The following is a 115,343-nucleotide window of genomic DNA, read 5'->3' as shown; positions in this document are numbered from 1 at the left end:
ACAGATGGAACTCTGGTAAAGGTTATTTTTAAAAATGATCCTAAAGAAAGTACGGTAGCGATTACCAGTAACAAGAAAACATTTACTTTGCCTAAAGTAGAAAGCAAGGGGGGCGAAACTGTCTATAAGAAAGATGATATGACCGCAAGAGTAAAAGGTGATAGCCTTCATCTGGAGCAAGGGAATAATATTATCGAGTTGAAGAGAACGAAGATCTAACAAGGTTCAACACATTCAATTTCACAATTCGAAATAATATCGTTTACAAAACAAAAAAAACCATCCGGAGTCCGGATGGTTTTCTATTGATATCTGAATGAATATTATTCTTCAGTTTTTTCTTCAGTAGTATCAGCTTTAGCTTCTTCTACTTTTTCTTCTACTGCAGGAGCTTCAGCTACTACAGCTTCAGCTTTTTTAGGTGCAGCAGTTGATCTTCTGCTTCTTCTTGTAGCTTTTTTCTCTTCAGCATTAGGGTTGTAAAGCTCGTTGAAATCTACCAATTCGATAAGAGCCATATCAGCAGCATCACCTGGTCTGAAACCTGTCTTAATGATTCTTGTATAACCACCGTTTCTTTCAGCGATTTTAGGAGCTACAGTTCTGAATAATTCAGCAACCGCAAATTTATTTTGAAGGTAAGAGAATACTACTCTTCTGTTGTGTGTAGTATCTTCTTTTGCTTTTGTTAATAGAGGCTCAACATATACTCTTAAAGCTTTCGCTTTAGCTACAGTAGTGTTGATTCTTTTATGCTCAATTAGAGAACAAGCCATATTAGAAAGCATCGCACTTCTGTGAGATGAAGTTCTTCCTAAGTGATTGAATTTTTTACCGTGTCTCATTATTAATTATTTATCAGCGTCTAACTTATATTTTGCAACGTCGAAACCGAAGTTAAGACCTTTTGAATGCACTAATTCTTCTAGTTCTGTCAAAGATTTTTTACCAAAATTTCTGAATTTCATCAAATCAGACTTACTGTAAGAAACCAATTCTCCAAGAGTTTCTACTTCAGCTGCTTTCAGACAGTTAAGGGCTCTTACAGAAAGATCCATATCTGCTAATTTAGACTTAAGTAATTGTCTTGTGTGAAGAGTTTCCTCATCATATTGGATAGATGCTTTTACAGCTTCAGTTTCAAGAGTGATTCTCTCATCAGAGAACAACATGAAGTGATAAATTAATATCTTAGAAGCTTCTGTTAAAGCATTCTGAGGGCTGATAGACCCGTCAGTTTCTATATCTAATACAAGTTTTTCGTAGTCTGTTTTTTGCTCTACACGATAATTTTCAATGCTATACTGTACTTTCTTGATCGGCGTGAAAATAGAGTCAATAGCAATAGTACCTACAGGTGCATTGTTTGACTTATTTTGTTCTGAAGGAACATATCCTCTACCTTTTTCAATATTGAAAGTAATTTCGAAAGTTACATCAGTATTTAGGTTACAAATCACTAATTCCGGGTTAAGAACCTCGAATCCGTTCATTGATTTTCCTAAATCACCAGCAGTAATAATCGTTTGACCTGAAACTTTAGCAACAACCTGCTCGTTAGCCTGGCCTTCTGCTAAAGCTTTTAATCTAACCTGCTTAAGGTTAAGAATAATTTCGGTAACGTCTTCGATTACTCCTGGAATAGTTGAAAATTCGTGCTCTACACCTTCTATTTTGATAGATGAAATAGCATATCCTTCCAGAGAAGAAAGCAACACTCTTCTCAAAGCATTACCGATTGTAAGCCCGAAACCTGGTTCTAAAGGTCTGAATTCAAATTGACCTTTAAATTCATCAGAGTTAAGTAAAATTACTTTATCGGGTTTTATGAATTGTAAAATTGCCATATTATTGGGTTGAGCAAAAATTTGATTAAAAAATTATTTAGAGTAAAGTTCGACGATAAGGTTCTCCTTAATGTCCTCCGGAATTTGGATTCTTTCAGGAGCAGAAATGAAGGTACCTTCTTTCTTCTCATCGTTGAATTGTAACCACTCATAGTTTGACTTAGAAGCCAATGCATTGGTAACAACTTCAAGAGACTTAGACTTTTCTCTTACAGTGATTACATCACCAGCTTTTACCAAGTAAGAAGGGATATTAAGAATTTCTCCGTTCACAGTGATGTGTCTGTGAGAAACTAATTGTCTAGCACCTGATCTAGTTTTAGCAAAACCTAATCTGTATACTACGTTATCCAATCTTGATTCACAAAGTTGTAATAGAACTTCCCCTGTTACTCCTTTGCTTCTGTGTGCTTTTTCAAATAAGTTAGCAAACTGTCTTTCTAAAATACCGTAAGTATATTTAGCTTTTTGTTTTTCAGCTAACTGAACTGCATATTCTGATTTTTTAGCACCTCTTCTTTTGTTAGGACCGTGTTGTCCTGGCGGTTGGTTTTTTCTCTTTTCGAAGTTCTTATCATCTCCGTAGATTGCAGCACCAAACTTTCTAGCAATCTTAGTTTTAGGTCCAATATATCTTGCCATAATGGGTAAATTCTAAAAATTAAACTCTTCTTCTTTTTGGTGGTCTACATCCGTTGTGTGGCATAGGAGTCACGTCAACGATTTCTGAAACTTCAATTCCTGAATTGTGGATAGATCTGATAGCAGATTCTCTACCTGCACCTGGACCTTTCACAAACACCTTTACTCTTCTTAAACCAGCTTCGTGAGCTACAGCAGAGCAATTTTCAGCTGCCATTTGAGCAGCAAATGGAGTATTCTTTTTAGAACCTCTGAATCCCATTTTACCGGCAGAAGCCCAAGAGATAACCTCTCCGTTTTTATTTGTTAAAGAAATGATGATGTTATTGAAAGAAGCTTGAATATGAGCTTCACCAATAGCTTCAACTTTTACTTTTCTTTTTTTAACTACTTTAGTTTGTTTTGCCATAATTCCTAACGATTATTTACTAGCTTTTTTCTTGTTAGCAACAGTTTTTCTCTTCCCTTTACGTGTTCTAGAGTTGTTTTTCGTTCTCTGGCCTCTTAAAGGTAATCCAAGTCTGTGACGTATTCCTCGTTGGCATCCTATGTCCATCAATCTCTTGATGTTCAATTGCACTTCAGATCTTAATTCTCCTTCTACTTTTACGTTTTCAGAGATATAGGTTCTGATTGCAGCCAATTCATCGTCATTCCATTCGTTGACTTTCTTGTCTTCGCTGATACCGGCAGCTTTAAGGATTTCAGAAGAAGTACTTCTTCCTACTCCATAGATGTAAGTTAAACCGATAACACCTCTTTTGTTTTTTGGTAAATCAATACCTGCAATTCTCGCCATAATTTAATGTTAACCTTGTCTTTGTTTAAATTTTGGGTTCTTCTTGTTGATTACGAATAGCACACCTTTTCTGCGTACAATTTTGCAATCAGCGCTTCTTTTTTTAATTGATGCTCTTACTTTCATTTTGATAGTATTTATTTTTTACAAATGCCAAATGGAATGATCATTCCATTTGGCTAATTGTTTTAATATCTAAATGTGATCCTCCCTTTCGTTAAATCATAGGGAGACATTTCTAGTTTTACCTTATCACCAGGTAAAAGTTTAATATAGTGCATTCGCATTTTACCAGAAATATGAGCAATAAGAATATGCCCATTTTCAAGTTCAACACGGAACTGAGCGTTCGAAAGTGCTTCCGTTATAACGCCGTCTTGTTCAATATGTTTTTGTTTTGCCATAAATTAATATCCAGTCGTTCTAGACAGTTTAGACTGCATTAAGCCATCATAGTGATGATTCAGCAGATATGTATTAATCTGTTGAACAGTATCTAAAATTACACCTACCATAATTAATAGTGACGTTCCCCCGAAAAATAGGGCAAACGCATCTGTCTGAACAAAGCTTCCATGCACAATTGCTGGAAGGACTGCAAAGATAGATAAAAAAATTGCACCTGGCAAGGTAATTTTTGATAAAATATCATCTAGGTAATCTGCTGTCTCTTTTCCGGGTCTTACTTTCGGTACTAAACCTCCATTTCTCTTCAAATCATCAGCCATTTGGTTCACCGGAATTGTAATTGCAGTATAGAAAAACGAGAAGATAATAATTAATAGCGCAAACAATACATTGTACTGCCAGCTAAAAACATTCTTGAAACCTGCAAGAAAAGTGTTGGACTCATCGAATTTTGTTAATAATCCTGGTACGAACATCAATGCCTGGGCAAAGATAATCGGCATTACACCAGCAGCATTTACTTTCAATGGAATCCATTGTCTTGCGCCCTGCATAAGATTCTTGTTTACACCTCCTCTTGCTTGAGCTCTGCTTACATACTGAATAGGAATTTTTCTAACAGCAACTGATAAAATCACTGCTAAAAGAACAACTACCATCCAGAATAATACTTCGATAAGGATCATGATAGATCCCATTCCTCCTTTTCCGTTCTGCACGGCCATCTCCTGTACGAATGCCTCAGGTAATCTTGAAAGAATCCCCACCATAATAAGGATAGAGATACCATTTCCGATTCCCTTATCGGTAATCTTTTCACCTAACCACATCGCGAATACTGAACCACCCACCAAGATTACAATACTTGGTAACCAGAACATAATCGAATTTGGTTCTACAAAATATGCAGATTGGAACTGAGCATACGGTAAGAATAATTGAGTAATAGAAGTTAAGTAAGAAGGTGCCTGTACCAGACAAACCCCGATCGTTAACCATCTTGTAATTTGGTTCAATGTATTTCTACCTGACTCTCCATCTTTCTGAAGCTTCTGAAGATAAGGAATAGCCATCCCCATCAACTGAACAATAATAGAAGCAGAAATATAAGGCATGATTCCTAACGCCATTACGGAAGCGTGGCTGAAAGCTCCCCCCGTAAACGACGAAAGCAAGCCAAGGAGACCTGCTCCTTGCTTGTTACCGCCTTGATTTTTATAATGCTCTAAGAGATCTCCCACCTCTGCAAGGTTAATTGCGGGAAGTGAGATATAAGATGCGAATCTATACACAAGGATAATACCTAAAGTGAAGAGAATTTTATCTCTCAATTCTTTAAGACTCCAAATATTTTTAAGTGTTTGTATAAATTCTTTCATTAGTAAGTATTATAAGGTAATTGCTTTTCCACCTGCCTTAGCAATAAGCTCTTCAGCAGATTTAGTGAATTTGTCAGCAGAGATTGAAACCGCTGATTTCAATTCTCCTCTACCCATAATTTTCACTAATTCGTTTTTAGAAACGATCCCGTTTGCTACTAAAACTTCTTTCGTGATTTCTCCAGTGATGGATTTGTTCTCGATTAAAGTCTGAATAGTATCAAGGTTCACCCCTCTAAACTCTTTTCTGTTTACGTTTTTGAATCCGAATTTCGGTAATCTTCTTTGTAAAGGCATCTGACCCCCTTCGAAACCGATCTTCTGAGAATAACCAGCTCTAGCTTTCTGACCTTTGTGTCCTTTTGTTGAAGTACCTCCTTTTCCTGTACCTTGACCTCTACCAATTCTCTTTGAGTTGAAAGTAGATCCTGCTGCAGGTTGTATGTTATTTAAATTCATTTTAATTTCTCTTTTATAAAATTATTTTTGAACTTCAAGTAAGTGGCTCACTGCAGCTACCATTCCTAAGATAGAAGGAGTAGCTTCATGTTCTACAACTTGGTGAAGTTTTTTTAATCCTAATGCTTCAAGCGTTCTCTTTTGGGTTTTTGTTCTACCAATAGCGCTTCTTACTTGTTTTACTTTAATTGTTGCCATTGCTTATTTATTAACCGTTAAACACTTTACTTAGAGAAATACCTCTCATTCTAGCGATCTCTTCAGGTCTTCTGATATCCAATAACGCTTTGAAAGTAGCTTTCACCACGTTGTGAGGGTTAGAAGATCCTTTAGATTTTGAAAGGATATCGTGAATACCAGCTGATTCCAATACCGCTCTTACCGCACCACCGGCGATAAGTCCTGTACCGTGAGAAGCAGGTCTTAAGAAGATATCTGCACCACCGTATCTAGCAGTAGTTTGGTGAGGGATAGTATGGTTCATTACAGGAACTTTCACAAGGTTTTTCTTAGCGTCTTCAACTGCTTTAGCAATTGCAGAAGCAACCTCTTTAGATTTTCCTAAACCGAAACCAATAATACCTTCTTCGTTTCCTACTACAACAATAGCAGAAAATCCGAAAGCTCTACCTCCCTTTGTTACTTTTGTTACTCTGTTAACAGCTACGAGACGATCTTTTAATTCTAATCCTCCCGGTTTTACTCTTTCTATATTATCTAGTCCTAACATATTTTCCGAAATTTAATGATTAGAATTTAAGTCCACCTTCTCTCGCACCATCAGCTAGAGCTTTCACTCTACCATGATATACGAAACCGTTTCTGTCAAATACAATACTTTCAATTCCTGCAGCGATAGCTTTAGCAGCGATAGCTTTACCAACAGCAGCAGAAACTTCAGTCTTAGTACCTTTAGCGTCTACACCTTTTTCTCTAGAAGAAGCTGATGCTAAAGTTTTACCATTTTTATCGTCGATTAACTGAGCGTAAATTTCCTTATTACTTTTGTATACAGATAATCTTGGCAATTCAGAAGATCCAGAGATTTTCCCTCTTACTCTTCTTTTTATTCTTATTCTTTTTTCTAATTTACTTAATGCCATAATACTTATAATTTATTAAGCAGATTTACCAGCTTTACGTCTAACAATTTCTCCTACGAATCTTACACCTTTTCCTTTGTATGGCTCAGGCTTTCTGAAAGAACGGATCTTTGCAGTAACCATTCCTAGAAGTTGCTTGTCGTGAGACGCTAAAGTAATAATTGGGTTTTTACCTTTTTCAGTCAATGTATCAACTTTTACTTCACTTGGAAGTTCTAATACGATACCGTGAGAGAATCCTAAAGCTAACTCAAGTTTTTGACCTGTGTGAGAAGCTCTGTATCCTACCCCTACTAGTTCTAGTTTCTTTTCGAAACCTGTATTTACACCAACAATCATGTTGTTGATTAACGCTCTGTATAAACCGTGAAGCGCTTTGTGTTGTTTCGCATCAGATGGTCTGTTTACATTAAGCTCACCATCTTTTTGCTCTAAAGTAATTCCTGCTGTAAGTTCCTGAGAAAGTTCTCCTTTTGGACCTTTTACAGTTACTACACCGTTATTTTCAGTGATTGTAACTCCTGCTGGAATTGTTATAATTGCTTTACCAATTCTTGACATTTTCCTCTGATTAAAAATTAATAAACATAGCAGATTACTTCACCGCCTACTTTCTCTTCTCTAGCTTTCTTGTCAGTCATTACTCCTTTAGAAGTAGAGATGATAGAAATACCCAAACCGTTTAGTACTCTTGGAAGTTCAGTAGAACCTTTGTACTGTCTCAAACCTGGTCTAGAAGCTCTTTGGATAGACTTGATAGCCGGTTTGTTGGTTTGCTTATCGTACTTTAAAGCGATTTTGATCACTCCTTGAACAGCGTTATCTTCAAACTTGAAGTTTAAGATATACCCTTGATCAAATAAGATCTTAGTAATCTCCTTTTTGATTTTCGATGCAGGAATTTCCACCACTTTGTGGCCTGCGCTTTGTGCGTTCCTTACTCTTGTTAGGAAATCTGAAATTGGATCTGTTACCATTTTTCTTTTATAAATTATTGGTTAAAGACAATCAGTATTGAAAAGACTTGAAGATTAAAATATCAGACTTCAGAAATCTTCGGTCTGATATTTTTTTTCTTTAGTATCTAGACAACTTAATTGTCCCGATTTTTAATTAGTAATTATTACCAACTAGCTTTTCTTACACCTGGGATAAGACCGTTGTTTGCCATTTCTCTGAAAGTTACTCTGGAAAGACCGAACGTTCTCATGTATCCTCTTGGTCTACCTGTTAGTTTACATCTGTTGTGTAATCTTACAGGAGAAGCATTTTTAGGTAATTTCTGAAGTCCTTCATAATCACCAGCTTCTTTTAAAGCTTTTCTTTTGTCAGCGTATTTAGCAACAAGTGCTTCTCTTTTGCGCTCACGCGCTTTCATTGATTCTTTAGCCATTTCTTAGTTCTTTTTAAATGGTAAACCGAAGTGAGTTAATAATGCTTTAGCTTCTTTATCTGTCTTCGCAGTTGTAACGAAAGTGATGTCCATCCCTTGGATTTTTTTCACTTTGTCAATTACGATTTCAGGGAAGATAATTTGCTCAGTAATACCTAAGTTGTAGTTACCTCTACCATCGAAACCATCTGCTTTGATACCAGAGAAATCTCTGATACGTGGTAAAGCAGAAGAAGTAAGTCTGTCTAAGAACTCATACATTCTGTGAGCTCTCAAAGTTACCTTTGCACCTACAGGCATTCCTTTTCTTAGTTTGAATGCAGCTTCATCTTTCTTAGAGATTGTACCTACTGCTTTCTGACCTGTGATGTTTGTCAATTCTTCTACAGCATAATCAATAATTTTCTTATCTGCAGTAGCATCTCCTAAACCTTGTGATACAACGATTTTCTCTAATCTAGGTACTTGCATTACTGACTTGTACCCGAATTCTTCCATCATTGCAGGAACAATTGTCTCTTTGTATATTTTTTTGGGTCTTGCTATAAATTCCATGTTAATTCAAATTATAAAGTTTCACCCGTTTTTTTGTTGATTCTTACTTTCGTATCTCCTTCGATTTTGTAACCGATTTTGATAGCTTTTCCGTCTTTATCAACTAAAGCTACGTTTGAGATATGAATAGAAGCTTCTTTTTCAGTAATTCCTCCTTGAGGATTTGCAGCTGAAGGCTTAACGTGTTTTTTAACGATGTTAAGTCCTGCTACGATTACTCTAGGGTCTCTCCCTTCTTTCTTAATCACTTCAATAACTTCACCAGTTTTACCTTTGATATCTTTCTTACCAGTAGTAATGATTACGTTATCTCCTCTTTTTATTTTTAACTTTGACATTTCTTTTAAAAATTTTAAAAATTAAAGTACTTCAGGAGCTAATGAAATGATTTTCATATATTCTTTGTCTCTCAACTCACGAGCAACCGGTCCGAAAACACGAGTTCCTCTCATTTCTCCCGCTGCGTTTAGTAATACACAAGCATTGTCGTCGAATTTGATGTATGAACCATCTTTTCTTCTTACTGCTTTTTTAGTTCTTACTACTACAGCTTTAGATACCTGACCTTTCTTAGCGTTTCCTGATGGTGTAGAATCCTTGATAGTAACAACGATTTTATCACCAACTGAAGCATATCTTCTTCTGGTTCCTCCCAGAACTCTGATAACTAGTACTTCTTTTGCACCTGTGTTATCAGCAACTTTTAATCTTGATTCTGTTTGTAACATTATTACTTAGCTTTTTCAATGATTCTTACTAATCTCCATCTCTTGCTCTTGCTCATAGGTCTAGTTTCTTGGATCAAAACTGTATCACCTTCTGTGCATTCGTTGTTCTCGTCGTGTGCAGTATATTTTTTCGTTTTCAAAACGAATTTACCGTACATCGGGTGCTTTACTCTTGTAGTTTCACTAACAACAATAGTTTTTTCCATTTTATTGCTGGAAACCACTCCGATTCTTTCTTTTCTTAAATTTCTATCCATTGTAAAATGAAATTATTGTTTGTTAGTTAACTCAGTGTTTAGTCTTGCGATTGTTCTTCTCAAATCTTTGATTTGAATCGGGTTTTCAATTGGGCTGATTGCATGAGCCAATTTCAATTTAGAATATTGAGCTTTTGCTTCAGTTAATTGAGCTTGAATATCACCCGCGCTTAAATTTTTAATATCAGCATTTTTCATTGTATTCAAAGATTATAGAGGTTTAACAAAATCGTTAGCAACGATGAATTTAGTAACTACTGGTAATTTTTGTGCCGCAAGTCTAAGAGCTTCTTTCGCTACTTCGTAAGGAACACCTCCTACTTCGAACATAATTTTACCTGGCTTTACTACAGCTACCCAGTATTCAACAGCACCCTTACCTTTACCCATACGTACTTCCGCTGGTTTTTTAGTAATTGGCTTATCCGGGAAGATTTTGATCCATAGTTGACCTTCTCTCTTCATATATCTTGTCGCAGCGATACGAGCTGCTTCAATCTGTCTAGCAGTGATCCAAGCTCCTTCCGTTGCTTTGATCCCAAATGTTCCGTATGCAAGTTGACTACCTCTTTGGGCATTCCCCTTCATCTTCATCTTGTGAACTCTACGGAATTTGGTTCTTTTTGGTTGTAACATAATTTCTAAATTTTAGATTTTAGATTTTAGATTTTAGATTTTTTTTAATTTTAAAAAAGTAACGGTAATTTAAAATTCAAAATTTCTATCTAAAATTTTTAATTATTATTGTTATTGTTGTTGTTTTTTCTAGGTCTTCTGTTGTCTCTGTCTCCTCCTCTGTTTCCTCTGTCTGACTGACCTCCTTTTTTCTGTTGTCCCACTAGTGGAGAAAGTTCTCTTTTACCATAAACTTCACCTTTCATGATCCAAACTTTTACACCTAATCTACCGTAAGTAGTGTGAGCTTCTGCCCAGTGGTAATCGATATCTGCTCTGAAAGTTGACAATGGGATTCTTCCGTCTTTGAAAGATTCGCTTCTTGCCATCTCAGCTCCGTTTAATCTACCAGAGATCTGAACTTTGATACCTTCAGCACCCATTCTCATAGTACTTGCCATTGCCATTTTAACAGCTCTTCTGTAAGAAATTCTGTTTTCAATTTGCTTAGAAATACTATCAGCAACTAGTACAGCGTCTAATTCAGGTCTTTTGATTTCGAAGATGTTGATTTGAATATCCTTACCTGTAAGTTTCTTCAATTCTTCTTTCAATTTATCAACTTCCTGACCTCCTTTACCGATGATAAGTCCCGGTCTAGCAGTAGTAATTGTAACTGTTACTAATTTTAATGTTCTTTCAATATAAATTTTTGAAATACCACCTTTAGATAATCTAGCCTCAAGGTATCTTCTGATTTTGTAGTCTTCAGCGATTCTGTCTCCATAATCGTTCCCACCAAACCAGTTAGAATCCCATCCTCTGATGATACCTAATCTATTACCAATTGGATTTGTCTTCTGTCCCATACCTTGATTAATTTTCTTTTTTACCTAAGATTAGTGTAATGTGGTTTGATCTTTTTCTGATTCTGTACCCTCTACCTTGTGGAGCTGGTCTCAGTCTCTTCAATTGTCTTGCACTGTCTACAAAAATTTCTTTAACGATAAGATTTGCTTCTTCAATATCAGCACCTTCGTTTTTAGTTTGCCAGTTAGCCATAGCTGAAAGCAATACTTTTTCTAACTTGTTAGATGCGTCTTTCTTAGAATATTTTAGAATGTATAAAGCTTTGTCTACTTCTACTCCTCTAATGATATCAGCTACTAATCTCATTTTTCTTGGAGAAGACGGGCAATCATTATGTAATGCTTTTACTACATCTTGATTTGTTAATTTACGTGCTAATGCACTTTCTCTTTTTCTTGATCCCATGATTATCTGCTTCCTTTGTTTTTGTTACCACCATGACCTCTGAAAGATCTTGTTGGAGAAAATTCGCCTAGCTTGTGACCAACCATGTTTTCTGTAACATAAACTGGGATAAAAGATTTCCCGTTGTGTACTGCAATAGTTTGTCCTACGAAGTCTGGAGAAATCATTGATGCTCTAGACCAAGTTTTAATAACTGTCTTCTTACCAGACTCTATGTTTGTCTGAACCTTCTTATCTAAAGTATGATGAATGAATGGTCCTTTTTTAAGTGATCTTGCCATAATTATTTACGTTTAGATATGATATGACGGTTAGACGCTTTATTTTTCTTTCTGGTTTTGTAACCTTTAGCAGGCATACCATTTCTAGATCTTGGGTGACCTCCTGAAGAACGTCCTTCACCACCTCCCATTGGGTGATCTACTGGGTTCATTACAACCGCTCTTGTTCTTGGTCTTCTACCTAACCATCTGCTTCTACCAGCCTTACCTGATACAGTTAACTGGTGGTCAGAGTTAGAAACAGATCCAATCATTGCATAACATTCAGTAAGGATCATTCTTGATTCTCCTGAAGGCAATTTGATGATTGCATATTTTCCGTCTCTTGAAGTCAATTGAGCTGAAGAACCAGCACTTCTTGCTAAAATTGCACCTTGACCAGGCTTCATTTCAACACAAGAAATTACAGTACCTAATGGAATGTTTTTCAACTTCATTGCGTTCCCTACATTTGGTTCTACGCTGTCTCCAGAAATTACTTTCTGATCAACTTTGATACCGTTTGGAGCGATGATATATCTCTTCTCTCCATCAGCATACTCTAGTAAAGCGATAAATGCAGTTCTGTTTGGATCATACTCTACAGTTTTTACAGTGGCTTCAACGTTTGCTTTGTTTCTTTTGAAGTCAATAATTCTGTATTTCTTTTTGTGTCCACCTCCGGTGTAACGCATGGTCATTTTACCAGTTTGGTTACGTCCACCTGACTTACTAATACCAACTGTTAGAGATTTCTCTGGTTTGTTGGTAGTAATTTCTTCAAAATTGTTAACAATTCTGAATCTCTGTCCCGGGGTGATAGGTTTTAATTTTCTAACAGACATTACTATTATTTATAATTAATAATTAATTTACAGCAAAAATATCGATAACCTCACCTTCAGCAAGTTTGATTACCGCTTTTTTCAATTTGTTTGTCTTTCCTACTTGAAGACCTTTTTTAGTGTATTTTGAAGAAACCTTCGGAGCATAAATCATTGTGTTAACGTCTGCTACTTTTACACCGTAAGCTGCTTCAACAGCTTTTTTAATCTGGATTTTATTCGCCTTAGGATTAACTAAGAAAGAATAAGAACCTCTTAAATCCGTAAGGTAATTAGCCTTTTCTGAGATAACTGGTTTAATAATAATAGACATGACTTATTTCTTTAAATTTTCCTGGAATTTTTCAACTGCACCTTCGAAGAAAATAATTTCACCTGCATTTACTAAATCGTAAGAACTGATCTCGTTGAAGTTCATTACTTTAGTTTTAGGTAAGTTTCTTGAAGATAAATACACATTCTTGTTAGCTTCAGGAAGAACGAATAAAGACTTCTTACCGTTAAGTTCCAATGCACTTAATACATTGATGAAATCTTTAGTCTTAGGAGCACCAAAGCTCAAATCTTCTAAAACTTTAATGCTGTTGTCTCTCATTTTCTGAGATAAAACAGATTTTTTAGCTAATCTCTTAAGAGCTTTGTTCAATTTGAATCTGTAGTCTCTTGGTTTTGGTCCGAATACTCTACCTCCACCTCTGAAAGTAGGAGATTTGATATCACCATATCTAGCAGATCCTGATCCTTTTTGCTTCTTAAGCTTTTTAGTAGAAGCAGTAATTTCGCTTCTTTCTTTTGCTTTATGAGTTCCTTGTCTTTGTGCAGCAAGGTACTGTTTAACTTCTAAGTAAACCGCGTGCTGATTTGGCTCAATTCCGAATACTGTTTCGTCTAGAGTTACTTTTCTTCCGGTCTCTTTTCCTGATGTATTTAATACTACTAGTTCCATTTTCTGATAATTACATAAGAATTTTTAGCTCCCGGAACAGCACCTTTTACTACTAAAAGATTTTGTTCTTGATCAACTTTTAACACTTGAAGGTTTTGAACAGTTACCTGCTCACCTCCCATTCTTCCAGCCATTCTCATCCCTTTGAATACTCTTGAAGGGTCTGAACCAGCACCGATAGAACCTGGAGCTCTAAGTCTGTTGTGCTGACCATGAGTTGCCTGCATTACACCTCCAAATCCGTGTCTTTTAACAACACCCTGGAAGCCTTTACCTTTTGAAGTTCCTGTTACGTCAACAAATTCACCTTCAGCGAATAAATCAACTTTTACTTCTTCTCCTACTTTTACTTCATCAACGAATTCTCTGTAGAATTCTACTAATTTAGCTTTAGGAGCAGAACCAGCCTTTTTAAAATGGCCAGCTAACGCTTTACCAACGTTCTTCTCACTCTTGTCATCGAAACCTAATTGAACAGCTTTATAACCGTCTTTTTCTAAGGTTCTGACCTGTAAAACCGAGCATGGACCAGCTTGGATAACTGTACAAGGAATGTTTTTTCCTTCTTCGTTAAACAAAGACGTCATACCGATTTTCTTACCAATAATACCTGACATTGTTTATATTATAATAAAATTTATCTTTCTGTTTATCACCATTTTTAGGAGGTCTAAAGTAATTTCTACTTCTGATATAGGCATACTACGCCCCTAAAATGAGTGTGCAAATTTAGGAATAATTTTATAACTGACAAATATTTTGACTAAAATATTTTGATTTTTAATCAATTAGATGATTTTGAAAAAATTCAGAATGAATTTCTCTAAGAATTATTTTGATTTTTGAAAAGAAATTAAGAAGAAGACCAATCACGTCATCACATTTACGCCGGCTTCTTCCAGAATAACCCTGTCTTCATTGGAAATACCCGCATCCGTAATGAGATAATCGATTTTATCCAATCCTGCAATTTTACCAAATCCTTTTTTGTTCAACTTTGAAGAATCTGCGAGAATCACCGTTTGATCCGCACATTCTATCATAATCTGATTAAGATGCGCTTCTGCAGCATTCGAAGTACTGATACCGAATTCAGGATCAATACCATCTACTCCCAGAAAAAGTTTATTACAAGAGAATTGCTTCAATATTCCTTCAGAAATAGATCCTACGATAGAGGTAGAGCTTTTCCTTACCTCTCCTCCCAGTTGAATGATATTAATATTAGGATTGCTGCAAAGCTCAATAGCCACCCTTAAAGAAGAAGTAAGTACCGTAAGCGGGCCGAAACCTACCAGCATCCTAGCAAGATAATGCATCGTGGTACCGGAGGCCAATATAATACAATCATTCTCCTGGATTAGTGGTAAAGCAGCCTTGGCAATCGCCTGCTTTGCCTCTACATTGATGTTTTCCTTTTCTCCCACATTTTTCTCGTAAGCGTACCTTACCTGCTTACTGGCTCCCCCATGATTCCTAAAAAGAAGGCCTAAACTTTCAAGATAGTTCAAATCCTTTCGGATCGTAACCGAAGAGACATTAAACCTTTCACACAAATCCTGAACAAGAACATGACCTTTTTCATTCAGTTCTTTTAATATTTCATCATGCCTGGGGATTAGCTTCTCCATTTTATTCGTTTGTTCAAAATTACCGTTTTTTTTTCACATGCAGTCTTTAATTACATCTTTAAACCAGGGTGATTCATATCATAAAATTTCATTTATTTTCTTTTTGCTTTCATTTTTAATTTATATATTTGAAAACGAAACATAAACGAAACATTTATGAAACGAAACGAAGAACTCAGTAAGTTAACCAATGTAAAAGAATGGGACTTTATAGTCATAGGAGGAGGAGCCAGTGGTTTAGGTTCAGCATTAGATGCAGTAAGCAGGGGATTCAAAACATTATTGCTTGAATCTCACGACTTTGCAAAAGCAACATCCAGCAGAAGTACGAAATTAGTACATGGTGGAGTAAGATATCTTGCACAAGGAGATGTCGGATTGGTAAAAGAAGCATTAAAAGAAAGAGGTTTATTAGCCAGAAATGCCGCACACATTGTAAAGAACCAATCTTTCATTATTCCTAATTATACATGGTGGGGAGGAATCTACTATAAAATAGGATTATCGGTTTATGATTTCCTTGCGGGAAAACTGAGCCTGGGTAAAACGAAATACATCAGCAAATCAAAAACCATCGAAAAGCTTCCTACTATTGAACAAAATCACTTGATGAGTGGTGTTGTTTACCAGGACGGACAATTTGACGATGCACGATTAGCGATCAACTTGACCCAGACTATTATTGAAAAAGGAGGAAGCGCGATCAATTACATGAAAGTAGTCGGCCTTTTAAAAAATGATGCCGGTAAGATTATTGGAGTCACCACAGAAGATCAGTTTACCCGTCAGCAATATCAGATTCACGCCAATGTGGTGATCAATGCAACCGGGGTTTTCACCAATGATATTCTTAACATGAATAATCCTAAGCATGGAAAACTTGTTGTTCCAAGTCAGGGGATACATTTGGTACTGGATAAATCTTTCTTAAAAAGTGATGATGCGATCATGATTCCGAAAACTTCAGACGGAAGAGTGTTATTTGTCGTTCCATGGCATGACAGAGCATTGGTAGGAACAACGGATACTCTTTTAAAGGATGAAAGTTTTGAACCTCGTGCTTTGGAAGAAGAGATCAACTTTGTTTTAAATACGGCAAGACAGTATTTAGCAAAGAAACCAACCCGTGAAGATGTAAAATCTGTATATGCCGGTCTACGTCCTCTGGCTGCTCCTAAGGACGGAAGCAAAAGTACAAAAGAGGTTTCCCGAAGTCATAAAGTTATTACTTCCGACACCGGATTAGTTTCCATTATTGGTGGTAAGTGGACTACTTACCGAAAAATGGCAGAAGATACCGTGGACGAAGCGATGAAAGTTCACCGATTAGGAAATGCTCCTTCTAAAACTGAACATCTTTCCATCCATGGAAATATGAACCCTGAGCAGGTAGACAGAACCAATCATTTATATGTTTACGGATCAGACATCCCTGCAATAAAAAAATTACAGGAAAGCAATCCGCGTTATGCTCAGAAAATACATCCTGATCATCCGTTTACTGTAGCGGAAGTGGTATGGGCCGTAAGATATGAGATGGCGGAAATCATTGAAGATATTTTAGCAAGAAGAGTTCGTCTGTTGTTCTTAGATGCAAGAGCTGCTATAGACTGTGCTCATAACGTTGCCAGAATCATTGCTGAAGAAAAGGGACTTTCTGAAGCATGGGCACAGCAACAGGAAAATGAATTCATAGAATTAGCAAAAGGCTATTTGCTAACTCCTTATTCTCCTAAAGTTCTTAACCTAAATTAACACCATATATGAATGAAAGATTAATTCTCGCTCTAGATCAAGGAACGACTTCCTCCAGAGCGATTCTTTTCAACCACAGTGGAGAAATAAAATATGTCTCTCAGAAAGATTTCAGACAAATATTCCCGACACCGGGTTGGGTAGAACATGATCCGAATGAAATCTGGTCATCACAAATCTCCGTAGCAGCAGAAATTATAGCCAAGGCGGGCATTTCCGGATTAGAAGTTGCCGCAATTGGAATCACCAATCAACGTGAAACAACGATTGTATGGGATAAAGAAACGGGCGAGCCTATTTACAATGCTATTGTATGGCAAGACCGAAGAACTTCCAAATACTGTGATGAGCTGAAGGATCAGGGCCACGCAGAAAAAATTAAAGAAAAAACAGGACTTGTCCTGGATGCTTACTTTTCTGCTACCAAACTAAAATGGATTCTCGATAATGTAGAGGGAGCAAGAGAAAAGGCAGAAGCCGGAAAACTATGCTTCGGAACCGTTGACACATGGCTTGTATGGAAGCTTACCCGTGGGAAAATGTTTATCACAGACGTATCCAATGCCAGCAGAACGATGCTTCTGAACATTCACTCTCTGGAATGGGATGATGAATTGTTAGAATTATTCAATATTCCGAAAGCCATCCTTCCTGAAGTGAAGCAAAGCAGTGAAGTATATGGAGAAACAGCCACTACTCTATTCTCTACCAAAATTCCGATTGCAGGAATTGCAGGAGATCAGCAGGCTGCTTTATTCGGACAAATGTGTACTTCACCCGGAATGGTAAAAAATACCTACGGAACAGGATGTTTCTTACTAATGAATACAGGAAAAGAAGCTGTATCATCAAAGAATAACCTTCTGACAACTGTTGCCTGGAAAATTAATGGAGAAGTCAACTACGCATTGGAAGGAAGTGTATTTGTTGGAGGCGCAGCTATTCAATGGTTGAGAGATGGTCTTAAACTTATAACTTCTTCCGATCAGGTCAATAAACTGGCGGCATCTGTAGAAGATAACGGCGGAGTGTATTTTGTCCCTGCCCTTACCGGATTAGGAGCTCCTTACTGGGATCAGTATGCCCGCGGAACTATCGTAGGAATCACTCGTGGTACTACTGACGGACATATTGCAAGAGCGACTCTTGAAGGAATTGCATTTCAGGTGTATGATATTGTAAAAGCAATGGAAGCAGATTCTGGAAGAGCAAGTCTTGAGCTAAGAGTGGATGGCGGTGCTTCGGCAAGCGACCTTTTGATGCAGATACAATCCGATCTTTTTAGTTTTAAAATCACAAGACCAAAAACATTAGAAACAACGGCGCTAGGAGCAGCTTATCTTGCTGGTCTTGCTGTTGGATACTGGAAAAACATTGATGAAATACAGGCTCAATGGATTGTAGATAAAGATTTCCATCCTCAGCTTGAGAAGGAAAAAGTTGATAAAATGATTCACTTCTGGAAAAAAGCGGTGACCCGTTCTCAAAATTGGATAGAAGATTAATTCCCTTACCTTAAAAATACACATATGACTCCATTTATTGCAGAAGTGATCGGTACGATGCTTCTTATATTGTTAGGCAACGGTGTTGTAGCCAATGTTGTCTTAAAAGATACCAAAGGGAATAATTCCGGATGGATTGTGATTACCACTGCCTGGGCATTGGCGGTTTTCATCGGTGTGACGGTTGCCGGCCCCGTTAGTGGTGCCCACCTGAATCCGGCTGTAACAATCGGACTGGCTGCTGCAGGAAAGTTTTCATGGGATCTTGTTCCTTCTTATATCGCCGCTCAAATGATAGGTGGTATGTTGGGAGCATTTCTGGTTTGGCTGTTCCATAAGGATCACTTTGCCATTACGGAAGACGAAGGTGCCAAGCTAGCTTGTTTCAGTACCACCCCTGCGATCAGAAAAACTTCATCTAATCTGATTAGTGAGATTATAGGAACTTTTGTACTTGTGTTTGTTATTTTTTACTTTTCAGACCCGAGTATTTCTCTTCATGCAGATCCTACTGCAAAAGTCGGACTGGGTTCTGTAGGAGCTATTCCTGTAACCTTTCTTGTATGGGCAATAGGATTATCATTGGGAGGAACAACAGGATATGCCATCAACCCGGCAAGAGATCTAGCTCCAAGGATTATGCATGCCATCCTTCCCATAAAAGGAAGCAGTGACTGGAGCTACGCCTGGATTCCGGTAGTAGGACCTGTTACGGGAGCTATTATCGCCGCTGTTTTATATGGATTTTTAAAATAAAACAAATGATGAAAAAAATCTTGAAAGGAACACTTCTTCTTGTTCTGGGAACAGGAAGATTGCTTTCCCAGGAAAACACTGAACCTAAGGAAGGCAGACTGGACTTTACTGCCAATATTCAAAACAACCATTTATGGAGAGGTCTTATTATTACGGATAAACCTGTGGTAATGGGAAATCTTTCCTACGCTCTGGATGCAGAAAAGAAATGGAAAGTCGGTATCTGGGGAGCATCTGCATTGGTAGACGACAAAGACAATACCCATTATAAGGAGATCAACTATTATGTTCAATATTCTGACGGACGTTTTTATATCGGGCTATGGGATCTTTATAATTCCAGAAACATCAATACTGCTGTAGCGGCTGACGATATCTTTAGTTATTCGCAAAGAAGAACGGCTCATATTATTGATCTTCGAACCAATTATACCTTTGGTCCTTCGTTTCCGATTAATATTGAAGCAGATATTATGTTGTACGGTGGCGCCAATGCCGGAGAAGTCATTCTGGAACCGGATGGTAGTTATAAAAAGAACAGATATTCTACTTATATTCAGGCAACCTACCCTGTCATCAGTGGACAAAAGGTCAACTTAGATGCATTTGTAGGAGCCGGATTTGCACTTAATGATAAAACATTTCTTTATGGAAATGGGAAAAACAGTTTTGATATCGTTAACGTAGGAGTAAAGGCCGGAAAAGTTGTTAAAATCACCGACCATTATAGTCTTCCAGTTTCTATGATGGCTATGTGGAATCCTTCCAATAAGTATGCAAGGATTCAGCTGGCGGCAACTGTTTTTTAAAAAAGAACTTGAATTATTAATCAGGCCATTCCTTTTGGGATGGCTTTTTTATTGTGATGTATTTACCCACCAGTAAAAGGGAATGGTTAAATAAATTTTGTATCCTGTTGAAAATCCGTAATCACCGGGATTTCACGGTTGAACATTTAAACAATTATTTTTAATTTTGAAGAAAAAGAAACTATGAAAAAGATTTTCAGCTTAATGATCTTCTGCATCAGTATTTTTACCTGGGCACAAGTAAATATTCCTTTTACAGGACATCGCAGTTTTGACATAATGGAAGGATACAGTGGCACCGGCACCCCACATTACTATTTAGATGTAAAAAAGAATGGCGATGTACATTTTGGCTATGTTCAGGTAAATCAGGCAAACGGAAAGGAGACCAAAGAAGAAATAAATGCCGGCAAATACAGCCCGAATAAAGTAATGAAGGTACACTTCAAAAAATACAACGAGACATTCTTTGTAAAGTTTGACAAGAATAAGATCTTTATGACCGATGAAAAAGGGAATGTTCAAAACCTTGAAGGCTGCTGCTCTTCTAGTGAAAGTGTAGATAAAGACACCTGTAACTGCGAAAGCGGGTTATACAAGTAGAAAGATAGAGGCACTCTTTACGGGTGCTTTTTTAGTAAAGTAGAAACCACCCCGTCAAATCTTCGTTTTGCCACCCCTCCGGCGGAGGGGAATGGTTATACAAATTGTCAGGTTTCGTTGGAAAGGAGGCGTGATATTACAAAATTTGTAGTGGATAAGGAATCACCGGGATTTTACGGTTTATGGTTTGTATAAATATCTTTACTTTTGAAGAATCAATTATGTACACCAAGTATGAAAATACTAAACATTTTATGGGTCTTATTTTTCATTGTTTCCTGCAGTAAGAAAGAGAACCATCCTTACACATTTTATTATTGGAAGACCAGTTTAAAGCTGAATCAGGAAGAAAAAAAAGTTCTTGAAAAAGCAACTGTCCCTTTTCTTTATACAAGATTTTTCGATGTTGATAAAGTGGGTGGAAAGTTTCAACCTGTTGCCATCATTACAAAAGATCACAGTTTTCAAACTGACAAACAGATTGTACCCACGGTTTTCATTACGAATCAGACTTTATTGGGTATTTCCTCAGATGAAATTCATTTTTTGGCGGAAAGCATCCATCATTTAGTCCAAAAGAAAGCTGAAGACTATGGTTTAAAGATTAATAATGAAATTCAGATCGACTGTGACTGGACTGCCGGGACAAGAAATGATTATTTCAGATTTTTAAAGGAACTAAAGAAAATTTCCGGAAAGGAGATCACTTGTACATTACGCCTACATCAGGTAAAAGATAAAAAACAAACGGGAATACCTCCTGTAGAAAAGGTATACCTGATGTGCTATTCTACTTCCTCTCCATTGGAAAAGTCTGATAAAAATTCAATTCTGGATGTCAATATCCTGAAAACTTATCTTTCAAAAATGGAAGACTACCCTATCAGGTCTGTTGAAGTTGCACTGCCTATTTATTCATGGGGTATCATTAGCAATCATCTTGAGAAACACAGACTGATCAATGCATTATCACAGAAAGATCTCGAAAATCCGAACTTTAAAAAAATTTCAGATCATGAAGCTGAAATATTGAAAGACGGTTTTTATTTTGGACATTACCTGAATAAGGGCTTCAAAATAAAAGTAGAAGAAATATCTGAGGAACAACTTGAAGACGTCATTCAATTTCTTGAGAAAAAAATCCCACATTTTAATATTATTTATTATCAATTAGATAGTAAATTTGTGTTAGATCGAAAATTTTAAATCTTTAAAAAAGATAAAGGCAAATGGTTTACAAATGATGGTCTCATCAAAACTATTTCTGCCATGCCCTGTTATTATAACGATTATAAAAACTAAAAACACGACAAGTTCTATGAAAAAGTATATTCTTTCACTTGCAGTTGTATCTCTTTTCTATACAAAGTCTGATGCCTGCGCCTGGTCGGATCCTGATTATGAATACTTTAATCTTTTTACCCAAAGCATCATCAAGGATAAATCCTACCTCCCGTTCCTGCATAATTACTCAGCAAGGTTTTATACAGGATACAATTCTGCATTGATTCCTGATGACAATATTGAAGCATGGAAAAAGTTCTTTAATAATCAGCTTACTTATGCTGAGACCGGAAGTTTGGTGTATAAAGTAAGCATGAATGATCTTAATGCTTTAAAGAATGGGAATCCAACAAATCCGCTTTTACAAAAATTAGGAACCGGATTTTATCAAAAGTATAAAGAGGGAATCGATTACCTGATCGAGGCCAAATATCTGGAGCCTTACATGAGCATTAATTATATTGAAAGTGAGAATTCTTTCTACTATGACAGAAATGCCAGCCAACAGAATGCTACTGGTATTAATTATGATAAAACCATTGCGGCTTTAACTTCATTATACAATGCCGCGAAGAATCCTGAGATCAAACAGCGTTATGGATATCAGCTTGTACGTTTCAACCATTACACAAGAAATTACGATGCTGCTGTTCAGGCATTCAAATCCTATATAGAACCGATAAAACTGAAAGGTACGGTATACTTTATGGCTCTGGATCAATTGGCCGGAGCACAGAGAGGATTGGAGATGAACAGTGATGCAAACTGGAATTTTTTCCAGGTATTCATGAACAGCAAAGATCGCAAAGAGTCTGCGTTTGTTTCGATGAAGCTTTCTGATACGGCTTCTTTCAGTAATATTATGAAAAGAGCAGGAACAAACGAGGAAAAGAATATGGCTTACTTCCTTTTAGGATATGAAGATTTTAATAATCCTATTCCTATTATGGAAAAGATGTACGACATCAATCCTGATTCTGAAATCTTAAAAGTAATGGCAGTACGAAGTATCAATGAACTGGAGAGAAGTTATCTTCCTACCTATTATTATACGGATGCTGCTTCCGGAAAAGTGTCTGTTCAGCGAGGAAAAACGGAAAGCGAAGATTCAAAAGACGCCACTAAGGGTGGAGCAACTACTGAAGTGAAGGAAGAAAAAATTTCTTTCTGGCAAAAAATTGTAAGGTTCTTCAAAAACCTTTTCGGAGGTTCAAAATCTGATGCAAACGGCAATGGCAGTAAGGAAGATTTAAGTGATGATGAACTGTTCAGCAATCCGGATAGAATTCCTTTCTACACCCGAACAGGTTATTACTACGATAAAAATACCCAGGATTACCTGGACGCTCTTGAAAAGTTTACAGAAAAAACAAAAGAAAAGTCTAAGGATGAATATTGGCAGATTGCCAATGCCTATCTTAAGTTTTTAAAGAAAGACTACAAAGGCAGTTCTGAAATATTGAATGATATTAAAACCACAAACCCGGAATATCAGGAAGAAATCAAAAGAATGAAAGTTCTTAATGATATTGTTTCTCAACCAAAAATTGATGCAGCTTATGAAGATCATTTAATGAAAGACTATGCAGAATATTTTGTAGAGAAAAAAGTAGAGAAAGACACCGTTAAGGCCAATGATTATGATTATTACGGTGACACTCCTTCTACTGCGGATTTCCTTAAAGATGTGATTGCTAACCGTTATTTCCTGCAAGGTGAAGACGGCAAATCGTTCCTTATGAATAACAAGCTTTCTGATCTTCAGTACAATCCGAATTCTACTTTGGTTAAAAGTGTTGAAGATTTCTACAGAAAGCCTAACAAAACTCAATTTGAGCAACAAATCATTTCCAAAAACATGGACAATGTAGGAAATATCGATGCTTTCTTTAGCAACATCTATGGAGACAGAGCTATGAGGCTTGCCGATTTTGAAAAGGCAAAATCATATTATGAAAAAGCTCAGCAGTTTGCGGGAATTCCAAGAATTAATTACGACTGGTCAGAAAAAGAGGGACCAAAAACTACGATCAAACAATATGCACCAACCGAATATGATGGGTTCGATAATATTTCCAGTCTTGTTTTCGGGCATAATGTCTGGGAAAGTTTCGGCAGTGGAGATACTGAAAGCATGAAGGCCGAAGATTATTCTGACTTCCCGTTCATCAAGAATAATATGAACAAGCTGGAACTGGCCAACATTTTAATTCAGCTTAAAAAGATCGGAAACGGAAATGATGAAAAGGCGGCGAAAGCTAATCAGCTTGTCGGAAACCTGCTTTACAACACATCTGTTTTAGGATATTACAGAGAGTTGTTTGTGATGGATATTGATAATAGCAACGGAGGAAAATACAACTTCTGGAACACCGACAGAAAAAATCCTTATAAGTACTATTATAAAAACTTCCTTGACACAACTTATATCGAGCCGGATAATTTTGATTTATCGATCAGCTATTATCAAAAGGCACTTAAGCTGTCCAATAATAAAGAGGAAAAAGCCAGAATCCTGTTCCAGATGGCAAGTGCTGAACAGGGGAAATATTATCAGTACGAAGCAAAGGCACCTAAGGATTTTGATTATTCTGATCCGAAATGGTCTGAAAAAGAAGATGCCCGTCAGAAAGAGATGGACAATATTAAAAATCAAAAATACAGAACTTATTTTACCCAATTGAAAACACAGTATTCAGATGCTGAAACAACAAAAGCCCTGATGGGAAGTTGTAGCTATTTCAGCTATTTCATGAGATAAGATCATCCATAAAAAAACCTCTGATAATTCAGAGGTTTTTACTTTTATTTCAATTCAATTATTTTTTAACAAACTTGGTTTTCGTATTAATATCCCTGTCATTAATATTAATGAAATAAATACCTTTTACCAAGGCACTCACATTAATTTTACCATCACCTATTGTTCCTTTTGAAATCAATTGCCCCGGAGCATTAAATATTTCATACGCTGCATTTGAAGAAACATTCATTACATTAAGAATATCATCAACAGGATTTGGATAGATGTGAACGGATTTTACATTTCCGGTTTCCGAAACAGCCAATGATCCTGATACGGTAGCCTGTTTCACTGCGTAGAATACATTTCCAATCGCTGAAACTCTCAGGTGAATAGTCTTCCCGGCCAAAGATGACGGAATAAGAATACTTACAGATCCACTGTTTGGAACTGATGGTGCTAAAACACTCCAACTTAATCCGTTATCTTCTGTATAATCTATTTTAACATTAGCTACATTGTAAGGAGCAGCTGTTGTTCCTGATACTGTCCATGCAATAGTTGAATTGGCATTAGCGGTAAGCGACGTTGTATTTACAGTAAATGCAGCAGCAGAGCCTACCACAATAGTCTGAGTAGCATAAGCAGACTGCGCTTGTCCTCCCGGCTTATTATCTCTTACTGTCACACGGAAGTTCGTTGTTCTTGCTACTGTACTTGCAGCTTCGAAATCATCAGCTTTTTTTACAGCTCCCTCCAGTACAGTTGATAGCTTAGGGAAGTATCTTGTAGGACTTGTAGTGGGAGCCCATGATCTGAAACTTCCCCCTGAATTTCCGTTTCCGATATTAGTTTTTGTTATACCATTTGCTAATTTACTTGGATTCACCTGTTCCCAGCAGTAAGTTAAGGCATCTCCGTCAGGATCCGTTGCCGACGCCGTTAATACAAATGCAGTCGATTTTGGAATCGTATATGTTGTATTCATTGCATCTATCAACGGAGTACCATTGGTAATCGGCGTTTCTACATCCGCTGTAACAGTGGCAAGATGACCCTGAACCTGATCAATACTCACACTATGGAAATAAATATCTGAATGATCCTGTAAATCTGTGGTTGGTCCGGTGATACCGGCATATCCCATAATTGTTGAACCTGATCCCGGCTCCATTTCCTTATTAAGATAATTTTCGAAAAAACTGTAGGTATGTGAATCACCAAACTGATGTCCCATTTCGTGAGCTACATAGTCGATATCGAAACTGTCCCCCATTGGAATAGCATTACCAGGAGAAGTAATACCGCTTCCTTTGTAGTTGTTTGGGGAAATATATGCATAATAAGTTCCTGCAGCATTCTCACAATCACTCTGTGCTGCAGTATATGATGTTGTTGTGATATCATTACTTCCGATACAACCGATACAACCGGCATTTCCACCACCACCTGTGGCACCAAATAAATGTCCTATATCAAAATCATTATCAGTAACGCCGTAAGCTCCTCCATGCAAAACGTTCATCAGCTCATTATTCCATTTACACATATATTCAGCTGTACTGTAAGGATCTGTATTGGCATCTGTAAAAATAAGGTTGGGAGCGCTGATGGCATTAACGTGTACATTAAATTCCTGTTCAAACACACCGTTCACTCTTGATAAAGTAGCATTAATCTGTGTAAGCGCACCAGCAATACCATTAAAATAAGCAGTGTACTCTCCTGTAACAGACATAGCCAGCCTCACCGTATGAAAGGTTTTGTTGTTGGCTTTTGCTGTAGCTCCGGAATTCATCAATTTTTGAAGGTTATCTACAGACTCTTTGCTTTCTTTAGTACCACATACAAAGGCATGTCCGTTTTTACTGGTTTTCCCATGTACCGAATAATACGATTTATCTGCAGTTGCCGGTTCTATGAATTCATATTTTCCGTCACTTCCGATAATCATAGATTGAAAGTCGTTAGGAGCAACACTAAAGCGGATGTATTTGGAGGGATCATCGATACCTACCCCTACATAAGATCCCAGCTGATATTTGTTTGCCAAAGCTTCATCCATTACGGGGAAACTGCTTACGGTAAATCTCTCTGTCTTGCCTTCCAGATTAGGTATGCTTATCGTAATCGGAGAGCCTTCTCCCATTTTAGGAGCCCTTAATAATTGTGTTCTGATCTGATCTATATCAAGTCTGTAATAGACAGAATGGTCACTTTTTTTAAGAATCTTTTGCTGTGGTACAGCTTTAGTCCATTGTGCATTAGCCACTGCTGCGGTAAGCAACACTGACAAACAAAATAATTTTCTTTTCATGCTAATTAATTTTATATTTTATTCATCAAATATAATTATTTATTTAAAATATCAACTAAAAATGACAAATTCATTAAACAAATCGAAATTTTAAAAAAAATCAAGTTGATCCTTGACATTGAAGAAGACTCTTTATTTTTTTTGCTCCTGACGTTGTAGCCAGTCTTCATGCTTCTTCTTGAAAAATTCGTGCTTATAATCCTGATTTCTCTGTGCGGCATCAATGGAATGTGAAGTATGTATGTCCAGATCCTTTTTGGCCAATTGAGCCAATTGCTCATAATAGTGATGAAGCTGATCCAGCTCAACTTCGGTAAGATCTTCAATATCTACAATTCTGTTGCTTGCTTTTTCATGGGCAGCGAGAAGCTCATTCAATTTTATCTGTATCGCTTTCGAATCTTTATTTTGAGCCTTTTGAATAAGGAATACCATTAAAAAAGTAATAATTGTAGTACCGGTATTAATAACCAGCTGCCAGGTTTCAGAGTAATGAAAAACAGGTCCTGTTAATGCCCAGGCTACTACAAGAAACATAGCACCGATAAATGCAATTGGACTTCCTGTAAATTTCACTGCCCAGTTTGAAAATTTTTCAAAAAAACTATTATTTTTATAACCCATACTATTTATTTTACTTTTAATAAATGTATAAAATTAACCTGAATCAAAAATGATAATGCAAAAAATAAGGTATGTAAAGTTGGAAAATTCCGGCTTGATGTTCTGATTTACTTCATCTTCTTCAACCTGTGCCACCAGATCAGAAATCCGGTAACCGGCAGAGAGCATCCGATAAGTGAGACGATAAAATAGAGAATTATACTGGGCAATCCCATAATTTCTCCGGTATGTAAGGGCTTTGCCAAGGCCGTGAATTGCTTGTTAAGTGGTTTATCTGAAAATAATTCTTTGGTTTTGAAAACTCCTGTTTTATCAAAGGTAACTTCATCAGGAAGCATCATTCCCAAAAGATTTTGAGTATTGGTTTTAATTACGACATATCTCGGGTTCTCTTTATTCGGTAATTCAATACTGGTTACTGCAGGATAAGGCAACTGTTGATCTGCAAGCTGTATGATTTTGTCAATAGAAGCTGAGGCAGAGTTCTTCAGATTTTTCTTTTCATCCTGCTTTTGAAGCATATCTTCCAAAAGACCACCAAAAGGATCATCTTCATTATCTTTTTCTTTTGAAATATTATCTATCGAAGACCCTCCCAGACTTACAATAAGACCATTTTTCACCCAGGGATAAGTAATATACAAACCTGTAACAGCTATAAAGAAAAGCATGAGAAAAGTATAAAACCCAAGCGTATTGTGTAGATCATGGTTTACTCTTTGAAATTTGGCCTTCCACATGACAGTTAGCCCTTGCTTCAGAAATTTCAGTTTTTTAGGAAGCCAAAGCACTAATCCTGACATCAGTAAAATACAAAACATCAGGACTGCTGCCCCCACAACCTGACGACCGGCATTTCCCATCATCAGATTTCTATGCAAATCAAGTACTACCTCAAAGAAATGATTGGAACCAACATTGGGCTGCCCCAAAATTTCGCCCGTATATTGATTGTAATAAGCACTTTTGTCCAGTTGATTTTCCCGGTAACCAATTACATAGCTTCTTCCTTTGTAATCCGGAATCAATAAAGAGGTAAGTTCTTTATTTTGCTTGAATAGTTCAGCCTGGATCAGGTCAGCATTTTTAGTCTTTCCGGAAATTACATTGATATACACCTTATCTCTGTTACTAAAATCAGTAATCTGGTTTTTAAATGCATATAAACAGCCGGTAAGACACATGATAAAAACAATTAAACATGATAAAAGTCCCAGCCAAAGATGCATCAGCCACATCACATACCTGATGACCGATTCATTTTTTCTTCTTTTTCTGTAAAGGCTTTTGAATAATAATTTCATTGAGGGCTTAATAGCAAAAACATTAAGACGCATGACCGTCTTAATGTTTTCCAAAATTAAAATTGATATGAATAAATTAAAAAAGTTAATATGATTAAGTCACAAGCCGGGTAAAGTAATTTTACAATTCCTTTGGCCGGTGTTCGCAACTTAGAACATATTATTTTCTTCCTTTGAACTGAACATCTTTTACAATTTCCTGGAATTTTGTATAGTGTTCAGGAGTAAGTGCTTTTTGAATGGCAGCTTTTCTCTGGGCATCAAATTTCTCCCAGTATTCTTTTGCCAGATCATTGTTTCCGTGGTATACATCATGAGCATCGTTGAATGCTTTTTCAAAAGCATCATTGGCAGCATTTACCACTTTGAATTCGTCATCTGAAAGCTGAGCTTCAGTTTTTATTCTTTCCAAAAGGGCATTGTCATACCTTGGTCTCTTTCTGGAATTCTCATCAACAAATTGATTGAATCTTTCCATTTGCGGAGCATCCAGTACTTTTGCCATTTCAAGCGATTGCTGTGCTCTTAGCTCTTCATTTTTAATCCCCAATGCTACGCGATCCATATTTCCTCCCTGAGCTTTTGCAGCCTGAAAGTTCTGATCCTGCAGATCCTGATATTTTTTGGTGATTTCGTCGAAACTTTTCGTTTGATCCGGAGTAAGCTGTACCTGAGTTTTAAACTCGTTATAGTCGATTCCTTTTTTCTTATCTCCTGAGCATGACATCGCCATTGCTCCAAGAGCTAATGCTAAAAATAAGGTTTTTACACTTTTCATAATACTTGATTTTGTTGATTAGAATTTATAGTTAACCTGTACTGCAAAGTTTCTAGGTTGGATCTGATCAATATATCCTCCTCTGAAATAAGAGCTATATCCTACTGAATCAAAAATATTGTTAAAGAACACTCTCAATCCCATACCGTTTTTCAACGTGTATCCTACCTGAGCATCTACTGTAGTATATTCCGGCATATCGAAAGGCTTATCTCCCGGTTTTACACTATTCAGGTGACCCGCTGTAAATGTCTTCTGAGTCCATTCATCCACCGGTCTTTTTCCCACATAATAAATTCCTGCTCCAACATCAAGACCCGTTAAGATCCCTGCATTGAATTTATAATTCAACCAACCGTTGGCAGTATGTTTCGGTGCGTTCATTGGTGCTGAGCCATTCATATAAGCAGGGCTGTCCTGATATTGAGCATCCAAATAAGCCCAACCGGACATTACCTGAAGATTTGGAAGAATTCTTCCGATTAACTCTACTTCTACTCCTTTTCTTCTAAGGTTTCCTGCAAGACCATACATTGTTTGTTTATTGATCACAACAGGGTTATAGTTTTCGTCAAGGATTGTGAAAGAAAGATGATCTGTTTTGATATCAAATACTGTTACATTAAATCTTAAACGCTCATTGAACCAATCTGATTTGATACCCGCCTCCCATTGTTTAGTGGTAGAAGGCCCAACTCTTCCTCCGTCAAGAAGAAAATTATTGGAAGACCTTAAAGAAGTTGTTGTGGTATACGATCCAAATACATTAACATTTGGAAGTGGAGAAACAATCAATCCGAAGTTTGGATTCCATGTATCTACTGATTCATTTGTTGATCCGTTTAATCTGCTGTAACGAACACCTAAGTGTGCTTTTACATATTTCCCGATGGTCATTACGTCCTGCGCCATAGCCCCAATACTTGGAGTCAATACAGCATTGGTACGTCCCAGGCTTTTATAGATAACATCTACAGGTAATGTATTAGGAATAGATCCGTTTACAACATCAAATGTATCAAGTGGATTCGCAGCATATTTCACACCATTGATCTCCGTTGGTCTTGCTGTGATTAAGTTTCCTGGAGCAATAGAATTTTTATAAGCCTCATAAGTTACAGAAGATGTTTCTGTTTCTCTCCAATCGAATCCAACCTGGAATGTGTGATTAATAAATCCTGTTTTCACCTGCTCCCCGATGAAGTCTAATTGTAAGACTCTGTTGATATCTAATGATTCAGATTTACCAATCGTACGCTGTCTAATATTATAATTTGTACCTCCGGTTGGCAATGATATTGATGAAGCTTCATTCGCTGAATTGCTTGTAGAATTTACAAATGCAGCTCTCACTTTCAATTTATCGCTAATCTGGCGAATTGCAGTTGTTGCAAAATTATAGGTTTCTGTAGTTGCAAAATCTGAAGTATAACCCAGAAATTTACCTTTTGGCATGTGATATAAAGCCTCTGTAGTTCCCGGAGCCAGATTGATTGTTCCTCTATCCGGTGTACGCTTGTCATGTAAATAATCCATCTCTACATTGATGTAGGTCTTATCATCCGGACGGAAAGCTACCGATGGATTAACATAGATTCTTTCTCCTTTTACATAACTTCTGAATGAATTGTTATTCTGATAAGCTCCATTGAATCTTACAGCTACTTTTCCCTGAGAGTCTAAAACTCTTTGGAAGTCTACAGTAGGTCTGTAGAAATCCCAGCTTCCATATCTGAAACCTACGTTAGTCTGATCAATAAACTGAGGTCTTTTAGTGACTACATTGATTACTCCTCCAGCTGATCCAAGACCGTTTCCGATTCCCTGGCTTACTGCAGCAGAACCTTTAATTACCTGAATGCTTTCAACGCCCTGCATATCTGTGATCATCCCCGCAGTACGGAAATCTGAATCCATCTGAACTCCGTTTTTCAAAACAGGAACTCCACGATATCCTCTGATAGACATACTTTCGCTACCTCCCCCATAGCTGGAAAATAGAGTTACTCCCGGTACGTTCTTAGCAACATCAGTAACAGTAAGTGCTCCTAATTCTTCAATTGCTTTATGGGAGATCACCGAGATACTTTGAATCTGGTCTCTGGTTTTCAATGGCAATCTTGTGATTGCTTCTAAACCTTGCGGTTGTTTCTTTCTTTCACCAAACAGTTCAACTTCTTCGATTTTTTTGTGTTTTACCGAATCATTTACTTTCTGTGCATTTGCAAGAACCCCACCCAATAACAGCAGAGAAAAGGATACTACTTTATTCATCTGATAATTTTTTGCAAATTTATTGTTTTTATTAATTCTAAATAAACAATCCAAAGTGACATATGTCACCCTAAGAAGAGTAATCAATATCAAATCAATAAACACAATTTAGAATTATTCAAAATAACACAAAGGATCTATAGCATGAATATCCATACCACGTCAAAGGGACTTTATGGTTAAGGATACTAAAATGCGAAAAAAGCAAATCTACTGCTTGGTAAATTTGCTTTCTGACCGTAATTCATTTTGTATTCAGGGTATTCAATAAAAAAATCCGTTCCTTTTTAGGAACGGATTCTATAATCATTGCAAAGTATGCAGTTATCACACTTTAATTTCAACGTCTACACCTGAAGGAAGTTCTAATTTCATTAGAGCATCAACAGTTTTAGAAGAAGAAGAGTAGATATCCATTAGTCTCTTATGAGCTGATAATTGGAACTGCTCTCTTGCTTTCTTGTTTACGTGCGGAGATCTCAACACTGTGAAGATTCTCTTATTCGTTGGTAATGGAATTGGTCCGTTTACAACAGCACCAGTAGCCTTTACCGTTTTTACGATTTTCTCAGCAGACTTGTCTACCAAGTTGTAATCGTAAGATTTTAGTTTTATTCTGATTCTTTGTGACATTTCTTTAATTTAAAAATTAACCTTTTGCTTTAGCGATGATTTCTTCAGCAACGTTTTGTGGAGTAGCTTGGTACTTCTCTAATTCCATAGAAGAAGTAGCTCTTCCTGATGAAAGTGTTCTTAGAGTTGTTACATATCCAAACATTTCAGAAAGTGGAACAGAACCTTTGATTACAACGGCACCGTTTTTCTCTTCCTGACCACTGATTGTACCTCTTCTTTTGTTAAGGTCACCAATGATGTTACCCATATATTCTTCCGGAGTTACAACTTCCAGTTTCATAATAGGCTCCATAATTACTGGCTTAGCAGCACGTCCCGCTTCTTTAAATCCTAACTTAGCAGCCATTTCGAAAGAAAGAGCATCAGAATCCACCGCGTGGAAAGATCCGTCTTTAAGAACAACTTTAATACCTTCAACTTCGAAACCAGCCAAAGGACCGTTCTTCATTGCAGCTTTAAAGCCTTTTTCAATTGCAGGAACAAATTCTCTAGGAACGTTACCACCTTTGATCTCATTGATGAATTCTAAACCAATTTTACCTTCGTCAGCAGGTCCTAGTTCAAATACAATGTCAGCAAATTTACCTTTACCTCCAGATTGCTTTTTGTAAACTTCTCTGTGGTTGGCAACTTTTGTTAAGTTTTCTTTGTACTCTACCTGAGGTTGTCCTTGGTTTACTTCAACCTTGAACTCTCTTCTCATACGATCTACAATGATATCTAAGTGAAGCTCACCCATACCAGAGATAATCGTTTGTCCAGAAGCTTCGTCAGTTCTAACAGTAAACGTAGGATCTTCTTCAGCCAATTTAGCTAAAGCGTTACCCATTTTATCCTGGTCAGCTTTAGTTTTAGGCTCAACAGCGATACCAATTACCGGATCAGGGAAAACCATCGATTCAAGAACGATTGGGTTTTTCTCGTCACACATTGTATCACCAGTTTTGATAGATTTGAAACCTACCGCAGCACCAATATCACCAGCTTCAATATATTCTACTGGGTTTTGCTTGTTAGCGTGCATCTGATAGATTCTAGAGATTCTTTCTTTATCTCCTGAACGAGTGTTCAAGATATAAGAACCAGCATCTAATCTTCCAGAGTATGCTCTGAAGAATGCTAATCTTCCCACGAACGGGTCAGTAGCAATCTTAAATGCTAAAGCAGCGAAAGGCTCATCTACAGATGGTTTTCTTGTAATTTCAGCGTCAGTTCTTGGGTCAGTACCTTTGATATCATCTTTATCCAATGGAGAAGGCAAGTATTTACATACTGCATCCAACATAAACTGTACTCCTTTATTCTTGAATGAAGAACCACAAGTCATTGGGATAATAGATAAGTCGATAGTAGCTTTTCTAAGAGCTTCGTTGATTTCCTCTTCAGAGATTGAATCCGGATCTTCGAAGAATTTCTCCATCAAAGTATCGTCATAATCTGCAACAGCTTCAACTAACTTCTCTCTATATTCAAGAACCTCATCTTTCATATCGTCAGGAATTGGAACTACCTCGAAAGTAGCACCTTGTCCAGCCTCATCCCAGATGATCGCTCTGTTTTTAATTAAGTCTACAACTCCTTTGAAATCTTCTTCAGCACCGATTGGTAAAACGATTGGAACTGCGTTAGATCCTAACATATCTTTAACCTGGTTTACCACGTTAAGGAAGTCAGCACCTTGTCTGTCCATTTTGTTTACGAATCCCATTCTAGCAACTTTGTAGTTGTCAGCAAGTCTCCAGTTTGTTTCAGACTGAGGCTCTACTCCATCTACTGCTGAGAATAAGAATACCAATCCATCTAATACTCTTAAAGATCTGTTTACTTCTACAGTGAAGTCAACGTGTCCCGGTGTATCAATGATGTTGAAGTGGTAAGGCTTAGTATCTGCAAGAGGCTTTCCCTGGTCTGTTGGAAAGTTCCAAGAACAAGTAGTTGCAGCAGAAGTAATAGTAATACCTCTTTCTGCTTCCTGCTCCATCCAGTCCATTGTAGAAGCACCATCGTGAACTTCTCCAATTTTGTGGTTTACTCCTGTATAGAATAAAATCCTTTCAGTAGTGGTAGTCTTACCTGCGTCAATGTGAGCAGCAATACCAATATTTCTTGTAAATTTAAGATCTCTACCCATTTCAGATTAGAATTTAAAGTGTGAGAAAGCTTTGTTAGCTTCCGCCATTTTGTGAGTATCAGATTTCTTTTTGAAAGCTGCACCTTCTTCTCTTGAAGCAGCTACAACTTCGTTAGCTAATTTCAAAGCCATAGACTTATCATTTCTCTTTTTAGAGTAGCTAATTAACCATTTCATTGCCATAGAAATTTTTCTATCAGCTCTGATTGGCATAGGAATCTGGAAGTTAGCTCCACCTACTCTTCTAGAACGTACTTCTACGTGAGGCATAACATTTGTTAATGCATCTTTCCAGATTTCAAGGGCTGTTTTCTCAGTTTCTCCTTTTTTAGTTTCTACGATCTCTAATGCATCATAGAAAATTTTGAATGCGATTGACTTCTTACCGTCAAGCATTAGGTTGTTTACGAATCTCGTTACCAATTGATCATTAAACTTCGGATCTGGTAACAACGGTCTTTTTTTCGCTTTTGTTTTTCTCATTGCTTCTGTACCTTATTTAATGATTATTTTTTCTTTCCTTTTGCAGGAGCAGCAGCTGCTTGTCCTGGTTTAGGTCTCTTAGCTCCGTACTTAGATCTTCTCTGAGTTCTTCCATTTACACCAGCGGTGTCTAATGCACCTCTTACGATGTGGTAACGTACTCCCGGTAGGTCTTTCACCCTTCCGCCTCTAACCAATACTATCGAGTGCTCCTGTAGATTGTGTCCTTCGCCCGGGATATAGGCGTTAACTTCTTTACCGTTAGAAAGTCTTACCCTTGCAACTTTTCTAAGTGCAGAGTTAGGTTTCTTAGGTGTAGTAGTATATACTCTCGTACATACACCACGTCTTTGTGGACAAGAATCTAGGGCAGCCGATTTGCTCTTCTTGGCAAGCGTGGCTCTTCCTTTTCTTACTAATTGTTGAATAGTAGGCATTTAATTGCTTTTTATTTTAGGGTGCAAAAATAGTAATATTTTTTTAAATGACAAGCAGTTATATATTTTATTTCCTACGAAAATATTTTCATTTGCTTTTTGTACCTGTCTGAAACCTGCATCATTTTTACATTATTGAATCATTTTTAAATCAGAAGATTAGGTGAAAAAAAATTATTTAAAGGCGTCTTTAATTATTTTTCCTTTTGAGTACTGCACAGGAACTCTTAAAAGTTCTGCTATGGTACTCGCGATATCAATTTGCTCATAGTTTCCTGTGCTGATGGTTGTGTTCTTTTTAAAATCAGGTCCCATAGCAAAAAACTCAATGTGTCTGCATCCTGCACAATCGTCACCATGTTCTGCAAAACCTCCGTTGGCATCAATATGTCTTCCATGATCATTAGAAACAATAAGTGTTGTCTTATCCTTATAAGCAGGAAGAGATTGAATATAATCCCAAAGTTCCTTTATAGAAGCGTCAGTGGTTTTTATCGCCTTTATATATCCTGCCCAATTATTAGAATGCCCGTTGGAATCAACATCTTTAAGATTAATAACAATCATATTCGGGCTGTATTTTTTCATTACATCCTTTGTATTAGCCATCGTAACAGCATCTTCACGGTATCCCGATCCGTTTCCGCTTACTCCGCAGTCTACACTTGGCTGGAACTTTCCTTTCCAATCTGCCAGTTTACAATCGTTTAATACTTCCAGTTTATCTTTGGAAGCAATTACCCATGCTTTTGTTTTGTCAGCTCCGCTGAATTTCAGCCATTGTTGCATTACTGACGGATAACCCGGCAATTCGGTTCCGTTGTTTTTGATATTCTCATATACTCCTGAACACATTGCACTATGTCCCGGATTGGTATTGGTAGTTCCGTTGTTTTTAAAATTACTAATAAAAACACCCTGACTCAATAAACTTACTCTATTGGGAATGTTCTCTTTATTTGCAGCTTCCCATGTTTCAGAAATACGTGGACCGTCAACAACCAAAAGAACTACATTTTTAGTTTGGTATTTATCCTTAGGTTCTACCTTTGCCTGTGCTTCATTGTCGTTGTTACTGCATGAAAACAGAGATAAGGACATAGCGAAATACATGAAGATTTTTTTCATAGCTTTTATATTATTTGTGGATTTCGTGTGCAAAGCTAGAAAACAAGCCTTCAAGGTTTGTTAACAAATCATTATCTATTTCTTAATAATTCAATAATAAAGGAATTAAGTCGTACAAACATCTATATTCTTAATCCAAACACATAGGCTTCTCTATTATATTTAATACTTCCAAACTATTTTAAAAAACTTTCTTATAGTTATCTTCTATTAATAAGGAAGGGAGTTCGGCACAATATTTCGTAAATTTGAGATACAGAAAAATAATAAACACAAACAACCATTGTTGAACGAAGATTGAAAACAGAGAATCGAAATGACCTTAAAAAAATAAATATATACATATGAAAAACGCTAGTATTATCGGATTAAAAGAAACCGACTGTAAAAAGATTTCAGAAAAACTTAATGACCTTTTAGCAAACTATTCCGTGTTTTATCAGAACACAAGAGGTTCTCACTGGAATATTAAAGGAGATCAGTTTTTTACTCTTCACCCTAAATTTGAAGAATTATACAACAGCCTGGTACTGAAGATTGATGAAATTGCAGAAAGAATCCTGACTTTAGGTGCTACTCCGGCACACAACTATTCTGATTATTTAAAAGTAGCTACAATTAAAGAAAGCAAAGAAGTAACTGACGGTACCAAAAGTGTTGAGCAGATTTTAAGCTCATTTAAAGTTGTACTTGATCTTCAAAGAGAGCTTTTAGATATTACTGATGCTGCAGGAGATGAAGGTACCAACTCTCAGATGAGCGATTATATTACCGAACAGGAGAAAGAAGTTTGGATGTACAATTCTTATCTTGGAAAATAACTCCATCAAAAGCATTGAAATATTCAAAAAAATCGCCTTACATTTAGGCGATTTTATTTTTTATTTTTATATTTGCGTTAAAATTACACATATTATGAACGACGTAAGACTGAACTCTATTCTAGATAATGATTTCTATAAAATAACAATGCAGAATGCCGTAGTGAAACTATTCCCGGGTTCTATTGTAAAGTATGAATTCATCAACAGAGGAAAACACCATTTTCCGGAAGGTTTTGATGCTGCTTTAAGGGAAGCTGTTAATAAGATGGCGGAACTTAAACTTACTAAAGACGAGAAAAAGTTTATGGCAAGAACCTGCCCTTATATTGATCTTCCGTATCTGGATTTTTTAGAAGGATACCATTATGACCCTTCTGAAGTAAAGATTCGTCAGGAAGGAGGTGATCTTTCTGTGACTGTTGAAGGGCTTTGGTACAGAACTATTCTGTGGGAAGTTCCTTTATTGGCATTGATCAGCGAGCTTCATTATGAGATGAATCACATGGAAAGAGATTCTAATGAAGTGGTGATGAAAAAAACAATCGAAAAAGCAGAGTCACTGGGTAGACTTGGAGTTACTTTCGCAGAATTCGGAACCAGAAGAAGACATTCTTATAAGGTGCAGAATCTGGTGATGGAAGCTTTAACACAGAAAAAAGACAACACCTTTATCGGAAGCTCAAATGTACATTTTGCCATGAAGTACGGGGTAAAACCTATCGGAACTCATGCTCACGAGTGGTTTATGTTTCACGCCGCCGAATACGGTTTCAAAATGGCCAATGAACTGGCGCTGGAACATTGGGTAGACGTATACAGAGGTGATCTTGGAGTTGCGTTATCAGATACTTACACTACGGATGTATTCTTCCAGCAGTTTGACAAAAAATTTGCAAAACTATTTGACGGGGTTCGTCATGATAGTGGTGACCCTTTAGAGTTTGCAGATAAGACGATTGCTCATTATCAGAAAAACGGAATCAATCCTATGTTTAAATATATCATTTTCTCAGATGCGCTTAACCTTGAAAAGGTAGAGGAAATTACCAATTACTGCAGAGGAAAAATAGGAATCTCTTTCGGAATAGGAACCAATCTTACTAATGATGTCGGATTAAAACCTATGAATATTGTTATGAAACTGATTGGAGTACAAGCCCCTAATAAAGAATGGATCCCAACTGTAAAATTATCTGATGAACACGGAAAATATACAGGTGATCCAAAAATGATAGAACTTGCTAAAGAATTTTTAAGAATAAAAGATTAGAATTTAAATATTAGATTTCAGACATCGGATTTTAGATATTCACATTATAATTAAAACATCTATGAAGGCTAAAATTTTTATAACTCTTACTGTTTTGATGGCCACTCTCTCCTTTGCTCAGGAAAAGAAAAAAGAAAAGCCAAAATTCAATCAGAAACTGGCCACTTCTCTGGGAGCCGACAGATACGGAATGAAAGCTTACACTCTTGTCATGCTTAGCACCGGCAATACAAAGATTGAAGATAAAGCGAAAATGGCTGAAGTAATGAATGGACATATGAGCAATATCGGAAAACTGGCTGATGAAGGAAAGATTGTTGTAGCCGGTCCGTTTCTGGAAAAGAATAAAGAAAACTATCGTGGAATGTTTATTTTCAATACCAAATCTAAGGAAGAGGCCGAACAATGGGTAAAAAGTGATCCGGCAGTACAGGCTGGAGTTTTTAGTTATGAAATCTTCCCATGGTATGGTTCAGCAGCTTTACCTTTATATCTCAAACATCATGGTGAAATCTCAAAAGAAAATCCTTAATATAATCCAAATCCCTCAAAATTGAGGGATTTTTTATTAGTCACTACAGATAGGATGTGGCTTTCTTATTCGAAAGCAACAATAAGCATCACAGGATGCATAACCTGGCTTGCAAACTCCATCTATCGGAGCTTCACATTCTCTTGCAGCCCCACCTAACAAAGATTTTAATTCTTTCCTGTTTAAACTTTTCAAATTTCTCATAGATATTCGGTTTGGTTTTATTTCCTACTCTTTAAACTTTCAGCAGTCTCCAGTATTTATCTTTTTACTTTAAGAATTAAATAGGCAAACTATTGCTTAATTATTTATATTTCAAACAAATATATTAAATAATTAAGCAATTATTTCAATATTTCCTCGCATGAAGAATTATTTTTTATTATTTTAGCTTTATTAAAAACAGCTTACAAAAAACTGAATGTAAGCAAGTTACAATTACCATTAACTTAAAAATTAATTCCATGAAAAAAATGAATTTATCCAAACTGTCGAGAACAGAATTGAAAGAAGTATTCGGTGGGTATCTATATCCGGCACCATGTCCCGGCGGATGTCCTGGTGAAGCTATGATCAGATGTCCTGACGGCTCAACCACTATGACTAATTTTATCTGTATGGGCAACAGGTGCGAACCAGCCGCAATGTGCAAGCCATTGGTTCTTGAACCTTTTCCAGATCCAATTACAATCACTCCATAATCTGATCAACAACAAAACAGTGAGTCTTACCGGCTCACTTTTTTATTATCTATTACACAAAAAAGGCCGGGATCTTCCTCACGGATCCCGGCCAAATAATGAACAAATAAAAAGAAACTATACTGTTTCCCTATACTTTTTATGATAGGCGTAATAAAACACGATCGGTAATACTGTAAATGACAGTAACATACAGATGATCAAACCACCCACGATCATAATGGCCAAAGGTTTCTGAATTTCGGATCCCATTCCGTTTGACAACGCTGCCGGGAAAAGTCCCATCGATCCCATCAGAGCAATCATCACAACAGGACGAATCCTACTCCGAACTCCTTCGGAAATGGCTTCTTTGAGAGACATTTTATTTTGCAGATTTTCTTTCATCACTCCAATCAAAACGATACCATCAATAGTGGCCACTCCGAAAAGAATGATAAACCCGATTCCTGCGGATATCCCGAAGATTGTTCCTGTAAACCACAAGGATAAAAATCCACCAATGAATGCAAATGCCAGCGTAATGGACGAAATCAGGGTATCTTTCACATTTCCGAAATTGAAATACAACAACATCAGGATAAGAACTAAAGATATCGGTACTACCATCGCAAGCTGTTTTGCTGCTCTTTCTTTACTTTCAAATTCGCCGGCCCAGGTCATTTTATGACTTTTAGGAAGCTTTACATCTTTGGCAACTTTCTCTTTTGCCTCTGCAATTGTACTTCCCAAATCGCGGCCTTCAATATTAAATCCAACCCCGATATATCTGCTGTTTCCTTCACGGTAAATAAAAGAGGGACCTGTATGGTAATCAATGGTTGCAATTTCTTTTAATGGAACTTTCTTATTATCCTGGGTTGGAATCAGGATATTTCCCATCTTTTCAGGAGTGTCACGATACTGTTTTTCAAATCGCAACATAACGTCAAACATTCTTTCTTCCTCATAAAATTTGGTGGCAGCCTGACCTCCAATGGTCATTTCAATAACGGCTTGTGCATCTGCTGTGGAAACTCCATATTTGGCCATTTTAGAATCATGAAGCTGTATTCTGAGTTCCGGTAAACCAATGTTTTTAAAGACATTTACATCAGAAACTCCCGGAACCGTCTTGATAGACTTAGCAACCTGGTTGGCATAATTTTCAAGTTCAAATAAATTATTTCCAAAAATCTTAATCACCAGCGGAGCTTTTACTCCGGCCACATATTCTTCAACATTATCCTGTATCGGTTGACTAAATCCAAAGTTGATTCCCGGATATTTTTCCAGAGAAACTCTCATTTCTTCGAGAAGTTCGTCTTTGGATATTTTCTTCTTCCATTCATTTTCCGGTTTCAGCTGGATATTAAATTCGATATTAAAGAAACCTGTGGGATCTGTCCCGTCATTCGGGCGTCCCGTCTGGGTCATGACAAACTTTACTTCATCATATTTCATTAAAATACCCTTCATTTCTTTGGTAAGCCGTACCGATTCGTCCAGGTTGACACTATTTGGCAATGTGGCACGTACATAGATTGCTCCTTCATTCAGTTTCGGCAAAAACTCAGATCCATAATTTGAAAACCTCCATCCACAGATTGCCAATAAGGTTAAAAAGCCAATAATAAATCCTTTTTTGTACCGGTCACTGAACTCGTAAATTCTATAAATATTGACTCTGAAGAATCTTGATATAAAGTTTTCTTTCTCTTCTATATTTTTAGTCAGTAAAAGTTTACACATCGCAGGAACATATGTCAAGCTCAAAATCAATGATCCCAACAACGCATATCCTAGTGTAAATGCCAAAGGTGAAAACATTTTCCCTTCCACCTTCTGGAAAGAGAAGATCGGCATCAATGCAACGATAAGAATCAGTAGTGCAAAGAAAATATAACCCGCTACACTTCCGGCGCTCTTTTTAATAATCCCTAGTTTGGAAATTTTATTAAACCTTCGCAATCCTATTTTCTTCGCCCGATGTTCGAGGGCTACGAAAACATTTTCTACGATGACCAGGGTTCCTTCGAGAAGTAAACCAAAGTCCAGTGCACCCATAGAAATAAGATTAGCCGGCAAACCCTGAATTTTCAACATGATAATCGCAAAAAGAAATGCCAAAGGAATAACAGAAGCAACAATGAAAGTTGTTCTCCAGTTGTACAGGAAAATAAATACGATAATGGAAACCAGAATAACTCCTTCAATCAAATTCTTGGAAACCGTGTGAACTGTTGTATTCACCAGTTCAGTACGGTCGATGATAGGAACAATCTGAACATCACCGGGAAGTTCTCCTCCATTCAATTCCTCAATTCTGTCCTTTAACCTGGCGATAACCTCACTTGGATTCTCACCCCGAAGCATAATGATAATTCCTTCTACGACATCATTTTCTTTATTGTAACCTACCTGCCCCAATCTTGGTTTTGCAGACACTTTAACTTCTGCCACATGTTTTACCAAAATAGGGGTAGAACCTTTTACCTCAATCTGGATATTTTCAATATCTTCCTTGCTTTCCAAAAGACCGATCCCCCGCACTACATATGCCTGGTCACCTTTCGATACTACATCACCACCTACATTGATATTACTCTTCGAAACGGCTTCATACACATCCAACGGGGAAAGGTCATAATTATGTAATTCTGTAGGATTGATTTTTATTTCATATGTTTTTTCTTCACCTCCAAAACTCACGACATCCGCAACTCCGGGTACGGCCAGCAATTCTCTTTCAACCACCCAATCCTGAATGGCCGTCACTTCTTTGATGGGTAGTTTACTTTTAATAATATACCGGTAAATTTCACCGGTAGCTCCGGAGGGAGGTTCTATACTGTATTCTGCCCCGCTCGGTAACTGTACATTTCCGAGTTTGTTGGAAGCATATTGCTGCGCGTAAAAGTCATTGACGTGATCATCAAAAATCACGGTTACCACTGACAATCCAAATAATGAAATAGACCGTACCGAAGTTTTATTCGGAATGGCATTCATTTCTTTGGAAATGGGCAAAGTGACAAATTTTTCTATTTCCTCAGCACTTCTTCCCGGCCATTGGGTGATAACTCTTACTCTTGTATTGGTTACATCGGGAAATGCTTCGATAGGAGTATGAATATAGGAATAGATCCCTCCTGCCAGCAAAAGAAAAGTTCCTAAAAGAACAATCAATGAATTCTTTAGGGAGAAGGAAACTATATTCTGTACAAATTTTCGCATTACTTCTTAGAATTATTTAATTGGTTTTTTAGGTTTTCGTAGATCAGCAGCCCGTTGGAAGCAATAATATTCTCACCTGGCTTCAGGTTTCCTTCCACATAGATATACTGGCTGTTGGAGCCGATTTCCGTTACCGGTCTGATTTCTAATTCACAGTCTTTTTTGTATACCACCACATAACTTTGATTATTGTCAAAGATCATTGCCTTTGCAGGAATAGCCAATGCCGATTTATTTTGTGAATTGACAGGTAAAATAATATCGGCAGACATTCCCGGACGCAGCTTCATTCCATTATTATCCATAATAATTTTGGCCTTCAATACTCTTTCATTCTCGTTAAAAACCTGGGAAATCGTATTAATTTTCCCGGAAAAACTATCATCAGGATAAGCCAAAGTTTTCACCACTACCGGCTGATCCACATAGACATGTCTCATATTGGTAGCATATACATTAGCCATCACCCAAACTTTATCCAGGTTTGAGATGGTAAAAAGCTGATCACCACCAGCAGTAACAGGCATTCCTTTTGAAATATTCTTTGAAATCACGTATCCGTCAGCCGGTGCCTTAATCTGAATTGTGCCGCCTCCCGCCGAATACAGCTGCATATTTTTTTGAGTTTTGGAAATATTCGATTGTAAGATGGCTACTTCGGATCTGGCTTCCTGTAAGTCTTTCTGGGAAGCAATATCATCTTTATACATGGCTTCAACGGATGACAGCTTTCTTTTGGCAACAGCCAGTTGTGCCTGCAACGTTTGGGTATCATCCTGCATTTCGTTAACCGCAGTACTTTTTATAGTAGCCAGGGACTGTCCTTTTTTCACATAATCGCCTAAAGAGAAATAAGTATCCGTAACCACTCCATCTACCAGACTTACAAACGGAACGGTTTTATCAGAGTTACTTTCCACTTCTCCGGTAAGGGTTATACTTTCTTCGATGGGAAGCATTTCCGCTTTCACCAGTTTTATATCTTTTTTCAGTTCTTTACTAATGCAGTAGCCTTTTTCTGCTTCATTGCTCTGCTTTTTTTCTTTACAACCTGTAAGGGTGATTAAAGCAGACAGATAAATGACTGCAATGCATCCGGTAGTATTTATTTTCATATGTAGATGTTCATTGTTAAAAATCATATAGCATCGTATACTTTACTTCTTTAAAAGTGTCGCTGATGTATATTTTATAAATCCTGACCTACAACATATTGCAGGTTTTCGTAGTATTGGTTGAGTTCTTTTTTGGTATCGAGTATGATCATTTTATTGCCGATATAAGTATCCAGGAAATCCATATACTCCAACATACTGATGTTTCTTAATCTGAAGTTTTTCTCATGGCTGATCAATAAGCCATCCAGCGTAGCTTCGTAAGAATCGTCAATTTCTTCTGAAACCTGTTGTGTGCGAAGGTAATTTCTGAAGACGGAAACAATTTCATTTTCAGACTTCAGCATATTCTTTCGGGTTTCATTCTTACTTTTCTCAATTTCCAGCTTAGCCTCCTGAATATTTCCCTTGTTCCTATCAAAAATGGGAAGATCAACAGAGACACCCAGTCCGATAAAATCTTTCATAATATTTCCACCTCTGTCATATCCTATTGAAAGAGCAACATCCGGAGTTTTCAATGCATTTTGTATTTCCAGATTTTTATTGGCGTGCTTTTCTTTATTTTTTGAGATCAAAATGTCCGGGCGGTTTTCTTTCGCTTTTTCCAGCCATTGGGAGAGTTCAACTTCCGATAGTTGTTTTTCAGGTAAAGTAAATGAGTCTGATATGACGAGGTAATCGTTTGCCGGAATCATCAGTAAAGCTTTCAGTTCTGCCTGTTGTTCTTCAATTTCCTGCTTTAAGGAAACCAGCTTTTTCTTAAATTCAATTTCCTGTGCTTTTAATCGAACATATTCTGCTTTACTTATATTTCCCAGATTCAACTGGTTTTGATAAGACTTTGTCAGTTTCTCAATGGAAGCAATCTGACCCTGATAAATCTTCTGCTGTTCCTGATTGTATAAGATTTCGGTGATTGTATTCCGCAAGGTTTTCTTAAGCTCACGCAGCACTTCCTGTAATTCATATTTCTCTCCTTCTACTTCGATTTTCTGGAGTTCAATATTCTTTCGTCTTTTGCCGGCAGTCTGAATCACCTGCTCGATCTCCGCAGAAATCTGAGTATTCTTTCCCCAATTTCCGATCAATGCAGGCTGTTCTTCAATATCATAGGTTCTCCATAGGTTGACTTCACTGATGCTTAATTTAGGATTGGGCCAGTATTTGGCCTGAAGAGCCCTTGCTTCGGCCTGAGAAATTTCTAATTTCTGAGCAATAATATCCAGGTTTTTAGCAAGAAATACCGCTTCAGCTTCCTTCCGGCTTACTTTTACAGTATCTGAAATTTGTGCCGAAAAAAAACTGAAACAGTGAATATAAAATAAGGTAAATATGATTTTCTTCAAGGTCTGTTATTTAAGACCACAAAGCTATTTTTCTAATATTAAGCCCAATTTTGAATAGAATTAAAATTCAATTAGTCCAACATTAGAGTTTGATTAGAATGGTTATTAAAAACACAAATGACACAGATACTTTCACAAATACCACCCATAAAACTATGAAAACTGCGCGGGTGTTTAGGGAGTGGAAGGAAACACAAGTTGGACACTTGTACCCACATTTACTTTAGAATCAATCTTCATGATCATATTGTGATGGTCAAAAATACTTTTCGATAGTGACAAACCGATTCCACTTCCTTTCGTAGCATTTACATTGGTTCCCCTGTAGAACGTGTCGGTAATTTTCGCAAGATCATCAGCAGGAATTCCTCTACCCTGATCCCTTACTTCAATATTCAACTGATGATCTTTTTCAGATAAAATAATTACCACAGGATGGTTGTGAGAATACTTAATGGCATTTTCTACAATATTATATAATGCCAGATACAATAACGTTTCATTTCCGGCGAATTCTAATAAAGCAGGTTTTGTGACTTCAAGTTGTATTTTAATAGAAGACTGATGTTCTTTGGCTTTCAATTCAAGCTTTTCATAAATCTTCCAGATCAGTTCATCTATTCTTACCTGTTTATGAGACCTCTCAAGCTTAGTCATTCCTGACATCAGCAACAGGTTGTTGAGGATATTTTCAATCTCATAAACATTCTCCAGTGATTCTTGCGCCACCTTTTTATACTCCTCAGGAGTTCTGTCTCTTTGAGCGAATACTTCAAGATTACCGGAGATCGCAGCCAGAGGGGTTTTAAATTCATGAGAAACATAATTGATAAAGTTCTGCTGCAACAATACATTTTCAGAAATTCTGCCCAGAAGTTTATTATAAGATTTAATAAGGTCTTCAACTTCATCATTGGTATTGGTGGAAGTAATGGCAGTAGAAATATTATTGTAATCTACTTTATTGATGCGCTCTACCACATTGGAAATAGGTTTATATACAACCTTGGAAAGATAACGGCTTAAAAAATAAATAGCTACCAATCCCAGCAAAAGAACCGAAAGCATAATAATGGAAAGCCTCCATATCTGAGACTGAAACGAATCGTTGGGCGACTTTACAAACACCACAAAATCTCCCTGATTGTCCGGATAAAAAATCCCGTAATAGAATTGATCACCTGACATAAACTCCATCCATTTGTCTGTCCTAACTCTTTTCAAATGGGAAAGCTTAATGTTATGATCATTCAGATTTTGCCCGAAGGTTACTTCATTATTCTGATTATAGACCGCAACCCGATTATTTTGAATCAAATGCTTATATTCCTTCTTGATCTGTGCATGTCTGTCTTTGGGAAGCTCGTCCTTTTCCAGGTAATAAATGGCAGAAATAAGTGCGGTATTTCTCAGTTTTTCAAAATAGAAAATTTTCGTACTGTCATAGTATGCAAAAAATATCACCGCAAATGTGATGATAGAAACAATGCCAAATGAAAGGCTTGAAATAAGAGTAAACCTGTTTCTAAGGGTCATTTTCAGTCTTTGATTAAATATCCGGTTCCTTTTACGGTATGAATAATTTTCTGATCCGTTTCGTCAATCTTATTACGAACATAAGATATGTACACATCCACGAGATTAGTTGTATTATCAAAATCAATTCCCCATACCTTATGCAAAATCTGAGTTCTGCTCAGCACTTTGTTTTTATTTTCCATCAGGAAGGTAAAAAGCTTATATTCTGTGGGAGAAAACTCAATGTCCTTTTCGTTCTGTGTTACCTTATGAAGATCTGTATCAATGACAATATTTCCACAAGACAGCAATTGATCTTCTTTCTGATAGCTGAGTTTGTTTCGCCTTGTCAAGGCCTTAATTCTGGAAATCAATTCCTCAAAATGGAAAGGTTTGGATAAATAATCATCAGCTCCCAGATCAAGCATTTTAATTTTATCATCTGGACTATTTAATGCACTTAACACTAAAATCGGAGTATAATTTCCTTTAAATCTAATAATTTGCGTAAGCTGCATGCCATCCAGTCCCGGAAGCATAATATCCATTAGTATAATATCAAAATCATAGGTATGAAGCAGTTCCCGTGCCTTTTCGCCCGAATCAGCAAGAGTCATATTATACCCTTCCTCGGAAAGCCCTTTTATCAGGAAGTTACTAATTCTCTGATCATCTTCTACCAACAAAATATTCATATGCTTCTGAAATTTCCCATAAATATAGGCAATCTTATTCAGAAAGGATTGCAGAAGCTAGCAGCCAAAGGTTTTTGGATTAAAAAATGGACTTCGGATATTCAACACCAATAACTTCCCGATTCTGCCCTCCAGCTTCCAACCTTTTTTCATAATTTTGAAAAATGGAGATGACCTATTTACTTATTGGATGTATGGCCGGCGGAATTCTGGGAGCCGTTATTTTATATTTTGCCTTGAAATCATCAATGGTTTCACGGAGCTCTTATGATGAATTGAACACCTCATTTATCAGAAATAATTCTGACCTTGAAAATACCAATTTAAAAATCCGGGAACTTCAGCAAAACATCAGTACCGAAAAAGAATTAAATCTTCAGCAGCAGGATTTACTGAATGATATTAAAAACGAATTTGCCAAAATATCTGCAGAACATTCATCTCTTAGCTCTCAATTCCAGGAGCAAAGGCAGCTTAATCTTAAGCAGTCTTCCCAAATAGAAGCACTGACGATCGAGAAGCAGAATATTTTTGCTAAAAACGCTGACCTTTTAGCCAGAAATGAAAGCCTCCAAAAATCTCTTGACACCCAGAAAGAGGAAATTATCAAAATTCAGGAAGAATCAAAGTTACAATTTGAGAACCTGGCTAATAAGATTTTAGAGGAAAAGACAGAAAAGTTTACCACTTTAAATCAAAATAATTTAAAAAATATCCTTGAGCCCTTTCAGGAAAAAATTGCAGATTTAAAAAATAAAGTCAATGAAGCCTACGAAAAAGAAAATAAAGAACGTTTCTCACTGGCTGAAAAAGTAAAAGAACTTGCAGAACTGAATCAACAGATTTCAGAAGATGCTAAAAAACTGACCCGAGCTTTGAAGGGAGAAAGCAAGACCCAGGGAAATTGGGGAGAAATGATTCTCGAAAGTATCCTGGAAAAATCCGGACTGGTGAAGGGAAGAGAATATTTTCTGGAACATGAATTACGCGACGAAGACAACAATGCACTATTTTCTGAATTTTCAGGTAAGAAAATGCGCCCCGATGCTGTTATAAAATATCCCGATGAAAGAAATGTCATTATTGATTCCAAGGTTTCTCTTACGGCATTTACAGAATTGGTAGATGAAACAGATCAGGATGTTTATCTTATGAAGTTGAATCAACATCTTGGTTCGATCAAAAACCACATTACACAACTTAGCCAGAAAGCCTATGATGATTACGGAAAATCACTGGACTTTGTGATGATGTTTATCCCGAGTGAACCGGCTTATATCGCGGCAATGCAAGCAGACCAAAACCTTTGGAACTACGCATATGAAAGAAGAATCTTATTACTCAATCCTAGTAACCTGATTACTTCTCTCAAGTTAATTGCAGATCTGTGGAAACGAGAATATCAAAACAGAAATTCTATGGAAATTGCTGAGCGAGGAGCTAAGCTCTATGATAAATTTGTAGGTTTTGTTGATAACCTGGAAAAAGTGGGAAGGAATCTCGATCAGGCTAAAAATGTGTATAACGATGCCTATAAACAATTGTACACCGGAAATGATAACCTGGTCATTCAGACTCAAAAATTAAAATCCCTCGGAATAAAAAATAAAAAAGACCTGCCACAAAGTCTTATTGACAATAATACTATGATCGAATAAAAAACAAAACCATGAAAAAATCAAATATTATCCTGCTTGTCAGTCTCTTTCTCTTTATCATTTCGCTTCCTTTCACTGCTGTATTTGCAAAAGATCATGAAATGAGTGGCCTGGCCTGTTTTCTTTTGGGATGGGCGGAAATGTCCGGTGGAGGAATTGCATGGATGGCCAATCCTCTCCTATTTATTGCGGCCTTTTTCTTCTTACTTAAACAGCCCAAAATATCTGCCGTCATAAGTCTTATAGCAGTCTGTTTAACTTTTTGTTATTTATCCGTTGCAGAAATTACAGTGAATGAAGCCGGGCATAAATATCCGATAACCGGTTACGGACCGGGATATTTCTTATGGATAGCAAGCTGTTTTTCTCTATTTATTGGAAGTATCATTCATATTAAATCTCCAGTGAAAGTAAAAACCGATTCCCCGTTATAAAGTATTTGAATCTTATCAATAGTCTGTATGTCTTCTTTTACATCATCCCCCTATCCTAAATCAGAATCTTTAAAAGAAATTCTGGTATCATCTATGGCATCAGGAGTTTCAGTCTATTTATTTCTTATTATTTTTCAGCCATTCGGGACACAAAACTTTAACCATCCATACAAACTGCTATTACTTTTTCCATACTGTGTTATTTTTGGTACTGCTTTTTTAATTGTAAATATTTTTACTTACCGGTTTACAAATTGGAGTATAGGAGCTGAACTTTTAAAGATTATCATCATCTTATTTCTGGGGTCTGTTTTTTCTTATTTTTATAATTCACTCTTCCTGAGCCACGTAGAACTTAGCTTTGAAAATTATTTCTATATGCTTCTTTATTCTCTGGCGCTAGGTATTCCTATTTCTGTTATTTATATTTTATCGCGGTATATTTATTTAAAAAGCATGCATGAAAATATTGCAAGAAATATTTCACAACAGCTCTCTGGCAATCCTTTATCAATTCAACCAAAAGCACTAAAGATCTCTACCGGCAATGCAGAGCTGATCATTCATGAAAACGATTTTCTATATGCCCAATCTATGGAAAACTATTGCACATTTTATCTGCTGGAAAATGATATTTTAAAAAAACATATAATCAGAATAAGCTTAACGGGTGCCTTACAGCAAATTGAAACAACTTCTATTAAAAGATGCCATCGCTCCTACATTGTTAACCTCAGAAAAGTAAAAATTATTAAGGGGAACGCACAGGGATACAAATTAGTTATTCCGGGAACAGACTTTGAAATTCCCGTTTCAAGAACTTTTATACCTGCAATTATCCCACAGTTGCAGCAAATAAATAACTAAAGGTTGTCATTGGTCACTATTCCTTTACATTCGTCACATTAATTTCAAGCCACTGATTTAAAGCTGCATTTTTGCTCAAAAATTAATTGACATGAGTAAAAACATTCGCTTTTTATTAATCTTTATTTTAGGTTTTTGTACTTATTATTTTTTCGATCTTTATTGTTTTAAAACTATTCAAAGCTTTTCACAAAGGCTCTTTCACAGTAAAGCACTGGCTCATGTAATTGCTTATTCAATTACACTGATTCCTCTTATTACTACTTTAAAAATTGTACTGCCTGAGAAAAAAATAGCAGATCTGCTTTCTGTAAATAAATTAATAGTAAAAGGATTCACCATCGCCTTCTTGGGAACCTTTGTAATGGCAGTAGGATATAGCTTGCATTTCAGTATAATCACTAAGATTGACATCGAATCACTTTTTATCAACACTATTTCCTCTGCATTTTTCGAAGAAATAATATTCAGAGCATTTCTGATTGGTGTGTTATATCGTTTTACCAGGCTCGGGTTTCTATCATCTTTGCTGCTGGGATCTTTGTTGTTTGCACAGGTTCACTTATATCAAAGCCAAAATACAACTGAACTCATTGAGATATTTTCAATCACATTTTTAGGATCGATATTTTTTGCCTGGATCTATTTTGAAACAGACTATAACCTCTGGACCGCTATATGCACACATTTCTTTATGAATTTCTATTGGGAAATCTTTAATGTTTCAGCAAACGTTTCAGGAAATCTCTATGGAAACATCTATAAACTTTCCTCGCTTCTTCTCATCATAGGCATCATCATTTATTATAAAAAAAGAAATAACATTCCGTTTCAGGTCACTTTGAAAAGTCTTTTTATAAAAACCAGCGAACTTCAATCATAAATTTTGCATAATTTTGCGGAATGCTGATAGAAAGTTTTCAAAACGATAAAATAAAAAATGTCACTAAGCTTCTTACTGACAACAGATTTCGTAAAAAATCCAATGTCTTTGTAGTTGAAGGACAGCAGGAAAACGAAAGAGCTCTGCAATACAATTTCGAACCTGTAGAGTTCTTTATCTGTGAAAATATATTTAATGGAAAAATGCCGGATGGAAAAATCCATTTGGTAAGTGAAAAAGTATACGAGAAAATAGCTTATAGAGGAAGTTCGGAAGGAATTATCGGAATCTATCAGGTAAAAGAAGCTCTTCTTTCATCATTTGTTCCCAAAGATAATTCTACAATCATCATTGTTGAAGGCGTAGAAAAGCCAGGAAATCTTGGTGCAATTCTGAGAAGTTGCGAAGCTTTCGGAATTGATGCATTGATTGTAGCGGACGGAAAAACGGACTTTTATAATCCGAATGTAATCAGATCAAGTGTCGGCTGCCTTTTTGGGATGGAGGTATATCAAGCCGAAAATGAAGAAACACTGAAATTCTTACAGGACAATAAATTCAATATTTATACAACTCTTATGGATGAAACTGCTGAAGATCTTTATAAAAGAGATTTTACACAACGCTCTGCTGTATTATTTGGCACTGAGCATTCAGGATTAAGTGATTTCTGGATGGGTAAAGGAAAAAACACACTCATTCCTATGGCTGGGAGTATCGATTCTTTGAATTTAAGTAATGCAGTCGCGATTACTTGCTATGAATCTTTGAAGCAGAAGAAGGGATAAATAATAATAGACCTTAATTTTTATGTCTGTGAGAGTGCTTCGCCTTCGGCTCGCAATAACAGGTTAAGATGAAAGTCTACATATAAAGCATAAAAAAACCGTTTCACTGGGTGAAACGGTTCTTTTATTTTTAAGCTTATGCTAGAATTATTTCTTAGCAGCGTCTTTTGCAGCATCTTTAGCAGCGTCAGCAGCTCCTTTAGCAGCATCAGCAGCACCTTTAGCAGCGTCAGCAGCACCTTTAGCAGCATCTTTAGCTACAGTAGCACCAGCAGCAGTAGTTGCAGCAGCAGCATCTTTAGTAGCTTCTACAGCTGTAGTAGCAGCAGAATCAACAACTTTAGCAGCAGAGTCAGAAACTACAGCAGCAGAATCAGCTACGTTAGCAGCAGCAGAATCAGTTGCTCCTTCAGTAGAAGTAGCTTCAGTTTTTTTACAAGCAACTAGAGAGATTGCAGCGATAGCAGCTACGAATAATGACTTTTTCATAATAAATTAAATTTAATTTTGTTAATATTGTTTTATAAAATTTTCTTCTGTTCTGTTATTTGAACAAGACAAAGGTAGAGCAGTTAGAAAATTTGTTTATGAAAAATAATTGTAATACCTTTGTAAAATAGTTTTACAAAAAAATATAACTGATAATCAATAATTTAACCATTTTTTGAAAAATTGACAGATTTAGATCTTTTACACTTTGAACAGCTAAAAAAGGATGTTCAGGGTCAATACTTAAAAGAATATACCCCTTCGCAGGATGACATATCGAAGTGGAAGGGTATAGACATTATATATTTCCAGGAAGACCTTCGTAAAAAAGCCAAAGGCAACATCAGCGAAAAGTCATTTTATACCTATTTCAAAACATCACCGGTTACTAAATTACCAAGAATTGACATGCTCAATTTATTGAGTATTTATGCGGGTTACGACTCATGGTACGAATTTAAAAAGCAGCATCTTTTTGCCGGAGAATTGCTTCAGGAAAATGACGACTTGGAGGAAGAAGAAATCACTGAGCTTGAAAAAACAGTGACAGACTCTCCTCAGCTTCCAAAAACGGAAATTCAACCTAAAAAAGTTGAAATTAAACCCCACGAAAACGTTGATTTACAAAAAACAAATACTGAAAATCAGCAAATTAGCAACAAAACAACCCAAGTAAATGAAACCGAAGTTTCAGCAGTATCTCCTAAGAAGAATTTCTTTAAAAAAAATGCCTGGGCTTTTGTTACTTCTATCTTAATTACCATCACCGGCTTGCTAGGTTTTAAAGATGTACTTTTTTCAAAAACTTATAAATACTGCTTTATCGATAAAGACCGGGGAGTTTCTGTTATCAATACCTTAGAAATAATGGTAGTGAAGGAAAATGAATCTCCATTGATGTATAAAATAAAACCGGGCGATTGTTTTTTCTATTCCACTAAAGATAAAAATCTGAAAATGCGCATCAGTGCTCCATTTTATGAACCACTGGAAGTTAACAGAAACCTGGAAAATGCCCCGGAAGAAGAAAAAATAGAACTGAAACCTGATGACTATAAAATGGCAGTTTATTATTTCTCCATAAAAGACATCAAAGGAGGCAATCCTGAAGAACAGGTTGCTCTTATTAAACAAAAAAGAAATCAGCTTGAAAATCTAATCAGCAATAACGCTATTATTTATCAGGTATATGACAATGATACTTACGGAATTGAGAGATTGGATAAACAGAAGTATATCACTCTGGTAACCACTCCTACCACCTCATTGAAAAACCTGAGTGTTATAGAAATGAAAAAAGACGCCAACGGTAAAATTATATCGATCAAATTTAAAATCACCTCCACAGATGAAAAAAATAAATAATTTTTTAATTTTCACGGTGCTTTTGGCTTTATTTGTTGCCTGTAATAAAAAAAGTACAGAAGTCAGTGACCTTGATAAATTACGAAACAGCAACAACGCAAAAAGTTACCCTGCAGTACAGATGGATAGTATGCAGGCAATCAATTCTATTACCAAACAAAAAGTTCAGGAACTTCTTGACCTTTCAACCCTTTATCTGTCCGGCAACAGAAATACCGAGATAGACACCGTTATCTATTCACAGATGGAAAGTTATTTCCACAAACCTGATTCTTTGACTTTCAAAAATCTTTTCAAAGAACTGGATAGCATGAAAGTAAAATCAGTGAAGGTAAATAACCTGAATGTGTATAAAGAGTTTTATAAAAAAGACACGCTGGATTATGCCAAATTTAATGTAGAGTATTTTGACGGTAAGAATAAGTCTTTAGGAAGCTTTGAAAAGAATGCCCAATATATTTTACTGTCCAGACCGAAGCTTAAAAAAGAATTTAAATTCTATTTCTTGGATTTTTATTGTAAACCATTTAAGAAAGACAGTACTTCAACAGGAGTAACCAAATAGTCTAAGGAAATATCATTTTCCCAGACATCATCGATATATTCATCGGGGTCAAAGTAATTGACTCCGATTTTTTTTGTTTCAGGAGAAATACTTTGAAAAAGACCGTCATAGAATCCTTTACCGTATCCTACTCTATTGCCTTTTTTATCACAATATAATAAAGGAGTGATAACATAATGAAAATGAATCTCTCCTGAATCTTCATTGGTTACCGGTTCTGAAATCCCCCAGGAATTGGTTTCAAAAACCGTATTCTGATTAATTTCAATATTAATAAGCTTATCATCTACAATTTTAGGTACATACACACGGATTTTCCGGGTTAGAAAATCCTGTATGAATATCCGGGTATCTATCTCGTTAAACTTCTGAATAGGAATAAAAATATGAACTTTCTCTCCTTCTTCAGGCTTAAAATAACCAATGAAATTTTCAAAAATCTTTTGAGATAACAAGAAAGCCTCATCAATTGACAAGGCTTTTCTTTTTTGCATATATTTTTTTCTAAGCTCAGCTTTTAACATATCTGTTATGCGTTTTCAGCTTGTTGAATTTTATATAATTTATCTGATAAACGAACTCTGTAAGGAAGTTCAAAAGTAATTTGATCTCCAACTTTAGCCGTTTCGCAAGGTCCTCCATTTACATGAATTTTTGTAATGGTAAGTTCCTGCTCACCAGTGGTAGGCCCGGAAATCAAAACCTGATCTCCAACAGAAAGTTCTTTATTTTCAATTAAAAACTGTGCAATTTTTGATTTTGAATAATAATGTTCAGCTTTTCCAACCAATACTTTCTTAACAGCAATCTTCTGGCGGATATTTTTTGTTTCAGCTTTGGCTAGTGGTTTAATGGGTAAATCGCCTGAATTTTTAAATTTCAACGCTTCAGATTTTCCTTTTCTGAATACCTTATTCCCAACCTGCAGTCCTTTTCTTAATTTTAATTGCTCTTCCCATGGCAAATGGATCGTTTCTACACATTCCGTAGAACAACAGTTTTCCATCGCTGCCTTACATTCATCACATTGAATAAACAACAGATGACAGGCATCATTAGCACAATTGGTGTGATTATCACAAGGTTTACCACACTGGTGGCATTGTGAAATAATATCGTCCGTAATTCTTTCTCCTAAACGGTGGTCAAATACAAAGTTTTTTCCAATAAATTTACTTTTAATGCCTTCTTCTTTGATCTGACGGGTGTATTCGATAATTCCCCCCTCTAATTGATATACATTTTTAAACCCCTGATGTTTAAAGTAGGCACTCGCTTTTTCACAACGAATTCCTCCTGTACAATACATCAGTAAGTTTTTATCTTCTTTAAAGTCTTGTAATTGCTCATTGATGATCGGCAAACTTTCTCTGAAGTTTTCCACATCAGGAGTAATCGCTTTTTCAAAATGACCTACTTCACTTTCATAGTGGTTTCTGAAGTCAACAACAATGGTATTAGGATCTTCAAGCAAATCATTAAATTCCTGAGCTTTCAGGTGAATCCCTTTATTGGTCACATCAAAAGAATCATCATTCAAACCGTCGGCAACAATTTTATTTCTAACTTTAATAGTCAGTTTTAAAAAGGAATAATCATCCTGATCCACCGCTACATTTAAGCGAATTCCTTTCATAAAATCATATACTTCCAGCGTATCACGAAAAGCTTCAAATTGATCCGCAGGTACACTCATCTGAGCATTAATTCCTTCATGAGCAACATAAATACGGCCAAGTGCATCAAGTGCATTCCAGGCTATAAATAATTCATCGCGAAATTTTTTGGGATCTTCAATTTTGGCGTACGCATAGAAAGACAATGTAAGACGTTCCTTACCAGCTTCTTCAATAAGTTGAGCTCTTTCTTCTGCGCTTAAGGTGTTATACAGTTGCATGCTATAAACTTTTTAAGTGAGAAAAATATTTTTGCAAAGATAATCATTTTTGAATTAAGTATTTTTATAGACATCAATGATACACCGCAGCAAATTTTATCATTGAAAAAGGAAAATTGAAAACCGAATGCTATTTTGTCCATTTTATATGGTAAATTATACGCTATAATGTCTGATTTTTCTTTAATTTTTTTTTAAGTTTTGTTAACTCTGACATTAACAATTATGACATAATACATAAAATGACATAATAGCAGTTAAATTTTAGTTAAAATTGAAACATAGCATACTAATTGCTTACTTATTTAACATTAAATTTGTTTACTCAAAAACATTTTACAGAAATTAATTAATAAACAAGAAAGATATACAATGAAGAGTACTTTAAAAAAACTATTACCATTTGCGGTAGTTGGAGTTGTTTCAGGAGCTACTACCGTTGGAGCAATACAATATTTTGGGCATGGCTCCAATAATGGAGATCAATCTTATTTCACCACAGCAGCCCCTACAGCCTCATTTGCAGGAATGAATACGGGAGCAGTGGGTGATGACTTTGTAAAAGCAGCGAAAACAACCGTTCCTGCTGTAGTTACTATTAAAAACTATCAAAGCAGAACCGCGAGCAGAGCCTCAGAGCAGGATTTGTTCGATTATTTCTTCGGAGATCCGTTCGGAGGGAGAGGTCAGCAAAGGCAAAAGCAACAGCAGGCTCCGGACAATATGCCTTCAGGTATGGGATCAGGGGTCATTATTTCTCCTGACGGTTATATCATATCGAACAACCACGTAGTGGCAGGTGCCAATAAACTGGAAGTTGTATTAAGCAACAAGAAATCATATATCGCAACGTTGGTGGGAACTGACCCTAATACGGACATTTCTCTACTAAAGATCGAAGAGAAAGGACTTCCTTATTTAAACTTTGCGAACTCGGATAATATTGATGTAGGACAATGGGTGCTTGCGGTAGGAAATCCACTGGGACTAAACTCTACCGTAACCGCAGGTATTGTTTCTGCTAAAGGAAGAGGAATCGGTATTTTAGGAAGCCAGGGGAAAGCAAGCAATCCAATTGAAAGCTTTATTCAGACGGATGCCGCCATCAACCCGGGTAACTCCGGAGGTGCTTTGGTAAATACCAATGGTGAACTTATCGGAATCAACTCTGCGATCCAATCTACAACAGGATATTATCAGGGATACGGATTTGCCGTTCCTTCCAATCTGGCAAGAAAAATTGTTGAGGATATCAAGAAGTTTGGTATTGTACAAAGAGGATTCTTAGGAGTTTCTTCATTAGACCTTTCCAATGACCAACAGGTTCAGGCTTATAATAAGCAATTCAAAACCAGCATTAAATCCGGTTCCGGAGTTTATGTTACAGGATTTGGCGATAGCAGCGGTGCTGAAGATGCAGGTCTGAAAAAAGGAGATATCATTACAAAAATAGACAATTACGACATCACAGATTTTGCTGATCTGTCTATGTCTATCGGAAGCAAGCGTCCTGGTGATAAGGTTCAGGTTACTTATTCAAGAAACGGAAAAGAATCCACGACTAACGTAACACTTAAAGACCAGAAAGGAGGTACTTCTACAAGAACTAAAGCAGATCTTAGTGTAACGGAAAAAATCGGTGCTGAATTTGATCCATTGAATGACAGATTCAAAACTGAATACGGACTAACCAGTGGTGTTGTTGCTAAAAACGTATCAGAAGGCAGCGAAATGGCCAAAATCGGAATCGTAGACAACTACATTATCATAGAGGTTAATGGCAAGCCTGTTAACTCACAGAAAGACGTTGAAAAGGTTCTTGAAAAATATCAGGGCAACGTACAGGTGAAATTCGTAGATGATTACGGAAGAATCTATACTAAAGGATTCAAAATGCCTTAATTAATAAGAAACAATAGTTATTTTCATATCAACAAAAAAGCGCTGCAGAAATCTGCAGCGCTTTTGTTATTATTTATTTGGGTTTGTTCATCTTTTCAGCAATTCTTTTTTGCTTATTCCGCTCATAGATTACTTCTACAATCTTACCTCCAATCCAGGAAAACGGAAAGAATGTAAGGAAAATAGAAATCTTATAAAACGTTGGATGGTACGGAAATATAATAACATCCAGCATGGCTATAAAGAGCATAATAAAGCCAATCAGAATAGCATAGGCTACTTTAGCATATTTAACGATGATGGCTGTGGCAACTCCTCCAATTGTAGTTCCTAGTCCGGAAATAAACAATAAGAAGCCGAAGAAAGCCTTATCGTCCTTCATACTGAAAAGAAACCTTTGCCAATGCTCGAACGGAGCAAAAGCTTCAAAAGTTATCCATTGCGGAAAAGCCCTTATACCAAGGGTAATAATAAGCCCTGCTATACCAAGACCCAACAACACCGCAATTGTATTTCTTATAAAATTCATTAATCCTGATGTGCGATCATAGAAATTTCAATATCCACATTTTTAGGCAGACAAGAAACCTGTACTGTTTCACGAGCCGGATAGCTATCTGCATCTAAATAAGAAGCATAAATATCATTCATTACCGCGAAATCATCCATACTCTTAAGGAAGATGGTAGCCTTCACAACGTTCTTGAAAGTCATCCCGGCTTCTGTAAGAATTGCTTCCAGATTTTTCATCACCTGATGTGTTTCTTTTTCGATTCCCTCTACCAATTTACCAGTTGCAGGATCTACAGGGATTTGTCCGGAAATGTATAAAACTCCGTTAGCCATATTAGCTTGTGAATAAGGCCCTATCGCTGCAGGTGCATTAACTGTGTTGATTATTTGTTTCATATGTGGATATTTATTTTTTTATAAAGTCATCTGCAATCACCATCATCATGTATTTCTTTGATCAGAAAACTTAATGAACGGTGATTCATTAGAAATTATTTTGCTTGCAAATATAAAATTTATATTCTCAAATGCCAATCTGATATTAGAAAGGTGCATTAGGCTGCGTAAAGCTTCTGTCTTTGTACTTCAATGCATCACTTAAGATATTGGCTTTGATCCCGATAAAGAAGTCATATACTTTATATTGTCCGAAAGGTACCCAGTTGAAGTTGATTGTAAAACTTCGCTGGTCTCTTGAAAAACCAATTCTGGTATAGGCCAGCTGCTTGGTCACCATATCATAGTGCGTACTTCCATTGATATTCCAGTAAGGAGTAAGTTTTATACTTCCGTCCAGACCTAATGATGCAATTTTATTACCAAAACGGCTAAGCCCTTTTGAATAGGCATAATTGGCATTGATATTCAACGTCCAGGCTTGGTCAAAATGAGCATAATTATCATCATCAAAATAATAATTTTCGTTTCGGACCTCTCCTTTTGAAGAATACTTTTTAGCATAATCTGTCTTTTCTCCAAAAATCTCGCTGCTTAAAGGATAAGACAACTGAACATTGAATCCCTGTACACTGAAGGCACCGAACTTTTCTGTTCTGATTCCCGTGTCCTGTCCCGGAAGGAATTCGATTTTATATGGATCAAGAGAAAGACTTGTATTAACAGTAAGCTTACTATTGAAGAAAGATGATTGTCCGTTTATTGTAAAGATTGACCATGGGTGATCTTTAGCAGCAAAATTATAGCTTCCAGAAAGGTTTAATGATTCAAAGATTTTGATTTTCTTCACACCGGTAGAATCGCTTTTAGACTTTATCTTCATTTCAATATTGTTTCCAATATTAAATCCTAAGGATCCAACCATTCCACTTGAAGGGCTTCCCACAATTCCTTTTTCAAAAATAGAATAAGGCGTCAAAGCTCCGTTCGCATTGTAATAGTTTTTATAATATCCAAAATTCGGACTTGAAAAATCAGGAGAATAAGTAAACCCTATACTTGGCGTCATCATATGTCTCACCGCCTCTACTGCAGATCCTTTTTTAAACTTCATCATTCCGTAAAGGGTGGTCTGAAGACTGGCAGTTGTAGAGAATGTAGAATATCCGGAAAGGTTTTTACTGATTTCATCTACTGTAATATTCTTTATAGGATCATAGTATCTGTTCAGCGTTTTTGTCGTTAACGCATTGTCAATATTAGCACTTAAACTGAACGTAAAATATTTTGCCAGGGTGGTATTGGTTGCCAGGGCAATATTATTCTTAAGCCCGGTCTGCATTTTATCCCACATTTCTTTTTTAAACAATTCGTTTTCCTGAGTGTTAACGAAGTTGGTAAGGTTAAAACCTGTATTCACCGTAATATTCTCAATAAGTCCCTGTCTCACTCCTGTTTTTGATTTGAAAAGGTAAAACTGGTTGATCGCTACGTTCATTTGTGGAAGGCGAAGATCAGCTAATCCCGTTGCAAAGTTTTGAGAATATGATGCCGTTCCGGTAATCGTCATCGGAAGTTTCAGAAATCTTTTGGTAAGAGTTACCGTAGAATTCTGCTGTGTATTCAATACATTTTGATTGAAAATGTAGTTGTTGTTTAATGGATTGTTATAAAACTTCGTACTTACAATATCAACAGAAGCACTGAAAGTCAGGAAAGGATTGGCTTTAGAATCCTGAGAGTGTGTCCAGTTGATTCTGTAGGTGCTGTTTTTTGTGTAGTCATCCAGCCCTTTAATCCCTCTTACCATTGTTCCGACATCCGCATTAAATGATCCCGAATAACGGTATTTCTTCTGATAATTCATTTGGGGACGAAGGTTCCAGCTTCCTTTTGTATAAATATCGGCTAATACCTTGAGATCAAAATGCTCTCCGATGGGTTGATAATATCCAATTCCGTTCAGGAAGAACCCTACATCCTCTCTTTCTCCAAAACTAGGAATCAGAATTCCGGCGGCTCTTTTGGCTGAAAACGGCAAAATAGCAAACGGTAAATAAAGAGGGGTCGGAACCTGTTCTATAAACATTTGGATAGGGCCCGTAACGATCTGCGACTTAGTTTTAGTTTTAATAAGCTTAATGTTATAAGCCCTCATAAAATAATCCGCAGTGGTATCTTTTTTCTTGATAAAATAATCATCCGTAGTATAATCCGCCTTTCTCATAGCATATACGGAATCGTTATATTTTTTGGTCTTCTGGGCTATGATAACTCCCTCACTTTCTTCGGTTCTTGCATTGAAAGCGATCGCCTGTTTCGTTTTGGTATTATAGCTGAATTCATTGGTTTCGTACTTTTTACCTCCCTGCAGAGTAATCACGGGCTCAATAATTTTCCCTAAAGAGTCTTGTTTTCCACGGGCATAAATTGTATTTTTATTATCATCAATAGAAATATAATCTGCATCAATCTGCATATCCTGGTATTTTACCTGGGCATTTTTATTGAGGAATGTCATCTTTTTTGGGATGTCCCTACGCTGATCGTCGGCTTTTGTACGAAGCACGTCATCAAGGGATTCCTTTTTTACAACAATGGTATCCTTTTTGGAAATAGTATCATTAACCGCATTTTTAGGCAATTTTTCAGGAGTTTTCTGTGCTAAAAAATTGTTAAAAATTAGGATAATTAAAATTTGTAATATATTTTTGAGGACGGTTTTGGCCAATTTTATTATATATAATTAAGGCCCAAAATTAATATAATTTTTATAACTGTAAGATGCACAAACAAAATTTTAAAATAATTTTATCATTTCTCCTTATCCTAACCAGTAACTTTATTTTCTCTCAGAAGAAGTTCACAATCGTTCTGGACGCGGGACACGGAGGAAGTGATCACGGAGCCAACAGGAGTTATGCAGACATTGGAAGAGTCGCAGAAAAAGACATTACCCTAGCAATTACTTTAAAAGTAGGAGCAATGTTGGAGAAAAACAGAGACTTCAAAGTAATATATACCCGAAAGATTGATGAATATCCTTCTCTTTCGGACAGAACCAACCTTGCCAACAGAAGCAAGGCAGATCTGTTTGTATCTATTCACTGTAACTCTGCACAGCGGTCTACCGCATATGGTACGGAAACTTATGTACAGGGACCTAACCAGAATAACGAAAACCTTGAGGTTGCAAAGAGAGAAAATGACGTGATTTTTCTGGACGAAAAAGATAAACAAACTTTTGGTTCTTATAATCCTGATTCTCCGGAATCATTAATCGCGTTAAAACTTCAGCAAAGTAAATATCTTGAATCAAGTCTTCTTTTGGGAGGGCTGGTAGAAGATAACTTTGTGAATAAAGACAAACGGTTCTCAAGAGGAGTTTTCCAGAAGAACCTTCACGTTCTGCGTATGAATGCAATGCCATCGGTATTGATAGAAACAGGTTTCATCAATCATCCTGAAGAAAGTCATTATATCGCTTCCGACAAAGGTCAGAACGAAATTGCCGAAAGTATCTATACTGCAATTATCGATTATAAAAAAGCAGTTGACAGAAAATCTGGCGGATCTATTGCGGTGAGAAAACCGGAACCTGAAAAACCGGCAGAAGTAGCTCTGAAAAACGATTTCAGAATATTACTGATGAGTTCTCCTACGAAGTACAATGAAAATGATCCTGCATTGAAAGGGCTAAACTATGTGCTTACAATCAAAGAAAACGGACAGTACAAATATTATTACGCTGTAACGAATATGGCTTCAGTGAGAGATATCAACCTTAAGACGGCCAAAGATGCAGGCTTTAGAAATGCTTTTGCGGTAGGATTCATGCCTAATCAAAAAATAAGCATGGGATATTACACCATTGAAGTATATGCCGGAGACAAGCTAAATGGCAATTCATACATTATTCAAAACCTGAAAGATGTAGAGAGAAATAAAGACAGTGGAGTGTTTTATTATACCTACGGAAAGGTATATACGCTGGAAGATGCTGCAAAGCTTCAAAAAGAGCTCGAATCTAAAGGTGTGAAAAACACGGTAATACAAAAAGTTTATAAATAATCTTAAAAAATAATTTTGAAGTTTAAAAGTTAATTATTACTTTTGCAACCTCAAAATTTGGCCTATTCGTCTAGTGGTTAGGACTCAAGGTTTTCATCCTTGCAACAGGGGTTCGATTCCCCTATAGGCTACCAAATTTGATATCATGCCGGATTTAAAAATACAAGAAGCAAAATTGCTTTTTAAGAAAATCCACTCTAACCCAAAAAGTTATGATTTACAAATCAATGAAGACGGGATTGCAGGCAGGGATGATAAAATAAGTTTCAGACTTTACAGGACTGGAGAAAGGGTTGCTTTTGAAGTAACAATAGATGAATTCACTTTCACCAATACCACTGGAGAATGGAACAATGCGATGATTATGTTGGGAAACACGATCAAGAAATTAGAGAAAGAACAAGAAAATTTAAAAATAGAACAGGCAATAAATAAACTTAGAAAATACCTTTCAGAAGAAAATTAAAAATTTTTGAAAATAAATTTGGTAGTTAAAGAAAAAGTTTATAGTTTTGCACTCACATTTGAACGATATGGCAAATCATAAATCAGCACTAAAGAGAATCAGACAAAACGAAACTAGAAGACTTCGTAATAGATATTATCACAAGACTGCTAGAACAGCATTGAAAGCCTTAAGAAATGAGGAAAACAAAGCTGCTGCAACAGAGCAACTGCCAAAAGTTATCGCTTTATTGGATAAATTAGCTAAGAAAAATATTATCCACAAGAACAAAGCGGCTAACTTGAAAAGCAAATTGACAAAGCACGTTAACAAGTTAGCGTAATAATATAGTAGGCCCGTTCGTCTATCGGTTAGGACCTCAGATTTTCATTCTGGTAAGAGGGGTTCGATTCCCCTACGGGCTACAAAACTAAGAGTTGATACTTATAAAAACAAAAACTAACACATTACTTCGGTAATGGAAGATAGAGGGCCCGTTCGTCTATCGGTTAGGACCTCAGATTTTCATTCTGGTAAGAGGGGTTCGATTCCCCTACGGGCTACAAAGAGAAGACTTTCATTAAGTCTTCTCTTTTTTTGTGCCATATATCCCCCAGACATAGTTATAATTTTTTGTTATTTATAAAAATACTATATATAATAACATTTTAATATTACATAATTAATTAAATATTAAACATATATATGTAATAAAAAATTATTGTTATTATTTTCATAAAAAATATTTAAAATTAAAATTATTCACTTACCTTTGATTAAAACAATACCCAAATCTCAAAAACATGAAAAAACATTTACAAGCAAGTTCCTGCTTAAGAAGAGCAGTACTGCTATCTTTCCTGACATTCTTTATGAACAATTTATCCTTTGCACAGGTTACGACAAAAACTTACGTGTCCGGTGAGAACCATTCAATTTCAGCAGTTTGCTTAAGTTGTGGCATTCAAAACCCACAAAATGCAATAGGAAACAATGAAGACGATTATTCTTCGTTAAAGATAGGCACGGCATTATTAGGAAATATTTCTCAAACCCTCGAATTTCCGACATCAAGTTTAAAAAAATTAAGGATTGGCATCGGAACCGGCAATAGTCAATTATCGATTTCATTGCTAAGCGGAGCAACTATAGAAACAATGAATGGAAATACATCCAATGGAGATGGCAGAATCATAGATAATAATATTCTTAAAATTGGTTCACAACTCAACAGAGCAACCATAGAATTACAACCCACAAAACTTTACAACAAGGTAAAAATAACGTTAAATACCGGAGCCATCAGTGTGAACAGTGAATTTCGAATTTATTACGCCCATCAGTCTGAATTTATCACCCTATGCAATACCTCACTTCCCGCTACTCCATACTATTATTATCCTTTTGATTGGCAAATTCAAGATAAAGTTCATAATTATCATTTTAACCAGGAACCCAATGTTGATCCACAATTTGAAGACAACAGCGTTATATGTGGTAAGGCGTTAAAAGCATACAATACCTTGAAAACAGACCTCACATCTGAAAATAGATTAGAAAAGACTATTTCATTTTGGGCTGACGTAGAAAACTCATTATTTGTGAATGTATTCGGCACTAAAATCACGATAGACAAAACATCATTTACAGTAAATCAGGATCGTGCGTATCGTATACCTGATCAAGATGATGACAGCCTTTTTCCTTTAAAGCTGTCTAAACAAAATTCTAGCACAGGCCTCCATCATTATTCAATAAAAGTGACTCCAATACTTCCTACACCTTTCGAAAAATTACTCTGCAAAAGTCGTATAGATCCAGAAGATACAATACATTGCTCAAAACCTGTTGGAGGAATCATTTCAAAATATATAGATGGAAATCTTACTGAGAAATATAAAATCACTTTTCAGGTGGGCTACCATGATTCTAATCCGGATTCCGAAAAACTCATTTCACTTACGACGGAGCTGGCAAAAATAGACGACTTACTGATTTACCAGGAAGCATTACCAGATGAAATACTCAAAGTACTACCTGCAGCATATAGCTTACCAGGTGTTTCGTCACCGCTAGCAACAAAAATAACACCTACAAAAGATCTATTCACTCTATCTCCCAATCCTACTACAGGACAAATCACCCTCAATGGAAGCATTGACCTGGAGGGAGCAGATATTTTCATCAATAATACTTTTGGAAAGGAAATTTTCCGTTCAAAATACCATTCCAGAACGTTTAACCTACCGACAACATTACCTGGAGGCATCTATTTATTGACCGTACAAACAAAGGATAAGAAAACATTTACTCAAAAGCTTATCCTCACTCGATAAAATATAACACATCACAAAGGCAGGTTTTTAGACCTGTCTTTTTTATTAATTTAAAACAATGTATCCTTTGCCTAGTTTTTTCCGATTATAAATAAGTTTAAAAAAATCACCAAAAAAGGAAATAATATTTCTTGCTTTTCTTATTAATGTGTAAATTTGAATGAAACTATTCATCCAAAATTCGATAACATGAAAATTAATTTACTTTTGAGAAAACAGTTCTCATTTAAAGCTGTTTTCACAGCATTGTTTTTATTCGCTACCAATGCTTTATTTCTTGCCCAGAACAGAATCTATGCTCACGCTCAAAACTCAGGAGTTTTTGGAGTAGCTTGTTTAGGCTGCCGTGTAGACAACCCTCAAAATGCCATTGGAGATAATGAGGACGATTATTCTACAATGGTATTAGGAACCGCATTATTAGGAGGAATTCAACAAACTTTAACTTTCCCTGATCTAAGATCCGACACAAGACTTGTTGTGGGTATCGGAACAGACAACATTGCCTTATCTGTACAATTATTAAGCGGTGTAACATTGGAAACCATGAACGGAGGCCAATCCAATAACGACAGAAGAACGATAGATGTAAGTCTTCTTAAACTTGGAGCAACTCCTAACAGAGGTACCGTAGAATTTAAACCTGAAAAACCTTATGACGGAATAAGAGTCGGCTTAACAGGTGGTGTACTTAGCCTTGGTGGCGGATTCAGGATTTATTATGCTTATCAGGATCCGTTAATCAATATTATGGCACATAGCCAAAACGGACAAATTACTCTTGGCGGTAATGTTCCTGTACAAGGTTCTGAGGTTACCTTAGTGAATACATCAGGAAAAGAAGTATATCGTTCGACCCTGAGATCAAACACATTTGATCCCCAACAGTCCGGAGGGGTGTACATTATGACACTTCAGACAAAAGAAGGCAAAGCATATTCACGCAAAATCATGATTAAATAAATAATAACTGTTTTTCCTTTCATGCGGCAGCTTTTAAAGTTGCCGCATTTATTTTATCTGATTTTAAAACAGAGAAGCCGTTGCATTATTAATTAAAATTAAATTATACAACATCAAAACAAATTTATTATTAACAAATCACATAATTATGAAATAAAATTGCCAACATAATCATTTTATGTGTAAATTAGTAAAAACTTAAAAACCCAAAATTTTCTAGATATGAAAACTCATTTATTACTTGGCCAGCGCGCTATGAAAGCGGCTATTATGGCTTCATTCCTGTTTTTAACAAGTGCAACGTCTTTTGCACAGATTACTAAAATCTATGCAAGCAGTCAAACCAACCAGGTGGTAGGTATTTGCCTGGGATGTGGTGTATTAAACCCACAGAATGCAGTGGGAAGTAACGAAAGCGATTATTCTACATTACAGGTTTCTGTAGGATTATTAGCAAGAACTGAACAAACTTTGATCTTCCCTGCGACTAATATAGCTATGGGTACCAATAAGTTTGTACTTGGTTTTGGAACAGATCAGGTGATGCTTTCGGCACAATTGATCAGTGGTATTTCCATCGAAACATTCAATGGAGATGTATCTAACAACGATTATCAAAATCTAAACAATGATGCTATCAAATTGGGAGGTACAGATCCAAGCAAAGGAGAACTTGAGCTTACAATGAACAAACCGTTTGATCGTATTAAGGTAAATCTTAACGGAGGATTGTTAAGTGTTAATGGTGCTTTACGATTGTATTATGCTTACCAATACAAAGATCCATACATCAACTTTATGGCTCATAATCAGGACGGACAAATTACTTTGGACAAAAAACTTCCGCTGGAAGGTAGTGAAGTAAGCCTAACTAATACTTCAGGAAAAGAGGTTTATCGTTCTAAATTAACGTCTAATACATTTGAGACTAAGCAGCCACAAGGTGTTTATATCATGACTATCAAGACAAAAGAAGGAAAAATGTATTCTAATAAACTTATTATTAAATAAGCTATCAACTTAAACCCGGCAAGCTTAAGAGCTTGCCGGGTTTTTTTGTCTATGCAATACTTCTCATTGCCAAGTTTTATAAAAAACCAAACACTAATTACATGAAAACAAACTTACTAACTGATTACCGTATGACACAAGTTATAGTGTATATCTTTTTCCTTCTATCAGGTACATTATCCTTCGCACAAAATAAGATTTATTCCAGCAGCCAGATCAATCAAATTACTGGAATATGTTTAGGTTGCAATATATTTAATCAACAAAATGCTGTAGGGAGTAACGAAAGTGATTATTCTACCTTAAAATTTGGCATTGGAGCTTTGGCCAAAATAGAACAAACTCTTATTTTCCAGGAATCTACCACTAAAAAGCTAGCCATCGGTATTGGTACGGATAATACTCCTCTATCAATCGGATTATTGAATGGTGCTACGGTGGAAACAATGAAAGGTGATATTTCCAATAATGATGCTAAAATAATAAACAGCAGCATTCTTACGCTTGACGCACAAGTCAATAACAGAGCAACCATTGAGCTTACTCCCACAGCACAATACGATCGGGTTAAAATAACACTGAACGGGGGACTTCTTAATGTAAGCGGGGGACTAAGAATTTATTATGCTTACTACGAGGACAGATGTATGCCTGCCCTTTATCCAATTCATCATTATTCATTTAACGGTAATACTTTAGACATCCCAAGTGGAGGCCTCGACTTAACTCGCATTAGTTCTCACGAAGAATCTTTTTCAGGGAATATGATATGCGATCAGGGTCTTACCTATTCTTCGGCAGATTCAACTTATGTACTCAAAGGTAATAATTATCTGAATGTTCCTTCTCCCAGAGAACCAAGAACTGTTTCGTTCTGGGCACGAATTGAAAAGGCGGGCTCTATTGATCTGACTATCTATGGAGAAAAAATAAAGATTACACAAGATAGCATCATTATAAAACCTGTTAATGAAAATAACCTTCATAGCAACAAGGCATACTTCGGAAAAATGTTCAGGAGCAATCCTGCCATTGCTGGATCCTTCAACTTCTACGTCATCAACTTCAACAATGATCCTACACCCCCGTATGCGGTTTCAAGCACTCTTTACGCTCCTAACAACCAAACCAACCCGCCCTATTATCCTGTAGATGTACGCTTGACCGTTAATACTCAAGGGCTAACCGGGCCATTCATGCTATTTCATAGTAATAATTTTTCAAGCACGTATCCTTTAACAATTCAAACTACTCATTGGGCTCCATATTATATACAAGGAGCAAATCTCAATAATGAATTTATTATTTCTTATAAATCATCACAAATCGACGAATTTCTGATTTATAACCGGAAACTTTATCCGGAAGAACTCTTCAATGCTTACTCACATTCTCCAGCAAATAGCTTTACAACTTCGAAGGTTTCATCTTCCCATGAAAATGAATTCTTTAGAGTTTCACCAAATCCGACAACAGGGCAGATCACCTTGAATGGAAACATCTTATTCATAGATTCCAATATCTTCATCACCAATACTTCAGGGAAAGAAGTTTATCACTCGAAGTTTACGTCAAAAACATTTGAATTACCTTCAGCGATTCCCACCGGAGTATATATACTTAACGTACAGACAAAGGATAGAAAAATTTATTCCAGTAAGATTATCCTGACTAGATAGTTACCTTAACTACTTATAAACAGAAGGCAGACCCAAGGTCTGCCTTTTTATATTTATTATTTATGTTTAGGCTAAATGAAATAATTCACTTCGTTCTTTTAGTTTATAAACAAAATAAGGCAGGATTCAACCCTGCCTCATCGTACCGCTTTTCATCGATATCATTGTCAAAATCAAAAAAATTAAATCATTAACTAATGGATAGTAAAATTATTCTATTACTGTATCATCCAAGCGATTGCATTGGCATATAAGATACTATTGTACACTGAAGATGATGCGGCAGTACCTGTACCGTAATTCGTTTTTGGAATTGGTTTACCTACCGCATCCACACCCGCAGGATAAGACGTTGTAGATGTATTACCTACAGCCCCTAAAGGAAATCCTCCATCACCCCAGAAAAACAATTTATAGGTTTTATGAACGAACCCTACAATTTTACCATTATTTGTTGCTAAAATATCCACATTGGAACTGGTAATATTAGAATTGGAATAAGAACTTGCATCATCATTATCATCTCCTACCAATAAACCTCTTGCATCTCCAAACGGCCCGTTAAGAATAGGATGATTGACATTAGCAATTCGCTTAACAAGCCCTGTACTGATCGTAGGATTGTTGACCGTTAGCCCTCCAAATATTTTGTCCAATAATTGATTGGGTTGAGCTTGTTGAAGAAAAATCATAACCCGCCCTCCTTTGTCAAGATAATCTTTAAGTGCAATAGCATCTGCTGCGTTTGAGGTATAATCCCAAGTAAAGATAATCATGTACGGATTATAAGTTTCAATATTGACTGCCAGGTTTCCTTGTGCGGATCCGGCGGCTTTAATATCAAATCCTTGTGTAGGAACTGTACCTGTAGGGCCAAAATTAGCTGGTGACTGCAATATTGTAGTGGGTGCAGTTGTACTTCCTGACCTTGGTGTATATATACCATCTCCCAGGGACAAAATCGTTCTTCTGGTAAGAATTCCTGAATTTACATTCACTGTAAAAGCACAGGATTGCCCGGCAACAGTAATAGCAAAATAAGCTAAGCCTGCTGCAGAAGGAGTTCCACTAATGGTAAGTGATATATTTCCGTTTCCGGTCAAGGTACCGGCAGGTGCTGTAGCGGTAAGGCCGGTTACCCCCGTTGAAGCTACTGAAATAGCATTATATGGCTGTCCTGTAGCGTTACTATAATTGATTGTTTTTGTACCGTTGCTCATCGTTCCTGCGGTATAAGTTCCGGTAAGTGATCCGCTTGTACAATCCAATACAAAGCCAGGTGTAGGAGTACCACATTGGTCACATAAACAGCCAGACCAGCCCGTAGGTTTGTATACACGTACACAACTTAATGTCGAATCATACATGATAGTTCCTACAGCTACTTTTTCTCCCACCTTGGGATGAACCATATTGTTAGGATCTGAATTGGTAGGAAGTACCAACCCCATATTATTGGTGGTTTCTTTATTGATGTCTAAAGCACCTCTGGGGTTGGCCGTACCTATGCCGACTTGAGAGAACAAAATATTCGCAAGGAATATCATAAGTAATAAGTAAATTTTTCTGCTTTTCATTTGTTTTGTTTGCTGCAAAAATATCTTTTAGATCCTTGAAAATCCAAAAAATCACCTACATCACAAATACATCAATCGCTCTATTTATAGTACTTCACCTACTCTACATTTGTTCTACAACATCATTATACAAAAGAGTTGAATGCCAGAATTGATACTATTTCTAAATTAATGAGGCTAAAGAAAAATGTCAAATTTCACTTCATTTTTTTAATAAAAGCAGACCTATTTCATTTAATGTATGACCAAAACGTCACATTTTTCTTACTCTAAATAATAAATAAACTGCAAAAAGCCCCGGCCAATATATTGGCCGGGGCAACAAGATGAAACAAAAATAGCTGTGCTAAAAATTATTTTTTAATCAATTTTTGCTGATATACTGCTTTATCAGTTACTGCCTTCAGAATATACATTCCTTTTGGTAACATGCTTACATTGATTTGGCCATTATTGAACTGTGTATTTACCAATTTACCGGAAGCATCATAAATAGCTATATTAATGACTTTTTCCTCAGTTTTAATGTAAACAACATCAGTGGCCGGGTTTGGATAAATACCAAAATTCAGTTTCTTAATCTCCGAAGTTGCTAAGGTAGCATCCTGGCTGTTCACTGTAATTGTTTTCTCAACAACTTTACCATTTGAATTGAAACTGATCACAACATCTGCTACACCAGTTCCAACCGGCTGTAATACCAATTCATCATCAGCATTGATCCCCGCTGATACCACAGAAGAATTACTGTTTGATTTAACTGTTTTTACAATTGCAGCATTAAAGCTATCTCCATCAGAGACTACTGTTTTTAAATTAATTGTAGTAGAGCTTGCCACTGTAACCTGTGATGGTAAAGTATTATTCACTACAGGAGCTGTATTATCCGGAAATACTGTTAATGCCGGGAACCAATAGTAATCATTTAATATTTTTGTATTGATCATGTTACCATTCATATCATAGGTATGTACCCAGTTCTTTTGATAATGGCCGCCTGTTTCTGTTGTATTTACAATGAGTTCTCCGGTTATAGGATTTACACGTAATGCAGCTCCGTAAGGTGTTTGTTTATAAGTTCCTGTTTGTTGCGGAATTGTAATAAAGGATTCATTAAACGTCTTGGTATTGACATCAAATTTAACAATTTGACTTCCCAATCCCCACATAGATCCAGCTTTGAACCAGTACAATATGTTATCTGTATTACTGGCAGAAAAACTACCTGCGTTCCAAGCTCCCCAGGAATTAGCATAAGTTGAAGTTGGAATACTATAGGATTGAGTAGTAAACGTTTTAGGATTAACGTTGACAATTGTATTTATCTTAATCGCCCATACACTTCCATCCTTAGCCTGTACTATTGATTGGAAATCACCCGGAATCGTATTAATCACAGTATCTGTATTAGGATCAATTACAAGGATTCCTACTTGTTGCTTCAATGCAAATACATGTTTTGAGGTTCGGATCATATTTCCAATCTGTTCGCTATAAAGATCAGCACCTTCAGTTCCTGGTATCACATTACCTACTGCCAGATTATCAATATCAAATAGATAAATACCGTTGGAAGCTCCAATATATCCTTTATGTTCATTTACCCCTACAAATGTCCTTCCGTCACCACCTCCAATGTTATCAAAAGATGCAATTTTCTGCATTGTCTGTGCGTTTGCCACAACAAGTCTTCCTCCCGGAGTGTATTGAGTATCTCCCCCATCAGCGGCTTGCTTCGAAACAAAATAGAACTTATCACCGTAAATAGTTCCATATTGAGTAGTCGCTCCAAAAGCATGGTTATTATTGGCATTACTGTAGACTCTATAGTCTATTGATCCATTATTATCGATAAAGTTTACAGATCCGTTCGTATGCCCGAACCATTCTTCATTTACGATGAAAAATCCGTCAGTATAATTGCCTACTGTATTTACGTTCTTCATATTCATCAGACCCGTCAAAGCAGCGGATGAAACATAGGGAGCAACAGGAGTCATGGTTGAAGAAAGCGGTATTGTATTAAATGAAGAATTAAAATTCCACACATCCCATGATCCATTTTGCAACACACGGGAAGTAGCTCCTACACTTGAGTATCCAAAATTAGCATTGGCAGGGTTTTTAACCCAATAAGACCAATAACCATTGGTCATCCATCCAGACTGCCAGTGATCATTAGCATCAACTGCCGTATAATCATCAAAGTTATAAGCTGTAGTGTTTACGATCCCGTTTACTGGAAGAAGCGGAGTGGATGTATTCCCATTAAAATACAAAGCTGCCAGATTCTGTCCGTCCAGATCAAAACCAAATCCTCCCACTGCAATTCCTTGTGGTGTTCCCTGGTAAAGCAGCGTAAAGAGTCTCTGATCTTCTTTAGCAATTGCCTTGATCATATCTGCTCCTGTAGCATTGCCATTCCATCTGAATCCCCAAACCAACGCATCAGGATTCTTACTGTCATTCCATTGTACCACAAAAGCAGCTTCGTTTGAACCCGTTCCTACCCAATACTTGATATCGGAAAAACTGATTGACGGAGCTGCCGCTGACTTAAGCTGACTCTTGGCTACTGCCGGAATGTCATTTCTAAGAACTCCCTGTACTTTTACCTGTGCATTTATAAAAAATGCAAACAGAAAAAGCAGCGTAAAAAGATAAAACTTTTTCATTTTTATTAATTTATAGTTGAATTATTGAATTTTATTGAAAATGCAAATCATAAGCTCCGGAAACTTCTGTTGAAACTTCCCCGATTCTACCCGCTTCCTGATTGATTCCTGTATGTACTTTTATAAAATTGATTCCCGGAAGTTTAACATATTTTCCATTTCGATCAACAGCCCATGAGATGTCGATATTGGAGGCTTCATCTGTATTCGGGGCGTTATCGGCATAGCCGTATTCATATGATTTCCCTACCCAGTAGGCTCCTGATCCACTTTGGTCGTAATAATTATCTTTAAGTCTCGTACCCGTAAAAGTATAAGATGCATCTGTAATCCACAGCGGATAATAGCTTTGCAGATGGAACATGTTCCTTGTTTTAAATCCGGTGTTCCCCAGATTGTCTTTCCACTTGATATATTCTACATCTATATCCCAACCCAGATTCCCGGAAACAGGTATCTTATTTTCATCGGGCTTGAAATAGGTGATGCTATAATCTTTTACGGTTGTATTCTTAAAGTATTCGCTTCCAGCAATTTCATACCATTCGTTATCATCCGGCTTTCCATTTTTATTCCGGTCATAAGCGACCATAATAATTCCTGGTTCACATGAACCAGAACGAGGATCAATAGCAGCGTTTCCAAAAAATGCATTTCCTAGTATTTTAAAGTCTCTTCCTTCCAGATTCGGTATAGTATGATCAAAACCAAAAACAACATATCCACCGAATCCACCAAGAGTTACTTCGGAAGATTTCGCTCCAACAAGGGATTTTCTTGCGCTTTCAAGCATATCATTGGCTGTATTTCCTGATACATATTCAGGGATATCATGTACGAATTGTCCTACTGCAGGACGATACTCCAGAACTTTTGAAATATACTTAGTATAGGTTGCCGTTTCTTTTTCTACAATAATTTTTGAATGATAAGTGTTTATGTTTCCATTATTTTTTATAGTAAGTGTCAATGGATAGGTTCCTACAGCAGGACTTATAAATTCAAGCTCCGAACTTTGAGAAACGTCAATATTATTAATACTCCATGTAATATTCCCAGAAGTGTTGGCCGAAATATTTAATACTTCAAAACGCTCTACCGTGTAGGAATCAGCCAAACCATTAAAATTAAGGGTATCATTATCATCATGCTTACAGGAGGCGATCATTCCTACAAACAGCAGTGAGAAAATTCCGGTTTTTAAATAATTAATAGATCTTTTTGTCATGTTTATCAGTTTATTATTTATACAAAAAAGCAAAATGGGCAGGGATATTTCCGCCTTCTGTTTTCCATTTAAAATGTCCATTTTTATCGAAGCAATACACAAACCCCATCGACACATAATTTCTTGCATCGGTTATATAGATATCTTCTGTGATAGGATTTACAGCAATTCCATAAGGAGTTTTTATGATGGTTTCATAATCCGAATCAATAATTTTATTGGAAATAATCTGCTCGGTTTTTACATCAATAATTCCAAATGATTTTTTGTAGGTGTGGGTATTGTAATTGAATTCATTTCCGTAATAATACAGTTTGTCGTTAACAATCGTCATCTCATTAACGGCAAGATGAAAGTCTTTCTTGATGGTGCCTGTAGCAGCATCAATCAGAAATAAATTGGAAGGCACATTATAATAATCTCCTCTTGAGCTTACATATAAGTCACCGTAGTTATCTTTTTTAAGGCGATGAAGATTAATGGCAACGTCTATCTTCTTTGTCTCTGTAAAACTGTTTAAGTCTATTACCGAAACTGTTCTGTCATAGTTCGGAACCATATATCCACCGGAATTGGCCACAAAAAGCTGATTGCCTACAATTTCAATTTCTTCGGGCTGATATCCTACCGTTACTTCACGTTTTATGGCAAGAGAAGTGGTGTCAATTTCCACGACTTTTCCTTTTGGAGCATTGGGATTGATATCTACCGGACCAACATAGCTGCTTGCGTAGGCTTTTCCATCTTTAAATGCCAGATACCTGCAGTTCTGCAATGGAATAGATTTAATACGCTTAGCCGTTTTGGCATCCAGCACTTCAATTTTATTGGAAACATTAACCACAATATACAGCTTGCTTCCGTAGATCTTAATATCATTTCCTACATCGCCCAATTCTTTTACGACATCCGGATTAATTTCCGCATACATATTCCGATAATAGGTTCCCTTTGTATAATCGAAAAAATCCAGGGTGCATTTATTGCTTCCCATATTTCCTTCATTCAAGACATAGAATCCTTTTATAGCTGTGTTTTCAGCGGGTGCAAGTCCTTCCACCACCTCCATGGGGATTACAATTTCATCGGTACGGCAGGCAACAAGAGAAACCAGTGCAAAAAGTAAAAAGTAAATATTCAGTTTTCTCATAAGTTAAAGTTTAAGGAGAGCCTGAAGTTTCTTCCGGGCATAGGATAATTTTTGACAACATCATAATATTGATTAAAGACATTGTTCATTTCGAGATTGATTTTAAAAGGATGTCCGGCCAGGTTCATTTTCTTTTGAATAGAAAGGTCATGAGTATACCAGGGTTGTACAAAATTGTATTGAATATTATCCAGTTGTCCATCATAGCGCTTTCCGACATAGATAACACTGTAATTGAAGCTCCAGTCCTTATAATCGGCCATCATTGTAAAAGAACCGCTATGCAGAGGGGTATAAGGAATTTGTGCATTATAAAAGGTATCACCGGGATCAAGTCCATAACCTTTATCCGTTTTATCTTTAGCACTTTGATAGGTGTAGGATAATAAAGGTTTAAGCTTCACTACTCCCAACATGATTTCTGCCTGTGCATTAATATCAACTCCGATGATTTCTACCTTTCCAAGATTCAGCATCATCCAGCGGAACATGTTCGTCGTAGGAACTGCAACAATTTTATCCTTTACTTTGTTATAATACCCGTCTACTTTTACATAGAATCCTTTCAATATGGGATGATCATATTTTTTCTGATAAGTAAATCCAATGTCATGCTGAAAGGTAAATTCAGGTTCCAGGAAAGTACTTCCAACATTCGTATAATACAGATCATTAAAAGTAGGAAGCCTGAAAATCTTTTTGTAGAAAGCCCTTAGTGTAAGTTCCGGAACTGCCTCAGGCTGATAACTCATAAATAAAGCAGGCGTCCACTCTCTCCTGTCGTCGGGTCTTTTATTTTTTCTTACTTCTTCAAAAGTAAATGTACCCAGGAGACTTCCTAAAAACTTGAACCGATTCCACTGATAGGTGGTAGCCAATGCAACTAATGTTGTATATCGGGTTGGATAAGAAAAGTTCTTCAGGTCGGCATCCAGATTATTGTACTGAAAGTCTCCGCTTACACTAACATCCCAATTGGAATTTATAGAATATATATTGGAAGAGGAAAGATACACTTCCCGTTGGATATAAGTATTTTGTGAAGGGTAAACCGCTTGTGATAGTACAGTATCATTAAAATGGGTGTAATCATAAGCAAATTTTGCCTTGAGCTGGGTTTCGAATTTTGGAAACAGTTTTTTCCTCAGATTGGCTTGTACAAAGTAATTTTCATCAATCATTCTTGCTCCTCTCGCTTTAAAGCGGTTGTTGACAATAGGAGCCGGGATACCACGATCTGACAGATAGCCATATCCCCGGATGTTCCAGCTTCCGTTGTTTACAGTTCCGTTCACGGATGTTTCAAAACGTTTTGCTTTGATATCGGAATCATATCTTTTGGCAATGGTATCATTAGCCGTTTTTCCGTTAGGATATTTTCTGGTATAGCGATATCTGTAAATACCGTCACTTTGGAGAAATTCACCACTAAAACTTGCAGAAATTCTGGGTGAAATTTTTTGTTCCAAGCGAAAGGAAGGATTAAATAAATCAATGGAAGCACTTTTTGCCCTGATGACAAGATTCGTCTTTTTCGTTCCGGTAAATACAGGTGTTTTAGGTTGTAAATAAATAGATCCCGAGGAACCAAAGTCTTTGGCAGGTTGGAAAATTTCACTTTTCTGTCCGTTGTATAACGATATTTCTTCCAGGTCATCCAGAGAATACCGTCCCAGATCGACTAATCCGTTTTGAGCGTTTCCTAACTGAATTCCGTCATAAAAGACCCCAACATGCTGACTTCCCATGCTTCGGATATTAACCGTTTTCAATCCTCCTATTCCACCGTAATCTTTGATTTGCACTCCGGAAAAATACCGTAAGGCATCGGCAACTGAGTGACTGTTCAGTCTTTCCAATTCCTCACCCTGTAAGGTCTGGGCTGGGAGAATTTCTTTAAAATTCTTTTTATAAATATTGACAGCCTTAATTGCTTTTTCTTTGATACTGTCGTTTTTCTTCGATTGAGAAAATAGAAATTGAGAAGTCAACACAAATACTGTGAAAACGACTTTATGCAGTTGTAATGTAGTCTGTTTTGCCACCATTAGCTCATTTAGGATAATGATGACGCTAATGGATGTAAGAAAGCAACGACAAAGCACAGTAGTCACTGCACAGTATCATTGTTGTCCTAAGCTTTATTCCACGAAAGCGTCAAACGATTAATTTTCTGGCAGGTCTTCTGACTTACTCCATTTTTGAAATCCTTCCCATTACAAAACAGTGGATTTATTTTTCAAAAACTTTGGTGCGGAGCTTACAGCAGCGGGTCTGTTCCGGATCTTCACCGGATTCCCTTTTAAGAGCTTATTATGGCTCACCAAATTCCGGCAAAGATAGAAAATTCCGGCAAGATACAATGCGACGCAGAATAAAATGATTATCAAATGGATAAACAAAAAGATTCCGTTAAAAATATAACGGAATCTTTCATTAATTAAAACCTCGAATCCTGATTGTATTGAGTCGATTTACAAACGGTCATGAAGTGAGTTTCTACATAGATTATTTTTTCACAAATTCACGATCGCTCAATGTTTTCATAAACGAAATAAGGTTGATTTTTTCCTGTTCTGTAAGCGGTATTCTATTCCCATTCTGTTTAAAAACGGGATCCAGGTTATCGGCATTCAGAACCCCTTTATCAAAATAATCAAGAACAGCTCTCAATGTTGGAAACTGTCCAAAACTTCCGTAAGGAGCTGTATATTCCACATTCCGTAATGAGGGAACCCTAAAACTCATATAGTCTTCCGGAATTCCGGTAACTCTTCCACGTCCGGCTTCATTGGTATTCGGATTAACAGGAAATCCAATGTTTCTGAAACTCTGATCGGTAAATAACTCTGTACTATGACAGCTTACACACTTCTGTTGAAAAGTTACATAACCTTGTGTTTCACTTTCCGCAAATTTTTCATCTTCACCTCGCTTTATCTTATCATATTTACTGTTGGCAGAAACCAATGTATACTCATACTGAGCAATACTTTTATAAATTCTTTCAGGCGTAACGTTCTCATCTCCGAAGGTCTTTCTGAATAAATCTTTATAAATGAGGTCATCTTTGATTTTCCCGATCACCTCCAGAATGGAAGAACCCATTTCTTCATGGGTAATGATAGGTACCAATGGCTGCTTCTCCAATTGAAGAATATTACCATCCCAATTATAAAACTTCATAAACATCATATTCTGAACCGCCGGTGCATTTCGTAATCCTACTCTGCTCTGAATACCTATCGCCTGTGCATTATGATCCGCAAAAGCATTGGACTGAATATGACAACTGGAACACGAAATAGTATTGTCTGCGCTCAACCTCTTTTCCTGAAATAGTTTTTCACCCAGCTCAATACCATATTTTGTAGGCTTATTGGAACTCACCGACTTATTAAGTTCAGGAAATCCGAACGGAATATTGAGCGAAATCTCAGGATTCTCATTGGAAAGAGGCTCATAATAATCATTATTACAAGATATTAACAGGATGAGGACGGATAAAATACTGAAGATTTTTTTCATTTTAAAAGTAAAAAGAATGATGTTCTGATTTCTAGTTTTCAACACTGCTCACCGAAAACATCCCGGAAATATCCCCTGAACCATTGCCTCCAATGTTATCTACAAACTTCACCATCTGATTCGCTGTATGAATGTTGGGGGTTGCATTACCGTCCATCCCTGTTCCTGAAGTAAGAACGATGGTATTGATTTTACCGGTTAAAAGCTTATCAAAATCTGCTTTAATGGAAATTTTAGGAGCTTTATTATCAACAATAGCATTCTTTGGGAGGTCCAATGTAATATCTCTGTAAGCATCTACACCTTGCGTGTAGTTACCCTCAGAGCCTTTTATAGTGCTACCGGTATGGATTGACATTTGTTTATTGTCCGTACCATAAAACCCTTCCAGTTTCGTGAAACGATATCCTGCTCCCCATTCCCACATCATTTGAGTATCATTGGCTCCGGCAGTTGCATAAAATTTAGGAAATCTTAGCTGATCTAAAATATTAAGTTCTTTTTTTATACCCAAACCGAATTTTATCTTTTTATATTCTCCGGAAGGTATATTCCCTAAAATGTAACGAAGAGTTTCAGGTTTCGACTGATCCACCACAGTTGCTCCCTGATCCAGGTCATTTACTTTATAAGGGATTTCGTTTCCATCTGCTTTTACAAGACGGATATTACTGATTACATATTTCAATTCTGAAAAATGATGAAGTTGCCCTTCTGCGGAAGTATTTACAGTAGCTGTTCCTGAAGCTGCCTCGCCCAGTACAATCGTCTGATTTTTAAACGTATTATTAAATTCAAGAGTTACATTATTAGCGACAGGATTATCATCACTATTCTGACAAGAAGTTAATCCTAGTGTAAAAGCTGATAATAATAGATATTTTTTTAAATGTTGCATTGTTTTAAATTGTTTAAATTGTTGTTTTTTAATAAAGTAGAGGGAATCTATTTCACCATTTTTAAAAGCTGAATTTTAAAGAGGTAAAAATGTTTCGACCCATTCTTGGAATATTTCCCCAGTCTGCATAGGTGCTGTAATATTTGTTTAAAAGGTTTTCCGCTCCAATCTGAACTACTGTTTTGAATTGTTTAATCTTAAAAGTATAATCCATAGAGAAGTTCCAGATCGTATAAGCCGGTGTTTGATCTTCTCCATATTCCGGGCTGTAATTGAGCTGGATAAAGTCACCGTTAACAGAAGTTTGAAATCCAAAATTACGGTGCATAAAATGTAAAGAAGTCTGGTAGCTCAACGGGCGGATGAAAGGTAAATTTTTTCCGTTGTCATCACGGCCACGTGCATAAGTTAATGTTCCTTTCCAGTGCAGATCCTGGATAATATTGTAACCGGCATTCAGAGACATATTAAAAATAGTGGCATGGTCCAGGGAAGTATAGGCTTTCACTCCCACTGACTGATAATTCATCGGGCTTCCCAAGCTTAAAATCCTTCCAATAATATAATTCTGAATATAGAAATAGTTCACTTTGGCTTCAATGCTTATTTTATCATTTTTAAAACCTGCACTGGCATTGGTTTCATAGGAAATTTCATTTTTCAAATCCGGATTTCCGATATAATCATAGCGGTCAAAACTGTTATAAATATAATATCCATATCCTTCAGAAACAGAAGGAGCTCTGTGCCCGTAACCTGTTCCTACAGAAAAATTAAAATGATCCTTATTCCATTGGTAACCGGCATGCAAAGCAGGCAGTACTCTTGTTTTTTGCTGAGGTGCTCCCGGATGAAAAATCCAGTTGAACTCTGCATATCTGGACTCATTATAATTCAGTCCTAAAGATCCTCCAAAACTCAAACTACCATGCTCTGATATATCCCATATATTATTCATTGAAAGTCCGACAAAACGAGTCGTCACCCAAGGCCAGCTATACGCGAACATGGTTCTGTTTTTCCTGTCTTGCGGATACATTCGCATTTCGGCAATCGATACATTATCATAGGCATTGAGTTGAATTTCCGAAGCATAGCGCTCTTTTTTCAGGCTTACTGTAGAAACCAGTCCATAAGTCGTGCTCCAACCGGGCATATCCATATGCACGAGATTTTCGGGACGTTTGGTATCATCCATATAATGCTCTATAGCATTGAAATAGATTTTTGTATCCCACGATTTCACCAGGCTTTCGTTAAATAATTGCTTAAACGATGCAGAGGTAATCATAGCCCGTGAAAGTGATAAATCCATAGGTAATGCCGGGAATCCTACATTTTTTGCCATATCAAAAATGGCGTCTACTCGTACGGATGATAAAGCAGTGGTTTTATACGCTATCCCAATTCCGGTATTGAATTTATTGTATTGCGAATGGTTGACCTCATTATTATTTCCATCGTAATAATTTTCTGCCTTCCGGAGGGAAATGCTACCATCTACGACCAGCTTATTGCTTGAATACGATATAGCTCCAAGATTGAAAACCTGTTTATTATTAAACTCAAAACCCGTCTGGTACGAGCCATTCCATTTTTTTTGGAGGCTAAAAGGAGTATTTTTTCTTTTCAGATCAATACTTCCTGCAACGGTAGCACCGTTTAAACTACCTTCCTGACCTGATTTTATGTCAATAGCGGAAAGGTTATTGGTTTCCAGATATGAAGTCACAGGATCCATTTTATCAGTACATGCACCAAAAATGTGCATTCCGTCAATCGTCACCGTAGAACGCTCTGTACCCATATTATTGAGTAACGGTTCCCAGGCATAGGCACCTCGTTTAATAAAACTTATCTTATCGGAAGATGCCAGAAACTCGTCTACAGAAACAGCCATTTTCATTTTTGTTTCTATTTTCTTTTTGTCCCCTTTTACCTTTACCTCTTCCAAAACTGCTGTGCTGTCTTTTGATACCTGCCTGTTTTGAGCATGTATTGTCAGTCCCAAAAAAATCAGGATAAATCCAATTTTCTTCATGGGTTAGAATAAAGTATCAATAAAAAGTTCACTTTTTGCGCCCTGTACACCTGGGGTAAAATCAGTAGAGACCTTGGTTCCTTTGATAATTTTCCCGTTTTTATTTAGCAAAATGAAGTTTAAGGTCCAGTTTCCTGTCATCGTATAGTTCACCACTCCATAGTACAATCCGTTATTTCCCTGTATCAAATCCTTATTATTGGGGGAAGAGTGATTTCCCATGGAAGGTTCAGGCATTCTCGGATCCAACTGTAAAGTATAACCGACCACCTCAGCATATGAAAATGGTAAAGAATCCCCTGTCCCATTAGGTAGATTATACTTATAAATCCCAGCAACTAGCTGATTTTCTGCCACCTTTGGTTTTTGCGGTGAAATAAGTGCAATAATGTATTTCTCCCCATCATTTCCTGTAAATGAGGTCATATTCAGGTTTCTATTGATCTGCTCCCGAACAGAAATATCTTTATTGACCGAATATGTTTTTTGGTTTACAGTGAAGTTTACCTCTATTTTCCAGTTTGCGGATGCGTTACTTATATCTGTAAATACAGAATATCCGGAATAATAGTGCCCCGCAGATTTATATTCCAGGTTATACCTGTTTGGACATGAAGTCCGGTTTCCATCAGGATGGGTTATGACAGGTAAAAAAGTGACGTTCGATACGCTGATGTTTTCATTGGTTTGAGCATTGATAATTTTCAGACGGATTTCATTATATCCCTGATAAAATGTTCCGTTTAGTGCTTCAATACTTATTTTAAACTCATCTTTAGTAACAACAGCCGCTTCTTTAAACTCATAATATTCCGGAACCGCTGTATTGAGCTCATCTTCGTAATTTGTTTTGTCAATAGTACATGAAACCACCATCAACAATACACTCATTACAAAAAGTTTATACATTTTCATTATTGATTTTTTAGTTGAGTGAATACAATAGAAATATGTTGAATGCCGAAACATTCATCTTTTACCACAGAAAATTTTATAACAATTAAGTTATTGTAAGGTTAATTAGAAGTACACTCAAGCTTTTTGTAAAATCAAAGATTTTCAAATTGGTGAGCATTCTCCACATGGGATTAAGCTTACTTAAGATCTCCTAAATAAACTCCTGTAACTTTTGTGGTTAATTTTTTTATAAGTGAATAGTTGAACTTAAAAAACCGGTGGTCTGAAAATGTGTTTCAGAAACAGAAAAGAATAATCTGTTTTGTAAGTAAAGCTGAAATTGAAAAAAGGAATTTTTCCTGTGACAGCAACTTTTGTAATTTCAGGCAGAATATAAATATCGAGAATCTTCTGACCTGAGTTTTTTACCTTATTGAATGGTAAAGATTCGGTATCGTTAGCTTTTGCCAGCTCTTTGCTCAGGTAACATTTTCCATTGCAATGAAGTTCCGGCTTGCTTTTATTAACACATAAAACGTTTTTGATATAGTCATAATTTACAGCATACTCTACCACTGGCACTAAAGGTCTTAGTACCATATATAAAGTAAAAAGTATGCTGTAAAATAATTTCATCAGATTACTTCTTGCTTAAAGCTTCGTCATATCTTCTGCTGATTTCTTTCCAGTTCGTAACATTCCAGATAGCGGTAAGATAATCTGCTCTTTTGTTCTGATATTTCAAATAATACGCATGTTCCCAGACATCAATTCCGAAAATAGGAGTTCCTTTCTCTTCCACCACGTCCATCAAAGGGTTGTCCTGATTAGGAGTGGAAGAAATAAACAATTTCCCGTCTTTTCCTACAGAAAGCCAGGCCCATCCTGAACCGAAACGATCTGCTCCTGCTTTAGCCATTTTTTCTTTAAAAGCATCCATACTTCCGAAAGTTTCAGTAATGGCTTTTGTTAATTTTGCAGAAGGTTGTGTATTTTTCTGAGGGGTTAGAACAGTCCAGAACAGTTCGTGGTTGTAATGTCCACCTGCATTATTTCTTACTGCAGCAGGCAGTTTTGAAACATTGGAAAGGATCTGAAACAATGTTTCTTTTTCCTGTGGAGTTCCTGTAATCGCTTTATTCAGGTTGGCTACATACGCTGCCGCATGTTTTGAATAATGAATTTCCATAGTCTGGGCATCAATATTCCCTTCCAGAGCATTATAAGCGTATGGCAGAGGTGTCTGCTTAAACTGAGCCAGTGTAAACTGAGCCGCAAAAACTGCACTTACAGCAGCTATTTTCAAAATCTTCATAACGTTTTGTTGTATGGTTAAACAAATATTTTTCTATGAGTAAGGCAACAGGAAGCTTGCAGGCTTCACTCTTCCAGCCTATTTTAAAAGTTTCTTAATATCTTCAATCAGGATTTCCCGATCAGGATGATATTTTCCGTTTAATCTCGGCGTTTTCCCCTCCGGATCTTCGTAGTTCAATCCCGAATAATAAAGAATTGGCATATTATCCTTGTTGTATCTGCAACGGATATTTCCTTCCTGATCTACCAAAGCAATCATTCCGCTATGGTTCAGGCTTTCGCCTTCATCTTCTTTATCTCCTACATAGATATTGAACTGATCTGCTAGTTTTCCAATATATGCTCGGTCTCCCGTCAGAAAATGCCAGTTGGGAGATTTTGCACCAATTCGTTGAGCATGCTCCTTTAAAGCTGCCGGAGTATCATTCTCAGGGTCGATACTTATGGAAATAATTCCGAAATCGGAATCATTAACCTGATTTTGTATCGCCTTCATATTGGTATTCATGACAGGGCATATCGTAGGACATTTACTAAAGAAAAATTCTACGAGATAAACTTTTCCCAACATATCTTTATTGGTGATCTTTTTATTGTTCTGATCCGTGAGTTCAAAATCAGGGACTTTCATGACCGTATAAAGGTTCTTCTTAAAATATCCCATTCCTATGCCAATTCCCAGGAAAAGTAAAGCAAAGATCGCAATCGGGACGATTACTTTGCTCTTATTATTGTTCTGCTTATTTTTGGGCATATTGTTCAGGATTTTTTTTGAATTCATCTTTACAATATGAACTGCAGAAGCCGTAAGTTTTATTTTTATATACGGCAGTATCTTTAAGGAATCCTGCAGTTTTCATATGACAGATCGGATCCTCTTCGTTCACAACTTGTACATTCTTCATATTTTCTTTGGAAGAACTCATATGGGCTTTATGCTTTACCTGAGGAGTTTCTTTCGCACAGGAAAACAATGATATTGACAGCAAAGCAGTCAAAATAATTAGAGATTTCATTTTGATGATACAATTGAAATTAATAATGTTAAAATAAAGTTATGGCATCCAATATCGCCTTTAACTTTAACAAAGTAACGGGTTAAAACTTATCCGGAAAGATCAATCTAAAATAATACATCATAGAAGTTCATGTCTACTATTTCTACAATATCCGGTTCTTTTCAAGCTCTATTGGCAATGGGTAAAATATCTTCACCCTTCACCAACTAAAAATATAGTTTAAACCAACGGAGGATGGAATACCTGGGAAAAGTATTCTGTCGTATGAAAATTGATGAAGTGTAAGCCAGGTTTTTCCAGTAAAGGCTCTGATCCTTTCTTACTCAAAAAAGAGAATATCTCGTGGGAAAGGAACACGTCTAGTCCAGCAATTTTTACCGTCTGAGATGTTGAGGATTGTTTTTCAGTTTTGGCCAGTTCTTTTTCAACATAGCACTTTCCTTTACAGGTTGATTGTGGAACGGCTCTGTTCTCACAAAGATTTTTCACAATATAATCGTAGTTTACCGCGTAATTTACCAGTGGCAAAACAGGACGTATTGCGACAGCAAAAATGATAAATATGGAAATTAATAACCTCAACGATATATTCTGTCTTACAAATATACTACATCAAAATTGTTTTAAGCTTCATTTATGATGAATGTCATTGAAAGGTTTAGTAAAATTAATTTTCAACGGCTTCCATTGATGTTATAATCAGATGTCTACGGGGGTCAAAAAACAGACTGTTACCCATAAAAATAATAAAACTGTACCTGTTGCCACTATAATATTATCCCGAACTTTGATCATCATAATTTACCATGACCTCATAAAAGAATCAATTCAAAACAGATAAGAAAGCATTGGCTTTTTTATTTCATTAAAGACAAAAATTAGTTTCTTTTATATCGTTTAATCTTGTTAATAAAAGCTCTGTTGAACAGCATCAACAGAGCTTTTTGTTTTCCATAAAAAAGCCCTGCTGAATCCAGCAGAGCCTTTATTAAATATAATTTAGTTGAATAGTATAATATTTTTCACAACATCTTTGCCATTATGATGACCTCAGACTTTTTGTCTTATTTAAAACTTCATCCTTTGAATTCTTACCGCATTCAAAATAGCCAGTAACGCCACTCCTACATCGGCAAAAACAGCTTCCCACATGGTAGCAAGACCTCCGGCTCCAAGAACTAACACCACCGCTTTCACGGCAAAGGCTAAAATAATGTTCTGCCAAACGATCTTTTTCGTTTTTTTACCAATATTGATCGCCATTGGAATTTTGCTTGGTTTATCATCCTGAATAACTACGTCTGCCGTTTCAATTGTTGCATCACTTCCCAGACCTCCCATGGCAATTCCCACATCACTCAAAGCTACTACCGGAGCATCATTCACCCCATCGCCGACAAAAGCTACGGTTTGATTTCTGGCTTTGATTTCTTTTACTTTATTCACTTTATCTTCCGGCAATAAGTCTCCGAAAGCATTATCGATACCTAACTGATCTGCCACATATTTCACCACTGTTCCTTTGTCTCCACTCAGCATGGTGGCTTTTACATTCATTTTATGCAGGTTATCAACCGTTGCCTTTGCATCTTCTTTTATACTGTCTGCAATGGTAATATATCCTGCAAATTTTTTATCAAAAGCAACTGCAATAAGAGTATAGACGATATTGGCGTGGTTAAGATCATAACTGATATTGAACTTATCCATTAGTTTAAAGTTCCCCACCAGAAGCTCTTTTCCATTAATTGTTGCTTTCAATCCATGTCCCGCAATTTCTTCTACGTTTTCCAACGGAATAGAATGATTGATATCTCCTACATAGTTATGAATGGCAGTGGCAACCGGGTGTGTACTTTTACTTTCCAGTACATTGACCATCTGAAGGATTTCATCTTTATTGAATTCAGGGTTAATGCTTACTTCCTGAACTTTGAAAACACCTTCTGTCATTGTTCCTGTCTTATCCATCACTACATTCTGGATTTCTGCAATGGCATCCAGGAAGTTACTTCCTTTAAACAAAATACCATTTCGGCTTGCAGCTCCAATTCCCCCGAAGTATCCCAACGGAATTGAAATAACCAATGCACAAGGACAAGAAATTACAAGGAAGATCAGTGCTCTGTAAAGCCAGTCTCTGAACTGATAATCACTTACGAAGAAATATGGTAATAAACAGATTCCTATCGCAAGTACGACAACGATTGGAGTATATACTTTTGCGAATTTTCTGATGAATAATTCTGTAGGCGCTTTTTGAGCAGTGGCATTCTGAACGAGCTCCAGTATTTTACTTAGTTTACTGTCTTCATAGGCTGTGTTCACTTTTACAAGTGCAATACTGTTCATATTGATCATTCCTGCCAATACAGTTTCACCTTTATTTTTGGTATCCGGCTTACTTTCACCCGTTAAAGCTGCTGTATTAAACGAAGCTGAATCTGAAAGTAATTCTCCGTCTAACGCAAGCTTCTCTCCTGGTTTTAACTGGATAATATCTCCTACTTTCGTTTCTTTAGCCTTAATGGTTTTGGGTTGATTGTTTTCAATAATCGTTACCTCATCAGGACGTTGATCCAGCAAAGCTTTGATATTTCCTTTTGCTCTGGTAACCGCCATGGTCTGGAAAACTTCTCCTACTGCATAAAAAAGCATTACCGCTACTCCTTCAGGATATTCTCCGATAGCAAAGGCTCCAATTGTCGCAATACTCATTAAAAAGAATTCTGAGAACACATCGCCTTTAATGATACTTTTATAAGCATCTTTCAATACAGGGAATCCTACAGGAAGATACGCCAGTAAAAACCAGACTAAACGTACCCAACCGGTAAACCATGTGGGTTTTATATAGTTATCAAAAGCGATTCCTAATAATAAAAGCACAAAGGATATAATGGCAGGAAGAAACATCTGAAAAACCGTCTGATCTCCCGAATCATGGGAATGATCATGCCCGTCGTGGTCGTGATCGTGTCCATCTCCTTCTGAATGATTGTGTTTGTGTCCTTTCATTTCTTCTTTTTCCGGGGTTGTACTACAGCATTTTTCCATAACTGATATTTTTATACAAATGTAAGGGTGAGACTGATGCAATGCTATTGCAAACTTTCAAGACAGTTTTCGCAAATTCCTTTGGCAAAAAGTCTTATTTCATCGATTCTGAAATTGGTCTGTATATTCTCCGGAAAAGAAATATCTTCTTTACAGGTCGTCTGTTTACAGATTTTGCAGTAGAAATGCAGGTGCCAGTCTTTGTGGGTATCTTCATCACAGTCATCCTCACATAATTTGTATTTTGTGGTTGTATTTTCCTGAATGCTGTGGACAATTCCTTTTTCTTCGAACGTTTTTAAGGTTCTGTAAATGGTAATCCGATCCGCATTTTCGAAATAATTTTCGATTTCTGAAAGAGACAATGCTGCTTCCTGAGAACTCAGAAAATCATACACCAATATTCTCATACTGGTAGGTTTGGTATTTTTATCAATGAGTTTGCTCTCTATATCTTTTTTCATTTTTCAATAATTTAATTTTACAGATGGACTTCATTTTCTTCATATCCTTCTTCTTCTATCTGAAAAGTTGTATGACTGATTTTGAAATTCTCAGTGGTTTGATCCGTTAATGTTTTCAACAACTGATTTTGTGTAGATACACCATCTTTAACAATATGGGCACTCATTGCATTCATACTTGAAGTAAGAGACCACAGGTGAAGGTCATGAACATTTTTTACTCCTGGTGTTTGTTCTAATGATTTGCGGAGTTCTACAATATCTACATCTTTCGGGGTACCTTCCAGTAAAACATTGATGGCTTCTTTCAATAATTTCCAGGTTCTTGGGAAAATCAATAATCCAATAGCTGCGGAAATCAGCGGATCTGCGTAATACCATCCGGTAGTAAGCATAATTACTCCGGCAATCATCACGCCTACGGAAGTCAGCATGTCCGAAAGCACTTCGAAATACGCTCCTTTCATATTCAGACTGGCTTCCGAATCTTTTCTTAAAATCATTAGACCAACAATGTTGACTATTAATCCGATCCCAGCCACAATCAGCATCGATTTACTTTGCACTTCCGGCGGATCCTGGAAACGTCGGTACGCTTCAATTAAAACATATATCGATATTCCCAGTAATACAACAGCATTAATCACTGCTGCTAATATTTCAGTTCTGTAATATCCGAAGGTCTTGGAGATATCTGCTTTTCTCTCCCCGATCCTTATCGCAATATAGGCTAATAATAATCCTACAACATCAGTGAGCATATGTGCCGCATCTGCCAATAAAGCCAGACTATTGGTAACAATTCCACCTATTACCTCAGCAATGAGATAAGTACCGCTTAAGGCAAGTACAATCAGTAGGTTCTTTTTATGTTTACTGGCTGCAGAAGTTGTTTGTATTTGTGTTTTTATCTCTTCCATAATAAATTAAATATGGTTTTAATTACATTTCATAATACAATGTATTTTCTTTTTTTGAAGGAATATTTTGTTCGCCAATCATTTGTCTTATATTGATTTCGATGGTTTGTGCCAGGGAAGTCATAGGGGTATCCACTGGTCTGTTTTCAAATGGATCCTGCATTATGATTGAAGTTTTTTCAATCATAATAAAGACAATTGGAATCAGGAAAGTAACACCAATTTCTACTAAAAGTTGGGAATCATCCAGCCCAAAAGGTAGGATGGCCGCAAATACGTAGATTAAAATATGCACTAAAACACTATATGACCTTGGGAAAACAGTATTTTTTAATCTTTCGCATTTTCCCATACTGTCGCAAAGTCTGGTGATCATGTCATTCAGCTGCATTTGTTGAAAATCTGTCAGGCCTTTGGAAACAGCAATCTCTTTCAGTTGCCTGGAATGAGCATCCAGCAATGCATTAGGAATATTAACAGCACTGATATTATGCTCTTTAAGGTACTGTTGAACTTTTTCTGAAAAAGGCTGTTTTCTTAAAGATTCTCCCAGCGCATAGGTCCAGATGATTTGCCGTTCTGCAAAGTCTTTGATAATCTTATCTTCTCCTGTCGGTAAAAACTGTATGATCAACCTTACAAAAGACCTGGAATCATTGACAATGGCTCCCCAAACTGTTCTGGCCTCCCACCATCTTTCGTATGACTGAGAGGTTCGGAAAGCAAGGAGAAGCGATACCGCGGTTCCTAAAAGCGCCGGAATATTTAACGGAAGGGAAATCTTCCGAAACCACGGAAGCATATCCAAAAGTCCGATAGCCACCGCAAATATCCCGATAAACAGAACCTGAGACTGTATTCCCCGCAGGAAATACAAGATTGATATTCTTTTGTTTAATAGCATAATAGAATCTTTATTAAAATACTGAGAAGATGATCTTTACTCCTTACCAGCTTGTTTTCACACTCAATCAACTATTTCGTAAACAGTTCTAATTTAAGCATAAAATTCGACATCCGGCTGATTCCAATCTACTTTCATTACTCCTTATTCATGTTCTCCTGAATTCACCAATTTAGCATTGACAAAAAAGGCTCCCTTCACTACAATTTTAGCATCAGGAGGAATCTGACCGATTGGAGTAATGGCCGTATATCCCATATCTGAAGTTCCTTTTACCACTTCAATTTTTTCAAAATTTAAAGTTTTAGGATGTGGTTTTCCTTTTTCCTCGTGGTCTTCTTCCGGCTTTTTATCGGTTTGTACAAAAACATAATATTTACTGTCTGCTTCTACAATGGCTGAGGTAGGAACAGCAGGAGTTGTACTTTTATCAAGGCTTACAATACCTGTGATATTCATCCCGTCAATTAAGCCGGCCTTATTACCGATCACTTCGCAGTGCATGGAAATCGTTTTGCTATCATTCTCAAAGGAAGATCCTATACTGTAAATCCTTGCATCATATTCTGTTTCAGGATTATTGGTCAGTTTAAAATGGACAATCTGCCCTACTCTCATTTTGGGAAGATCTTTTTCAAAAACCTGCAAATCCAGGTGAATCGAGCCATTATCAATGACCGTTGCCACCGGGGAAGAGATATCCACATAGCTTCCAATCTGTGCAGTAATTCCGCTGATGGTACCACTGATCGGTGCTGTGATGACCAAGCCGGACTTCATATTCCCATTGTTGACACTTCCAGGGCTTATTCCCATCATTTGAAGTTGTTTTAAAAGGGAAGCTCTTTTAGTTCTTAACGTATTGAGCTCGGCATCGGCACTTTGTAAATTCTTCTTGGCACCAGCATCATTATTAAAAAGTTCTCTTTGTCTTCTGTACTCCTGCTCAGCATAGGTAATTCTGCTGTTTGTCGTCAGGTAATCTTCCTGAAGCCGAATATAGTCAGGGTTGGCAATGGTGGCAATCACCTGCCCTTTTTTGACAAAGCTTCCGACCTGGATATTTAATGTCTTGATAATTCCTCCATACAGAGAAGTTATGGTTGCTTTATTACTGTTGGGAACACTTAGTAATCCGTTGGCCTTAATGGTAGATGTCAGCTCTTTCATTTCTACGGTTCCCAGAGCAACGTCCACTGATTTCATCTGTTCCTCTGTCAAGGCAGCTATGGTTTGCGGAGCTTCTTCTTTTGGTTTTTCCTTTTGTTCCGTTTTTTCAGGAGCTTTTTCTGTCGGAGCTTCTTTTTTTCCACAACTTGTTACAAACAGAGAAATAAGTATAAGGGATATGATATTATATTTGAGTTTCATATGCAAATATTTATTTTTTATAAGATCTTTTATTACAGTCACCTTCATTGAAAATGGTGTTAATAGCGATTTCATATTATTTATTAATGATTGAATTAATAGTTACTACAGATTGATTGACTTGCTGGATCGATTCCAGATATTTGAGCTGAATATTGGTAGCAGTTTGCAGGGCAAAAAGGTACTCTACATACGATATTTCTCCTGTTTTATAGCCTAATTGAGCTGCTTTTACAATTTTTTCAGCATTAGGAATCGCCTGACCTGTATAATAATCATACTGCTGGATGTCCTGCTGATATTGGCTGAATGCATTTTCCAGCTGTGTTGTAAGCTGTTTCTGCTGCATTTTTGCGTTGGTTTCAGCAACCTGTTTGTCATATTCCAGTGCCTGGATTCTTGCTTTGGTAGCTCCAAACGTTAACGGAATGGCAACACCTACCGTGGCCGCACTGAAGCGGTTCCCGGCACCATAATATCTTTCCATCCCATTTACGTTCTGGAAGCCTATCAACGATTGGTTTGTATATCCCAGGCTAAAATCAGGTAACCCCAGGGATTTTTCAACCTTTTTATTCTTCTCTGCAATTTCCATTACCTGATAAAAGGCTCTTACTGAAGGGTTATTGGCAACTACGGCACTGTCCAGCACATTTTCCACTTTTAAAGGTTCATAACTTTGATTGAAAGGAACCTCAAAATCATCCGAAGTATTTAAAATTGTTTTTAAATTTTTATAAGCGTTATTTAAAAACACCTCATTTTGTCTGAGCAACAGATCAATTTCTCCTTTTTGTGTTTCTGCCGTATTGATTTCAATCTTTTTAATATCCCCTGCATTAAATCTTACCGTAGCAATTCTGATAAAATCTTCATATACCTTATCAAGGCTTGTCAGTTGTGCTTTGTTGTACTGAAGATATTCAATCTGATAATAATACGTCCGAACCTGTCTTATCAATTCATTGGCCGTTACTTCCTTATCAATCTGTCTGCTTTTGATATTTTCATTGATTAATTCCTTTTTTGCTTTAAAGAGCGTTGGAAAGGGAATACTCTGAGAGATGGCAAAAGACTGATCAAAATTCCGGCTGTTGTATTGGCCAAGCTGAGCTTCAAAACTTAACTTTGGAAGTTCCTTCGATGTTGGTTTCAACGCTTCCGCTGATTTGATGCTTAAATCTTTTGATTTTAAAACTAAATTATTATCCACCGCAATCTGTACCGCCTGTTCCACAGACATTGGTTTTGACTGCGCTTTGAAAGTCTGCCCCAACATCATGAATCCTAATACCAACATAATAGTAAACGTCCCGGTATTATTATTTTTTCTTTTCAAAATCTTTGTGTTAAAAATGATATATAACATCGGCAAAACGAATAAAGTCAGGAAGGTAGCTGATACCAGCCCTCCGATTACTACCGTTGCCAAAGGTTTTTGAACTTCTGCTCCTGCCCCTGTTGAAATAGCCATTGGTAAAAACCCTAATGAAGCTACTGTCGCGGTCATCAGAACCGGTCTCAATCTGCTTTTTGTTCCTTCAAATACTCTCTTTAGAAGATCTGTTTCGCCTTCTTTTTCAAGCTGGTTGAAAGTTCCTATCAATACAATCCCGTTCAATACAGCGACTCCGAAGAGAGCAATAAACCCAATTCCTGCACTGATACTGAATGGCATATCTCGGAGAAGTAACGCAAAGATACCGCCGATGGCACTCATTGGAATGGCTGTAAATATCAATCCTGCCTGTTTGAAGGATCGGAAAGTGAAAAACAGCAACATAAAAATGAGAAGCAATGAAACCGGTACGGCAATCATTAAACGCTTACTCGCTTCCTGCAGATTCTCAAACTGACCGCCATAGGTAAAGTAATATCCCGACGGAAGTTTAATGTCCTTGTCCAGTTTTGCCTGGATATCTTTCACCACACTTTCTACATCACGTCCTTTGACATTAAATCCGATCACAATTCTACGTTTTCCCTGCTCGCGGCTGATCTGTGCGGGCCCAAGTTTGTAGCTGACATTCGCAACCTGTGATAAAGGAATCTGTGCTCCTGTGGCAGTGGTAATCATTAAATTATTAACATCTGCAATATCTGATCTGTGAAGACTATCAAGACGTACAACCAGGTCAAAACGTCTCTCATTCTCAAATACCTGACCGGCAGCTTTACCCGCAAAGGCTGTACTTACGGCATTGTTGACATCTTCAATATTCAATCCGTAATTGGCAATTCTTGTTCTGTCATATTGTACATTGATTTGAGGTAAACCACTCACTCTTTCAATCTGAGGAGCAGTGGCTCCATCTACTGTCTGGATTACTCTTCCCACTTTATCGGCATACACCGCCAGTGAATCCAGGTTTTCTCCAAAAATCTTAACCGCTACATCCTGTCTGATCCCTGTCATCAATTCGTTGAAACGCATCTGGATAGGTTGATTTTTTTCAAAAAACACCCCGGGGATAGCTTCTAATTTTTCACTGATCTCATCAGCGAGTTCATTATAAGACCTTTTCGATTTCCATTCGCTCTGAGGTTTTAAAACCACAATCATATCTGTTGCTTCAGGCGGCATCGGGTCTGTAGGAACCTCAGCAGAACCGGTTTTTCCTACAACCATTTTCACCTCATCAAACTGCTTGATAATTCTGGAAGCCTGCATCGAAGTTTCGATACTCTGGCTTAGTGAGCTTCCCTGCGGCAGGATACAGTGGAATGCAAAGTCTCCTTCCTGTAACTGTGGAATAAATTCACCCCCCATATTTTTAAAGATAAAGGCTGCAAGGACAAAAATGGCAATCGTTGCTGAAACGATAATATATTTTACTTTAATTGCTTTTTGCAGCAATGGCTGATAAATCTTCTGAAGGAAGTTCATCATTTTATCTGAAAGTGTCTCTTTGTGCGAGATTTTTTTAGATAAAAACAAAGCACTCATCATCGGAATATAAGTAATGGATAATATGGTCGCTCCAATAATGGCAAATCCTACTGTTTTGGCCATCGGGGTAAACATTTTACCTTCTACTCCCGCCAGTGTAAGGATAGGAACGTACACAATCAGAATGATAATTTGTCCGAATATGGCACTATTCATCATTTTAGAAGCGGCCGTACCTACTTCCTGATCCATTTGAATCTGGGTAAGCCTGTTGCTTCCATATTTTTTATTATGCAGTAAATGCAGGGTCGCTTCAACGATAATGACGGCTCCATCCACGATAAGCCCGAAGTCAATTGCTCCTAAACTCATCAGATTGGCACTTACCCCGAAAACATTCATCATTCCTAATGCAAATAATAAGGAAAGCGGAATGGCTGAAGCCACAATAAGTCCTGCTCTTAAATTCCCCAGAAAGACAACAAGAACGAAAATAACGATCAATGCTCCTTCCATCAGGTTTTTCTCAACAGTGCTGATGGCTCTGGTAACTAAATCTGTTCTGTCCAGGAAAGGTTCTATTATAACATCATTCGGAAGAGATTTCTGAATGGTAGGAATCTTTGCTTTAACATTTTCTACAACCTCGTTACTATTAGCCCCTTTCAACATCATTACAACTCCTCCTACTGCATCTACTTTTCCGTTATAGGTCAAAGCTCCGTATCGAACAGCACTTCCGAGGCGAACATCTGCCACATCTTTTACAAAGATCGGAACACTGCCTGTTTCATTTTTTACGGCTATATTTTTAATATCTTCGAGGGAACTTACAAGTCCTATTCCACGGATAAAGTAAGCATTAGGCTTTTTATCGATATAAGCACCTCCTGTATTCTGATTGTTTTTTTCAAGAGCGGTAAACAGATCGCTGATACTGATGCCCATCGCTTTTAAACGGTTGGGATCAATTGCAACTTCGTATTGCTTCAGTTCGCCTCCGAAACTATTGATCTCAGCAACTCCCGGAGTTCCGTTGAGCTGTCTTCTGACGATCCAGTCCTGCATGGTTCGAAGTTCTTTAGCATTATATTTCTTTTCGCTTCCTTTTTTAGGGTGAAGTATGTACTGATACACTTCTCCAAGACCTGTACTTACAGGAGCAAGCTCCGGAGTTCCTACTCCCTTGGGAATTTCTTCTATTGCCCCTTTTAACTGTTCACTGATCAGTTGTCTGGCAAAATAGACGTTGACCTCTTCTTTAAACACTACGGTAATTACAGAAAGTCCAAACCTTGAAATACTTCTCGTTTCCTGAATACCAGGAACATTGGCAATACTCTGCTCAATAGGAAATGTGACCAGCTGCTCCACTTCCTGTCCTGCCAAAGTAGGACAAACGGTAATGATCTGTACCTGGTTATTGGTAATATCCGGCACAGCATCTATAGGAAGTTTGGTGGCGCTCCATACTCCCCAGATGATCCATACTAAAGTCATAAGACCGATGGCCACCTTATTTTTAATACTGAATTTTATTATTTTATCTAACACGATTTATATAATTTTTATTGAAAATAAATGCAGACAGCATACAATACTGCAGCAAAAATATCCTGAAAACCTCTGCAATGGTATTGCAAAGTTTCATTCACCGTTTAGAAAGCACAACTTTCTAAAAATCAATAAAAATTAAATTTTGGGAGGTTGCCATATCGGATCGTATACCTGATAGGCAAAATGGTTTCTCTGAAACAGAATTTTTTTGGAAAAATAAGCCTGGATTTGTTCAGGAATTTCTAACAGAGGATTCATTTTAAATTCTGACACTGCAATCTGGCAGCAGCTGCAGGCACATAATGGAGAACAAATATCTCCTTTCTCTGTAGAATGAGATCCGTGAATCGTTAAAGATATTTTTTTGTTCCCTGAATCTGACGGACGGGAAACATCTTCACATGGCATCAGTGATAACGCCATGAAATAAATTGCCAGTATCCATCTTAACAGGTTCATTGCTACAAAGGTAAAGTTTTTTTTCTAAAATGACTCAATTCTATTAAAAGTTAATGGGAATATAACATCAATTTTGTCTTTTCTATTACATCGTTTTATTTAAAACTATTTCCCCATTGGTACATTACTGATTATCAAAAGAAATACCATTTTTTACGAATACGCTTTGAATACTTGTCTTCCATAAGAATGATATTTTTTTAGTATTCGCATTAAAATACTTTTTCGAAACTTACTTTTTTATCACAAAAATTCAATTTGTTTCAAAAAACAATCTTTTTCCTTTCTTATTGCTTTATAATATTCTACAAATCAAAAATAAACATTAAAACACTCATTATCAATTAATTAAAACAACAAACGAGAAAGAAAATTAATTACATTTACAACATTCAAATAATATAAAAACACAAACATATGAAACGAACACTGCTATTTATCTTTAGCCTTTCCGTTACTTCAATTTTCGCCCAAAGCTGGAATATAGCTGGAAATTCTGGAACAAACTCCTCAATTCACTTTATGGGTACAACGGATAATACTCCTGTTATTTTCAAACAGAACAATCAACAGATGCTCAAGCTCGGCTGGCAGCATATTAATATTGGAAGTGGGGTTCCAGGAACAGGAGAGTTACAATTCGCACTTTCACCCTGCGATGGCTGTTTTTCACAATGGGCGAAACCCAATGATGCCGTGATAAGGTTATTAGATGGTAACAATCTGAATATTCATATGGATAATGATAATGCTATAGATCCTAATTCAGATACCAGTACTCCTAACTCATCAAAAATAACCAGAGTCCGATTCTCAGATGCGGTTCACAAAAACCTGATGGTGCTTTTTAACACGGGGAAAGTAACCGTAGGAACAGATCAGTATGACAGTGATCCCAACTTTATTTTTTATGTCAGCAAAGGGATCAAGGCTGAACAGGTAAAAGTTGAAAACCCTGCAAAAAATGGTTGGGCAGACTATGTATTTAAAAAGGATTATAAACTTCGCTCTTTAGTGGAAGTAGAACAGCATATTGCAGAAAAAGGACATCTTCCCAATATTCCATCAGAAAAAGAAGGAATCAATTTAGGGGAAATGGATGCTAAACTTCTTGAAAAGATTGAAGAATTAACCTTGTATTCCATTGAGCAGAATAAGCAGTTAAAACTTCAGTCCGCAGAGATCCAGACCCTTAAAGAACAGGTGCAAAAACTACTTTCAACTAAAAAATAAACACCGATGAAAAGAAAAATAGTTTCTGTCGTTTCTCTGTTAATAGGTTTTCTGGGCTATTCGCAAACTGAAGTCTATTTCAAATATGATGAAGCCGGAAATCAAAAATACAGAGGCACTAATTCGGCCGGTAAGAAAGCTGAAGAACTAACACCAAAAGAGGTAAACCTTGGCGAACAGGCGAAAACGGCAGCCATTACTCAGCAGACACCTGTTATGGATGAAAAGGAATTCTGGAAACAGGTCAGACTGTATCCCATTCCGGTCAACGATTTTCTCACGATTGACTGGAAAGAGGAAGTAGATGGATTAATAGAATCCGTTTCCCTTTACCAACACAGCACTGTTCACTGGAAATTCCAGCAACAGAATGCTCCGGATCTGGGCCGTCAGGTAAAAATCAATATGACCGGATATGACTGGGGTGTTTACATCCTGCGCTTTACATTGAAAGATGGAAGAGTTTTCGGAAGAAACGTAACAAAAAGATAGGATCAGGCCATTGCCATCGGGCTTACAGCAATTTGAATATTATTTATCGATCATTATTAAAGAAACACAGATATGAAATTTATTCTACCATTTATACTGTCCTTGTTCTCAGTATTGGGGTTTTCACAGACCATATTATATCAGGCGGAAACCACTTCACGGACGGTTCAGGATCCACAGGCAGTGATCATGGCACAGGGGTTTCACGCTAAATCGGATACTTCTGATCCTTTTATTGCAAAACTCGGCCCTGCAACAGATAACCCTGGAGGTGGTCCTACGGATTCAAACGCCGGAGCCAATAACCCCTCGGGAACGAAAGAAGAAAATGGTAAGTTCCATGATACCAGGGGAAATATTGAAGTTAACGGAGCTGGACAGCTACAATTTACTTTACCTATCGCCTTACCTCCTGGAGTTAAAAGTGTGGCACCACAGATTAATCTCGTCTACACCAGTGGTTCTGGAAATGGAATTGCAGGATATGGCTGGAGCCTCTCCGGACTCACGTCTATTTCCAGAACAGGAAAGACGATTGAAAAGGATGGAGAGGTCAAGGGAGTACAGCTAGATTATTCTGATTATTATAGTTTCAATGGTCAACGGTTGATTTTGAAGTCGGGGGAATACGGAAAAGATGGTGCGGAATATGTGACGGAGAAATATTCTAATGTAAAAATTAAATCAGTTGGAGCAATTACAGGGCAAGAATGGCAGGGACCACAATATTGGGAGGTAAGTTTTGAAGACGGCTCACAAGCTTGGTATGGCTCAACAACAGAAGGAAGCTATATTTCTGCAAGAACAGCTTTGGAATATAATATTGTGAAGTGGAAAGATGCTCAAGGAAATTATATTAACTACAGCTATACACAAGCTAATAATGTAGCCGTAGTTTCCACTATACAATGGGGCGGAAATGAAATATTGGGAAAAGAGCATTTTAATGAGATACAACTCAATTATACTGCTAGAGATTTAAAAGAAGGAAGCTTTGTCAATGGCATTTCATTTATACAGCAAAGGATACTTACAAATATTACAGTGAATGCGAACGGTATATTATTTAAAAAATATGCAATCAGCTATTTGCAAAATGGAACAAACTACCAGTTTCTAGATAAAATAACAGAATATAATTCCGAAGGCCAGGCTGCTAATCCGGTCACATTTTCATACCCTAACTTTGTAGGCTCTCAAATAGATTATTATGGTGTTCTGCCTTATAATAATGACGATTTTAATAGTATTAAGTTTACAGGAGATTTTAATGGAGATTCTTATCTGGATTTCGTTATGAATAACGGGACTGTAAAGCTTGGGGCTTTTAATGATAATTTTTCAAATATTTCTACAGGTAAGACTTTTGCAGACAACGCCAAACTAGTAAATGCTCTGTTGGATGAAGAAGGACAAGTGTACAATGGCAACGGAATCGTTGAATATAGCGAGGGTAAAATTTCAGGATATATTTTTAGAAACAATGCTTTTGTCAAAGTATTTGAAAAACTGGTTACTCCCAACATATGCACAAACTGTGAGGTAGATATCAATGAAGGCGATATCAATGGCGATGGTATCTCTGATGTCTTTCTTACTTTGAAAAACGGAAGATTTATAGACCGGTATATCATAGACCTGAAAAATTCAAATACTCCGGTTTCTACTTACTTAAGAAATTGGGATCTGGATGAAAGTTCTTATACTGATCAAAAATATACAGACATCGACGGCGATGGAAAGGTGGACATTATTAATGTGTCCAATACTACTTACACTGTATTTGAATTTGTACAAACAGCCCCTAATCAATACCTTAAAAAGGTTAAATTCACAGGCAATCTCCTCGAAACCAAAGACTCCGAGTTTCCTATATTGTTTGGAGACTTTAATGGAGATGGCAATCTGGATTTTACTATTCCTACAACAGATACCCAGGATACAGATAATTGGAGGTTTTATATGGGGACCAAAAAAGGATTTCAAAATGTTTTAAAAACAAACTTTTTAAAATATAGAAAGCCATCTAATCCTAATACCTGGTCTTTAATGGATCATCATTTTTATTCAATATCTGATATTAACAAAGATGGGAAATCTGATATTACTTTTATCTATTCAAAAAATACGGTAGGATATGTAGGTGGCAATGGAAATGCACAATGGAGAGTCCTGCAGTATGAGGTTAAAACAATGCAGGCTGATGGTGGAACTAATTTTATTCTAGGTTTAAATACAAAAAGCCCTTCTTATAATGTTCCGGGAGGTGATTATGAACTATTTCAGCCTTTGACCAGCTCAATAAAATCCAATAATAGCTATTATGATATTTTCTTGTTTAAAAATACTAGAGTACATAAATATAAAGCGCAAAGCTCTTTAGCTGAATTATCAAGAATTCAGTCAGTTAACCAGGCGGGTGTTATAACAACAATAGACTATAAAGAGCTTAATCCAGATATTAATCCATCTTTTTACAGTAAAACAAAAAAAGAATATTACCCCTATTTTTCATTAGTTCGCGCTGACCAGACTTATATAGTGTCCCAACTTAAACAAGAAGGTAAAAAGCAGGATTTCAGGTATAGAGGAATGACTGGGCATATGCAAGGGAAAGGAATGACAGGGTTCTATCAGACAGCCCGCTCATCCTGGTATGCAGACGGATTTGAAAACACAAAAATATGGGGTGGTGCAGAAATAGATCCCTTAAATGAAGGACTTCCAATTAAAGAGTGGTCGATCAGAACAAATGACGAAAGCAAAATTTTCCCGGACAATATTTCTGAAAGTAATTCCCAACTGTTAAGCTTTAAATCAACACAATATCAAACTGATAAATTGTTGAACGGACAGGTGGTTACAACAATTAATGATGCCGATAAATCTAGGGTTGTTACTGCAATATTGCCAAAGAATACCAAAACCAAGGACTTTCTGACAGGGACTGTTACTGAAAGCAGTGTTACCTATGGAGCATATTATCTTCCTTCCCAAAGTGTTTCCAATACCAATACCGGTTATGGTATCTCGACTTCCACTTTCGAATATATCCACAACCCATCCGGTATAGGAGCAGACTATTATATTGGGCGTCCAAAATCAAAAATTGAAGTAGTTCAGGCATATGGTGATACCAAGTCTGCCAAAGAAGAATACATCTACGAAAGTAATCTGTTAAAGACACTGAAAACCTGGAACAGGGATAATACAGGCTATCTATTGGAAACCAATAGCTTCGATAGCTTCGGTAATATAACTCAAAAAATAATTAATAACAGTGTAGACTCACAAACGCAAACTTCTAAGACCGAATATGATTCTAAAGGAAAATTTGTTCTCAAGAAAACAGATAATTTGGGATTAGAAACCTATATTGAATACAACGACCGGGGGCAGATCAAAAAGCAAACTGACGCATTAGGTAACTCACTTATCAATACTTATGATACTTGGGGTAAATTACTAACTTCTAAAACTAATTTAGAGGGAACAACGACTTACCAGTATGAGAGAGACAGCAATTCCAATATTGTCATTACCCAGTATGATCCTGATGGTGATGTATCTAAAAAATACACCAATAAATTAGGGCAGCCCTATAAATCATCCACCAAAGCATTTGGGCAAGGGCAATTTATTTCCACAGAAGCCCGGTATGATGTATTAGGAAGAAAACTGAAAGAATCTGAACCTTATTTTGAAGGACAAACAGCAGGCGAATGGAATATCATTGCCTATGATGACAGTGTATTTCCTGCTAACGCTACTGCCACAGCATTTAACGGGAAGAAAATGGAAACTTCCATTTCCGGTTTTACTACGACAGTAAAAGAATTGAATGGATATGGAAGAACTACCTCTAAAACTACGGATGCTTTAGGAAATACAATTTCTACAACAGATAAAGGAGGAACCATACAATTCTCCTATAATGCGGCCGGAGAGCAGATCAAAGCTCAATATGCAGAAAATATTGTGTCTACAAAATATGATTCCTGGGGAAGAAAATCGGAATTCAATGATCCTTCCAACGGTGTTTACAAGTACGAATATGACGGATTCGGACAACCAACAAAGAACATCAGTCCGAAAGGAACAAAAGAATATACGTATAACAATCTGGGACAGCTGATTGCCCAGAAAGAAGTCTCCACAACAGACGGCGGACAAGCTACCGATAAAAAGATTTCGTACTCGTATGATGATAAAGGTCGGCTCATTTCCAAATCCGGAACATCAAAAGGGAAAGCCTACAGCTCCAATATTTCCTATGATCCGCAAGGAAGAGTTCTATCATCTTCGGAAAGCAGCAACGGAAAGTACTTTATTCAAAAAGGGATTACTTATGATGATAAAGCAAGGGTAACTTCTTATGAAAAGCAATTGTATTCTTCCGGCATCCTTACCAAAGTCCAAATAGAAAATGTTTACAGTATATGGAATGGAGAACTTGCTCAGGTAAAAGACAAAAACTCCGGTAAAATTCTCTGGGAGCTTAAAGAAGCTAATGCCAAAGGGCAGGTACTGAAGACTCAATTAGGATCAGCAAATATTAATAACACCTATGATTCAAACGGATTCTTAACAAATGTAAATCATTCATCGCCAGTAAAATCGGGTATTCTACAACTCTCCTACTCATTTGATGCCATCAGAAATGAATTAAAGAGCAGAACTACAGGAGGAGATTTCAATATTACGGAATCATTTGATTATGATGACAACAACCGATTGGTGAACTGGACAAATCCTGTAACAGGGGCTAAGCCAACGGTTAACAGAAACGTCTATGATGTGAAAGGCAGGATTATGGAAAACGACCAGGTGGGAACGATGAAGTATGAGAACTCTGCGAAAATATATCAGCCGACAGGAATGACCCTTAATGCTGCGGGAGCTCAGAATTACAGCAATGACCTCATCCAAACTATTTCTTATAACGAAAATAATGATCCGATATTTATTGATGGTGAAAAAGGCGATGTAGCATTTCAGTATGGATTAACGGCTATGAGGCAGCAGGTGACCTATGGAGGAAATTTCGGAAGCGATCAAGAAGGTAAGTTTACAAAGTTTTATAGTGAGAACGGCAGCTTTGAAATCATAAAAGACAACTCAACGGGTAAAGAAAAACATATTCTATATATTGGTGGGACACCTTATGAAAGTAATATTGTATATTTAAAAGACTTTACGCAGAGCAGCGGTTCTTACAAATTTTTGCATAAAGATTATATCGGAAGCATTCTCGCCATCAGTGATGAAGCTGGAAATAAACTGGAGCAAAGACATTTTGATGCATGGGGCAATTTCACTCACCTACAGATTGGAAACGGACAGATCATCACCGACCAGGCTGTCATTCTGAGCACAGCGAAGAATCTCATCATCGATAGAGGCTATACTTCTCATGAGCATTTTATGGAAGTCGGCATCATCCACATGAACGGAAGGTTATATGATCCGTTATTAAGACGATTCTTAAATGCCGATGAAAACATCCAGGATCCTTATAACACCCAAATCTATAATAAATATGGATATGCTGTAAATAATCCTTTGATATACAATGACCCGAGTGGTGAGGTTCTTCCCTTTTTAGTGGGAATAGGAATTGGCTGGTTTGCAGCTACGGTCTTGTCTGGTGCTATTATTGGCGCTGCTATAAGCATGGGAATCTATATCTTGCAGGCAACAATATACAATAACTTTTCATTGGGAGGCTTTGCAAAGTCTATTTTACTCGGTGCAGCCACCGGTGCTGTGTCTGCAGGTTTAGGAGAGGTCTTTAGTGCCAGTGGTTTTTTGAGCACTGTTGCAAATGGAGCTCTAACAGGTGCAGGAACAGGAGGTGTAACAGCATTGATTACGGGACAGAATTTCCTTGAGGGTGTCTGGAAAGGTGCTGTAATTGGAGGAGCTGTGGCAGGGATTACATATTCAATGCAAAGTTTATTTTACAATAAATCTAGCCAAGGAAAAGCTCTTTCTGAAAATGATTTAAAGAATAAAACATCTTATGATCCATCAGTAAGCAATGAAGAAATGTCATGCAACATTTCTCAAACTAAAGGCAAACTATTTAAGCTAAAAGATAATTTTGGTGTTGGTGAGCAAAGTCTTGGCAAAAGCATTGATGGATATTTAGATATGGGAGATGGTGGGAAAAATAAATTTCTTGCTTATACTGGCAAAAGAAATTTTTGGACTGGTAAATCAGATATCTTATATTCTCCTAGAATTGCTCAAGATAAATATTTATTAAAATTTACTATGCTGCATGAAACTGGGCATGCATATAGCAATATGTTATTCCTACCTGATATGAAAATAAATATAAAAGGTCTTTATAATGATAGCACTGAGCATCTTGCATTAGGTTTTTTAGAACATGATGTCGCCAGTATTAACAACTTAACCTTTAGGCCAAGCAGTTTTTTTACCGGCCAACAAACTCTAGAGAATACTTTAAAACTATTGAATAATACGCAGTTTAATTTCTTCAATCGTGCATATAGAGCTCTTCAACCTATTTTTAACCGAAAAATTAGTTTCCCATGATAAAAATATTGATATTATTTTCGCTAATATATTCTTCAATAATGTATTCCCAAAATTCTGAGTTTATATACGCGCGTAGGGTTTGTGATAATTTCAAATTAATTGAAGAACGTCTATACAGTAGTAAAACTGGAATTTATAAGGAAATAAATTATGATAGAAACACTTTTCATGATACTACAAATATTAACAAAGAGATATTTGAGGCTTATATACCATTAGAATTGGATCAAAAAAAAAGTATTTACTCTTTATTAAATTCTACTAAATTGAAAGAAAATACTCTTATATATGGATCTTTAGAAAAGTCAGATTATATTGAAATTTCGCTTTTTTTTTATGAAAATGCAAAATTAATAAATAATAGTAGCAAATATTTGAATCGAAAAAATAAAACAGAAGACTTCGAGACTTTACTAAGCTTAGTTTTAAATTTCATACAATCAAGCGAACAATATAATAAAACTTTTTATTGGCATAATGAGAAAAAATAATGAAAAATTATATCATTATATATTTATTATTATTTTTTAGTACAGCTCAAAACTGTAATTCACAACAGAATAAAAATCTAAGTTTTACTTACGAAAGAGTATTTATAATCAATAAAAAAATAAGTAACTCTTTTACTTATGATAGTAAATCTGGCATTTATGAAAATAAACAATTATATCCAGATGGAAATTATCAATCAAAGATTATTACCGTGAACCTTACTAGAGATAACGTAAAAGAGATTTTTGATTTGTATTTGAAATTAAAGCCTCAAAATTTAAGAAATTGTTTGTATTTAGGAAATCAGTTAATGTATAGCTCATCAATCAGTTTTGATAATAATAAATTACAAAATCTAACATGTAATAAAGATGAAAATGATGAAATAAAATACAAAAAAATTGAAGATAAACTTTATGAGTTCGTTTTACCAACTTATAAATTGAAATATCCTAATGAGTTTATTGGAAAGTAGGTTGATATTTAATCCTTGAACTTGGAAAATGATCTCATTGTATGCTGGAAATACACAAGTCATAAAAAATTTATGAAAGTAGGCATCATTAACATGAACGCAAGGTTATAAGATCCAGGATCCTAGCAGTATCCTGAAATTATAATGAATATGGGTATGTGAACCATAAATAATAACTGGACATTAGGAGGTTTTGCCAAATCTATTCTAATTGGAGCGGTTACAGGAGCAGTCTCTGCTGGTATAGGACAAGTATTTAACAGATTCATATATTATGGAAAATAAAAACGCAATATTTAAAACTTTATTCTTGATTTTATACATCATTAATTACCAAAGCTGCATAGCACAAAAAAAAGGTAGACTTTACCTGACATATAAAGACATTATATATGATAATAATGTAATTGATCAAATTAAATCTTATAATAGTAAAACTGGCATTTATGAAGTAAAAGAATTCCATAATTCTGATGGCTATAAAAGTAAAAGTATCATTGTAAATCTAACCGAAAAAAATGTCAAAGAGATTTATGATTTATATTTAAAACTACGACCTAAAAACCTGCATAATTGTGTATTTATTAACAACAATAAACTTATATCAAGTTCAACAATCAGTTTTAATAAAAACAAAAACACAGAAAGTCAGCCATGTAATATCGATTGGGAGGACAAAGAAAAATATGATAAAATAGAAGCTAAATTATATGAATTTATTTTACCAACATATAGATTAAAATATCCCAATGACTTTGTTGGAAAGTAGGGTAGATTTTTAATTCCTGAGCTTGTAGGAGGATAATATTGTAGGCAAAGGCTATACTTCTCATGAACATTTTATGGAAGTCGGCATCATCCACATGAACGGAAGGTTATATGATCCTTTATTGAGACGATTCTTAAACGCGGATGAAAACATCCAGGATCCTTATAACACCCAAATCTATAATAAATATGGATATGCTGTAAATAATCCTTTGATATACAATGACCCGAGTGGTGAGGTTCTTCCCTTTTTAGTGGGAATAGGAATTGGCTGGTTTGCAGCTACGGTCTTGTCTGGTGCTATTATTGGCGCTGCTATAAGCATGGGAATCTATATCTTGCAGGCAACAATATACAATAACTTTTCATTGGGAGGCTTTGCAAAGTCTATTTTACTCGGTGCAGCCACCGGTGCTGTGTCTGCAGGTTTAGGAGAGGTCTTTAGTGCCAGTGGTTTTTGAGCACTGTTGCAAATGGAGCTCTAACAGGTGCAGGAACAGGAGGTATAACAGCATTGATTACGGGACAGAATTTCCTTGAGGGCCTCTGGAAAGGTGCGGTGATTGGTGGTGGTGTCGCAGCTATAAGTTATAGTATAAATTATTTCGCAAATGGGAATTACAAGTCTCGCTCCTTTTCTGCAACTAACACTAATGAAGATTATAAATATGATCCTACTATAAGTAAAGAAACTATGCAAAGTAATATTAATGATATTCAAAATAACCTTTTTCCTAAAGAAGACCCTATAAGTAATTATGGAGTTGCCCAAAATACTTTAGGACCAGGAAATTCTGAAGGCTATTTAGCTTTCGGTGAACAAGGGCAAAAACTACTGGGTTTTGCAAGCCCACAAAATTATTTGAGTGGGAAAACAGATATTCTATATTCTCCACTTTCTGCACAATATAAAGATTTATTGGGTCTAGTTATGGTTCATGAAACTGGCCACGCTTATTTGAATATGCTAGGTATAGCAGGTGTCAATATAACAAGGAATAAATGGGATAGGGAAATACTATTAAGTAAAAAATATGACACTACTGATCATAAATCATTTTGCAAATAAAAATAACTTAAATGCTATAAAGGTATTTGGAATCGATAGAGAAGAATTGTCTACTCAATTCATTAACTTCCCTTCAAATATCCAAAAGCAGATTAATAATTTCTATGATAAATTGCTTCCAGTTTTTAATAGAGTAATGAAATAATTTATATTATGAAAAGTATTTTTGTTAAACTCCTTTTTCTTTTACCAATAATTAGCTTTTCTCCACCTCTAAAATCAGGAATTACAAATAATGATGTGTTTATTGTATTTTATTCACAGTTTTACATTAACTCAATATTAGTAGGCGAAAAGTACTATAATAGCAAAACAGGAGTGTATAGGATTTATGAAAAAACATCGAGTACATTTATTGATAAAAAAATAAAAATTACTCTGTTGCAGAAAGATCTTAATGATATTTATAATAAATATAAAGAATTAAAAATCCCTAATAAAAAGTTGTGTATGAAAATGAAAGAAGAAAATGAAGATATATTAATTGAAAGACAGATATTAGTTAATTCTGAGAATATCAATGATGTCAAAGAATGTGCTGTAAAAGATGATGAACAAGCAAATATCGATATGATTACTTCACAACTTCTTAATTTAATTAAAACAAGCGATGAATATAAAAAGACTTTTCCACAAGCAGATTGGGAAATGTAATATTGTATAGATGCTGATTTATTTGGTGCAGCCACCGGTGCTGTGTCTGCAGGTTTAGGAGATGTCTTTAGTGCCAGTGGTTTTTTGAGCACTGTTGCAAATGGAGCTCTAACAGGTGCAGGAACAGGAGGTGTAACAGCATTGATTACGGGACAGAATTTCTTTGAGGGTGTCTGGAAAGGTGCGGTGATTGGTGGTGGTGTAGCAGCAGTTAGTTATACAGCTAGTTACCTTGCAAATGGTAGTTATAAATCTTATTATACTACCGATAATGAGATTGCACAGAATGGTGAAAGCTATGATGCCAAAATTAGTAACGAGACAATGAATAAAAGTGTAAACACAAAAAGAATAAAAAATTTCACAAATGAGGAAATCCAAGAATTTGGTATTGGAAAGGAATATGTAGGTAAACCAACCTTAGATGGACATTTATTATTAGGTAATGAAAAAAGAGTTTTAGGTTGGACAAAACCAGTAGATTTTTTTACAGGAAAATCAGATATAGTTTACTCTCCTTTGGCTGCTCAAAATGACATCTTACTGGGTAAAGTAATGGTTCATGAAACAGCACATGCATTTTCTCAACGATTTCTTTCTTTAAGTATTGAAATTAATTCTAGTTACGATGTGAGACTAAATACAACAGATCATTTGGCAATATACAAGTTAGAACATTTATATGCTACAAAGCAACTGTATTTCAAAAATGGATATGTTGATATAACAAAGATAAAAGGAGTTTTTATGGAAGATATTAATTTTACATATAATGCACTATCTCCTTTTGAAAAATTATTTTTTAATAAAGCTTATGATAGTTTTTATAAAATATTTAATAGATTTATGAAGTAACACAATGAAAATATTTAATTTATTATTACTGCTATTCTTATCGAATTGCAAAGCACAGGAGGTACCAGGTAATATTATTTTAACCTATCAAAGGACTGTTTTTAATCCATCAGAAAATTATATACAGTTCATGTTTGATAGTAGTAAAAATTCTTTATTAGTAAATTATAAATCTGCGGGATTACAAAAGGATATTAATATTAACCTTACGCAAGAAGAACTTAAAGGCATCTATGCTGTTTATAAAGAATATAATTTGCCCACAGAAGAAATTAACTGTCTATATAACGAGGATGGCACTGTTTTAAGTAAAACAAAGATTAGTTTCAGCAAAGAATGGGAAAGAATTTCTTTTCAAAAATGTTACCAGAACGATCAGGATAAAAATAATTTTCGTAGCATCGAAATGCAATTATTAAAAATAATAAAATCTAAACCAGAGTATAAGCAAACGTTCCCATGGGAATTTGAAACGTTATAAGGTGCTGTAATTGGAGGAGCTGTGGCATGGATTAGTTATACTGTGAATATTATACTAAGGGATATAATAAACCTAAATATACGACTACAAACGAGATATCAGTCGACACCAGCGTTGATGTGGAGCCAGACTTACAAACTATGAGTAAAAGCATTAAAGATGCCAGAGCCAATCTTCCTGATAATGGGCAATACAAGATTGAAAGTGAAGGCTTGGGACTAAGCAACTCCAAAGGCCTTATGATGAATGATGGAGGAAATTTTAATGTTTTAGGAAGAACCACTTTTAATTATGGATCAGGGAAATCAACAATACTATACTCTACAAAGGCAGCTTCAAATCTTAAACTGTTAGGAAAAACAATGGCACATGAAACTTCACACGCTCTTTCGTTTTCAATAGGTATACCCTTAATGGAAATAGAAAAAAATCAAAGATTTGATGAACTTTTATATGATGTTGAACATCTCGCCATAAAAAGACTGGAGCGTATATATGCTTTAAAAAATTATATTTTACCTAATTACGGGAATAACTATGTCGAAATGGGTGATATTCTAAGAACAATAAATGGACTAAACTCAGGACAAAAAATTCTGTATAATTTTATGTATAATAAATTTTTACCAATTTTCAATAAAACTTTTAAATTTCCTTGACATGAGCAGATCTCTAATTTTACTCGGTATTATCTTATTTTCCCCCAGTTGTTCATCTTTTAAGCAAAATAAAAAGGATTTTTATTTCTCTGATATTTCTTACAATAAAGAAAATATTGTGAGGAGTGAGTTCTCTTATGATAGTTATTCTGGTATTTTAAAAAATCGAAGACCAGAGACGGTTGTTATTAAACTCAATAGTAATGAAAAACAAGAAATCTATAATTTGTTTAAAAAACTTAACATACAAAGTATTTCAGGTTGTAAGACATATGAAGATAGCATTACTATCAAAACCACCTTTATTACAGGGAATGAAAAAATCACCTCAAAATGCAGTACAAATAATAACGAAATTGACAAGCTCTCACAGCTTTATATTAAAATAAAAAATATTTTGCAAACAAAAAAAGAATACAGAGAGGCATTCCCTAGATTTTATGAGTAATGACATGAAAATATTAATTGAAGGGCATATTATTAATTCTTGAAATATTAATAATATTATCTTGGGAAATAAACAAAGGTAATATTGATATTAGTATTTCCCAACTTCTTAATTTAATTAAAACAAGCGATGAATATAAAAAGACTTTTCCAAAAACAGATTGGGAAATGTAGTATAGGGATTTCTAAAATGAAAAATATATTTAATATATCACTTGCTTTCTTACTAATTAGCTGTTCTCCACCTCTAAAATCAGGAATTACAAACAATGATGTGTTTATTGTATTTTATTCACAGTTTTACATTAACTCAATATTAGTAGGCGAAAAGTACTATAATAGCAAAACAGGAGTGTATAGGATTTATGAAAAAACATCGAGTACATTTATTGATAAAAAAATAAAAATTACTCTGTTGCAGAAAGATCTTAATGATATTTATAATAAATATAAAGAATTAAAAATCCCTAATAAAAAGTTGTGTATGAAAATGAAAGAAGAAAATGAAGATATATTAATTGAAAGACAGATATTAGTTAATTCTGAGAATATCAATGATGTCAAAGAATGTGCTGTAAAAGATGATGAACAAGCAAATATCGATATGATTACTTTACAACTTCTTAATTTAATTAAAACAAGCGATGAATATAAAAAGACTTTTCCACAAGCAGATTGGGAAATGTAATATTGTATAATAGATGCTGATTTATTTGGTGCAGCCACCGGTGCTGTGTCTGCAGGTTTGGGAGAGGTCTTTAGTGCCAGTGGTTTTTTGAGCACTGTTGCAAATGGAGCTCTAACAGGCGCAGGAACAGGAGGTGTAACAGCATTGATTACGGGACAGAATTTCCTTGAGGGCGTCTGGAAAGGTGCAGTGATTGGTGGTGTAGCGGCAATAGGCTATACGCTAAACTTCTTTTCAAGACCAAGATATAGTGAACTTACAAAAGCTGAATATGATGCTCTTGAAATACCTCCTACTGGAGAGTTCTTCTTTTTGGCACCTATTATCTCATGGGTGGTTGCCATATAGTTTCTGTCATTTTCAACGTTTCAAGCTTTTTAGGAATGATAGTATAGGTTCTTTAGCAGGAAGTGTTGAAGGAGTTTAAATAATCACTACCCTATTAAACCTTATAAGGATTATAAAATATATTTTATCAATTCCAGGACTCCTTTTTTACGCAAAACTATTTTTCCATTGTATTCTTATCAATTATTAAAAGAAACACCACTCTTTTTTAATTTATTCATTACTATAATCAAGATATTCATAAACTATCTCAAAATCAACTTAATCAGAGCTATTAGACACTTTTTAGTGTCTATTTTATTATCTTTGCAAAAAAAACAAATGACTATTTCTTTCAAATTCAAAACTACTTTTTAAACTTATTTATACTAATATATGAAACAAACACTATTGATTGCCGGAATGGCATTTTCAAGTTTAGCTTATGCCCAAAATGCACCGGGTTTAACTATTCATGATACCCGAAATACCAATGACTTGCCAGCAGCTTATAATTATGAGGTTAAGGCAGAATTTAAATCAAGAGTAGCAGTAGGTGTTCCGGGAACAGGGAATCACTCCGGGATGTTAACGATTGCTCCCTGGGGAGATAGCACAGGAAACAAGCGTCATCAGCTTAACTTTAATGATGGAGGTATTTTTTACAGAAACGGACTATCAACAGATCCTCAATGGGGAACCTGGAGCAGCCTTCTTACCCAGTCCAGTGACGGAAGAGTGAAAATCGGACTAAATGATCCTGATACAACTTCACCTGCTTCATTAAGAATTTATAACAATGAAAATACTCTTTTCGAATTAGCAAATTCAGTAGGGAGATTTCAGATTGCTAAAGTGAGCTGCAACGGATGTTATGGAGGATTAATTGGAGATACTGTTTTAAGAAATCTGGGAAATTCTCACAACATTATTATAGCCCAACCCAATGATAACAATGATGGTAACACATTTATAGGATTCCAGGATGCTACCCGTGGAATTTGGATTAAGTTCCTCAACAACGGAATAGCAAAATTTGATGGTAAAATCCATGCCAAAGAAGTTGAAGTAAAAGCTAATGTATGGGCAGATTATGTTTTTAAAAAGGATTATCAATTAAAATCATTAGAGGAAGTAGAAAAGCATATTGCAGAAAAAGGACATCTTCCCAATATTCCATCTGCTGATGAGGTAATGGAAAAGGGAATTAACGTTGCTGAAATGAATACCAAACTTCTTGAAAAAATCGAAGAGTTAACGCTTTATTCTATTGAGCAGAATAAGCAATTAAAATCTCAGTCTGATAAAATTGAAAAATTAGAGCAGCAGGTTCAACAATTTTTAACTACTCAAAAATAACGAAAGATGAAAAGAAAATTACTTTCTGTGTTTTCTTTGTTAATTGGTTTCCTTGGTTATTCGCAAACCGAAGTTTATTTCAAATACGACGAAGCAGGAAATCAACGATACAGAGGACCTAATGCCGCTGGCAAAAAGACCGATGAGTTGATAACAAAAGAAATTAAAGTACAGGAATTGGCAAAAACAGTTGCTGTTACCCAACAGGCTCCGGCTATGGATGAGAAAACATTCTTGAAAAATATCAGACTCTATCCGGTTCCGGTGAATGATTATTTAACCATCGACTGGACGGAAGAGGTAGACAGCTTAATTGAATCTGTTTCACTCTACCAGCACAGTACCGTTCATTGGAAATTCCAGCAGCAGAATACTCCAGGATTAAACCGTCAGGTGAAAATCAATATGACCGGATATGACTGGGGAGTTTACATTCTTCGCTTTACGTTAAAAGACGGAAGAGTCTTTGGAAAAAATGTTACGAAAAGATAGAAATAGAAAATCATTGAAAAGATTATTTCTACCTATCAATCATCATTAATTAATTATCATTTATAAAACAACTAATACAACAATGAAATTTATTTCATCATTGATGTTATCCTTGTGTTCGGTATTGGGCTTTTCACAGACC

The 115,343-nt window shown here is 36.3% G+C and carries 116 protein-coding genes, 3 tRNA genes and 1 riboswitch (2 of these 120 running past the window's edge); of the genes, 48 read left to right on the top strand and 71 right to left on the bottom strand.

What is annotated here, in order from left to right:
* Positions 1-219 carry the end of a hypothetical protein gene (locus EG342_RS07990; protein ID WP_103289189.1) on the top strand. Its footprint begins 219 nt before the window's first position, so the window shows 219 of its 438 coding nt (coding positions 220-438); its start codon lies beyond the left edge, outside the window; it ends in the stop codon at positions 217-219.
* Positions 220-323: 104 nt separating this feature from the next.
* Here the strand turns inward: EG342_RS07990 and rplQ are convergent, their stop codons facing one another.
* From rplQ to EG342_RS07845, 29 genes are all read right to left on the bottom strand, one after another.
* The gene (rplQ, locus tag EG342_RS07985) at positions 324-845 is read right to left on the bottom strand and encodes a 50S ribosomal protein L17 (RefSeq protein WP_103289188.1); all 522 of its coding nucleotides are present in this window, start codon (positions 843-845) and stop codon (positions 324-326) included.
* A 6-nt stretch (positions 846-851) separates the two neighbouring features.
* Positions 852-1,847 carry a DNA-directed RNA polymerase subunit alpha gene (locus EG342_RS07980; RefSeq protein WP_103289187.1) on the bottom strand — a complete coding sequence of 332 codons (996 nt, stop codon included), beginning with the start codon at positions 1,845-1,847 and terminating at the stop codon, positions 852-854.
* A gap of 33 nt (positions 1,848-1,880) precedes the next feature.
* Positions 1,881-2,489 (bottom strand): 30S ribosomal protein S4, encoded by a 609-nt coding sequence (gene rpsD / locus EG342_RS07975; protein ID WP_047096812.1) that lies wholly within the window; start codon positions 2,487-2,489, stop codon positions 1,881-1,883.
* 19 nt (positions 2,490-2,508) lie between these two features.
* Entirely contained in the window at positions 2,509-2,898 is a 390-nt protein-coding gene (rpsK, locus tag EG342_RS07970; protein WP_034694697.1) for a 30S ribosomal protein S11, read from the bottom strand.
* A gap of 12 nt (positions 2,899-2,910) precedes the next feature.
* Positions 2,911-3,288 carry a 30S ribosomal protein S13 gene (gene rpsM / locus EG342_RS07965; protein WP_002983260.1) on the bottom strand — a complete coding sequence of 126 codons (378 nt, stop codon included), beginning with the start codon at positions 3,286-3,288 and terminating at the stop codon, positions 2,911-2,913.
* Positions 3,289-3,297: 9 nt separating this feature from the next.
* Complete coding sequence (rpmJ, locus tag EG342_RS07960; protein ID WP_007839480.1) at positions 3,298-3,414, bottom strand: 50S ribosomal protein L36; 117 nt, start codon at positions 3,412-3,414, stop codon at positions 3,298-3,300.
* A gap of 62 nt (positions 3,415-3,476) precedes the next feature.
* Complete coding sequence (gene infA, locus EG342_RS07955; protein ID WP_034684855.1) at positions 3,477-3,692, bottom strand: translation initiation factor IF-1; 216 nt, start codon at positions 3,690-3,692, stop codon at positions 3,477-3,479.
* A gap of 3 nt (positions 3,693-3,695) precedes the next feature.
* The gene (gene secY, locus EG342_RS07950; RefSeq protein WP_103289186.1) at positions 3,696-5,075 is read right to left on the bottom strand and encodes a preprotein translocase subunit SecY; all 1,380 of its coding nucleotides are present in this window, start codon (positions 5,073-5,075) and stop codon (positions 3,696-3,698) included.
* Between the two features lie 9 nt (positions 5,076-5,084).
* Positions 5,085-5,534, bottom strand: a complete 450-nt coding sequence (gene rplO / locus EG342_RS07945) for a 50S ribosomal protein L15 (protein WP_089734597.1) — start codon at positions 5,532-5,534, stop codon at positions 5,085-5,087.
* A gap of 21 nt (positions 5,535-5,555) precedes the next feature.
* Positions 5,556-5,732, bottom strand: coding sequence for a 50S ribosomal protein L30 (rpmD, locus tag EG342_RS07940; protein WP_047376578.1), 177 nt, complete (start codon positions 5,730-5,732; stop codon positions 5,556-5,558).
* Between the two features lie 10 nt (positions 5,733-5,742).
* Positions 5,743-6,264 carry a 30S ribosomal protein S5 gene (rpsE, locus tag EG342_RS07935; protein WP_047376577.1) on the bottom strand — a complete coding sequence of 174 codons (522 nt, stop codon included), beginning with the start codon at positions 6,262-6,264 and terminating at the stop codon, positions 5,743-5,745.
* A gap of 19 nt (positions 6,265-6,283) precedes the next feature.
* Positions 6,284-6,637, bottom strand: a complete 354-nt coding sequence (rplR, locus tag EG342_RS07930) for a 50S ribosomal protein L18 (protein WP_034694689.1) — start codon at positions 6,635-6,637, stop codon at positions 6,284-6,286.
* A gap of 15 nt (positions 6,638-6,652) precedes the next feature.
* Positions 6,653-7,198: a 50S ribosomal protein L6 gene (gene rplF / locus EG342_RS07925; RefSeq protein WP_103289185.1), complete on the bottom strand. Its 546-nt coding sequence runs from the start codon at positions 7,196-7,198 to the stop codon at positions 6,653-6,655.
* A 17-nt stretch (positions 7,199-7,215) separates the two neighbouring features.
* A complete protein-coding gene (gene rpsH, locus EG342_RS07920) occupies positions 7,216-7,614 on the bottom strand; it encodes a 30S ribosomal protein S8 (protein ID WP_047376575.1) in 399 nt (132 codons plus the stop codon).
* 146 nt (positions 7,615-7,760) lie between these two features.
* Entirely contained in the window at positions 7,761-8,030 is a 270-nt protein-coding gene (gene rpsN, locus EG342_RS07915; protein WP_076353267.1) for a 30S ribosomal protein S14, read from the bottom strand.
* A gap of 3 nt (positions 8,031-8,033) precedes the next feature.
* Positions 8,034-8,585: a 50S ribosomal protein L5 gene (rplE, locus tag EG342_RS07910; RefSeq protein ID WP_103289184.1), complete on the bottom strand. Its 552-nt coding sequence runs from the start codon at positions 8,583-8,585 to the stop codon at positions 8,034-8,036.
* A gap of 11 nt (positions 8,586-8,596) precedes the next feature.
* A complete protein-coding gene (gene rplX / locus EG342_RS07905; RefSeq protein ID WP_103289183.1) occupies positions 8,597-8,923 on the bottom strand; it encodes a 50S ribosomal protein L24 in 327 nt (108 codons plus the stop codon).
* 21 nt (positions 8,924-8,944) lie between these two features.
* A complete protein-coding gene (gene rplN / locus EG342_RS07900) occupies positions 8,945-9,313 on the bottom strand; it encodes a 50S ribosomal protein L14 (RefSeq protein WP_002983226.1) in 369 nt (122 codons plus the stop codon).
* Between the two features lie 2 nt (positions 9,314-9,315).
* On the bottom strand, positions 9,316-9,570 hold the full coding sequence (gene rpsQ, locus EG342_RS07895; protein ID WP_027387210.1) for a 30S ribosomal protein S17: 255 nt from the start codon (positions 9,568-9,570) through the stop codon (positions 9,316-9,318).
* Positions 9,571-9,582: 12 nt separating this feature from the next.
* The gene (gene rpmC, locus EG342_RS07890; RefSeq protein WP_027371716.1) at positions 9,583-9,768 is read right to left on the bottom strand and encodes a 50S ribosomal protein L29; all 186 of its coding nucleotides are present in this window, start codon (positions 9,766-9,768) and stop codon (positions 9,583-9,585) included.
* Between the two features lie 12 nt (positions 9,769-9,780).
* Positions 9,781-10,206, bottom strand: a complete 426-nt coding sequence (rplP, locus tag EG342_RS07885; RefSeq protein WP_002983219.1) for a 50S ribosomal protein L16 — start codon at positions 10,204-10,206, stop codon at positions 9,781-9,783.
* 98 nt (positions 10,207-10,304) lie between these two features.
* Entirely contained in the window at positions 10,305-11,054 is a 750-nt protein-coding gene (gene rpsC, locus EG342_RS07880) for a 30S ribosomal protein S3 (RefSeq protein ID WP_076353263.1), read from the bottom strand.
* A 7-nt stretch (positions 11,055-11,061) separates the two neighbouring features.
* Positions 11,062-11,460, bottom strand: a complete 399-nt coding sequence (gene rplV, locus EG342_RS07875) for a 50S ribosomal protein L22 (RefSeq protein WP_103289182.1) — start codon at positions 11,458-11,460, stop codon at positions 11,062-11,064.
* A 2-nt stretch (positions 11,461-11,462) separates the two neighbouring features.
* Positions 11,463-11,741: a 30S ribosomal protein S19 gene (rpsS, locus tag EG342_RS07870; protein WP_034702850.1), complete on the bottom strand. Its 279-nt coding sequence runs from the start codon at positions 11,739-11,741 to the stop codon at positions 11,463-11,465.
* Between the two features lie 2 nt (positions 11,742-11,743).
* Entirely contained in the window at positions 11,744-12,565 is an 822-nt protein-coding gene (gene rplB / locus EG342_RS07865; protein WP_103289181.1) for a 50S ribosomal protein L2, read from the bottom strand.
* Between the two features lie 22 nt (positions 12,566-12,587).
* Positions 12,588-12,878, bottom strand: coding sequence for a 50S ribosomal protein L23 (rplW, locus tag EG342_RS07860; RefSeq protein ID WP_103289180.1), 291 nt, complete (start codon positions 12,876-12,878; stop codon positions 12,588-12,590).
* A gap of 3 nt (positions 12,879-12,881) precedes the next feature.
* A complete protein-coding gene (gene rplD / locus EG342_RS07855) occupies positions 12,882-13,511 on the bottom strand; it encodes a 50S ribosomal protein L4 (RefSeq protein ID WP_103246793.1) in 630 nt (209 codons plus the stop codon).
* The gene (rplC, locus tag EG342_RS07850) at positions 13,502-14,128 is read right to left on the bottom strand and encodes a 50S ribosomal protein L3 (protein WP_103289179.1); all 627 of its coding nucleotides are present in this window, start codon (positions 14,126-14,128) and stop codon (positions 13,502-13,504) included. Before rplC ends, rplD begins: the two co-directional genes overlap by 10 nt.
* Before the next feature lie 252 nt (positions 14,129-14,380).
* Positions 14,381-15,142 (bottom strand): DeoR/GlpR family DNA-binding transcription regulator, encoded by a 762-nt coding sequence (locus EG342_RS07845; RefSeq protein ID WP_103289178.1) that lies wholly within the window; start codon positions 15,140-15,142, stop codon positions 14,381-14,383.
* Between the two features lie 156 nt (positions 15,143-15,298).
* Here EG342_RS07845 and EG342_RS07840 point away from each other — a divergent pair, with 156 nt between their 5' ends.
* From EG342_RS07840 to EG342_RS07810, 7 genes are all read left to right on the top strand, one after another.
* Positions 15,299-16,897 carry a glycerol-3-phosphate dehydrogenase/oxidase gene (locus tag EG342_RS07840; RefSeq protein ID WP_103289177.1) on the top strand — a complete coding sequence of 533 codons (1,599 nt, stop codon included), beginning with the start codon at positions 15,299-15,301 and terminating at the stop codon, positions 16,895-16,897.
* An 8-nt stretch (positions 16,898-16,905) separates the two neighbouring features.
* On the top strand, positions 16,906-18,402 hold the full coding sequence (gene glpK, locus EG342_RS07835; protein WP_103289176.1) for a glycerol kinase GlpK: 1,497 nt from the start codon (positions 16,906-16,908) through the stop codon (positions 18,400-18,402).
* 24 nt (positions 18,403-18,426) lie between these two features.
* Positions 18,427-19,158, top strand: a complete 732-nt coding sequence (locus EG342_RS07830; protein ID WP_103289175.1) for an MIP/aquaporin family protein — start codon at positions 18,427-18,429, stop codon at positions 19,156-19,158.
* A gap of 5 nt (positions 19,159-19,163) precedes the next feature.
* The gene (locus tag EG342_RS07825; RefSeq protein ID WP_103289174.1) at positions 19,164-19,967 is read left to right on the top strand and encodes a hypothetical protein; all 804 of its coding nucleotides are present in this window, start codon (positions 19,164-19,166) and stop codon (positions 19,965-19,967) included.
* Positions 19,968-20,150: 183 nt separating this feature from the next.
* Positions 20,151-20,570 (top strand): hypothetical protein, encoded by a 420-nt coding sequence (locus EG342_RS07820; RefSeq protein ID WP_103289173.1) that lies wholly within the window; start codon positions 20,151-20,153, stop codon positions 20,568-20,570.
* Between the two features lie 234 nt (positions 20,571-20,804).
* Positions 20,805-21,776, top strand: a complete 972-nt coding sequence (locus EG342_RS07815) for a hypothetical protein (RefSeq protein WP_103289172.1) — start codon at positions 20,805-20,807, stop codon at positions 21,774-21,776.
* A 112-nt stretch (positions 21,777-21,888) separates the two neighbouring features.
* Positions 21,889-24,615: a hypothetical protein gene (locus EG342_RS07810; RefSeq protein ID WP_103289171.1), complete on the top strand. Its 2,727-nt coding sequence runs from the start codon at positions 21,889-21,891 to the stop codon at positions 24,613-24,615.
* A gap of 58 nt (positions 24,616-24,673) precedes the next feature.
* Here the strand turns inward: EG342_RS07810 and EG342_RS07805 are convergent, their stop codons facing one another.
* The 10 genes from EG342_RS07805 to EG342_RS07760 all read right to left on the bottom strand — a co-directional run bounded on the left by EG342_RS07805 (position 24,674) and on the right by EG342_RS07760 (position 36,709).
* Positions 24,674-26,914, bottom strand: a complete 2,241-nt coding sequence (locus EG342_RS07805) for a zinc-dependent metalloprotease (RefSeq protein ID WP_103289170.1) — start codon at positions 26,912-26,914, stop codon at positions 24,674-24,676.
* 132 nt (positions 26,915-27,046) lie between these two features.
* Positions 27,047-27,538: a low affinity iron permease family protein gene (locus EG342_RS07800; RefSeq protein ID WP_103289169.1), complete on the bottom strand. Its 492-nt coding sequence runs from the start codon at positions 27,536-27,538 to the stop codon at positions 27,047-27,049.
* Positions 27,539-27,645: 107 nt separating this feature from the next.
* The gene (locus tag EG342_RS07795) at positions 27,646-28,842 is read right to left on the bottom strand and encodes a PepSY-associated TM helix domain-containing protein (RefSeq protein WP_164465160.1); all 1,197 of its coding nucleotides are present in this window, start codon (positions 28,840-28,842) and stop codon (positions 27,646-27,648) included.
* A 160-nt stretch (positions 28,843-29,002) separates the two neighbouring features.
* Positions 29,003-29,620, bottom strand: a complete 618-nt coding sequence (locus EG342_RS07790; RefSeq protein ID WP_103289167.1) for a hypothetical protein — start codon at positions 29,618-29,620, stop codon at positions 29,003-29,005.
* Between the two features lie 18 nt (positions 29,621-29,638).
* Positions 29,639-31,894 (bottom strand): TonB-dependent siderophore receptor, encoded by a 2,256-nt coding sequence (locus EG342_RS07785; protein WP_103289166.1) that lies wholly within the window; start codon positions 31,892-31,894, stop codon positions 29,639-29,641.
* 327 nt (positions 31,895-32,221) lie between these two features.
* Entirely contained in the window at positions 32,222-32,527 is a 306-nt protein-coding gene (gene rpsJ, locus EG342_RS07780) for a 30S ribosomal protein S10 (RefSeq protein ID WP_002661363.1), read from the bottom strand.
* Between the two features lie 16 nt (positions 32,528-32,543).
* Positions 32,544-34,661, bottom strand: coding sequence for an elongation factor G (gene fusA / locus EG342_RS07775; protein WP_103289165.1), 2,118 nt, complete (start codon positions 34,659-34,661; stop codon positions 32,544-32,546).
* 6 nt (positions 34,662-34,667) lie between these two features.
* On the bottom strand, positions 34,668-35,144 hold the full coding sequence (gene rpsG / locus EG342_RS07770; RefSeq protein ID WP_089734635.1) for a 30S ribosomal protein S7: 477 nt from the start codon (positions 35,142-35,144) through the stop codon (positions 34,668-34,670).
* 23 nt (positions 35,145-35,167) lie between these two features.
* A complete protein-coding gene (rpsL, locus tag EG342_RS07765) occupies positions 35,168-35,581 on the bottom strand; it encodes a 30S ribosomal protein S12 (RefSeq protein WP_002983146.1) in 414 nt (137 codons plus the stop codon).
* A 174-nt stretch (positions 35,582-35,755) separates the two neighbouring features.
* Positions 35,756-36,709, bottom strand: coding sequence for an alkaline phosphatase family protein (locus EG342_RS07760; protein WP_103289164.1), 954 nt, complete (start codon positions 36,707-36,709; stop codon positions 35,756-35,758).
* A gap of 344 nt (positions 36,710-37,053) precedes the next feature.
* On the opposite strand from EG342_RS07760, the gene EG342_RS07755 reads away from it, so the two are divergent.
* The 4 genes from EG342_RS07755 (at position 37,054) to EG342_RS07740 (ending at position 40,036) form a co-directional block, all read left to right on the top strand.
* Complete coding sequence (locus tag EG342_RS07755; protein WP_103289163.1) at positions 37,054-37,530, top strand: Dps family protein; 477 nt, start codon at positions 37,054-37,056, stop codon at positions 37,528-37,530.
* Positions 37,531-37,624: 94 nt separating this feature from the next.
* Positions 37,625-38,803: a nicotinate phosphoribosyltransferase gene (gene pncB / locus EG342_RS07750; protein ID WP_103289354.1), complete on the top strand. Its 1,179-nt coding sequence runs from the start codon at positions 37,625-37,627 to the stop codon at positions 38,801-38,803.
* A 61-nt stretch (positions 38,804-38,864) separates the two neighbouring features.
* Complete coding sequence (locus EG342_RS07745; RefSeq protein WP_103289162.1) at positions 38,865-39,335, top strand: YciI family protein; 471 nt, start codon at positions 38,865-38,867, stop codon at positions 39,333-39,335.
* A gap of 464 nt (positions 39,336-39,799) precedes the next feature.
* Positions 39,800-40,036, top strand: coding sequence for a hypothetical protein (locus tag EG342_RS07740; protein ID WP_213084023.1), 237 nt, complete (start codon positions 39,800-39,802; stop codon positions 40,034-40,036).
* 117 nt (positions 40,037-40,153) lie between these two features.
* On the opposite strand, the gene EG342_RS07735 is transcribed toward EG342_RS07740, so the two are convergent.
* From EG342_RS07735 to EG342_RS07715, 5 genes are all read right to left on the bottom strand, one after another.
* The gene (locus EG342_RS07735) at positions 40,154-43,252 is read right to left on the bottom strand and encodes an efflux RND transporter permease subunit (RefSeq protein ID WP_103289160.1); all 3,099 of its coding nucleotides are present in this window, start codon (positions 43,250-43,252) and stop codon (positions 40,154-40,156) included.
* The gene (locus EG342_RS07730) at positions 43,252-44,367 is read right to left on the bottom strand and encodes an efflux RND transporter periplasmic adaptor subunit (RefSeq protein WP_103289159.1); all 1,116 of its coding nucleotides are present in this window, start codon (positions 44,365-44,367) and stop codon (positions 43,252-43,254) included. Before EG342_RS07730 ends, EG342_RS07735 begins: the two co-directional genes overlap by 1 nt.
* Positions 44,368-44,441: 74 nt before the next feature.
* Positions 44,442-45,716 (bottom strand): TolC family protein, encoded by a 1,275-nt coding sequence (locus EG342_RS07725; RefSeq protein WP_103289158.1) that lies wholly within the window; start codon positions 45,714-45,716, stop codon positions 44,442-44,444.
* Positions 45,717-45,890: 174 nt separating this feature from the next.
* Complete coding sequence (locus EG342_RS07720; protein WP_103289157.1) at positions 45,891-47,252, bottom strand: HAMP domain-containing sensor histidine kinase; 1,362 nt, start codon at positions 47,250-47,252, stop codon at positions 45,891-45,893.
* A gap of 2 nt (positions 47,253-47,254) precedes the next feature.
* Positions 47,255-47,929 (bottom strand): response regulator transcription factor, encoded by a 675-nt coding sequence (locus EG342_RS07715; RefSeq protein ID WP_103289156.1) that lies wholly within the window; start codon positions 47,927-47,929, stop codon positions 47,255-47,257.
* Positions 47,930-48,093: 164 nt separating this feature from the next.
* On the opposite strand from EG342_RS07715, the gene EG342_RS07710 reads away from it, so the two are divergent.
* From EG342_RS07710 to EG342_RS07690, 5 genes are all read left to right on the top strand, one after another.
* Positions 48,094-49,587: a DNA recombination protein RmuC gene (locus EG342_RS07710; protein ID WP_394338012.1), complete on the top strand. Its 1,494-nt coding sequence runs from the start codon at positions 48,094-48,096 to the stop codon at positions 49,585-49,587.
* Between the two features lie 11 nt (positions 49,588-49,598).
* Complete coding sequence (locus EG342_RS07705) at positions 49,599-50,021, top strand: hypothetical protein (protein WP_103289154.1); 423 nt, start codon at positions 49,599-49,601, stop codon at positions 50,019-50,021.
* Positions 50,022-50,048: 27 nt separating this feature from the next.
* Positions 50,049-50,888 carry a LytR/AlgR family response regulator transcription factor gene (locus tag EG342_RS07700; RefSeq protein ID WP_103289153.1) on the top strand — a complete coding sequence of 280 codons (840 nt, stop codon included), beginning with the start codon at positions 50,049-50,051 and terminating at the stop codon, positions 50,886-50,888.
* A gap of 91 nt (positions 50,889-50,979) precedes the next feature.
* Positions 50,980-51,771 carry a CPBP family intramembrane glutamic endopeptidase gene (locus EG342_RS07695; RefSeq protein ID WP_103289152.1) on the top strand — a complete coding sequence of 264 codons (792 nt, stop codon included), beginning with the start codon at positions 50,980-50,982 and terminating at the stop codon, positions 51,769-51,771.
* 20 nt (positions 51,772-51,791) lie between these two features.
* On the top strand, positions 51,792-52,559 hold the full coding sequence (locus EG342_RS07690) for a TrmH family RNA methyltransferase (RefSeq protein WP_103289151.1): 768 nt from the start codon (positions 51,792-51,794) through the stop codon (positions 52,557-52,559).
* A 147-nt stretch (positions 52,560-52,706) separates the two neighbouring features.
* Here the strand turns inward: EG342_RS07690 and EG342_RS07685 are convergent, their stop codons facing one another.
* A complete protein-coding gene (locus EG342_RS07685) occupies positions 52,707-53,048 on the bottom strand; it encodes a hypothetical protein (protein WP_103289150.1) in 342 nt (113 codons plus the stop codon).
* Positions 53,049-53,231: 183 nt separating this feature from the next.
* Here EG342_RS07685 and EG342_RS07680 point away from each other — a divergent pair, with 183 nt between their 5' ends.
* Both EG342_RS07680 and EG342_RS07675 read left to right on the top strand, forming a co-directional pair.
* Positions 53,232-54,413: a hypothetical protein gene (locus EG342_RS07680; protein WP_103289149.1), complete on the top strand. Its 1,182-nt coding sequence runs from the start codon at positions 53,232-53,234 to the stop codon at positions 54,411-54,413.
* Complete coding sequence (locus EG342_RS07675) at positions 54,397-54,978, top strand: hypothetical protein (RefSeq protein WP_103289148.1); 582 nt, start codon at positions 54,397-54,399, stop codon at positions 54,976-54,978. The genes EG342_RS07680 and EG342_RS07675 overlap by 17 nt, the downstream gene beginning before the upstream one ends.
* Here the strand turns inward: EG342_RS07675 and EG342_RS07670 are convergent.
* Positions 54,927-55,472: a 5-formyltetrahydrofolate cyclo-ligase gene (locus EG342_RS07670; RefSeq protein ID WP_246008755.1), complete on the bottom strand. Its 546-nt coding sequence runs from the start codon at positions 55,470-55,472 to the stop codon at positions 54,927-54,929. The genes EG342_RS07675 and EG342_RS07670 overlap by 52 nt on opposite strands.
* A 35-nt stretch (positions 55,473-55,507) precedes the next feature.
* Positions 55,508-56,875 carry an oxygen-dependent tRNA uridine(34) hydroxylase TrhO gene (gene trhO / locus EG342_RS07665; protein WP_103289146.1) on the bottom strand — a complete coding sequence of 456 codons (1,368 nt, stop codon included), beginning with the start codon at positions 56,873-56,875 and terminating at the stop codon, positions 55,508-55,510.
* A gap of 372 nt (positions 56,876-57,247) precedes the next feature.
* Between trhO and EG342_RS07660 the strand changes: the two genes are divergently transcribed.
* Positions 57,248-58,777, top strand: coding sequence for a trypsin-like peptidase domain-containing protein (locus tag EG342_RS07660; protein ID WP_103289145.1), 1,530 nt, complete (start codon positions 57,248-57,250; stop codon positions 58,775-58,777).
* 73 nt (positions 58,778-58,850) lie between these two features.
* Here the strand turns inward: EG342_RS07660 and EG342_RS07655 are convergent, their stop codons facing one another.
* The 3 genes from EG342_RS07655 to EG342_RS07645 form a co-directional block, all read right to left on the bottom strand.
* Entirely contained in the window at positions 58,851-59,306 is a 456-nt protein-coding gene (locus EG342_RS07655; protein ID WP_103289144.1) for a hypothetical protein, read from the bottom strand.
* On the bottom strand, positions 59,306-59,686 hold the full coding sequence (locus EG342_RS07650; RefSeq protein WP_062700765.1) for a RidA family protein: 381 nt from the start codon (positions 59,684-59,686) through the stop codon (positions 59,306-59,308). Before EG342_RS07650 ends, EG342_RS07655 begins: the two co-directional genes overlap by 1 nt.
* Before the next feature lie 145 nt (positions 59,687-59,831).
* On the bottom strand, positions 59,832-62,417 hold the full coding sequence (locus tag EG342_RS07645) for a putative LPS assembly protein LptD (RefSeq protein WP_103289143.1): 2,586 nt from the start codon (positions 62,415-62,417) through the stop codon (positions 59,832-59,834).
* A 53-nt stretch (positions 62,418-62,470) separates the two neighbouring features.
* Here EG342_RS07645 and EG342_RS07640 point away from each other — a divergent pair, with 53 nt between their 5' ends.
* The 10 genes from EG342_RS07640 (at position 62,471) to EG342_RS07595 (ending at position 70,191) form a co-directional block, all read left to right on the top strand.
* Positions 62,471-63,757, top strand: coding sequence for an N-acetylmuramoyl-L-alanine amidase family protein (locus EG342_RS07640; protein WP_185126882.1), 1,287 nt, complete (start codon positions 62,471-62,473; stop codon positions 63,755-63,757).
* 59 nt (positions 63,758-63,816) lie between these two features.
* Positions 63,817-63,891: transfer RNA gene (locus EG342_RS07635), tRNA-Glu, on the top strand.
* An 11-nt stretch (positions 63,892-63,902) separates the two neighbouring features.
* Positions 63,903-64,223 (top strand): hypothetical protein, encoded by a 321-nt coding sequence (locus tag EG342_RS07630; protein WP_103289142.1) that lies wholly within the window; start codon positions 63,903-63,905, stop codon positions 64,221-64,223.
* 67 nt (positions 64,224-64,290) lie between these two features.
* On the top strand, positions 64,291-64,545 hold the full coding sequence (gene rpsT, locus EG342_RS07625) for a 30S ribosomal protein S20 (protein WP_002983073.1): 255 nt from the start codon (positions 64,291-64,293) through the stop codon (positions 64,543-64,545).
* Positions 64,546-64,555: 10 nt separating this feature from the next.
* A tRNA-Glu gene (locus EG342_RS07620) sits at positions 64,556-64,627 on the top strand.
* 66 nt (positions 64,628-64,693) lie between these two features.
* Positions 64,694-64,765 (top strand) — tRNA-Glu (locus EG342_RS07615).
* Between the two features lie 240 nt (positions 64,766-65,005).
* Entirely contained in the window at positions 65,006-66,538 is a 1,533-nt protein-coding gene (locus EG342_RS07610; protein ID WP_103289141.1) for a T9SS type A sorting domain-containing protein, read from the top strand.
* 189 nt (positions 66,539-66,727) lie between these two features.
* Positions 66,728-67,501 carry a T9SS type A sorting domain-containing protein gene (locus EG342_RS07605; RefSeq protein ID WP_103289140.1) on the top strand — a complete coding sequence of 258 codons (774 nt, stop codon included), beginning with the start codon at positions 66,728-66,730 and terminating at the stop codon, positions 67,499-67,501.
* A 222-nt stretch (positions 67,502-67,723) separates the two neighbouring features.
* Complete coding sequence (locus tag EG342_RS07600; RefSeq protein ID WP_103289139.1) at positions 67,724-68,512, top strand: T9SS type A sorting domain-containing protein; 789 nt, start codon at positions 67,724-67,726, stop codon at positions 68,510-68,512.
* A 101-nt stretch (positions 68,513-68,613) separates the two neighbouring features.
* Positions 68,614-70,191 carry a T9SS type A sorting domain-containing protein gene (locus tag EG342_RS07595; RefSeq protein ID WP_103289138.1) on the top strand — a complete coding sequence of 526 codons (1,578 nt, stop codon included), beginning with the start codon at positions 68,614-68,616 and terminating at the stop codon, positions 70,189-70,191.
* Between the two features lie 218 nt (positions 70,192-70,409).
* Here EG342_RS07595 and EG342_RS07590 read toward each other — a convergent pair whose 3' ends face one another.
* From EG342_RS07590 to EG342_RS07490, 21 genes are all read right to left on the bottom strand, one after another.
* Positions 70,410-71,768, bottom strand: a complete 1,359-nt coding sequence (locus EG342_RS07590; protein ID WP_103289137.1) for a hypothetical protein — start codon at positions 71,766-71,768, stop codon at positions 70,410-70,412.
* Positions 71,769-72,121: 353 nt separating this feature from the next.
* Positions 72,122-74,443 (bottom strand): DUF5074 domain-containing protein, encoded by a 2,322-nt coding sequence (locus EG342_RS07585; RefSeq protein WP_103289136.1) that lies wholly within the window; start codon positions 74,441-74,443, stop codon positions 72,122-72,124.
* A gap of 31 nt (positions 74,444-74,474) precedes the next feature.
* Positions 74,475-75,671 carry a cell surface protein gene (locus tag EG342_RS07580; RefSeq protein ID WP_103289135.1) on the bottom strand — a complete coding sequence of 399 codons (1,197 nt, stop codon included), beginning with the start codon at positions 75,669-75,671 and terminating at the stop codon, positions 74,475-74,477.
* 13 nt (positions 75,672-75,684) lie between these two features.
* Positions 75,685-76,821 (bottom strand): YncE family protein, encoded by a 1,137-nt coding sequence (locus EG342_RS07575; protein WP_103289134.1) that lies wholly within the window; start codon positions 76,819-76,821, stop codon positions 75,685-75,687.
* The gene (locus tag EG342_RS07570) at positions 76,818-78,869 is read right to left on the bottom strand and encodes a TonB-dependent receptor plug domain-containing protein (RefSeq protein WP_103289133.1); all 2,052 of its coding nucleotides are present in this window, start codon (positions 78,867-78,869) and stop codon (positions 76,818-76,820) included. The genes EG342_RS07575 and EG342_RS07570 overlap by 4 nt, the downstream gene beginning before the upstream one ends.
* Positions 78,870-78,979: 110 nt before the next feature.
* Positions 78,980-79,164: riboswitch (cobalamin riboswitch) on the bottom strand.
* Between the two features lie 165 nt (positions 79,165-79,329).
* Entirely contained in the window at positions 79,330-80,349 is a 1,020-nt protein-coding gene (locus EG342_RS07565; protein WP_103289350.1) for a cytochrome-c peroxidase, read from the bottom strand.
* Between the two features lie 31 nt (positions 80,350-80,380).
* A complete protein-coding gene (locus EG342_RS07560) occupies positions 80,381-81,247 on the bottom strand; it encodes an MbnP family protein (RefSeq protein ID WP_103289132.1) in 867 nt (288 codons plus the stop codon).
* A gap of 61 nt (positions 81,248-81,308) precedes the next feature.
* Positions 81,309-83,288 carry a TonB-dependent receptor plug domain-containing protein gene (locus tag EG342_RS07555; RefSeq protein ID WP_103289131.1) on the bottom strand — a complete coding sequence of 660 codons (1,980 nt, stop codon included), beginning with the start codon at positions 83,286-83,288 and terminating at the stop codon, positions 81,309-81,311.
* Positions 83,289-83,291: 3 nt separating this feature from the next.
* Positions 83,292-84,203: a hypothetical protein gene (locus EG342_RS07550; RefSeq protein WP_103289130.1), complete on the bottom strand. Its 912-nt coding sequence runs from the start codon at positions 84,201-84,203 to the stop codon at positions 83,292-83,294.
* A gap of 249 nt (positions 84,204-84,452) precedes the next feature.
* Positions 84,453-84,821 (bottom strand): hypothetical protein, encoded by a 369-nt coding sequence (locus tag EG342_RS07545; RefSeq protein ID WP_246008754.1) that lies wholly within the window; start codon positions 84,819-84,821, stop codon positions 84,453-84,455.
* A gap of 4 nt (positions 84,822-84,825) precedes the next feature.
* Positions 84,826-85,500 carry a superoxide dismutase gene (locus tag EG342_RS07540; RefSeq protein ID WP_103289128.1) on the bottom strand — a complete coding sequence of 225 codons (675 nt, stop codon included), beginning with the start codon at positions 85,498-85,500 and terminating at the stop codon, positions 84,826-84,828.
* Positions 85,501-85,578: 78 nt separating this feature from the next.
* On the bottom strand, positions 85,579-86,256 hold the full coding sequence (locus EG342_RS07535; RefSeq protein WP_103289347.1) for an SCO family protein: 678 nt from the start codon (positions 86,254-86,256) through the stop codon (positions 85,579-85,581).
* Positions 86,243-86,518: a YHS domain-containing protein gene (locus EG342_RS07530; RefSeq protein ID WP_103289127.1), complete on the bottom strand. Its 276-nt coding sequence runs from the start codon at positions 86,516-86,518 to the stop codon at positions 86,243-86,245. Before EG342_RS07530 ends, EG342_RS07535 begins: the two co-directional genes overlap by 14 nt.
* 222 nt (positions 86,519-86,740) lie before the next feature.
* Complete coding sequence (locus EG342_RS07525; protein WP_246008753.1) at positions 86,741-87,049, bottom strand: hypothetical protein; 309 nt, start codon at positions 87,047-87,049, stop codon at positions 86,741-86,743.
* 540 nt (positions 87,050-87,589) lie between these two features.
* Complete coding sequence (locus tag EG342_RS07520) at positions 87,590-89,578, bottom strand: heavy metal translocating P-type ATPase (protein ID WP_103289125.1); 1,989 nt, start codon at positions 89,576-89,578, stop codon at positions 87,590-87,592.
* Positions 89,579-89,622: 44 nt separating this feature from the next.
* Entirely contained in the window at positions 89,623-90,042 is a 420-nt protein-coding gene (locus EG342_RS07515) for a Fur family transcriptional regulator (protein ID WP_103289124.1), read from the bottom strand.
* Positions 90,043-90,059: 17 nt separating this feature from the next.
* Entirely contained in the window at positions 90,060-90,962 is a 903-nt protein-coding gene (locus tag EG342_RS07510) for a cation diffusion facilitator family transporter (RefSeq protein WP_103289123.1), read from the bottom strand.
* Positions 90,963-90,984: 22 nt separating this feature from the next.
* Positions 90,985-91,866 (bottom strand): bestrophin family protein, encoded by an 882-nt coding sequence (locus tag EG342_RS07505; RefSeq protein WP_103289122.1) that lies wholly within the window; start codon positions 91,864-91,866, stop codon positions 90,985-90,987.
* Between the two features lie 144 nt (positions 91,867-92,010).
* Complete coding sequence (locus EG342_RS07500; protein WP_103289344.1) at positions 92,011-93,237, bottom strand: efflux RND transporter periplasmic adaptor subunit; 1,227 nt, start codon at positions 93,235-93,237, stop codon at positions 92,011-92,013.
* A 76-nt stretch (positions 93,238-93,313) separates the two neighbouring features.
* Positions 93,314-97,681: a CusA/CzcA family heavy metal efflux RND transporter gene (locus EG342_RS07495; protein ID WP_103289121.1), complete on the bottom strand. Its 4,368-nt coding sequence runs from the start codon at positions 97,679-97,681 to the stop codon at positions 93,314-93,316.
* A gap of 138 nt (positions 97,682-97,819) precedes the next feature.
* Entirely contained in the window at positions 97,820-98,143 is a 324-nt protein-coding gene (locus EG342_RS07490) for a DUF6660 family protein (RefSeq protein ID WP_103289120.1), read from the bottom strand.
* Between the two features lie 417 nt (positions 98,144-98,560).
* On the opposite strand from EG342_RS07490, the gene EG342_RS07485 reads away from it, so the two are divergent.
* The 18 genes from EG342_RS07485 to EG342_RS07400 all read left to right on the top strand — a co-directional run.
* Positions 98,561-99,376 carry a cell wall anchor protein gene (locus tag EG342_RS07485; protein WP_103289119.1) on the top strand — a complete coding sequence of 272 codons (816 nt, stop codon included), beginning with the start codon at positions 98,561-98,563 and terminating at the stop codon, positions 99,374-99,376.
* A gap of 6 nt (positions 99,377-99,382) precedes the next feature.
* Complete coding sequence (locus tag EG342_RS07480; protein ID WP_103289118.1) at positions 99,383-99,868, top strand: hypothetical protein; 486 nt, start codon at positions 99,383-99,385, stop codon at positions 99,866-99,868.
* A gap of 72 nt (positions 99,869-99,940) precedes the next feature.
* Positions 99,941-106,432: a SpvB/TcaC N-terminal domain-containing protein gene (locus EG342_RS07475; RefSeq protein ID WP_123868048.1), complete on the top strand. Its 6,492-nt coding sequence runs from the start codon at positions 99,941-99,943 to the stop codon at positions 106,430-106,432.
* Positions 106,429-106,926: a hypothetical protein gene (locus EG342_RS07470; protein ID WP_103289116.1), complete on the top strand. Its 498-nt coding sequence runs from the start codon at positions 106,429-106,431 to the stop codon at positions 106,924-106,926. Before EG342_RS07475 ends, EG342_RS07470 begins: the two co-directional genes overlap by 4 nt.
* Entirely contained in the window at positions 106,926-107,402 is a 477-nt protein-coding gene (locus EG342_RS07465; protein WP_103289115.1) for a hypothetical protein, read from the top strand. Before EG342_RS07470 ends, EG342_RS07465 begins: the two co-directional genes overlap by 1 nt.
* A 274-nt stretch (positions 107,403-107,676) precedes the next feature.
* Complete coding sequence (locus EG342_RS07460) at positions 107,677-108,171, top strand: hypothetical protein (protein ID WP_103289114.1); 495 nt, start codon at positions 107,677-107,679, stop codon at positions 108,169-108,171.
* 37 nt (positions 108,172-108,208) lie between these two features.
* Positions 108,209-108,631, top strand: a complete 423-nt coding sequence (locus tag EG342_RS07455) for an RHS repeat domain-containing protein (protein ID WP_103289113.1) — start codon at positions 108,209-108,211, stop codon at positions 108,629-108,631.
* Complete coding sequence (locus EG342_RS07450; RefSeq protein WP_103289112.1) at positions 108,628-109,239, top strand: hypothetical protein; 612 nt, start codon at positions 108,628-108,630, stop codon at positions 109,237-109,239. The genes EG342_RS07455 and EG342_RS07450 overlap by 4 nt, the downstream gene beginning before the upstream one ends.
* A 153-nt stretch (positions 109,240-109,392) precedes the next feature.
* A complete protein-coding gene (locus EG342_RS07445) occupies positions 109,393-109,893 on the top strand; it encodes a hypothetical protein (RefSeq protein WP_123868046.1) in 501 nt (166 codons plus the stop codon).
* 42 nt (positions 109,894-109,935) lie between these two features.
* Positions 109,936-110,748: a hypothetical protein gene (locus tag EG342_RS07440; protein ID WP_103289111.1), complete on the top strand. Its 813-nt coding sequence runs from the start codon at positions 109,936-109,938 to the stop codon at positions 110,746-110,748.
* 4 nt (positions 110,749-110,752) lie between these two features.
* Positions 110,753-111,229, top strand: a complete 477-nt coding sequence (locus EG342_RS07435; protein WP_103289110.1) for a hypothetical protein — start codon at positions 110,753-110,755, stop codon at positions 111,227-111,229.
* 140 nt (positions 111,230-111,369) lie between these two features.
* Positions 111,370-111,888, top strand: a complete 519-nt coding sequence (locus EG342_RS07430; protein ID WP_103289109.1) for a hypothetical protein — start codon at positions 111,370-111,372, stop codon at positions 111,886-111,888.
* Between the two features lies 1 nt (position 111,889).
* Entirely contained in the window at positions 111,890-112,336 is a 447-nt protein-coding gene (locus EG342_RS07425; protein WP_103289108.1) for a hypothetical protein, read from the top strand.
* Between the two features lie 129 nt (positions 112,337-112,465).
* Positions 112,466-113,023 carry a hypothetical protein gene (locus tag EG342_RS07420; RefSeq protein ID WP_103289107.1) on the top strand — a complete coding sequence of 186 codons (558 nt, stop codon included), beginning with the start codon at positions 112,466-112,468 and terminating at the stop codon, positions 113,021-113,023.
* 45 nt (positions 113,024-113,068) lie between these two features.
* Positions 113,069-113,371 (top strand): hypothetical protein, encoded by a 303-nt coding sequence (locus EG342_RS07415; protein ID WP_103289106.1) that lies wholly within the window; start codon positions 113,069-113,071, stop codon positions 113,369-113,371.
* A gap of 375 nt (positions 113,372-113,746) precedes the next feature.
* Positions 113,747-114,709 carry a cell wall anchor protein gene (locus EG342_RS07410; RefSeq protein ID WP_103289105.1) on the top strand — a complete coding sequence of 321 codons (963 nt, stop codon included), beginning with the start codon at positions 113,747-113,749 and terminating at the stop codon, positions 114,707-114,709.
* A 6-nt stretch (positions 114,710-114,715) separates the two neighbouring features.
* Positions 114,716-115,201: a hypothetical protein gene (locus EG342_RS07405; RefSeq protein ID WP_103289104.1), complete on the top strand. Its 486-nt coding sequence runs from the start codon at positions 114,716-114,718 to the stop codon at positions 115,199-115,201.
* A gap of 82 nt (positions 115,202-115,283) precedes the next feature.
* On the top strand, positions 115,284-115,343 hold the beginning of the coding sequence (locus EG342_RS07400; protein ID WP_103289103.1) for an RHS repeat-associated core domain-containing protein. 6,792 nt of this gene lie beyond the right edge of the window; the window shows 60 of its 6,852 coding nt (coding positions 1-60); it begins with the start codon at positions 115,284-115,286; its stop codon lies off the right edge, out of view.

Source organism: Chryseobacterium lactis (assembly GCF_003815875.1).
Classification (GTDB): domain Bacteria; phylum Bacteroidota; class Bacteroidia; order Flavobacteriales; family Weeksellaceae; genus Chryseobacterium; species Chryseobacterium lactis.
This window is presented reverse-complemented; position numbering and strand designations above follow the sequence as displayed.

Bases quoted from the DNA above. Each gene is read 5' to 3' on its own strand.
- rpsT (WP_002983073.1), top strand. From the start codon at position 64,291: ATGGCAAATCATAAATCAGCACTAAAGAGAATCAGACAAAACGAAACT.
- EG342_RS07720 (WP_103289157.1), bottom strand. From the start codon at position 47,252: ATGACCCTTAGAAACAGGTTTACTCTTATTTCAAGCCTTTCATTTGGC.
- glpK (WP_103289176.1), top strand. From the start codon at position 16,906: ATGAATGAAAGATTAATTCTCGCTCTAGATCAAGGAACGACTTCCTCC.
- EG342_RS07510 (WP_103289123.1), bottom strand. From the start codon at position 90,962: ATGGAAGAGATAAAAACACAAATACAAACAACTTCTGCAGCCAGTAAA.
- EG342_RS07820 (WP_103289173.1), top strand. From the start codon at position 20,151: ATGAAAAAGATTTTCAGCTTAATGATCTTCTGCATCAGTATTTTTACC.
- EG342_RS07735 (WP_103289160.1), bottom strand. From the start codon at position 43,252: ATGCGAAAATTTGTACAGAATATAGTTTCCTTCTCCCTAAAGAATTCA.
- EG342_RS07550 (WP_103289130.1), bottom strand. From the start codon at position 84,203: ATGAAAATGTATAAACTTTTTGTAATGAGTGTATTGTTGATGGTGGTT.
- EG342_RS07980 (WP_103289187.1), bottom strand. From the start codon at position 1,847: ATGGCAATTTTACAATTCATAAAACCCGATAAAGTAATTTTACTTAAC.
- EG342_RS07695 (WP_103289152.1), top strand. From the start codon at position 50,980: ATGAGTAAAAACATTCGCTTTTTATTAATCTTTATTTTAGGTTTTTGT.
- fusA (WP_103289165.1), bottom strand. From the start codon at position 34,661: ATGGGTAGAGATCTTAAATTTACAAGAAATATTGGTATTGCTGCTCAC.
- rpmJ (WP_007839480.1), bottom strand. From the start codon at position 3,414: ATGAAAGTAAGAGCATCAATTAAAAAAAGAAGCGCTGATTGCAAAATT.
- EG342_RS07540 (WP_103289128.1), bottom strand. From the start codon at position 85,500: ATGAAGATTTTGAAAATAGCTGCTGTAAGTGCAGTTTTTGCGGCTCAG.
- EG342_RS07465 (WP_103289115.1), top strand. From the start codon at position 106,926: ATGAAAAATTATATCATTATATATTTATTATTATTTTTTAGTACAGCT.
- EG342_RS07800 (WP_103289169.1), bottom strand. From the start codon at position 27,538: ATGGGTTATAAAAATAATAGTTTTTTTGAAAAATTTTCAAACTGGGCA.
- EG342_RS07485 (WP_103289119.1), top strand. From the start codon at position 98,561: ATGAAACGAACACTGCTATTTATCTTTAGCCTTTCCGTTACTTCAATT.
- EG342_RS07760 (WP_103289164.1), bottom strand. From the start codon at position 36,709: ATGAAAAAAATCTTCATGTATTTCGCTATGTCCTTATCTCTGTTTTCA.
- EG342_RS07560 (WP_103289132.1), bottom strand. From the start codon at position 81,247: ATGCAACATTTAAAAAAATATCTATTATTATCAGCTTTTACACTAGGA.
- EG342_RS07840 (WP_103289177.1), top strand. From the start codon at position 15,299: ATGAAACGAAACGAAGAACTCAGTAAGTTAACCAATGTAAAAGAATGG.
- EG342_RS07555 (WP_103289131.1), bottom strand. From the start codon at position 83,288: ATGAAGAAAATTGGATTTATCCTGATTTTTTTGGGACTGACAATACAT.
- EG342_RS07805 (WP_103289170.1), bottom strand. From the start codon at position 26,914: ATGAAAAGAAAATTATTTTGTTTGTCAGTGTTGCTTACCGCAGCAGTG.
- EG342_RS07815 (WP_103289172.1), top strand. From the start codon at position 20,805: ATGAAAATACTAAACATTTTATGGGTCTTATTTTTCATTGTTTCCTGC.
- rpsL (WP_002983146.1), bottom strand. From the start codon at position 35,581: ATGCCTACTATTCAACAATTAGTAAGAAAAGGAAGAGCCACGCTTGCC.
- EG342_RS07675 (WP_103289148.1), top strand. From the start codon at position 54,397: ATGAAAAAAATAAATAATTTTTTAATTTTCACGGTGCTTTTGGCTTTA.
- EG342_RS07520 (WP_103289125.1), bottom strand. From the start codon at position 89,578: ATGGAAAAATGCTGTAGTACAACCCCGGAAAAAGAAGAAATGAAAGGA.
- EG342_RS07585 (WP_103289136.1), bottom strand. From the start codon at position 74,443: ATGAAAAAGTTTTATCTTTTTACGCTGCTTTTTCTGTTTGCATTTTTT.
- EG342_RS07570 (WP_103289133.1), bottom strand. From the start codon at position 78,869: ATGGTGGCAAAACAGACTACATTACAACTGCATAAAGTCGTTTTCACA.
- EG342_RS07460 (WP_103289114.1), top strand. From the start codon at position 107,677: ATGGAAAATAAAAACGCAATATTTAAAACTTTATTCTTGATTTTATAC.
- rpsE (WP_047376577.1), bottom strand. From the start codon at position 6,264: ATGTTAGGACTAGATAATATAGAAAGAGTAAAACCGGGAGGATTAGAA.
- EG342_RS07480 (WP_103289118.1), top strand. From the start codon at position 99,383: ATGAAAAGAAAAATAGTTTCTGTCGTTTCTCTGTTAATAGGTTTTCTG.
- EG342_RS07490 (WP_103289120.1), bottom strand. From the start codon at position 98,143: ATGAACCTGTTAAGATGGATACTGGCAATTTATTTCATGGCGTTATCA.
- EG342_RS07475 (WP_123868048.1), top strand. From the start codon at position 99,941: ATGAAATTTATTCTACCATTTATACTGTCCTTGTTCTCAGTATTGGGG.
- EG342_RS07470 (WP_103289116.1), top strand. From the start codon at position 106,429: ATGATAAAAATATTGATATTATTTTCGCTAATATATTCTTCAATAATG.
- EG342_RS07790 (WP_103289167.1), bottom strand. From the start codon at position 29,620: ATGAAAAGTGTAAAAACCTTATTTTTAGCATTAGCTCTTGGAGCAATG.
- EG342_RS07755 (WP_103289163.1), top strand. From the start codon at position 37,054: ATGAAAAACGCTAGTATTATCGGATTAAAAGAAACCGACTGTAAAAAG.
- EG342_RS07575 (WP_103289134.1), bottom strand. From the start codon at position 76,821: ATGAGAAAACTGAATATTTACTTTTTACTTTTTGCACTGGTTTCTCTT.
- rplN (WP_002983226.1), bottom strand. From the start codon at position 9,313: ATGTTACAAACAGAATCAAGATTAAAAGTTGCTGATAACACAGGTGCA.
- EG342_RS07610 (WP_103289141.1), top strand. From the start codon at position 65,006: ATGAAAAAACATTTACAAGCAAGTTCCTGCTTAAGAAGAGCAGTACTG.
- EG342_RS07685 (WP_103289150.1), bottom strand. From the start codon at position 53,048: ATGAAAAAGTCATTATTCGTAGCTGCTATCGCTGCAATCTCTCTAGTT.
- EG342_RS07425 (WP_103289108.1), top strand. From the start codon at position 111,890: ATGAGCAGATCTCTAATTTTACTCGGTATTATCTTATTTTCCCCCAGT.
- EG342_RS07830 (WP_103289175.1), top strand. From the start codon at position 18,427: ATGACTCCATTTATTGCAGAAGTGATCGGTACGATGCTTCTTATATTG.
- EG342_RS07740 (WP_213084023.1), top strand. From the start codon at position 39,800: ATGAAAAAAATGAATTTATCCAAACTGTCGAGAACAGAATTGAAAGAA.
- rplQ (WP_103289188.1), bottom strand. From the start codon at position 845: ATGAGACACGGTAAAAAATTCAATCACTTAGGAAGAACTTCATCTCAC.
- EG342_RS07595 (WP_103289138.1), top strand. From the start codon at position 68,614: ATGAAAACAAACTTACTAACTGATTACCGTATGACACAAGTTATAGTG.
- rplV (WP_103289182.1), bottom strand. From the start codon at position 11,460: ATGGGATCAAGAAAAAGAGAAAGTGCATTAGCACGTAAATTAACAAAT.
- EG342_RS07445 (WP_123868046.1), top strand. From the start codon at position 109,393: ATGAAAAGTATTTTTGTTAAACTCCTTTTTCTTTTACCAATAATTAGC.
- trhO (WP_103289146.1), bottom strand. From the start codon at position 56,875: ATGCAACTGTATAACACCTTAAGCGCAGAAGAAAGAGCTCAACTTATT.
- rpmD (WP_047376578.1), bottom strand. From the start codon at position 5,732: ATGGCAACAATTAAAGTAAAACAAGTAAGAAGCGCTATTGGTAGAACA.
- EG342_RS07405 (WP_103289104.1), top strand. From the start codon at position 114,716: ATGAAAAGAAAATTACTTTCTGTGTTTTCTTTGTTAATTGGTTTCCTT.
- EG342_RS07435 (WP_103289110.1), top strand. From the start codon at position 110,753: ATGAAAATATTTAATTTATTATTACTGCTATTCTTATCGAATTGCAAA.
- secY (WP_103289186.1), bottom strand. From the start codon at position 5,075: ATGAAAGAATTTATACAAACACTTAAAAATATTTGGAGTCTTAAAGAA.
- EG342_RS07565 (WP_103289350.1), bottom strand. From the start codon at position 80,349: ATGAAAAAAATCTTCAGTATTTTATCCGTCCTCATCCTGTTAATATCT.
- pncB (WP_103289354.1), top strand. From the start codon at position 37,625: ATGAACGACGTAAGACTGAACTCTATTCTAGATAATGATTTCTATAAA.
- rplD (WP_103246793.1), bottom strand. From the start codon at position 13,511: ATGGAACTAGTAGTATTAAATACATCAGGAAAAGAGACCGGAAGAAAA.
- EG342_RS07500 (WP_103289344.1), bottom strand. From the start codon at position 93,237: ATGAAACTCAAATATAATATCATATCCCTTATACTTATTTCTCTGTTT.
- EG342_RS07700 (WP_103289153.1), top strand. From the start codon at position 50,049: ATGTCTTCTTTTACATCATCCCCCTATCCTAAATCAGAATCTTTAAAA.
- rplC (WP_103289179.1), bottom strand. From the start codon at position 14,128: ATGTCAGGTATTATTGGTAAGAAAATCGGTATGACGTCTTTGTTTAAC.
- rpsG (WP_089734635.1), bottom strand. From the start codon at position 35,144: ATGAGAAAAACAAAAGCGAAAAAAAGACCGTTGTTACCAGATCCGAAG.
- EG342_RS07600 (WP_103289139.1), top strand. From the start codon at position 67,724: ATGAAAACTCATTTATTACTTGGCCAGCGCGCTATGAAAGCGGCTATT.
- rplF (WP_103289185.1), bottom strand. From the start codon at position 7,198: ATGTCAAGAATTGGTAAAGCAATTATAACAATTCCAGCAGGAGTTACA.
- EG342_RS07630 (WP_103289142.1), top strand. From the start codon at position 63,903: ATGCCGGATTTAAAAATACAAGAAGCAAAATTGCTTTTTAAGAAAATC.
- EG342_RS07825 (WP_103289174.1), top strand. From the start codon at position 19,164: ATGATGAAAAAAATCTTGAAAGGAACACTTCTTCTTGTTCTGGGAACA.
- EG342_RS07535 (WP_103289347.1), bottom strand. From the start codon at position 86,256: ATGCCCAAAAATAAGCAGAACAATAATAAGAGCAAAGTAATCGTCCCG.
- rplB (WP_103289181.1), bottom strand. From the start codon at position 12,565: ATGTCTGTTAGAAAATTAAAACCTATCACCCCGGGACAGAGATTCAGA.
- rplW (WP_103289180.1), bottom strand. From the start codon at position 12,878: ATGTCTATTATTATTAAACCAGTTATCTCAGAAAAGGCTAATTACCTT.
- EG342_RS07690 (WP_103289151.1), top strand. From the start codon at position 51,792: ATGCTGATAGAAAGTTTTCAAAACGATAAAATAAAAAATGTCACTAAG.
- rpsM (WP_002983260.1), bottom strand. From the start codon at position 3,288: ATGGCGAGAATTGCAGGTATTGATTTACCAAAAAACAAAAGAGGTGTT.
- rpsC (WP_076353263.1), bottom strand. From the start codon at position 11,054: ATGGGACAGAAGACAAATCCAATTGGTAATAGATTAGGTATCATCAGA.
- rplP (WP_002983219.1), bottom strand. From the start codon at position 10,206: ATGTTACAACCAAAAAGAACCAAATTCCGTAGAGTTCACAAGATGAAG.
- EG342_RS07530 (WP_103289127.1), bottom strand. From the start codon at position 86,518: ATGAAATCTCTAATTATTTTGACTGCTTTGCTGTCAATATCATTGTTT.
- EG342_RS07430 (WP_103289109.1), top strand. From the start codon at position 111,370: ATGAGTAAAAGCATTAAAGATGCCAGAGCCAATCTTCCTGATAATGGG.
- EG342_RS07785 (WP_103289166.1), bottom strand. From the start codon at position 31,894: ATGAATAAAGTAGTATCCTTTTCTCTGCTGTTATTGGGTGGGGTTCTT.
- EG342_RS07605 (WP_103289140.1), top strand. From the start codon at position 66,728: ATGAAAATTAATTTACTTTTGAGAAAACAGTTCTCATTTAAAGCTGTT.
- infA (WP_034684855.1), bottom strand. From the start codon at position 3,692: ATGGCAAAACAAAAACATATTGAACAAGACGGCGTTATAACGGAAGCA.
- EG342_RS07505 (WP_103289122.1), bottom strand. From the start codon at position 91,866: ATGCTATTAAACAAAAGAATATCAATCTTGTATTTCCTGCGGGGAATA.
- EG342_RS07715 (WP_103289156.1), bottom strand. From the start codon at position 47,929: ATGAATATTTTGTTGGTAGAAGATGATCAGAGAATTAGTAACTTCCTG.
- EG342_RS07410 (WP_103289105.1), top strand. From the start codon at position 113,747: ATGAAACAAACACTATTGATTGCCGGAATGGCATTTTCAAGTTTAGCT.
- EG342_RS07650 (WP_062700765.1), bottom strand. From the start codon at position 59,686: ATGAAACAAATAATCAACACAGTTAATGCACCTGCAGCGATAGGGCCT.
- EG342_RS07705 (WP_103289154.1), top strand. From the start codon at position 49,599: ATGAAAAAATCAAATATTATCCTGCTTGTCAGTCTCTTTCTCTTTATC.
- EG342_RS07515 (WP_103289124.1), bottom strand. From the start codon at position 90,042: ATGAAAAAAGATATAGAGAGCAAACTCATTGATAAAAATACCAAACCT.
- EG342_RS07580 (WP_103289135.1), bottom strand. From the start codon at position 75,671: ATGACAAAAAGATCTATTAATTATTTAAAAACCGGAATTTTCTCACTG.
- rpsS (WP_034702850.1), bottom strand. From the start codon at position 11,741: ATGGCAAGATCACTTAAAAAAGGACCATTCATTCATCATACTTTAGAT.
- EG342_RS07590 (WP_103289137.1), bottom strand. From the start codon at position 71,768: ATGAAAAGCAGAAAAATTTACTTATTACTTATGATATTCCTTGCGAAT.
- rpsH (WP_047376575.1), bottom strand. From the start codon at position 7,614: ATGGTAACAGATCCAATTTCAGATTTCCTAACAAGAGTAAGGAACGCA.
- rplX (WP_103289183.1), bottom strand. From the start codon at position 8,923: ATGTCAAAGTTAAAAATAAAAAGAGGAGATAACGTAATCATTACTACT.
- EG342_RS07640 (WP_185126882.1), top strand. From the start codon at position 62,471: ATGCACAAACAAAATTTTAAAATAATTTTATCATTTCTCCTTATCCTA.
- rpsN (WP_076353267.1), bottom strand. From the start codon at position 8,030: ATGGCTAAAGAATCAATGAAAGCGCGTGAGCGCAAAAGAGAAGCACTT.
- EG342_RS07795 (WP_164465160.1), bottom strand. From the start codon at position 28,842: ATGAAATTATTATTCAAAAGCCTTTACAGAAAAAGAAGAAAAAATGAA.
- EG342_RS07745 (WP_103289162.1), top strand. From the start codon at position 38,865: ATGAAGGCTAAAATTTTTATAACTCTTACTGTTTTGATGGCCACTCTC.
- rplR (WP_034694689.1), bottom strand. From the start codon at position 6,637: ATGGCATTAAGTAAATTAGAAAAAAGAATAAGAATAAAAAGAAGAGTA.
- rpsJ (WP_002661363.1), bottom strand. From the start codon at position 32,527: ATGTCACAAAGAATCAGAATAAAACTAAAATCTTACGATTACAACTTG.
- EG342_RS07810 (WP_103289171.1), top strand. From the start codon at position 21,889: ATGAAAAAGTATATTCTTTCACTTGCAGTTGTATCTCTTTTCTATACA.
- EG342_RS07420 (WP_103289107.1), top strand. From the start codon at position 112,466: ATGAATATAAAAAGACTTTTCCAAAAACAGATTGGGAAATGTAGTATA.
- EG342_RS07730 (WP_103289159.1), bottom strand. From the start codon at position 44,367: ATGAAAATAAATACTACCGGATGCATTGCAGTCATTTATCTGTCTGCT.
- rpsK (WP_034694697.1), bottom strand. From the start codon at position 2,898: ATGGCAAAACAAACTAAAGTAGTTAAAAAAAGAAAAGTAAAAGTTGAA.
- EG342_RS07545 (WP_246008754.1), bottom strand. From the start codon at position 84,821: ATGAAATTATTTTACAGCATACTTTTTACTTTATATATGGTACTAAGA.
- rplE (WP_103289184.1), bottom strand. From the start codon at position 8,585: ATGGAATTTATAGCAAGACCCAAAAAAATATACAAAGAGACAATTGTT.
- EG342_RS07655 (WP_103289144.1), bottom strand. From the start codon at position 59,306: ATGAATTTTATAAGAAATACAATTGCGGTGTTGTTGGGTCTTGGTATA.
- rpsD (WP_047096812.1), bottom strand. From the start codon at position 2,489: ATGGCAAGATATATTGGACCTAAAACTAAGATTGCTAGAAAGTTTGGT.
- EG342_RS07670 (WP_246008755.1), bottom strand. From the start codon at position 55,472: ATGCAAAAAAGAAAAGCCTTGTCAATTGATGAGGCTTTCTTGTTATCT.
- rplO (WP_089734597.1), bottom strand. From the start codon at position 5,534: ATGAATTTAAATAACATACAACCTGCAGCAGGATCTACTTTCAACTCA.
- EG342_RS07660 (WP_103289145.1), top strand. From the start codon at position 57,248: ATGAAGAGTACTTTAAAAAAACTATTACCATTTGCGGTAGTTGGAGTT.
- EG342_RS07710 (WP_394338012.1), top strand. From the start codon at position 48,094: ATGGAGATGACCTATTTACTTATTGGATGTATGGCCGGCGGAATTCTG.
- EG342_RS07845 (WP_103289178.1), bottom strand. From the start codon at position 15,142: ATGGAGAAGCTAATCCCCAGGCATGATGAAATATTAAAAGAACTGAAT.
- rpmC (WP_027371716.1), bottom strand. From the start codon at position 9,768: ATGAAAAATGCTGATATTAAAAATTTAAGCGCGGGTGATATTCAAGCT.
- rpsQ (WP_027387210.1), bottom strand. From the start codon at position 9,570: ATGGATAGAAATTTAAGAAAAGAAAGAATCGGAGTGGTTTCCAGCAAT.